This window comes from Pseudomonas sp. D5(2026) (genome assembly GCF_057766845.1).
Window position 1 is genome coordinate 1,198,109 of sequence record NZ_CM173421.1, and the last position, 115,343, is coordinate 1,313,451.

General features: G+C 58.9%; 93 protein-coding genes, 5 tRNA genes and 3 rRNA genes (2 of these 101 running past the window's edge). 53 read left to right on the forward strand and 48 right to left on the reverse strand.

Annotated features, from left to right (window positions below; translation table 11 throughout):
* Window positions 1–677, reverse strand: partial view of a putative bifunctional diguanylate cyclase/phosphodiesterase gene (locus tag AC3B5Q_RS05535; protein ID WP_021785847.1) — the 5' portion only. 1,588 nt of this gene lie to the left of the window's left edge; only the first 677 of its 2,265 coding nucleotides appear in the window; its start codon is at window positions 675–677; its stop codon lies beyond the left edge, outside the window.
* Window positions 678–946: 269 nt separating this feature from the next.
* A complete protein-coding gene (gene rapA, locus AC3B5Q_RS05540) occupies window positions 947–3,793 on the reverse strand; it encodes an RNA polymerase-associated protein RapA (RefSeq protein ID WP_021785848.1) in 2,847 nt (948 codons plus the stop codon).
* 150 nt (window positions 3,794–3,943) lie between these two features.
* Here rapA and AC3B5Q_RS05545 point away from each other — a divergent pair, with 150 nt between their 5' ends.
* From AC3B5Q_RS05545 to AC3B5Q_RS05580, 8 genes are all read left to right on the forward strand, one after another.
* Complete coding sequence (locus tag AC3B5Q_RS05545) at window positions 3,944–4,636, forward strand: M949_RS01915 family surface polysaccharide biosynthesis protein (RefSeq protein WP_084850152.1); 693 nt, start codon at window positions 3,944–3,946, stop codon at window positions 4,634–4,636.
* A 63-nt stretch (window positions 4,637–4,699) separates the two neighbouring features.
* Window positions 4,700–5,029 carry a hypothetical protein gene (locus AC3B5Q_RS05550; RefSeq protein ID WP_021785850.1) on the forward strand — a complete coding sequence of 110 codons (330 nt, stop codon included), beginning with the start codon at window positions 4,700–4,702 and terminating at the stop codon, window positions 5,027–5,029.
* A gap of 67 nt (window positions 5,030–5,096) precedes the next feature.
* Entirely contained in the window at window positions 5,097–5,258 is a 162-nt protein-coding gene (locus tag AC3B5Q_RS05555) for a hypothetical protein (RefSeq protein WP_021785851.1), read from the forward strand.
* 135 nt (window positions 5,259–5,393) lie between these two features.
* The gene (ccoM, locus tag AC3B5Q_RS05560) at window positions 5,394–5,510 is read left to right on the forward strand and encodes a cytochrome c oxidase subunit CcoM (RefSeq protein WP_003254862.1); all 117 of its coding nucleotides are present in this window, start codon (window positions 5,394–5,396) and stop codon (window positions 5,508–5,510) included.
* A gap of 216 nt (window positions 5,511–5,726) precedes the next feature.
* Window positions 5,727–7,715, forward strand: a complete 1,989-nt coding sequence (locus tag AC3B5Q_RS05565) for an FUSC family protein (RefSeq protein ID WP_021785852.1) — start codon at window positions 5,727–5,729, stop codon at window positions 7,713–7,715.
* Window positions 7,702–7,908 (forward strand): DUF1656 domain-containing protein, encoded by a 207-nt coding sequence (locus AC3B5Q_RS05570; protein WP_012051433.1) that lies wholly within the window; start codon window positions 7,702–7,704, stop codon window positions 7,906–7,908. The genes AC3B5Q_RS05565 and AC3B5Q_RS05570 overlap by 14 nt, the downstream gene beginning before the upstream one ends.
* Before the next feature lie 12 nt (window positions 7,909–7,920).
* Window positions 7,921–8,790 (forward strand): efflux RND transporter periplasmic adaptor subunit, encoded by an 870-nt coding sequence (locus AC3B5Q_RS05575; protein WP_021785853.1) that lies wholly within the window; start codon window positions 7,921–7,923, stop codon window positions 8,788–8,790.
* A gap of 222 nt (window positions 8,791–9,012) precedes the next feature.
* Complete coding sequence (locus AC3B5Q_RS05580) at window positions 9,013–9,357, forward strand: DUF2025 family protein (protein WP_021785854.1); 345 nt, start codon at window positions 9,013–9,015, stop codon at window positions 9,355–9,357.
* Window positions 9,358–9,373: 16 nt separating this feature from the next.
* Here AC3B5Q_RS05580 and AC3B5Q_RS05585 read toward each other — a convergent pair whose 3' ends face one another.
* The 3 genes from AC3B5Q_RS05585 to AC3B5Q_RS05595 form a co-directional block, all read right to left on the reverse strand.
* A complete protein-coding gene (locus AC3B5Q_RS05585) occupies window positions 9,374–11,956 on the reverse strand; it encodes a bifunctional diguanylate cyclase/phosphodiesterase (protein ID WP_021785855.1) in 2,583 nt (860 codons plus the stop codon).
* A 51-nt stretch (window positions 11,957–12,007) separates the two neighbouring features.
* Window positions 12,008–13,081 (reverse strand): diguanylate cyclase, encoded by a 1,074-nt coding sequence (locus AC3B5Q_RS05590; protein ID WP_488393119.1) that lies wholly within the window; start codon window positions 13,079–13,081, stop codon window positions 12,008–12,010.
* A 281-nt stretch (window positions 13,082–13,362) separates the two neighbouring features.
* Window positions 13,363–14,259 carry a formate/nitrite transporter family protein gene (locus AC3B5Q_RS05595; protein WP_488392880.1) on the reverse strand — a complete coding sequence of 299 codons (897 nt, stop codon included), beginning with the start codon at window positions 14,257–14,259 and terminating at the stop codon, window positions 13,363–13,365.
* Between the two features lie 456 nt (window positions 14,260–14,715).
* Here AC3B5Q_RS05595 and AC3B5Q_RS05600 point away from each other — a divergent pair.
* The 14 genes from AC3B5Q_RS05600 (at window position 14,716) to AC3B5Q_RS05665 (ending at window position 31,713) form a co-directional block, all read left to right on the forward strand.
* A 16S ribosomal RNA gene (locus AC3B5Q_RS05600) occupies window positions 14,716–16,252 on the forward strand.
* 85 nt (window positions 16,253–16,337) lie between these two features.
* Window positions 16,338–16,414 (forward strand) — tRNA-Ile (locus AC3B5Q_RS05605).
* A gap of 25 nt (window positions 16,415–16,439) precedes the next feature.
* Window positions 16,440–16,515 (forward strand) — tRNA-Ala (locus AC3B5Q_RS05610).
* A gap of 243 nt (window positions 16,516–16,758) precedes the next feature.
* Window positions 16,759–19,651 (forward strand): 23S ribosomal RNA (locus tag AC3B5Q_RS05615).
* A gap of 131 nt (window positions 19,652–19,782) precedes the next feature.
* Window positions 19,783–19,898, forward strand: a 5S ribosomal RNA gene (rrf, locus tag AC3B5Q_RS05620).
* Together the 16S, 23S and 5S rRNA genes with 2 tRNA genes alongside form the textbook arrangement of a ribosomal RNA operon.
* 391 nt (window positions 19,899–20,289) lie before the next feature.
* Window positions 20,290–21,933: an acetolactate synthase large subunit gene (locus AC3B5Q_RS05625; RefSeq protein WP_488392881.1), complete on the forward strand. Its 1,644-nt coding sequence runs from the start codon at window positions 20,290–20,292 to the stop codon at window positions 21,931–21,933.
* Between the two features lie 142 nt (window positions 21,934–22,075).
* Window positions 22,076–24,010, forward strand: coding sequence for a flavin monoamine oxidase family protein (locus AC3B5Q_RS05630; RefSeq protein ID WP_021784466.1), 1,935 nt, complete (start codon window positions 22,076–22,078; stop codon window positions 24,008–24,010).
* A 145-nt stretch (window positions 24,011–24,155) separates the two neighbouring features.
* Complete coding sequence (locus tag AC3B5Q_RS05635) at window positions 24,156–25,052, forward strand: nitrilase family protein (protein WP_021784467.1); 897 nt, start codon at window positions 24,156–24,158, stop codon at window positions 25,050–25,052.
* Window positions 25,053–25,062: 10 nt separating this feature from the next.
* Complete coding sequence (locus AC3B5Q_RS05640) at window positions 25,063–26,217, forward strand: hypothetical protein (protein ID WP_021784468.1); 1,155 nt, start codon at window positions 25,063–25,065, stop codon at window positions 26,215–26,217.
* Window positions 26,214–27,203 (forward strand): asparaginase, encoded by a 990-nt coding sequence (locus AC3B5Q_RS05645; protein WP_488392883.1) that lies wholly within the window; start codon window positions 26,214–26,216, stop codon window positions 27,201–27,203. The genes AC3B5Q_RS05640 and AC3B5Q_RS05645 overlap by 4 nt, the downstream gene beginning before the upstream one ends.
* A 91-nt stretch (window positions 27,204–27,294) precedes the next feature.
* On the forward strand, window positions 27,295–27,846 hold the full coding sequence (locus tag AC3B5Q_RS05650; protein ID WP_103470080.1) for a UPF0149 family protein: 552 nt from the start codon (window positions 27,295–27,297) through the stop codon (window positions 27,844–27,846).
* Between the two features lie 168 nt (window positions 27,847–28,014).
* Window positions 28,015–28,644: a glutathione S-transferase family protein gene (locus AC3B5Q_RS05655; protein ID WP_103462089.1), complete on the forward strand. Its 630-nt coding sequence runs from the start codon at window positions 28,015–28,017 to the stop codon at window positions 28,642–28,644.
* A 27-nt stretch (window positions 28,645–28,671) separates the two neighbouring features.
* Window positions 28,672–30,708 (forward strand): pyridoxamine 5'-phosphate oxidase family protein, encoded by a 2,037-nt coding sequence (locus tag AC3B5Q_RS05660; protein ID WP_021784472.1) that lies wholly within the window; start codon window positions 28,672–28,674, stop codon window positions 30,706–30,708.
* A gap of 108 nt (window positions 30,709–30,816) precedes the next feature.
* Entirely contained in the window at window positions 30,817–31,713 is an 897-nt protein-coding gene (locus AC3B5Q_RS05665) for a LysR family transcriptional regulator (protein WP_021784473.1), read from the forward strand.
* Between the two features lie 73 nt (window positions 31,714–31,786).
* Here AC3B5Q_RS05665 and AC3B5Q_RS05670 read toward each other — a convergent pair whose 3' ends face one another.
* From AC3B5Q_RS05670 to AC3B5Q_RS05705, 8 genes are all read right to left on the reverse strand, one after another.
* The gene (locus AC3B5Q_RS05670) at window positions 31,787–32,656 is read right to left on the reverse strand and encodes an aldose 1-epimerase (protein WP_488392884.1); all 870 of its coding nucleotides are present in this window, start codon (window positions 32,654–32,656) and stop codon (window positions 31,787–31,789) included.
* 25 nt (window positions 32,657–32,681) lie between these two features.
* Window positions 32,682–33,605, reverse strand: coding sequence for an EamA family transporter (locus tag AC3B5Q_RS05675; RefSeq protein WP_488392885.1), 924 nt, complete (start codon window positions 33,603–33,605; stop codon window positions 32,682–32,684).
* 66 nt (window positions 33,606–33,671) lie between these two features.
* Window positions 33,672–34,952: a TRAP transporter large permease gene (locus AC3B5Q_RS05680; protein WP_021784476.1), complete on the reverse strand. Its 1,281-nt coding sequence runs from the start codon at window positions 34,950–34,952 to the stop codon at window positions 33,672–33,674.
* Window positions 34,953–35,480, reverse strand: coding sequence for a TRAP transporter small permease (locus tag AC3B5Q_RS05685; protein WP_021784477.1), 528 nt, complete (start codon window positions 35,478–35,480; stop codon window positions 34,953–34,955).
* 65 nt (window positions 35,481–35,545) lie between these two features.
* The gene (locus tag AC3B5Q_RS05690) at window positions 35,546–36,517 is read right to left on the reverse strand and encodes a TRAP transporter substrate-binding protein (protein ID WP_103444807.1); all 972 of its coding nucleotides are present in this window, start codon (window positions 36,515–36,517) and stop codon (window positions 35,546–35,548) included.
* A gap of 65 nt (window positions 36,518–36,582) precedes the next feature.
* Window positions 36,583–37,464, reverse strand: coding sequence for a glucurono-1,5-lactonase (locus AC3B5Q_RS05695; protein WP_021784479.1), 882 nt, complete (start codon window positions 37,462–37,464; stop codon window positions 36,583–36,585).
* A gap of 21 nt (window positions 37,465–37,485) precedes the next feature.
* Complete coding sequence (locus AC3B5Q_RS05700; RefSeq protein WP_021784480.1) at window positions 37,486–38,292, reverse strand: NAD-dependent epimerase/dehydratase family protein; 807 nt, start codon at window positions 38,290–38,292, stop codon at window positions 37,486–37,488.
* A gap of 701 nt (window positions 38,293–38,993) precedes the next feature.
* The gene (locus AC3B5Q_RS05705; RefSeq protein WP_021784481.1) at window positions 38,994–40,232 is read right to left on the reverse strand and encodes an OprD family porin; all 1,239 of its coding nucleotides are present in this window, start codon (window positions 40,230–40,232) and stop codon (window positions 38,994–38,996) included.
* 758 nt (window positions 40,233–40,990) lie between these two features.
* Between AC3B5Q_RS05705 and AC3B5Q_RS05710 the strand changes: the two genes are divergently transcribed.
* Together AC3B5Q_RS05710 and AC3B5Q_RS05715 are read left to right on the forward strand one after the other, a co-directional pair.
* Window positions 40,991–41,230 (forward strand): type II toxin-antitoxin system RelB/DinJ family antitoxin, encoded by a 240-nt coding sequence (locus tag AC3B5Q_RS05710; protein WP_103463479.1) that lies wholly within the window; start codon window positions 40,991–40,993, stop codon window positions 41,228–41,230.
* Window positions 41,220–41,507, forward strand: a complete 288-nt coding sequence (locus AC3B5Q_RS05715) for a type II toxin-antitoxin system RelE family toxin (RefSeq protein ID WP_103463480.1) — start codon at window positions 41,220–41,222, stop codon at window positions 41,505–41,507. Before AC3B5Q_RS05710 ends, AC3B5Q_RS05715 begins: the two co-directional genes overlap by 11 nt.
* A 299-nt stretch (window positions 41,508–41,806) precedes the next feature.
* On the opposite strand, the gene AC3B5Q_RS05720 is transcribed toward AC3B5Q_RS05715, so the two are convergent.
* The 7 genes from AC3B5Q_RS05720 to AC3B5Q_RS05750 form a co-directional block, all read right to left on the reverse strand.
* On the reverse strand, window positions 41,807–42,343 hold the full coding sequence (locus AC3B5Q_RS05720) for a BRO-N domain-containing protein (RefSeq protein WP_323601618.1): 537 nt from the start codon (window positions 42,341–42,343) through the stop codon (window positions 41,807–41,809).
* Window positions 42,344–43,594: 1,251 nt separating this feature from the next.
* Window positions 43,595–44,482, reverse strand: a complete 888-nt coding sequence (locus AC3B5Q_RS05725; protein WP_076402658.1) for a BstA C-terminal domain-containing protein — start codon at window positions 44,480–44,482, stop codon at window positions 43,595–43,597.
* 1 nt (window position 44,483) lies between these two features.
* Complete coding sequence (locus AC3B5Q_RS05730; protein ID WP_323601620.1) at window positions 44,484–45,251, reverse strand: BRO-N domain-containing protein; 768 nt, start codon at window positions 45,249–45,251, stop codon at window positions 44,484–44,486.
* A 268-nt stretch (window positions 45,252–45,519) separates the two neighbouring features.
* A complete protein-coding gene (locus AC3B5Q_RS05735) occupies window positions 45,520–47,463 on the reverse strand; it encodes a TniQ family protein (RefSeq protein ID WP_488392888.1) in 1,944 nt (647 codons plus the stop codon).
* Window positions 47,463–48,404, reverse strand: coding sequence for a TniB family NTP-binding protein (locus AC3B5Q_RS05740; protein WP_488392890.1), 942 nt, complete (start codon window positions 48,402–48,404; stop codon window positions 47,463–47,465). Before AC3B5Q_RS05740 ends, AC3B5Q_RS05735 begins: the two co-directional genes overlap by 1 nt.
* Window positions 48,401–50,332 (reverse strand): TnsB C-terminal domain-containing protein, encoded by a 1,932-nt coding sequence (locus AC3B5Q_RS05745; protein WP_488392891.1) that lies wholly within the window; start codon window positions 50,330–50,332, stop codon window positions 48,401–48,403. The genes AC3B5Q_RS05740 and AC3B5Q_RS05745 overlap by 4 nt, the downstream gene beginning before the upstream one ends.
* Before the next feature lie 4 nt (window positions 50,333–50,336).
* Window positions 50,337–50,987, reverse strand: a complete 651-nt coding sequence (locus AC3B5Q_RS05750; RefSeq protein WP_258701390.1) for a TnsA endonuclease N-terminal domain-containing protein — start codon at window positions 50,985–50,987, stop codon at window positions 50,337–50,339.
* 1,157 nt (window positions 50,988–52,144) lie between these two features.
* Here AC3B5Q_RS05750 and AC3B5Q_RS05755 point away from each other — a divergent pair.
* Both AC3B5Q_RS05755 and AC3B5Q_RS05760 read left to right on the forward strand, forming a co-directional pair.
* Window positions 52,145–52,480 (forward strand): hypothetical protein, encoded by a 336-nt coding sequence (locus AC3B5Q_RS05755; RefSeq protein ID WP_488392892.1) that lies wholly within the window; start codon window positions 52,145–52,147, stop codon window positions 52,478–52,480.
* 223 nt (window positions 52,481–52,703) lie between these two features.
* A complete protein-coding gene (locus tag AC3B5Q_RS05760; protein ID WP_373419671.1) occupies window positions 52,704–52,865 on the forward strand; it encodes an antitoxin Xre/MbcA/ParS toxin-binding domain-containing protein in 162 nt (53 codons plus the stop codon).
* Window positions 52,866–52,983: 118 nt separating this feature from the next.
* Here AC3B5Q_RS05760 and AC3B5Q_RS05765 read toward each other — a convergent pair whose 3' ends face one another.
* Entirely contained in the window at window positions 52,984–53,337 is a 354-nt protein-coding gene (locus tag AC3B5Q_RS05765) for a hypothetical protein (RefSeq protein ID WP_099592785.1), read from the reverse strand.
* Window positions 53,338–53,458: 121 nt separating this feature from the next.
* On the opposite strand from AC3B5Q_RS05765, the gene AC3B5Q_RS05770 reads away from it, so the two are divergent.
* The 3 genes from AC3B5Q_RS05770 to AC3B5Q_RS05780 are packed head-to-tail and all read left to right on the forward strand — an operon-like array spanning window position 53,459 to window position 56,807.
* Window positions 53,459–55,012 (forward strand): recombinase family protein, encoded by a 1,554-nt coding sequence (locus AC3B5Q_RS05770; protein ID WP_258701599.1) that lies wholly within the window; start codon window positions 53,459–53,461, stop codon window positions 55,010–55,012.
* Window positions 55,012–55,905 (forward strand): ParB/RepB/Spo0J family partition protein, encoded by an 894-nt coding sequence (locus AC3B5Q_RS05775; protein ID WP_488392893.1) that lies wholly within the window; start codon window positions 55,012–55,014, stop codon window positions 55,903–55,905. The genes AC3B5Q_RS05770 and AC3B5Q_RS05775 overlap by 1 nt, the downstream gene beginning before the upstream one ends.
* The gene (locus tag AC3B5Q_RS05780; RefSeq protein ID WP_258701393.1) at window positions 55,902–56,807 is read left to right on the forward strand and encodes a ParB/RepB/Spo0J family partition protein; all 906 of its coding nucleotides are present in this window, start codon (window positions 55,902–55,904) and stop codon (window positions 56,805–56,807) included. The genes AC3B5Q_RS05775 and AC3B5Q_RS05780 overlap by 4 nt, the downstream gene beginning before the upstream one ends.
* 210 nt (window positions 56,808–57,017) lie before the next feature.
* On the opposite strand, the gene AC3B5Q_RS05785 is transcribed toward AC3B5Q_RS05780, so the two are convergent.
* Complete coding sequence (locus tag AC3B5Q_RS05785; protein ID WP_488392894.1) at window positions 57,018–58,904, reverse strand: DUF262 domain-containing protein; 1,887 nt, start codon at window positions 58,902–58,904, stop codon at window positions 57,018–57,020.
* Window positions 58,905–59,163: 259 nt separating this feature from the next.
* Between AC3B5Q_RS05785 and AC3B5Q_RS05790 the strand changes: the two genes are divergently transcribed.
* The 3 genes from AC3B5Q_RS05790 (at window position 59,164) to AC3B5Q_RS05800 (ending at window position 63,493) form a co-directional block, all read left to right on the forward strand.
* A complete protein-coding gene (locus tag AC3B5Q_RS05790) occupies window positions 59,164–59,400 on the forward strand; it encodes a hypothetical protein (protein ID WP_488392895.1) in 237 nt (78 codons plus the stop codon).
* Window positions 59,401–59,568: 168 nt separating this feature from the next.
* Window positions 59,569–60,381 (forward strand): Hachiman antiphage defense system protein HamA, encoded by an 813-nt coding sequence (locus AC3B5Q_RS05795; RefSeq protein WP_004576825.1) that lies wholly within the window; start codon window positions 59,569–59,571, stop codon window positions 60,379–60,381.
* The gene (locus tag AC3B5Q_RS05800; RefSeq protein ID WP_488392896.1) at window positions 60,347–63,493 is read left to right on the forward strand and encodes a DEAD/DEAH box helicase; all 3,147 of its coding nucleotides are present in this window, start codon (window positions 60,347–60,349) and stop codon (window positions 63,491–63,493) included. Before AC3B5Q_RS05795 ends, AC3B5Q_RS05800 begins: the two co-directional genes overlap by 35 nt.
* 147 nt (window positions 63,494–63,640) lie before the next feature.
* Here AC3B5Q_RS05800 and AC3B5Q_RS05805 read toward each other — a convergent pair whose 3' ends face one another.
* The 8 genes from AC3B5Q_RS05805 to AC3B5Q_RS05840 form a co-directional block, all read right to left on the reverse strand.
* Window positions 63,641–64,351: a YgjP family zinc-dependent metalloprotease gene (locus AC3B5Q_RS05805; RefSeq protein WP_488392897.1), complete on the reverse strand. Its 711-nt coding sequence runs from the start codon at window positions 64,349–64,351 to the stop codon at window positions 63,641–63,643.
* 13 nt (window positions 64,352–64,364) lie between these two features.
* Window positions 64,365–67,649, reverse strand: coding sequence for a type I restriction endonuclease subunit R (locus tag AC3B5Q_RS05810; protein WP_488392898.1), 3,285 nt, complete (start codon window positions 67,647–67,649; stop codon window positions 64,365–64,367).
* Between the two features lie 45 nt (window positions 67,650–67,694).
* Window positions 67,695–68,048, reverse strand: coding sequence for an OST-HTH/LOTUS domain-containing protein (locus tag AC3B5Q_RS05815; RefSeq protein ID WP_004576829.1), 354 nt, complete (start codon window positions 68,046–68,048; stop codon window positions 67,695–67,697).
* Between the two features lie 10 nt (window positions 68,049–68,058).
* On the reverse strand, window positions 68,059–69,321 hold the full coding sequence (locus AC3B5Q_RS05820; RefSeq protein WP_488392899.1) for a restriction endonuclease subunit S: 1,263 nt from the start codon (window positions 69,319–69,321) through the stop codon (window positions 68,059–68,061).
* The gene (locus AC3B5Q_RS05825; RefSeq protein ID WP_232435458.1) at window positions 69,318–70,991 is read right to left on the reverse strand and encodes a type I restriction-modification system subunit M; all 1,674 of its coding nucleotides are present in this window, start codon (window positions 70,989–70,991) and stop codon (window positions 69,318–69,320) included. The genes AC3B5Q_RS05820 and AC3B5Q_RS05825 overlap by 4 nt, the downstream gene beginning before the upstream one ends.
* A 207-nt stretch (window positions 70,992–71,198) precedes the next feature.
* On the reverse strand, window positions 71,199–72,449 hold the full coding sequence (locus AC3B5Q_RS05830) for a ribonucleotide-diphosphate reductase subunit beta (RefSeq protein WP_003254823.1): 1,251 nt from the start codon (window positions 72,447–72,449) through the stop codon (window positions 71,199–71,201).
* Between the two features lie 441 nt (window positions 72,450–72,890).
* Window positions 72,891–73,022: a hypothetical protein gene (locus AC3B5Q_RS05835; protein WP_003254821.1), complete on the reverse strand. Its 132-nt coding sequence runs from the start codon at window positions 73,020–73,022 to the stop codon at window positions 72,891–72,893.
* A 138-nt stretch (window positions 73,023–73,160) separates the two neighbouring features.
* Window positions 73,161–76,040 (reverse strand): ribonucleoside-diphosphate reductase subunit alpha, encoded by a 2,880-nt coding sequence (locus AC3B5Q_RS05840; protein WP_021783305.1) that lies wholly within the window; start codon window positions 76,038–76,040, stop codon window positions 73,161–73,163.
* Window positions 76,041–76,980: 940 nt separating this feature from the next.
* Between AC3B5Q_RS05840 and AC3B5Q_RS05845 the strand changes: the two genes are divergently transcribed.
* Complete coding sequence (locus AC3B5Q_RS05845) at window positions 76,981–77,679, forward strand: response regulator (RefSeq protein WP_103444803.1); 699 nt, start codon at window positions 76,981–76,983, stop codon at window positions 77,677–77,679.
* Window positions 77,676–79,283, forward strand: a complete 1,608-nt coding sequence (locus AC3B5Q_RS05850) for an ATP-binding protein (protein WP_021783307.1) — start codon at window positions 77,676–77,678, stop codon at window positions 79,281–79,283. Before AC3B5Q_RS05845 ends, AC3B5Q_RS05850 begins: the two co-directional genes overlap by 4 nt.
* 3 nt (window positions 79,284–79,286) lie before the next feature.
* Here the strand turns inward: AC3B5Q_RS05850 and AC3B5Q_RS05855 are convergent, their stop codons facing one another.
* Window positions 79,287–79,988, reverse strand: coding sequence for a 4'-phosphopantetheinyl transferase family protein (locus AC3B5Q_RS05855; protein ID WP_021783308.1), 702 nt, complete (start codon window positions 79,986–79,988; stop codon window positions 79,287–79,289).
* A 246-nt stretch (window positions 79,989–80,234) separates the two neighbouring features.
* Window positions 80,235–81,026 (reverse strand): dienelactone hydrolase family protein, encoded by a 792-nt coding sequence (locus AC3B5Q_RS05860; protein WP_021783309.1) that lies wholly within the window; start codon window positions 81,024–81,026, stop codon window positions 80,235–80,237.
* A 129-nt stretch (window positions 81,027–81,155) separates the two neighbouring features.
* On the opposite strand from AC3B5Q_RS05860, the gene AC3B5Q_RS05865 reads away from it, so the two are divergent.
* The 4 genes from AC3B5Q_RS05865 (at window position 81,156) to AC3B5Q_RS05880 (ending at window position 85,649) form a co-directional block, all read left to right on the forward strand.
* Entirely contained in the window at window positions 81,156–81,761 is a 606-nt protein-coding gene (locus tag AC3B5Q_RS05865; RefSeq protein WP_010952338.1) for an outer membrane beta-barrel protein, read from the forward strand.
* Between the two features lie 195 nt (window positions 81,762–81,956).
* Window positions 81,957–82,634 (forward strand): response regulator, encoded by a 678-nt coding sequence (locus AC3B5Q_RS05870; RefSeq protein WP_021783310.1) that lies wholly within the window; start codon window positions 81,957–81,959, stop codon window positions 82,632–82,634.
* Window positions 82,631–83,977: an ATP-binding protein gene (locus tag AC3B5Q_RS05875; protein ID WP_021783311.1), complete on the forward strand. Its 1,347-nt coding sequence runs from the start codon at window positions 82,631–82,633 to the stop codon at window positions 83,975–83,977. Before AC3B5Q_RS05870 ends, AC3B5Q_RS05875 begins: the two co-directional genes overlap by 4 nt.
* Before the next feature lie 349 nt (window positions 83,978–84,326).
* On the forward strand, window positions 84,327–85,649 hold the full coding sequence (locus AC3B5Q_RS05880) for a dicarboxylate/amino acid:cation symporter (protein ID WP_021783312.1): 1,323 nt from the start codon (window positions 84,327–84,329) through the stop codon (window positions 85,647–85,649).
* A gap of 151 nt (window positions 85,650–85,800) precedes the next feature.
* Here the strand turns inward: AC3B5Q_RS05880 and tsaA are convergent, their stop codons facing one another.
* The 4 genes from tsaA to AC3B5Q_RS05900 form a co-directional block, all read right to left on the reverse strand.
* Complete coding sequence (gene tsaA, locus AC3B5Q_RS05885; RefSeq protein ID WP_028698166.1) at window positions 85,801–86,493, reverse strand: tRNA (N6-threonylcarbamoyladenosine(37)-N6)-methyltransferase TrmO; 693 nt, start codon at window positions 86,491–86,493, stop codon at window positions 85,801–85,803.
* A gap of 6 nt (window positions 86,494–86,499) precedes the next feature.
* A complete protein-coding gene (locus tag AC3B5Q_RS05890) occupies window positions 86,500–86,961 on the reverse strand; it encodes a YehS family protein (RefSeq protein WP_021783314.1) in 462 nt (153 codons plus the stop codon).
* Between the two features lie 49 nt (window positions 86,962–87,010).
* Window positions 87,011–87,721, reverse strand: coding sequence for an rRNA pseudouridine synthase (locus AC3B5Q_RS05895; protein ID WP_021783315.1), 711 nt, complete (start codon window positions 87,719–87,721; stop codon window positions 87,011–87,013).
* A 119-nt stretch (window positions 87,722–87,840) separates the two neighbouring features.
* Window positions 87,841–88,296: a GNAT family N-acetyltransferase gene (locus tag AC3B5Q_RS05900; RefSeq protein ID WP_021783316.1), complete on the reverse strand. Its 456-nt coding sequence runs from the start codon at window positions 88,294–88,296 to the stop codon at window positions 87,841–87,843.
* A gap of 294 nt (window positions 88,297–88,590) precedes the next feature.
* On the opposite strand from AC3B5Q_RS05900, the gene AC3B5Q_RS05905 reads away from it, so the two are divergent.
* The 4 genes from AC3B5Q_RS05905 (at window position 88,591) to AC3B5Q_RS05920 (ending at window position 92,706) form a co-directional block, all read left to right on the forward strand.
* Complete coding sequence (locus tag AC3B5Q_RS05905) at window positions 88,591–89,142, forward strand: hypothetical protein (RefSeq protein WP_323601623.1); 552 nt, start codon at window positions 88,591–88,593, stop codon at window positions 89,140–89,142.
* Window positions 89,143–89,332: 190 nt separating this feature from the next.
* Entirely contained in the window at window positions 89,333–90,178 is an 846-nt protein-coding gene (locus AC3B5Q_RS05910; RefSeq protein ID WP_021783318.1) for a DUF6502 family protein, read from the forward strand.
* On the forward strand, window positions 90,175–91,902 hold the full coding sequence (locus AC3B5Q_RS05915) for a DUF5666 domain-containing protein (RefSeq protein WP_488392900.1): 1,728 nt from the start codon (window positions 90,175–90,177) through the stop codon (window positions 91,900–91,902). Before AC3B5Q_RS05910 ends, AC3B5Q_RS05915 begins: the two co-directional genes overlap by 4 nt.
* 54 nt (window positions 91,903–91,956) lie before the next feature.
* Window positions 91,957–92,706 carry a hypothetical protein gene (locus tag AC3B5Q_RS05920; RefSeq protein WP_031322341.1) on the forward strand — a complete coding sequence of 250 codons (750 nt, stop codon included), beginning with the start codon at window positions 91,957–91,959 and terminating at the stop codon, window positions 92,704–92,706.
* Between the two features lie 72 nt (window positions 92,707–92,778).
* Here AC3B5Q_RS05920 and rimO read toward each other — a convergent pair whose 3' ends face one another.
* The 3 genes from rimO to AC3B5Q_RS05935 all read right to left on the reverse strand — a co-directional run bounded on the left by rimO (window position 92,779) and on the right by AC3B5Q_RS05935 (window position 95,035).
* Complete coding sequence (rimO, locus tag AC3B5Q_RS05925) at window positions 92,779–94,110, reverse strand: 30S ribosomal protein S12 methylthiotransferase RimO (protein WP_101196307.1); 1,332 nt, start codon at window positions 94,108–94,110, stop codon at window positions 92,779–92,781.
* A 323-nt stretch (window positions 94,111–94,433) separates the two neighbouring features.
* Window positions 94,434–94,721 (reverse strand): type II toxin-antitoxin system RelB family anti-toxin transcriptional regulator, encoded by a 288-nt coding sequence (gene relB, locus AC3B5Q_RS05930; protein ID WP_103462107.1) that lies wholly within the window; start codon window positions 94,719–94,721, stop codon window positions 94,434–94,436.
* Window positions 94,721–95,035 (reverse strand): type II toxin-antitoxin system RelE/ParE family toxin, encoded by a 315-nt coding sequence (locus tag AC3B5Q_RS05935; protein ID WP_103462108.1) that lies wholly within the window; start codon window positions 95,033–95,035, stop codon window positions 94,721–94,723. The genes relB and AC3B5Q_RS05935 overlap by 1 nt, the downstream gene beginning before the upstream one ends.
* Window positions 95,036–95,486: 451 nt before the next feature.
* Here AC3B5Q_RS05935 and AC3B5Q_RS05940 point away from each other — a divergent pair, with 451 nt between their 5' ends.
* A complete protein-coding gene (locus tag AC3B5Q_RS05940) occupies window positions 95,487–97,397 on the forward strand; it encodes a potassium transporter Kup (protein WP_021783322.1) in 1,911 nt (636 codons plus the stop codon).
* Window positions 97,398–97,445: 48 nt separating this feature from the next.
* Here AC3B5Q_RS05940 and AC3B5Q_RS05945 read toward each other — a convergent pair whose 3' ends face one another.
* The 5 genes from AC3B5Q_RS05945 to AC3B5Q_RS05965 all read right to left on the reverse strand — a co-directional run bounded on the left by AC3B5Q_RS05945 (window position 97,446) and on the right by AC3B5Q_RS05965 (window position 102,138).
* Window positions 97,446–98,738, reverse strand: a complete 1,293-nt coding sequence (locus AC3B5Q_RS05945; RefSeq protein WP_084850355.1) for a virulence factor family protein — start codon at window positions 98,736–98,738, stop codon at window positions 97,446–97,448.
* On the reverse strand, window positions 98,738–101,380 hold the full coding sequence (gene mprF / locus AC3B5Q_RS05950) for a bifunctional lysylphosphatidylglycerol flippase/synthetase MprF (RefSeq protein WP_103444798.1): 2,643 nt from the start codon (window positions 101,378–101,380) through the stop codon (window positions 98,738–98,740). The genes AC3B5Q_RS05945 and mprF overlap by 1 nt, the downstream gene beginning before the upstream one ends.
* A 260-nt stretch (window positions 101,381–101,640) precedes the next feature.
* Window positions 101,641–101,717: transfer RNA gene (locus tag AC3B5Q_RS05955), tRNA-Met, on the reverse strand.
* Window positions 101,718–101,851: 134 nt separating this feature from the next.
* Window positions 101,852–101,928: transfer RNA gene (locus tag AC3B5Q_RS05960), tRNA-Met, on the reverse strand.
* 133 nt (window positions 101,929–102,061) lie between these two features.
* Window positions 102,062–102,138 (reverse strand) — tRNA-Met (locus tag AC3B5Q_RS05965).
* A 221-nt stretch (window positions 102,139–102,359) separates the two neighbouring features.
* Here AC3B5Q_RS05965 and dinB point away from each other — a divergent pair.
* Window positions 102,360–103,421 carry a DNA polymerase IV gene (dinB, locus tag AC3B5Q_RS05970; RefSeq protein WP_162149595.1) on the forward strand — a complete coding sequence of 354 codons (1,062 nt, stop codon included), beginning with the start codon at window positions 102,360–102,362 and terminating at the stop codon, window positions 103,419–103,421.
* Window positions 103,422–103,448: 27 nt separating this feature from the next.
* Here dinB and AC3B5Q_RS05975 read toward each other — a convergent pair whose 3' ends face one another.
* From AC3B5Q_RS05975 to AC3B5Q_RS05985, 3 genes are all read right to left on the reverse strand, one after another.
* Window positions 103,449–104,402 carry a YceB family lipoprotein gene (locus tag AC3B5Q_RS05975; protein ID WP_021783326.1) on the reverse strand — a complete coding sequence of 318 codons (954 nt, stop codon included), beginning with the start codon at window positions 104,400–104,402 and terminating at the stop codon, window positions 103,449–103,451.
* Between the two features lie 20 nt (window positions 104,403–104,422).
* The gene (locus tag AC3B5Q_RS05980; protein ID WP_021783327.1) at window positions 104,423–106,138 is read right to left on the reverse strand and encodes a proline--tRNA ligase; all 1,716 of its coding nucleotides are present in this window, start codon (window positions 106,136–106,138) and stop codon (window positions 104,423–104,425) included.
* Window positions 106,139–106,298: 160 nt separating this feature from the next.
* Window positions 106,299–107,579, reverse strand: coding sequence for an OprD family porin (locus tag AC3B5Q_RS05985; protein ID WP_021783328.1), 1,281 nt, complete (start codon window positions 107,577–107,579; stop codon window positions 106,299–106,301).
* 690 nt (window positions 107,580–108,269) lie between these two features.
* Here AC3B5Q_RS05985 and AC3B5Q_RS05990 point away from each other — a divergent pair.
* A complete protein-coding gene (locus tag AC3B5Q_RS05990) occupies window positions 108,270–108,689 on the forward strand; it encodes an HIT family protein (RefSeq protein ID WP_021783329.1) in 420 nt (139 codons plus the stop codon).
* Between the two features lies 1 nt (window position 108,690).
* Complete coding sequence (locus AC3B5Q_RS05995) at window positions 108,691–108,897, forward strand: SlyX family protein (RefSeq protein ID WP_012051473.1); 207 nt, start codon at window positions 108,691–108,693, stop codon at window positions 108,895–108,897.
* A 110-nt stretch (window positions 108,898–109,007) separates the two neighbouring features.
* Here AC3B5Q_RS05995 and AC3B5Q_RS06000 read toward each other — a convergent pair whose 3' ends face one another.
* The gene (locus AC3B5Q_RS06000; RefSeq protein ID WP_021783330.1) at window positions 109,008–109,601 is read right to left on the reverse strand and encodes a cold-shock protein; all 594 of its coding nucleotides are present in this window, start codon (window positions 109,599–109,601) and stop codon (window positions 109,008–109,010) included.
* A gap of 281 nt (window positions 109,602–109,882) precedes the next feature.
* Between AC3B5Q_RS06000 and AC3B5Q_RS06005 the strand changes: the two genes are divergently transcribed.
* From AC3B5Q_RS06005 to ruvA, 7 genes are all read left to right on the forward strand, one after another.
* The gene (locus AC3B5Q_RS06005) at window positions 109,883–110,356 is read left to right on the forward strand and encodes a Dps family protein (protein ID WP_010952363.1); all 474 of its coding nucleotides are present in this window, start codon (window positions 109,883–109,885) and stop codon (window positions 110,354–110,356) included.
* Window positions 110,357–110,567: 211 nt separating this feature from the next.
* Complete coding sequence (locus AC3B5Q_RS06010; protein WP_021783331.1) at window positions 110,568–110,897, forward strand: ribbon-helix-helix domain-containing protein; 330 nt, start codon at window positions 110,568–110,570, stop codon at window positions 110,895–110,897.
* Window positions 110,898–110,989: 92 nt separating this feature from the next.
* Window positions 110,990–111,211 (forward strand): FmdB family zinc ribbon protein, encoded by a 222-nt coding sequence (locus tag AC3B5Q_RS06015; RefSeq protein WP_003254776.1) that lies wholly within the window; start codon window positions 110,990–110,992, stop codon window positions 111,209–111,211.
* A 93-nt stretch (window positions 111,212–111,304) separates the two neighbouring features.
* Window positions 111,305–113,080: an aspartate--tRNA ligase gene (gene aspS, locus AC3B5Q_RS06020; protein WP_028698159.1), complete on the forward strand. Its 1,776-nt coding sequence runs from the start codon at window positions 111,305–111,307 to the stop codon at window positions 113,078–113,080.
* Between the two features lie 114 nt (window positions 113,081–113,194).
* Window positions 113,195–113,941 (forward strand): YebC/PmpR family DNA-binding transcriptional regulator, encoded by a 747-nt coding sequence (locus AC3B5Q_RS06025; RefSeq protein WP_021783333.1) that lies wholly within the window; start codon window positions 113,195–113,197, stop codon window positions 113,939–113,941.
* 185 nt (window positions 113,942–114,126) lie between these two features.
* The gene (ruvC, locus tag AC3B5Q_RS06030) at window positions 114,127–114,651 is read left to right on the forward strand and encodes a crossover junction endodeoxyribonuclease RuvC (RefSeq protein ID WP_003254769.1); all 525 of its coding nucleotides are present in this window, start codon (window positions 114,127–114,129) and stop codon (window positions 114,649–114,651) included.
* Between the two features lie 109 nt (window positions 114,652–114,760).
* Window positions 114,761–115,343, forward strand: the 5' portion of a protein-coding gene (gene ruvA / locus AC3B5Q_RS06035; RefSeq protein WP_012273768.1) for a Holliday junction branch migration protein RuvA. Its footprint extends 35 nt past the window's final position; the window shows 583 of its 618 coding nt (coding positions 1–583); it begins with the start codon at window positions 114,761–114,763; the stop codon falls past the right edge of the window.

A 115,343-nucleotide genomic window follows, 5' to 3' on the forward strand; every position in this document is an offset into this window, starting at 1 on the left:
AGTGCGGTATCGGCAGGGATAACCAGGGTCATGGCCGACATCGCGGTGAAATGAGTGGCGACGATGCCGCCGGCCATCACCAGGCTGGCGCCGTATTTCATGGTCTGGTAAAGGGTGCCGCTGCCATTGCGCAAGTAGCTGGCCAGGTACAGCGCGGTCAGGGCGGTAAGCAGGGCAATGGCGGCAGAGGCAAGTAGCAAGCCGGTCTGGTAGTACTGGCGGGCCCCCGTTTCCATCGCAGCCATGCCGACAAAATGCATGAGGATGATGCCCAGCCCGATCAGCGCTGCGCTTGGCACAAAGTGGGGCGCACGCATCTTGCTTCGTTCCAGGCTGTGCATGGCCAGCCAGGCCACGCCCAGTGCGATGAGTAGCGAAAGAATGGTCAGGGATGGGTCGTAGTGCACTTCTACCGGAGCTCGAAAGGCCAGCATGCTGATGAAGTGCATGGCCCATATGCCGCCTGCCAGGCAGCAGGCTCCAAGCATGTTCCATTGCCGGTGGGCGGTGGGGTCGTCGCTGTGGGACTGGCGTTCGGCCATGCCGAGGGTGGCGAAACAGGCCGCGCAAGCAACGAAATAGGCGAGCAGAACCAGGAGCGGTTCATGACGGCAGTCTATGACGATACGCCCGGTTGCGGGAAGATCGGCGAACAGTTGTAGCCCCAGCCATTCCATGGAATGCCTCTTGGTCGAGTCTTCACTCGTCTGCGCTACAACCCGTGCAGACTGCCCAGAGGCAGTATAGGAAGGACTATTTAAGCCTTCCTGACTAATGGCACAATGATTTCTACGATTTGGTTATAACTTCAATCGCAGTGAGGAATAAATTTGGGGCCTTGATGCCTTCCTGTGGGAGCGGGCGAGCCCGCGAAGCATCCACTGCGATGGATGCCACCGGCTTCGCCGGTGTTCGCGGGCGTGCCCGCTCCCACAAGGGGCCTGCGTTAGCCAGCCACCAGCACGCGAATGGCTTCCAGGCGCAGGGCGGCTTTATCCAGCATCGCCAGGCCATCTTCGCGCTGCTTGCGCAGGGCGTCGATTTCGCTGTCACGTACGCTCGGGTTGACCGCTTGCAACGCTACCAGGCGCGCCAACTCCTCGTCAGCCTCGGCTGCCAGGCGGCGCTGGGCTTCGGCCACGCGCTCAATGTGGGTTGGCAGAATCTTCTCTTCGCCGCCACTGATACGCTTGGCCAGCACATCGCGCTGGGCCTGGACGAACTTGTTGGCGCTGGCGCGCGGTACGCTCTCGAGCTGGTCGTTCAGGGTTTCGAAGGCCACGCGTGACGCCAGGTCGTTGCCGTTGGCATCGAGCAGGCAGCGCAGTGCCGCCGGCGGCAGGTAGCGGCCCAGTTGCAGGCTGCGGGGTGCCACCACCTCGCTGACGAACAGCAGTTCGAGCAGTACAGTGCCTGGTTTGAGCGCTTTGTTCTTGATCAACGCCACGGCGGTGTTGCCCATCGAGCCTGACAGCACCAGATCCATGCCGCCCTGCACCATCGGGTGCTCCCAGGTAAGGAACTGCATGTCCTCGCGCGACAGCGCCTGGCCACGGTCGTAGGTGATGGTCACACCTTCCTCGTCGCCCAGCGGGAAGCTGGCATCCAGCATCTTCTCGCTCGGCTTGAGGATCAGTGCGTTCTCCGAATGGTCTTCGCTGTCGATGCCGAAGGCGTCGAACAGGGTTTCCATGTAGATCGGCAGGGCAAACTGGTCGTCCTGTTCGAGAATGGCCTCGACCAGCGCCTGACCTTCGCCGGCACCGCCGGAGTTGAGCTCCAGCAGACGGTCACGGCCAGTGTGCAGTTCGGCTTCCAGTCGCTCGCGCTCGCCGCGGGCGTCGGCCACCAGGGTATCCCAGGCCTTGTGATCGCCGCCTTCGAGCAGCGGCAGCAGGCGTGGGCCAAACTGGTGCTGCAGGGCATTGCCGGTGGGGCAGGTATTGAGGAAGGCGTTGAGGCCTTCGTGGTACCACTGGAACAGGCGCTCTTGCGGGCTGTCCTGCAGGTACGGGATGTGCAACTGGATAGTGTGCTTTTGGCCGATCCGGTCAAGGCGGCCGATGCGCTGCTCGAGCAGATCGGGGTGCGCTGGCAGGTCGAACATCACCAAGTGATGGGCGAACTGGAAGTTGCGGCCTTCGCTGCCGATTTCCGAGCAGATCAGTACCTGGGCGCCGAACTCTTCATCGGCAAAGTAGGCAGCGGCGCGGTCGCGCTCAAGGATGCTCATGCCTTCATGGAACACCGAGGCCGGGATGCCGGAGCGCACGCGCAGGGCATCCTCCAGGTCCATGGCGGTTTCGGCGTGGGCGCAGATCACCAACACTTTGGTGCGTTTGAGCATCTTCAGGGTGTCGATCAACCAGTCGACACGCGGGTCGAAACGCCACCAGCGCTCGTCATCCGCCACTTCACCCTGGGCCTGGAAGGCGACTTCCGGGTACAGCTCGGCGTGCTCGCCGGCTGGCAGGTCGCGGTACTGCTCGGGCGTGGCCAGCGGGTAGGGGTGCAACTGGCGCTCGGGGAAACCCTGAATCGCCGCACGGGTATTACGGAACAGTACGCGGCCGGTGCCGTGGCGATCCAGCAACTCGCGAATCAACCGCGCGCTGGCCTGGGTGTCGCCGTCGCTGACCGCAGCCAGCAGGGCTTCGCCTTCGGCACCCAGGAAGCCCTGGATGGTGGCGTGGGCCTTGGGCGACAGGCGGCCCTCGTCGAGCAGTTCCTGCACCGCCTCGGCTACCGGGCGGTAGTGCTCGCTCTCGGCGCGGAAAGCGGCCAGGTCGTGAAAGCGGTTGGGATCGAGCAGGCGCAGGCGGGCGAAGTGGCTGTCCTGGCCAAGCTGCTCGGGGGTGGCGGTGAGCAGCAGTACGCCCGGGATCACTTGGGCCAGTTGCTCGACCAGGCCGTATTCGGCGCTGACCTGGTCTTCGTGCCAGACCAGGTGGTGGGCTTCGTCGACTACCAGCAGGTCCCAGCCAGCGGCAAACAGCGCGTCCTGGGCCTTTTCGTCGTCGACCAGCCACTCCAGAGCAACCAACGCCAGTTGGGCGTCCTCGAACGGGTTGCTGGCGTCGCTTTCGATGAAGCGCTCGGCGTCGAACAGCGCCACTTGCAGATTGAAGCGCCGGCGCATTTCCACCAGCCACTGGTGCTGGAGGTTTTCCGGCACCAGGATCAGTACGCGGCTGGCGCGACCCGACAGCAACTGGCGGTGAATGACCAGGCCGGCTTCGATGGTTTTGCCCAGGCCCACTTCGTCGGCCAGCAGAACGCGCGGGGCGCTGCGGTCGGCGACTTCGCGGGCGATGTGCAGTTGGTGGGCGATGGGCTGTGCGCGGCAGCCGCCCAAACCCCACAGTGCCGACTGCATCTGCTTGCTGGTGTGCTGCAGGGTGTTGTAGCGCAGGCTGAACCACGACAGTGGGTCTATTTGCCCGGCGAACAGGCGGTCGCTGGCCAAGCGGAACTGAATGAAATTCGACAACTGGGTTTCGGGCAAGGTGCGGGGCTGGTTCTGCCCGTCCAGGCCGTGGTAGACCATCAGCCCGTCGATGTCCTCGACCTCGCGCACTGTCAGCTTCCAGCCCTCGAAGTGGGTGATCTGGTCACCTGGCGAGAAGCGCACGCGGGTCAGCGGCGCGTTGCGCAGGGAATACTGGCGGGTGTCGCCAGTGGCCGGGTAGAGCACGGTCAACAGGCGGCCATCCTGCGCCAGGATGGTACCCAGGCCGAGCTCTGCTTCGCTGTCGCTGATCCAGCGTTGCCCCGGTTGATACTGCTGCGCCATACTGCCTGAACTCCCGCGGTGAAAAAGCCGATTATGTTAACGGATCGGCCGATCAGACCAAAGTGCCGATAGCACCGAAAAGTATTGAAAGGCACAGTCTAGTCGTTTCATCGCTCTGCACAGGGTCGCCGACGAGGGCTCCGGATCAACATGTCTGCCAAGCACCGCTGGATCAGCGCTTCGATAGCCGTAGGCAGCCTGGTGCTGCTGAGCGCCTGTGAGCAGAAAAACTTTGAGACATTGCCCCCCATCCCGATGGAGCAGCTTGAGGTGCTGGGCGTGCAGACGCCGATAAAGAGTGTGCACTTTCGTGACGTTGATGGAGAAGGGCTGCTGGTTCTGAGCCGCAGCGATGGCCAGGCCAGCGACCTTGAAAGCGAACAGGAAGTGGACAGGGTGGTGCTCAAGGCCACCTTGTACGGGCGCACGGCCGAGAACGACACCTTCAAGGCGCGCTGGCAGATCGAGCAGGAAACCACCTGCCCGGGGCTGGACCTGGACGTGGACTTCTATAATGACGTCAGTGATGTCAGCGACCTGAACAAGAATGGCGTGGCCGAGGTAACGGTGGCCAGCCATGCGTTCTGCGGCGGCGGTATCGACCCGCATGATATCGCCCTCGAGATGCGTGAAGGGCAGGCCATTTACACCATTACCGGCCAGTCGCTGATCACCCCGGCGGGGGAGGAACCGGTCGGTGGTGAGCGCGAGGACAGCGCTTCGCTGAAAGCCGCGCCGCAGGTATTGCGCGATCATATGGATGCAGTTTGGCAGCAGGTGTACAAGCGACCCTGGAGCGAGGCCAGCCCGCCAGACGACGACCCTGGTGACGAAGCCGAGTAAATGTTGCCCATGACATCAAGGTAAAGCTGCGCCTGCCGATACAGGGGGCATAGGAGAACGTCCATGCTGCCGCCGATCATTCCGCTCAGTGCCGCCCCGGTCACCTCGCAACAGGACCCGGTCAAACCAACCCCTGACATCAAACCGGTGGTGCCGGCGCAGCCTGCATCCGGCGAAAGTGCCATTGACCTCAAGCGCCAGCGCGACCCGCAAGAGCAGGTATTGTTGCTGCGCGATGAACAGCGCCGCCAGCAGCAACGCCGGCAAAAGGGCGAGCACGAGCGCTACGATGCCGTCCCGGGTGACGAGGTCAATGCCGACAACACGGTGCCGGTAGCGCCATTGATGGGCGAGCATGTACGCCAAGGGCTGCTGGTGGACATCGAAGTCTGATAAGGGGGCTGGTCAGCGCCTGCGCCTGGCTTCATCATGCAATTCTCTGTTGATCGTCGAGCCCCCCATGAGCCAAGACAACCTCATCGATTTCGAGGCCGAACGCGCCAAGCGCGTCCACGACCTCAAGGAAAAGCGGCTGAACGAAATGCGCAATGCTTTCGAGCAGGCCCTGCCATTGAGTACCACCAAGAAAAAGAAGCCCAAGGGCAAGCCGAAGAAGCGTTGAAACTTGACGCAGGTCAACCCTGCGCCCCCCTCGTGTGCCCGGCCCCGGGCGCCATTGACTCTGATCAATTTTTCGCGCCTCCACATTGGTTAACTTGCACCCATCGGACAACGGCAAACGAATGGGGAGGCCAGCATGTTCTTCGACAATGTGGTTATCGCCGGTGTGGTAACGGTCGGGTTGATGGTTGCCTTCTTTGCCGGTCTGGGCATTTTCATCTGGAAGGACTCGAACAAGCGCAAGCCGCGCTGACCTTCCGGGTACACGAGCACGCAAGGCATTTAGGGCGACTTCGGTCGCCCATTTTTTTGCCTGCATTTTTTATATTGCCCGAGTCGGCCCCTTTTGCAGCGGCGGCGAATCTGCAATCGAATAAACATGGTTAGCTAGCTAATTAATCGTTTCCGCTTTATTCTTCCCACCATTGTCTATCTTTTCAGTAAGACCATTCCCCGCAAGGTCCGCCTCGTGCCCATCACCTTTCAGGCCCTGTTCGCTCCCAGCAGCCTCGCCCTCAAGTTTGCCATCAAGACCCTGCTCGGTGGCGGCCTGGCGTTGTGGCTGGCAATGCGCTGGGGGCTGGAGCAACCCTCCTGGGCATTGATGACTGCTTTCATCGTCGCCCAGCCGCTATCGGGCATGGTGGTGCAGAAAGGCTTGGCGCGGTTGGCCGGCACGTTGGTCGGCACAGTCATGTCGGTGCTGTTCATCGGCCTGTTCGCCCAGACCCCCTGGCTGTTTTTGCTTACCTTGGCGCTGTGGCTGGCCCTGTGTACCGCCGCGTCCACCCAGTTGCGCAGCGCCTGGGCCTATGCTTTCGTGCTGGCCGGCTACACCGCAGCGATCATCGCACTGCCGGCAATCGACCATCCACTGCAGGTATTCGACCAGGCCGTGGCTCGCTGTACCGAGATCTGCCTGGGTATTTTCTGCGCAACAGCCAGCAGCGCCTTGCTCTGGCCCATGCGGGTCGAGCAGCAACTGGGCGGGCAGGCGCGGCAGGCCTGGCAGAACGGCCTGCAGGCCGCCAGAGCCATGCTGGGCGGAGAGGACGAGGCGCGCAAAGGCCTGCTGGAAAGCCTGGGACGCATCGTCGCCATCGACAGCCAACGTGAACATGCCTGGTTCGAGGGCAATCGCGGGCGCCAACGTGCCCGTGCCATTCGTGGCCTTAGCCAGAAACTGATGGTGCTGCTGCGGATTTCCCGTTCGGTGCGCCGCCAGTGGCGGCAACTGGATGAGCGTGAGGTCGAGCACCTGACGCCCTGGTTGCAGGAAGTGCGTGCGCTGCTGGATCAACCCGACCAGCCCAGCCTGTTGTTGTTGCGTCAGCGTATCTGGAATGCCGCACACGATGAGCAGATCAGTTCGGCGGAACACTTCTGCCTGGCGCGCATGGCCCTGCTGCTGGACTATGCCATGGCCGCCACCCAAGCACTTGAGGATGTGGAGGTGGGCAGGGCGCCCAAGGACGTGTCCCAGGGGCTGGCCGCGCACCGTGACTGGTCGCTGGCCTTGCTGTTCGGCTCGCGCAGCGCGCTGGCCTTTTTGGTAATGAGTGGCTTCTGGCTGGCCACGGCCTGGCCTTCTGCCCCGGGTGGATTGATATTGACCTGCGTGGTCTGCAGCCTGTTCGCCAGTCGCGAGAACGGCGCACAGATCGGCCTGAGCTTCCTGCGCGGGATATTCCTGGCGGTACCGGCGGCGTTTCTGGTCGGGCAGATCATACTGCCGCAATGGAGCAGTTTCGCCATGCTCTGCCTGGGCATGGGCGTGCCGCTGTTTCTAGGTGCACTGGGTATGGCCCATCCGCGTACCGGGGCTACGGCCACTTCCTATTGTCTGCACTTCATTGTGCTGGTGTCGCCGCTCAACGCCATGCAGTTCGGCGTGGCGACCATGCTGAACAGTGCACTGGCCATGCTGGTGGGGGTGTCGGCAGCGGTCATGGCCTTCCGCTTACTGGTGTTCCGCCACCCGGCCTGGCTGGGCCGGCGCTTGCGTGCTGCAACGCAGAACGACCTGGTGCGCTTGACTCGGCGCGATCTGCGCGGGGCTGACAGCTGGTTTGGCGGGCGCATGGCTGACCGGCTGATGCAACTGGCGCGGCATGCCAGTGAATTACCGGAAGGTGAACGCAAACGCTGGGATGACGGCCTACACGGGCTGGATATCGGCGACGAACTGGTGCACCTGCGCATGTGCCTGGCGGTCGCCCAGGCCCCTTTGGGGCCGGCCGAGCGCGAGTACCTTCAACAAGTGGAGGCAGTGTTGGCCAAAGGGCCGGCTGCCGGGCGTGGGCAGCGGCTGGATGCTGCCAGTGAGCAGTTCATTGCAGCGTTGCGTCGGCTGCCAGCCAGCGACCCGCTGCGGCTGGCCGAGGGGGCGGTGCTGCAATTGCAGAAGAGCTGGGGCAAATGGTGCCGCTGGCAGGAGGACACCCATGGGTTTGCGTGAGTGGGAAGTGGGCGGTGTGCTGCTCAGCCCGTTTCTGCTTTATGTCTTGTTGGCGCTGCTGCTTACCGGCCTGCTGCGCCTGGTGGTGCATGCCACGCCGTTGGGGCGCTGGATCTGGCATGAGGCGCTGTTCGACGCGGCGCTGTTCGTTTGTGTGTTGTTCCTGGTGGTACGCCTGCTGGGAACTTTATAAAGGAGTGTTTCGATGCGTGCGGCCGTACGTACTCTGGTGACCCTGTGTGTGGTGGCCCTGGCCGTGTTGGCCGGCTACCAGCTGTGGCAGTACTACATGCTCACCCCATGGACGCGCGATGCCCGTGTGCGCGCCGATGTGGTGGTGATAGCGCCTGATGTGTCTGGCTGGGTACGCGAGCTGAAGGTCCATGACAACCAGCAGGTCAAGGCTGGCGACCTGTTGATGAGTATTGACCGCGAGCGCTTCCAGGCCGCGTTCGATCAGGCTAGCGCGGTGACCGAGACCCGCGCCCAGCAACTGCGCTTGCGCGAGCGTGAAGCAGCCCGGCGTACTGCCCTGGGGCCAGAGGCGATCAGTGCCGAGTTGCGTGAAAACGCCCAGATCAATGCTGCCATCGCCCGTGGCGAGTTGCATGAAGCCGAGGCGCAGTTGCAGGTGGCCAAGATCAACCTGGCGCGCAGTGAAGTGCGGGCCCCGCGCAGCGGGCATATCACCAATCTGCGTCTGGCCGAAGGCAACTATGTGAACACCGGGGAATCGGTGATGGCGCTGGTGGATGATTCGACGTTCTACATCCAGGCCTATTTCGAGGAAACCAAGCTGCCGCGTATTCGCGTAGGGGACACCGTGAAAGTGTGGCTGATGGGTGCGGGTGAACCGATGCAGGGGCACGTGGAAAGCATCAGCCGCGGCATCACCGACCGCAACAGCAATCCGGACAGCCAGTTGCTGCCGGAGGTAGAGCCGACTTTCAACTGGGTGCGGCTGGCCCAGCGCATACCGGTGAGGATTCGCCTGGACCAGGTACCGGAAGGGCTGACCTTGAGTGCGGGGATGACGGCGAGTGTGCAGGTGCACGAGGACCGCGACCCGCAGTGATGGTGCTGCCTCAATAGACAGAAATGAAATTTTTGAAGCGGTACAGCCTGGTCGTGTGGAGAAGGCAGTACCGCTTGAGTTCGCCGACGACGTTGGGCAAACACGAAAAACTTGGCGAACGGCCCGCCAGTTGCGTTAGGCTGCCGCTGTGAGTTGCCCGACAGAGGCAACCCTTCTCCCGCCAGGCGTGCGTATCTTCCGATTTCATTGCGAGGTTACGTCATGGCCATCACTTCCCAGGATATCTGCAACGCCGCCGATCAGCTAAAGGGCTTTGTCGGTTTTCACGGCAAGCGCGGTGTTCATATCGTGCGTTTCTCCGAGGACGCGTTCGGCATGGACGTGGCCGACGCCAGTATCACCCCCTGCAGCGAGTTTGTCTGGCGGCCTGAAGGAGGACAGCGCATGGCGCTGTGCCGCGAACGGCTTTCGCTGTTGCTGGATCAGCATGTGGATGAACGCTTGAACATTGGTGAACCGCTGCGCGCCTACCTGCGCCGGTGTGATCTGCCCGAGATCGTGGCGCAGCGCAGCCTGCAGCAGCACACCCGGTCTGTGTCGCAGTAGCACAAGGCTGCTTCTGCTAGGGCTGTGCTGTGCTTTGGGATGTTTGGTGCAACAACGCCGCCAACCCTGCGCTGTCCAGTGGCCTGCTCAGGTAATAGCCTTGCACTTCATGGCAGCGGTCCTTTTCCAGCGCCTTGAGTTGATGTTCGCTTTCCACGCCTTCGGCTGTCACTGTCAGCCCCATCGCCTCGCCCAGGTTGATGATGGCCTGGACCACTGCGCGGTCGCTGCCGCCGTTGTTGTTCAGGCCGCTGATGAAGCGCTTGTCGATCTTGATACTGTCGAACGGGTAGGTACGCAGGTAGCCCAGCGAAGAATAGCCAGTGCCGAAATCATCCATGTTCAGGCGCACGCCGAGCTCCTTGAGCGACAGCATGGTGCCTAGCGCCCCTTCGATGTCATTGAGCATTACGTTCTCGGTAATTTCCAGTTCCAGCCGTTGGGCGGGGAAGGCCGTGTCGAGCAAGGTTTCGCGTACGTCGGCTACCACATCGCTGCGCAAGAACTGCGCAGGCGACAGGTTGACCGAAACCAGCACATCGGCCGGCCAGTCATGGGCAGTGCGGCAAGCTTCGCGCAGCACCCAGCGGCCCAGCGCAACAATGATGTCGCTCTGCTCGGCCAACGGGATGAAGGTGTCCGGCCCCAGCAACCCTTCCTGTGGGTGCTGCCAGCGCACCAAGGCCTCGACTGCGACGATACGCAGGTCCTCGAGGCGATAGCGCGGCTGGTAATGCAACTCGAACTCCTGATTGCGCAGGGCCCGGCGCAGGTCGTTCTCCAACTGGCGACGGTACTGGATCTGCTGGTTCATTTCGGCAACGAAGTAACGCCATGTGCTCTTTCCATCGGCCTTGGCCTGGTAAAGGGCGATGTCGGCGCAGCGGATCAGCTCGCCTGCATCGAAGCCCTGATTACGCGTCTGGGCAATGCCAATGCTGGCACCAATGTGCAGAGGCTGGCTGTCGAAGACGATGGGTTGCTGCAGCAGGCTGATCAGGCGCGCACAGAAGCGGTCGATCTCGCTGCTGTTGTCCATGCCGTTGAGTACCAGGATAAACTCGTCGCCGCCCAGACGCGCGACCAGGTCGCCATCGCGGGTGGTGTCACGCAGGCGCGTTGCCACTTCTTGCAGCACGGCATCTCCGGCGGCATGACCGAGCGAGTCGTTGATCGGCTTGAAGTTGTCCAGGTCCAGCAGCAACAAGGTCAGCGGCGGCGAATCACTGCCGCGCAGCAAGGCCTGCTCCAGGTGCCTGGCGAGTTTGTTGCGGTTGGCCAGCCCGGTCAGTGGGTCGTGCAGCGAAAGGTGCTGGATGCGCGCGTGGGCATCGACTTCGTCGGTGATATCGCTGGCGGTACCCCGAAAACCGATGGCCTTGCCATTGCGCCAGATAGCACGGGCGGATATCCGGCAGTAGCGGTTCTGGCCATTCTGGTCGCGGTAAGTGCAGCGCAGGTTGGCCAATTGTTGCGGGTCTGCGGTAACCAGGGTGTCCAGCCAAGGTGACAGCGGCGTGGTATCGCAGGCCAGCAATTGGTTGAGCGGGTGACCCAGCCAGCCGTCTACCGGGTAGCCGGTGACGTTGGCGAAGCGCTGCGACAGGTAAGTCAGGCGTTGTTGCCGGTCGGTCTCCCAGATCCAGTCGGACGCCGACTCGGCCACCGCGCGGAAACGCTGTTCGCTGGCCTCCAGGGCCTGGTTACTCTGTTGCAGGTGCACGAGCGTGAGGCCGATCGCTCGGGAACTGCGCAAGGCATGGCGAAACAGGTACAGCATCACCAGCCCAAGTATCAGCAGTGCGCCCAATAGTGTCGGCAATACTGCCCACAACAGTTGACGCCCCGGCAGCGGGCTGTTCCAGGTCAGATGGTAACCGGTGTCGCCCAGCTCTATACGCAGGTGGCTGTGATCCTGCATATCCTCCTTTTCCACGTGCATGCCGGTCAGGCCAGCGCCGTTGCCCAACTGCGCCAGTTTGCTTTCGGTGAGCTGATCAATGAACAGCATCACCGGCGCTTGGCTCACCTCGCTGTCGGTTACCTCCCGGTCCGGGCGCACAGCAGCTGCACTGAGTGCCGCCGGCCAGCCATTGAACAATACGAAACGGGTGACCTGCTCGCGTGAAGTTGCCGCCGCGCGGGCCTGTTCGATGATCGGCTGTAGGGGGGTATCTATATAGGTGTTGGCACCTGCCTGGCTGGGCTGGCCTTTGAACAAGGCATAGGTGGTACGGCTGTTTTCCACTACGAACACCCCTTCGTAGCCGCTGGCGCTGTACAACGACTCGCCTACGTTCTTTTCCTCGTAGGCCCATTGCCAGTCGGCTTGGCCCGCCAGGTGCTCGAAGGCTGCATCCCATACGGCATAGCTGGACAGAAACTGGCGCGAGGCGAGCAGCCGTTGTTCCAGCGCCTGGTTCGCATGGAAGGCGCTACGCTGGCGTTCCTGCTGGTCGAGCGTGGTAGCGATATTGAACAGAGCGCCGAGAATGACCAGGCAGGCCAGGCCGAACACTGCGCTGAAACCGGTAATAAGGTGGCGCACCTGAAAGCGTGGTGTGGGGCTAGCGGGTGGAAGCTTGGCGGTCCTGGCCATGCGCGAGCGGCTCCTTCAGGCAACCTCCCGCCAGGCAGTCAGGAAGGAGGTTCAATCAGGATAGGCCAGCCTGAGCGCGGCAGCTTGACCGGGGGCAAAATTGACCTGATCGCGGCCAGCGTGCTTGGCGATATACAGCGCCTTGTCCGCCTGTTCGAGCCAATGCTCGGGGGACTCGAGGTTGGCTTCGAAGGGCGACAGGCCGATACTCAGGCTGATGCGCAGGTGCGGTAGCTGCGGGTTGCGGTAGCTGGAAACCCGTTCGCGCAGGCGCTCCATGGCTTGGCAGGCCTGAGCTTGGCTGGTTTCGGGCAGGATCACACAGAACTCGTCGCCGCCGTATCGTCCGGCCTGGTCGCCCTCGCGCAGGCTTCGCCGCAGCTCAGCGCTGAGCTGGCGCAGTACGCAGTCACCGACCACATGACCGAAGGTGTCGTTGATGGTCTTGAAGTGATCGATGTCGATCAGGGCAATCACCGCGTGCCCCTGTTGCTGCTTGCAAACCTGGAACTTCAGCAGCAGCAGGTCCTTCCAGGCGCCGTGGTTGAACAGCCCGGTCAGGCTGTCGGTGAGGCTCAGGGCGCTCAGTCGGCGCTTGTGGTCGCCCAGCTTTATCGCAAGCTGGTAGCACACCCAGCCCAAGGTCAGCGGGTACAGCGTCAGCATTGGCAGGCACGCATAGACCTGCAGGGGCGTGGCGGTCAATTGCAAGCCAGGGCCAAGCAGCAGGAGAGCGGCGAGCATGCCAGCCAGTTGCGCCAGCCCTCCACGAAAGACCATGCGCTTTCCGCCGGCGGCGACGTTGTTCATCGTCATCATCGACAGTACGGTCACGCTGGGCAGCGGATTGAAGTGCATGGCGGCGGCCCAGAACCCGCCCATCAGCGAGTCCAGCAGGAGGTTACGCTGCTCTGCCTGGTAGGGCGCTGTCGAGCGGGCAGCCCACAGGTAGGCCATGTGCGGCCACAACAAACCGTTGAACAGTACCAGCAGCCACATCCAGGCGGGTGGCGACAGCGGCGCAATGGCCGCCATGACAGTGAACAGGCCGATTCCCAGGCCGACGACACGCGGCAGGTAGATGCGCTTGACGAATGAAAGCCCTTTGCCGTTGCGGTTGTCCATAATGCTCATATTCTTCCGCTGATGTACCGTTCATCGCATAATTCCCATGAATATTGTCGAACAGTGCTTCATCGGCGAGAAATGACCTTGCAAGCCAATTCACGGTTGATTCGATCACCGAGGGGGCATCAAGGCTTTCCTGTTGCTTGGGGGCGCCTGATGGTTCCTCCTGATGTTGGTCAGCCAGGCTGGACTCACCGGATCGCGTGCAGAGCGGGGGCAGCCCGGCCTGTTAGTCCCGCTGCCAGGGGCAGGAGCGAACCGTAGCGGTGCGCTGAGTATCACTTGCGCTCGTCCGAACTGCGCGGGGGTAGGGCCTCGTCATCGTTTAGAAGCCGCGAGGGTGGTTCGCCACTGTCACTACGCACCTGTGCATGGCTGATCAGGGCGAAGATGAAACTGCCGCCTATGATGTTGCCCGCCAGCGTCGGCAGTGCAAATTCCAGCCAGAAGCGGCTCCAGGTTTCTTCGCCCGCCCACACCAGGTAGGACACTTCGACTGATCCCACCACTATATGAGTGAAATCGCCGAGGGCCATCAGGTAGGTGATCATCAGAACGATCCAGATCTTGGCGTGCTCCATGGAGGGGATCATCCATACCATGGTGGCAATCATCCAGCCTGAGACGATGCCCTTGGCGAACATCTGGCTGATGTCGTTCTTCATTACCTTGCGGCCGACCTCCAGGAAAGCCACATCGGTCTTGCTGTCGAAGATCGGCAGTTCCAGCATCACCCAGGCGACCAGCAGGGTACCTGCCAGGTTGCCAAGTAGCACCACGCCCCAGAGACGTAACAGTCGCCCGAAGTTGGCCAGCGTAGGGGAGGTCATGACGGGCAGCACGGCGGTAAGCGTATTTTCGGTGAACAGTTGCTGCCGGGCCAGGATCACGGCAAGAAAGCCCGCGCTATAGCCGACGCTGGCGATCACGTGGGCACCAGCGCCTTCTGGCAGGCGGGCGTAAAACAGCCCCATGGCCATGAACGACAGCCCCATGGACAGGCCGGCGGCAAGTGCCGACCACCACAACGCGCCAAGTGTACGTTCCAGTTCCTGGTCGCCCTGGTAGCGAATGATCTCGTGCAGCAGTGCCGCCCGCGGTGGTTGGCTGTGGCTGACCTCCTGCTCTTCATCTGCCGAGAGGCCGGGGGTTTTCTCGCTTTGCCCATTGCTCATGGCCGCTACGCTCCGTGGTGTGTTTCTTTACAGATCCACTGCGCTTTCATTAGTTGCCAGGTAGGGGCAAAACGTTGACGGAAAAGTTTTTCAGAACAAGGTGTTGACTCTGATTTCAAAGGGCGTATTATTCGCCTCCTCGCAGCGATGAACGCTTCGGGACAAGCGGTAAGTTGTTGAAGTTGTTGGCTTTCGAAAGAAAGCGCTAGTAAAAACTTCAAAATAAACGCTTGACAGGCTCTGAGGAAAGCGTAGAATGCGCGCCTCGGTTGAGACGAAAAGCTCTTAACCAAACGCTCTTTAACAAATCGAATCAAGCAATTCGTGTGGGTGCTTGTGAGTACGGATTGATAGTCAAAAAGATTATCAGCATCACAAGTGACCATGCGAGAAATCACATAGTCATTTGAGATTGCTGAGCCAAGTTTAGGGTTTCTTAAAAACCCAAGCAGTATTGAACTGAAGAGTTTGATCATGGCTCAGATTGAACGCTGGCGGCAGGCCTAACACATGCAAGTCGAGCGGATGACGGGAGCTTGCTCCTTGATTCAGCGGCGGACGGGTGAGTAATGCCTAGGAATCTGCCTGGTAGTGGGGGACAACGTTTCGAAAGGAACGCTAATACCGCATACGTCCTACGGGAGAAAGCAGGGGACCTTCGGGCCTTGCGCTATCAGATGAGCCTAGGTCGGATTAGCTAGTTGGTGGGGTAATGGCTCACCAAGGCGACGATCCGTAACTGGTCTGAGAGGATGATCAGTCACACTGGAACTGAGACACGGTCCAGACTCCTACGGGAGGCAGCAGTGGGGAATATTGGACAATGGGCGAAAGCCTGATCCAGCCATGCCGCGTGTGTGAAGAAGGTCTTCGGATTGTAAAGCACTTTAAGTTGGGAGGAAGGGCAGTAAGTTAATACCTTGCTGTTTTGACGTTACCGACAGAATAAGCACCGGCTAACTCTGTGCCAGCAGCCGCGGTAATACAGAGGGTGCAAGCGTTAATCGGAATTACTGGGCGTAAAGCGCGCGTAGGTGGTTTGTTAAGTTGGATGTGAAAGCCCCGGGCTCAACCTGGGAACTGCATCCAAAACTGGCAAGCTAGAGTACGGTAGAGGGTGGTGGAATTTCCTGTGTAGCGGTGAAATGCGTAGATATAGGAAGGAACACCAGTGGCGAAGGCGACCACCTGGACTGATACTGACACTGAGGTGCGAAAGCGTGGGGAGCAAACAGGATTAGATACCCTGGTAGTCCACGCCGTAAACGATGTCAACTAGCCGTTGGAATCCTTGAGATTTTAGTGGCGCAGCTAACGCATTAAGTTGACCGCCTGGGGAGTACGGCCGCAAGGTTAAAACTCAAATGAATTGACGGGGGCCCGCACAAGCGGTGGAGCATGTGGTTTAATTCGAAGCAACGCGAAGAACCTTACCAGGCCTTGACATGCAGAGAACTTTCCAGAGATGGATTGGTGCCTTCGGGAACTCTGACACAGGTGCTGCATGGCTGTCGTCAGCTCGTGTCGTGAGATGTTGGGTTAAGTCCCGTAACGAGCGCAACCCTTGTCCTTAGTTACCAGCACGTTATGGTGGGCACTCTAAGGAGACTGCCGGTGACAAACCGGAGGAAGGTGGGGATGACGTCAAGTCATCATGGCCCTTACGGCCTGGGCTACACACGTGCTACAATGGTCGGTACAGAGGGTTGCCAAGCCGCGAGGTGGAGCTAATCTCACAAAACCGATCGTAGTCCGGATCGCAGTCTGCAACTCGACTGCGTGAAGTCGGAATCGCTAGTAATCGCGAATCAGAATGTCGCGGTGAATACGTTCCCGGGCCTTGTACACACCGCCCGTCACACCATGGGAGTGGGTTGCACCAGAAGTAGCTAGTCTAACCTTCGGGAGGACGGTTACCACGGTGTGATTCATGACTGGGGTGAAGTCGTAACAAGGTAGCCGTAGGGGAACCTGCGGCTGGATCACCTCCTTAATCGACGACATCAGCCTGCTGATGAGCTCCCACACGAATTGCTTGATTCATTGTAAAAGACGATGCTGTAAAGCGACCCTGTTATAGGTCTGTAGCTCAGTTGGTTAGAGCGCACCCCTGATAAGGGTGAGGTCGGCAGTTCAAATCTGCCCAGACCTACCATTACATGGTATTCGCCGTTGAATACGGGGCCATAGCTCAGCTGGGAGAGCGCCTGCCTTGCACGCAGGAGGTCAGCGGTTCGATCCCGCTTGGCTCCACCACTTTCGCCGTATGCAGTAGCTTGTCAGAACTTAGAAATGAACATTCACCTCGAATGTTGATTTCTGACTTTTGTCAGATCGTTCTTTAAAAATTCGGATATGTGATAGATATAGACTGAACACCAGTTTCACTGCTGGTGGATCAGGCTAAGGTAAAATTTGTGAGTTCTGCTCGAAAGAGCAACGTACGAATTTTCGGCGAATGTCGTCTTCACAGTATAACCAGATTGCTTGGGGTTATATGGTCAAGTGAAGAAGCGCATACGGTGGATGCCTTGGCAGTCAGAGGCGATGAAAGACGTGGTAGCCTGCGATAAGCTTTGGGGAGTCGGCAAACAGACTGTGATCCAGAGATCTCTGAATGGGGGAACCCACTCAGCATAAGCTGAGTATCTTGTACTGAATACATAGGTGCAAGAGGCGAACCAGGGGAACTGAAACATCTAAGTACCCTGAGGAAAAGAAATCAACCGAGATTCCCTTAGTAGTGGCGAGCGAACGGGGACCAGCCCTTAAGTTGATTTGAGATTAGTGGAACGCTTTGGAAAGTGCGGCCATAGTGGGTGATAGCCCCGTACACGAAAATCTCTTATCAATGAAATCGAGTAGGACGGAGCACGAGAAACTTTGTCTGAATATGGGGGGACCATCCTCCAAGGCTAAATACTACTGACTGACCGATAGTGAACCAGTACCGTGAGGGAAAGGCGAAAAGAACCCCGGAGAGGGGAGTGAAATAGAACCTGAAACCGTATGCGTACAAGCAGTGGGAGCCTACTTTGTTAGGTGACTGCGTACCTTTTGTATAATGGGTCAGCGACTTATATTCAGTGGCGAGCTTAACCGAATAGGGGAGGCGTAGCGAAAGCGAGTCTTAATAGGGCGTTTAGTCGCTGGGTATAGACCCGAAACCGGGCGATCTATCCATGGGCAGGTTGAAGGTTAGGTAACACTGACTGGAGGACCGAACCGACTACCGTTGAAAAGTTAGCGGATGACCTGTGGATCGGAGTGAAAGGCTAATCAAGCTCGGAGATAGCTGGTTCTCCTCGAAAGCTATTTAGGTAGCGCCTCATGTATCACTGTAGGGGGTAGAGCACTGTTTCGGCTAGGGGGTCATCCCGACTTACCAAACCGATGCAAACTCCGAATACCTACAAGTGCCGAGCATGGGAGACACACGGCGGGTGCTAACGTCCGTCGTGAAAAGGGAAACAACCCAGACCGTCAGCTAAGGTCCCAAAGTCATGGTTAAGTGGGAAACGATGTGGGAAGGCTTAGACAGCTAGGAGGTTGGCTTAGAAGCAGCCACCCTTTAAAGAAAGCGTAATAGCTCACTAGTCGAGTCGGCCTGCGCGGAAGATGTAACGGGGCTCAAACCATGCACCGAAGCTACGGGTATCATCTTATGATGATGCGGTAGAGGAGCGTTCTGTAAGCCTGTGAAGGTGAGTTGAGAAGCTTGCTGGAGGTATCAGAAGTGCGAATGCTGACATGAGTAACGACAATGCGAGTGAAAAACTCGCACGCCGAAAGACCAAGGTTTCCTGCGCAACGTTAATCGACGCAGGGTTAGTCGGTCCCTAAGGCGAGGCTGAAAAGCGTAGTCGATGGAAAACAGGTTAATATTCCTGTACTTCCAGTTATTGCGATGGAGGGACGGAGAAGGTTAGGCCAGCCTGGCGTTGGTTGTCCAGGTTTAAAGTGGTAGGCTGAAATCTTAGGCAAATCCGGGATTTCAAGGCCGAGAGCTGATGACGAGTTGCCTTTAGGCGACGAAGTGGTTGATACCATGCTTCCAAGAAAAGCTCCTAAGCTTCAGATAACTGGGAACCGTACCCCAAACCGACACAGGTGGTTAGGTAGAGAATACCAAGGCGCTTGAGAGAACTCGGGTGAAGGAACTAGGCAAAATGGCACCGTAACTTCGGGAGAAGGTGCGCCGGCGAGGGTGAAGGACTTGCTCCGTAAGCTCATGCCGGTCGAAGATACCAGGCCGCTGCGACTGTTTATTAAAAACACAGCACTCTGCAAACACGAAAGTGGACGTATAGGGTGTGACGCCTGCCCGGTGCCGGAAGGTTAATTGATGGGGTTAGCGCAAGCGAAGCTCTTGATCGAAGCCCCGGTAAACGGCGGCCGTAACTATAACGGTCCTAAGGTAGCGAAATTCCTTGTCGGGTAAGTTCCGACCTGCACGAATGGCGTAACGATGGCGGCGCTGTCTCCACCCGAGACTCAGTGAAATTGAAATCGCTGTGAAGATGCAGTGTATCCGCGGCTAGACGGAAAGACCCCGTGAACCTTTACTATAGCTTTGCACTGGACTTTGAATTTGCTTGTGTAGGATAGGTGGGAGGCTTTGAAGTGGGGACGCCAGTTCTCATGGAGCCATCCTTGAAATACCACCCTGGCAACTTTGAGGTTCTAACTCAGGTCCGTTATCCGGATCGAGGACAGTGTATGGTGGGTAGTTTGACTGGGGCGGTCTCCTCCCAAAGAGTAACGGAGGAGTACGAAGGTGCGCTCAGACCGGTCGGAAATCGGTCGTAGAGTATAAAGGCAAAAGCGCGCTTGACTGCGAGACAAACACGTCGAGCAGGTACGAAAGTAGGTCTTAGTGATCCGGTGGTTCTGTATGGAAGGGCCATCGCTCAACGGATAAAAGGTACTCCGGGGATAACAGGCTGATACCGCCCAAGAGTTCATATCGACGGCGGTGTTTGGCACCTCGATGTCGGCTCATCACATCCTGGGGCTGAAGCCGGTCCCAAGGGTATGGCTGTTCGCCATTTAAAGTGGTACGCGAGCTGGGTTTAGAACGTCGTGAGACAGTTCGGTCCCTATCTGCCGTGGACGTTTGAGATTTGAGAGGGGCTGCTCCTAGTACGAGAGGACCGGAGTGGACGAACCTCTGGTGTTCCGGTTGTCACGCCAGTGGCATTGCCGGGTAGCTATGTTCGGAAGAGATAACCGCTGAAAGCATCTAAGCGGGAAACTTGCCTCAAGATGAGATCTCACTGGGATCTTGAATCCCCTAAAGGGCCGTCGAAGACTACGACGTTGATAGGTTGGGTGTGTAAGCGCTGTGAGGCGTTGAGCTAACCAATACTAATTGCCCGTGAGGCTTGACCATATAACACCCAAGCAATTTGCTGACGCAGATTGCGGTGGTGAAGACGAAAGACCCGAAAATTCGTAAGGCCACAAATATCGCATATCCGAATTCGCTGGGCTGTCCATCTGGACATTCTGGCTACAGAATTTCTTGACGACCATAGAGCATTGGAACCACCTGATCCCATCCCGAACTCAGTAGTGAAACGATGCATCGCCGATGGTAGTGTGGGGTTTCCCCATGTGAGAGTAGGTCATCGTCAAGATTCATTTCGCAAAACCCCTATCTGCACATGCAGGTAGGGGTTTTGTCTTTGTGGGCAAAAAAGCCAGGGCTTGTTTGAATCACTGTGGGCATGCCGTGAAGCAGGCAACTCGGTGGAGGGCACCGGCTTCGCCGGTGATCGCGGGTAAACCCGCTCCTACAGAGAATGGTGCAACGCCAGGCAGGGGCGTATACCCTCCAGGCCACGTCGCCTCCCACAGACCATCTCAGGCTGCGACAATATTCCCGTTACCTTAACGTGACTTTTCCGCGCCCCCCCTACGTCAAGACTCTGGTTCGGGGCACTTCTGCTCTTGGACCTGGCGATGCCAGCGTACCGTGCTGCGCATTCCTGGACTTCCACCGTCCCATCACTTGAGGTAGCAAGCAAGATGGCCAAGGCCGCCGATGTCGTTGTGCAATGCCTGGAAAATGAAGGTGTCGAGTATGTATTCGGCATCCCCGGTGAGGAAAACCTCGACCTGCTCGAATCCCTGCGCAAGTCGAAGATCAAGCTGGTACTGACCCGTCACGAGCAGTCTGCAGGTTTCATGGCTGCCACCTACGGTCGCTTGACCGGCAAGACCGGCGTCAGCCTGTCGACCCTCGGCCCTGGTGCCACCAACCTCGTGACCGCCAGCGCCTACGCCTACCTGGGCGGCATGCCGATGATGATGATCACCGGGCAGAAGCCGATCAAGAAGTCCAAGCAGGGTCGCTTCCAGATCATTGACGTGTGCGGCATGATGGACCCCATCACCAAGTACACCCACCAGTTCGCCTCGGCCGACAACATCCCCGCCCGCATGCGCGAAGCCTTCCGCCTGGCCGAAGAAGAAAAGCCGGGTGCGGTGCACCTGGAGCTGCCGGAAGACATCGCCGCCGAGCAGACCGACGCGCTGCCGATCCCGCGCAGCCTGCACCGCCGCCCGCTGGCCGAGCACGTGGCCATCGAAGCTGCCGTCGAAAAACTGCAGAAGGCCCGCAGCCCGATCCTGGTGATCGGTGCCGGCGCAAACCGCAAGATGACCGCTAAGGTCCTCAAGCAACTGATCGACAAGACTGGCATCCCGTTCATCACCACCCAGATGGGTAAAGGCGTGGTCGACGAGCGCCACCCGCGCTTCTTGGGTAACGCTGCCCTGTCGTCCGGTGACTTCGTCCACCGCGCCATCGAAGCGGGCGACCTGATCATCAACATCGGCCACGACGTGATCGAAAAGCCGCCGTTCTTCATGGTCCGTGGCGGCACCGAAGTCATCCACATCAGCTTCCGCTCTGCCGAAGTCGATGCCGTGTACTTCCCGCAGGTGGAAGTGATCGGCGACATCGCCAACGCCGTGTGGCAGATCGGCGAAGCCTTGACCGAGACTTCGCACTGGGACTTCACCCGCCTGATGGCCATCCGTGAAGCCAACGAAGCACAGATCGCCGAAGGCGCCGACGACGACCGCTTCCCGGTCTACCCGCAGCGCATGGTTGCTGACATCCGTCGTGTATTGCCATCCGAAGGCATCGTCGCCCTGGACAACGGCATCTACAAGATCTGGTTCGCCCGCAACTACAAGGCGCACAAGCCGAACACCGTGCTGCTGGACAACGCCCTGGCGACCATGGGCGCCGGCCTGCCATCGGCAATGGCTGCGCACCTGGTGCACCCGGACCGCCCGGTAATCTCGGTGTGCGGCGACGGCGGCTTCATGATGAACAGCCAGGAACTGGAAACTGCAGTACGTCTGGGCATGCACATCACCGTGGTGATCCTGCGTGACGACGGCTACGGCATGATCCGCTGGAAGCAGGCCAACATGGGCTTCACCGATTTCGGCCTGGACTACGGCAACCCGGACTTCGTCAAGTATGCCGAAGCCTACGGCGCCAACGGCCACCGCGTGGAAAGCGCCGAAGGCCTGCTGCCGCTGCTGGAGCACTGCATCAAGACCCCGGGTGTGCACGTGATCGACTGCCCGGTCGATTACAGCGAGAACGACCGCATCCTCAACAGCGAGCTGCGTGAGCGCGCGCTGGCGGTGTAAGCCCTGACGACCTTATCGCTGTAAGCCGGCACCCACAGGTATCTCAGATCCTGTAGGTGTCGGCGGGTGGTAGATGGCAACCACTTCACGCCTGTTGCAATTGATCATTCTCAGGTTCTCTACTCATGGAGAACCCGAGAACATGACTATTGGTTCGACACACAACCCTCCTGCCGATCTGGCCATCGACCCATCACTGCCTATGCAGCCATGGGCCGCACGTTTCCCTAATCCCCCGGATCTCTGCTTCGACTACCGCCGGCTTCTCGAACAAGAGGGCGGCGTCGCACGTGCCACACAACCCGATCACCGCATTTGCATCGTCGGTGCCGGAGTTACCGGGCTGACTGCTGCCCGCGAGTTATTGCGCTGTGGTTTCAACCGTATCACCTTGATTGAGCAGTCCCGGCGTGTAGGCGGGCGACACCTGACGGTCGTGAACAGCTCAGCAAGCCACAAGCAACCTGCAACCCCTTTTGAAATGGGGGCGATGCGCATGCCGTTCTTCAATAGGACTGGAGAGTCGCCTAAAGAGGGTCGCTCGCTCATGGCCTATTACGCAAAGCTGTTCGAGCTGCGGATTTCTGACTTCCCTAACCCAGGTACACCTTGGGTGAATGCTACGGGAATTTATCTTCGCGAAGGTCAATTAGAAGGGGAAGGTGACCCGGGTCTTTTGATCTGGCGTAATCCGTCAGGCGAAACCCCACCCCCTACGGCAGTCTTGCAACAGGTCTACGAGAAATGGCGCAATTATGCTCAGCAATTTGCTGAGCATGTTGCCGCGGTTTATGGCACGTCAAGCTGGGAGTCGATATGGCGGGAAATCGTCGAACGCTATCATCGACTGTCGTTCAGGGATCTGGTGCATTTGCCCGCCCTTGCTGCCTGGGACCCTGAAAACCCCGGTGACTTTGGCGGTTTGGGCATGAGCAGTGACGAGTCAGCCATTTTCTATGCAATCGGTATTGGCGATGGCAGCTGGGGAGCCTTTTATGATGTTTGCTGCCTGTACCCGCTACGTACGGCAATCTTTGGCTTCAGCAGTCACTTGCAGTTGGTGCATGGCCGTGTGGATTCAAGAGGGGTGCCTTACACTGCGCCGCATCTTGAAGCAAACAATATCCCTGATAGCAGGGGATTGCCGTTTCAAGGGCCAGCTTATCTCGGACTTGCGGCCCTCGACGAAAGCCTTTTGCACCTAGAGGTCGGCATGGGTGGGATCTCGCTATATGAACATCTTCTGAAAACAAGTGATGGGCTACTGACTGATACGTCCGTGTGTGCGGTGCAGAAGCTGGAAAGTGGCCGTATTCGGGTCGGATACCGTTGGCGATGCAGTGATCCGTTACACGAGAGCACCGAATATGAAGACTTCGACAGCGTAATCATGACCACTCCGTCATGGCTGATCGAAACCAACATCAGCCTCAGCGGCTTCACCCGCCAGATGTTACCGCAGCCGATTATCGATGCCTGGAAGCATGCCCATTGGGAGACCAGTTGCAAGGTCTATGCACCGTTGAAGAAAAGTTTCCTCGACCGCAAGCCGATGCCGCAAATTCTGATTACCGATAGCTTTGTGCACGATGTCTATGCCTATCGGTACAACGATAGCTATCCAGATGACTGCATTCTCCTCAGTTATACCTGGGAGGATGACGCTACCAAATTGGCAGCCTTCTCTGATGCGGAGTTGGCGAGTAAATGTCTGAAGGAGCTCGATCGGATCCTTCTACGCTGCACCAATGTGGGGGAGGCTATTTCACCTTACGTCGATACTCGAAATATTTGCATACAGCGTTGGATCACAGATCGAAATGCGCTCGGGTGCGCGAAGTTGTATAGGGCAGGTACCTACTTTGATGCTGTAAACCTGATGAAATACAACCGAGACCTGAGTGCGCGCTCAGGGCTGTATCTGGCTGGCGAGTCCTTCTCAGTTGACGCTGGATGGACCGAGCCGTGTTTGCGCACGGCAATCGATACGGTCATCAACCTCTGCAACAACACGTCAGCCGAGTTCAATGGTGGCTTTACCCTCGAGTACTACCCCCACTATCAGGTTGGGAAATAACGGCGTACGGGCCATTTTGTAGGGGGAGTCCTACTGCCATTATGTGACTTTCCTTTGGTCCCATAGGACTCTCCTGACTGTCGCTCCCTGACCCAACATCGCTTTACTGGCGTCCTTCCAAAACAACCACAAGAAGGAAGCCGCCATGTCTGAATCCTGTTCCCCCGTCAGCCCCGTACGTATCGCTGTCATCCAGTACGACCCTCAGGTCGGTCTTGAGCACTGTGAGAGCAACGTGAGCAGAGGCCTGGCATTGGCCCGGCGCGCAGCACGCGAAGGCGCCAACCTGATCGTACTGCCTGAACTGGCCAACACGGGCTACACCTTCAATTCCCGTGCCGAAGCCTATTCCCATGCGCAGGTGCTGCAGGACGGCCCTTGCCTGAAAACCTGGGCCGACTTCGCCAAGCAATACCAGGTATACCTGGCTGCGGGGTTTGCCGAACGCGACGGGCTTAAGCTCTACGACAGTGCAGTGCTGTTTGGCCCCGAAGGCCTGCTTGGGCACTACCGCAAGGCGCATCTGTGGAACCAGGAAAAGCTTTGGTTCACCCCCGGAGATTTGGGGTTTCCGGTATTCGAGACGCCTATCGGCCGTATCGGCCTGCTAATCTGCTGGGACATCTGGTTCCCGGAAGTACCCCGGGTGATGGCCGCGCAAGGCGCCGACATCATCTGCAGCCTCAACAACTGGGTATGGACCCCGCCGCCGTTGTTCGATGATGCAGGGCGTTGTATGGCTTCGTACCTGACCATGACGGCAGCCCATGTCAACAACGTTTATATCGCCGCCGCGAACCGTGTCGGCAGCGAGCGGGGCGGGCGCTTCCTGGGCTGCTCGCTGATCGCCGGTACCAATGGCTGGCCGATCGGCGAGGTGGGCAGTGCAGAAGCCGAGGAGATTATCTATGCCGATGTCGATTTGAGCAGTGCACGCTCGGCACCGATCTGGAACAGCCTCAACGACCTGCCAAGAGACCGGCGCACCGACCTCTACGATGCCACCCTTGGCTATCGCTTGCATGCACCTATGCCACGCTGAGGAATTGCGAATGAACACGCTCTTCTTCTCACGACAGCAGCATTGGCTTGTGTTGATGTTCGGCTGCCTGCTGGTGTTTTTCGCTGCAAGCCTTGCCCATGGCCAATGGCTGGATTATGCACAGAGGGTGGCGACGCTCGATGAGCCGCTCAGCCGCTTGCGCTGGATTGTTGGTGATATCAGTGAAGTGGCTTTCTACAAGCACGAACTGCCCGCGCTTGGCTTGCTGCTGGGCGCGTGCCTGGCGCACTGGGCGCAGCTGCGAGGATACCGCTGGCAGGGCTTTGCCATTTGCTATGGCAGCGGATTATGGCCATGGGTGTTTACCAGCTCGCTTTTGGGCTTGCTGCTAAGTCATGTGTTGTGGGGATGGACCTTGGCCAGTGGTACTTGGCAACCTACCTTCGTTGCCTTCGTGTCATTGCCGGCAGCCATGGTCTTGCTTTTTGGTGCGGGCTGGCGGGTGACGATCACGGGGGCGCTACTGGGGGCTCTACTGGTAACACCGGCCAGCCTGCTGATGGTCAATTACCTGTGTTATCCCCTGCAGTTGCCCGTGGTAGTGGGCAATGTGAGTGGCATGGCTGTGGCAAGCGTCGTGGCCTTCATCCTGTGCAAGCGCTTTCCTTCATGGGTACGCCAATGCCGTGAACCCACCGTCGTGGAGCCGGTTGTCAATCAGCCTGACTACGGTGTGGTCTGGACTTTGCGGCGCGTTCTGGCCGACTTCAGCGAAGCCCCATTCTTTGGTAATGAACTGGCCAGCCTCGGGCTACTGCTGGGTGTGTTGCTGGCTTACCTGTTGAGCCCGGCTGCACTGTCCTACGGTTCTATGCTGGTGATGCAAATAGTGGCCGGGCAGGCCCTGGCATCCCTGGTCGGGGTTGTATGCTGGCGTGGACAGTGGAAAGCCCGTGGGTGGTACCCTACCTACATTCCGATTGTGTCGATCGTCCCCGCTGCGGTGTTGACACATGGCGGCAGCTGGCAAGTGGTGGTGATCAGTGCAGTACTGGGTGCACTGGTGGCTCCGCCGCTGGCAGTGGCGATCACTCAGCGGTTGCCGGCCTATGTGCATGGCTACATCGGCAATGTGATGTCGATGGCCGTCTGCACGCTGGGAATCGTGCCTGTAACCGGATTGCTTGTGGGGGGAGCAGCATGAGTGAACATTCGAGCCTGCCCAGGCTGTCGATCGCCACTCTGGGCGGCACGGTCAGTATGCGGGCCGGTGCTGTCGGGGGTGGTGTGACGCCAAGCCTGGATTGTGAGCGGCAACTGCTTCAGGTTCCACAGTTGCGCGAGATGGCGCAGTTGAACGTTGCTTCATTGTGTCTGCTCCCCAGTGCATCGCTGGGCTTCGCGACGTTGCTGGAGGTGTTGGCATGGGCCCGGGGCGAAGTGGAGCGCGGGGCTCAGGCCTTGGTATTGAGCCAAGGGACCGACAGCCTTGAGGAAACGGCCTATTTCCTGGACCTGCTCTGGTCATTCGATGTGCCATTGGTGATGACCGGTGCCATGCGCTCGGCGAGTCAGCCGGGCAATGATGGGCCGGCCAACTTGTTGGCTGCGGCTCAGGTTGCATTGGCACAACACAGCCGTGGGCGAGGTGTGCTTGTGGTCATGAACGATCAGGTCCACAGCGCGGCAAGGGTTCGCAAGACGGCCAGCGTGGCGATGGCGGCATTCGAGTCGCCCGGATTTGGCCCGTTGGGTGACGTTGTGGAGGGTGATGTGTTGTATCGCCATCCGCCCGGGCGACGGGAGGTGTTGCCGTTACCGTATCGCACCGACCAGCGCGTTGCCCTGCTGGAAGCCTGCCTGGACGCAGATACGGCGCTGCTGCAGGCTGTGGCCACATTGGTTTATGAGGGGGTGGTCATCGCCGGTTTCGGTGCTGGTCATGTTTCCGCCAGTTGGTCCGAAGTGCTGGAACACCTGGCGCCCACCGTGCCGGTCATGGTTGCTACGCGCACAGGGAGAGGGCCTACAGCCCGGGCAACCTACGGGTTTGCTGGTGCAGAGATCGACCTGCAGAAAAAAGGCGTGTACATGGCTGGGCAACTCTGCCCGCGCAAATGCCGCATCTTGCTGTGGCTGCTGATCGGCACCGGCCGACAGCATGAGCTGCAGGACTGGTTGCACTCCTGAGCCTTCTGCCCGCGCGATCATTCGCGCGGGCAGCCCTTCCGGCGTTGCTGTGCTAGGGTGCACACACTTTTGCATCCCAGGATTCTTACCCATGCTCCCCGTACTCAGCGAAAAAGAACTCGACCGCCTCGAAGACCTGCTGATCACCTATGGCAATGACTACTCGGTGCTGAACCTGGCCGAGCTCAATGGCTTTTTCGTCGCGTTGGCCAGTTCGCCGGTCACTGTCCTCCCGGAACAATGGTTGCCCGCAGTGGCGGGTGGCAAGGTACCGAAGTTCAAGAAGCCCGCCCATGAGGAGGCCTACACGGCATTGATGCTGCGTTATGCCAGCCAGGTGGCAGAAGAACTGAGCAATGAGGTCGACCAGTTCGAACCGCTGTTCGAGGAACGCGAAGGCGAGCAGGGCACTGTGATCGTGATGGAGGAGTGGTGTTTCGGCTACATGCGCGGTACCCAGGTGGCCGGTTGGGGCGAGTTGCCACCGGAGCAGGCCCCGCTGCTCAAGGCCATTTCGCTACATGGGCTGGAAGATAACTTCGAGCTGCTGGACCAGATGAGCGATGAGGATATCCAGGCCTGTGTGCCGCAGGTGGTCGAGGCTGCGCGTGGGCTGTACCGACATTTCAAAAAACTGCACTGATCGGATCGTAGGCTAGCGCTCACCTGCAGGCGCCAGCGCAGTGTTTGGAAACCATTATTCCGCCCAGCGAAATTATGGTTTCCCCTGCGCACTGATTCTGCTGCCAGCCGATCCAGTGCAGCATGTGCTCCATCAGCCCCATCCCGGCGCTGACCAGGAGCCAAGCCCATGTCGAACCCGATCAAGCTCTACAACTTCCCCAAGTCTGGCCATGCCCATCGCATCGAGTTGATGCTCTCGCTACTGAACCTGCCCACAGAGTTGGTGTTCGTCGACTTGGCCAAAGGCGCCCACAAGCAGCCGGACTTCCTTGCCCTCAACCCGTTCGGCCAGGTTCCAGTCATCGATGACAACGGCACGGTGATTGCCGACTCCAACGCCATCCTCGTCTACCTGGCCAAAAAGTATGACAACGGTGCCTGGCTGCCCGAAGAACCTGCCGCCGCTGCCCGTGTGCAACGCTGGCTATCGGTCGCCGCCGGCCCGCTGGCATTTGGCCCGGCAGCCGCCCGCCTGGTCACGGTGTTCGGGGCTTCGTTCAATACCGACGAGGTGATTTCCCGTGCCCACACCTTGCTCAAGGTGATCGATGCCGAGTTGGCCAACACGCCATTCCTGGCGGGTAGCACACCCACGATCGCGGACATTGCCAACTACTCCTACATCGCTCACGCCCCCGAAGGCAACGTGTCGCTGGAGCCGTATGCCAATGTGCGCAACTGGCTGGCGCGGATCGAGGCACTGCCGCGTTTCGTCCCCATGCCGCGCACCGTGATCGGGCTGCAAACCCACGCCTGAAACCCCGCCATCGCGAGGAGCGCCGCCATGCAACAGTCTCCTGATCACCGCCCCTCACCCTGGCATGCGGGTGAAAAGACCCTGCAGGAAAAGGTCGGTGTAGCAGAACGCATGGAGGCGTTCGGGCAAAAGGTCATTCGTGACCACATGCCCGACCAGCACCGAGCGTTCTATCACCAGTTACCGTTCATGGTCGCCGCCAGTGTGGATGCCCAGGGCCGGCCTTGGGCCACGCTGCTGGAAGGGCCAGAAGGGTTCGTAAGCTCGCCCGACCCTCGTATGCTCACGATCCACACCACGTTGCCAGCGGAGGACCCCGCCACCCCCGGGTTGGCAGCCGGGCAGGCCGTCGGTCTGCTGGGGATCGAACTGCACACCCGTCGGCGCAATCGCATCAACGGGCAGATCCGCCACGCTGCACAGGGGCAACTGCAAGTGGCCGTAGAGCAGGCGTTTGGCAACTGCCCGCAGTACATCCAGTTGCGTGACTACACCCGCGTCACCGAACCCGCCCTCGGGCGCTTCGATGCGACAACACTGGATACCTCAACCGTCAGCATGATCGAGGCCGCCGATACCTTCTTCGTCGCCAGCTATGTCGAGCATGCTGACGGCCAGCGCTCGGTGGATGTCTCCCACCGTGGTGGCCGGCCAGGGTTCATCAAGGTCGAAGGCAATCGGCTCACCATTCCCGACTATGCTGGCAATCTGCATTTCAACACCTTGGGTAACCTGGTGGTCAACCCGCGGGCCGGCTTGCTGTTCATCGACTTTAAAAATGGCAATGTGTTGCAACTGTACGGGCATGCCGAGGTGCTGCTGGACAGCCCGGCCATCCAGGCCTTTGAAGGCGCGGAGCGGTTATGGACACTGCAGGTCGAGCAGATGGTGTGGCGCCCGGCTGCTGTTGCCCTGCGCTGGGCTTTCAAGGAATACGCGCCGACCAGTCTGATGACCGGTACCTGGGCCGAGGCCGATGCGCGCCTGGAGCAGCGGCAACAACAGCGCCAATGGCTGGCCTGGCGGGTGCTGCGGGTGGAGCAGGAAAGCCGCGACATCCGCTCGTTCTATCTCGAATCACCGGCAGGCTGCCGTGTGGCCTTTGCCCCTGGCCAGCATCTGCCTGTGCAAGTGCCGCGTGATGGCGAAGCGGCGCTGATTCGTACCTACAGCCTTTCAAGTGCCCCGGCCGATGGGTTCTTGCGCATCAGCGTCAAAGCCCAGGGCCCGGCTTCGCGGTATCTGCATGAGCACGTTGTGGCCGGCGATGTGTTGAATGTACGTCCGCCGATGGGCAGCTTCACGCTTGACCAGCAAAGTACGCGGCCGTTGGTGCTGATCGGTGCGGGCGTGGGCATCACGCCGCTGCTGGCCATGCTGCGCCAGCAGTTGAGCACGGGGCAGGCCCGGCGCATTCATCTGTTCCATGGCGCACGCAGCCTGGCTGACTTGCCGTTCCAGCAGGAACTGACGACCTTGCGGCAACAGGCTGGCGATCTGCTGCATGTACACCGCGCCCTGAGCCAGCCTGAAGGGCACGCGCAGCTTGGCCGTGATTATGAGTTCGCCGGTCGGTTGGGTATCGAACAGGTCAAGGCAACGCTGGCGTTGGACGACTACGATTTCTACCTGTGTGGGCCGGGCAGCTTCACCCAGCAACTTTACGAAGGGCTGCGTGGGGTGCATGTGCCGGATGCGCGGATTCACGCCGAAGCATTTGGCCCGTCGACGCTGCGGCGGCACACCGATGCAGACCAGCCAATCTTGCAACAGCCGCCTGCCGCCGACGAACCGGTGCCGGTGTATTTTGCCGCGTCGGCCAAGGAGGCACGCTGGGTTCCCGGTAGCGGCACCTTGCTGGAACTGGCCGAGGCGCGTGGGCTGACCCCGGAGTTCAGTTGCCGGGGTGGTTCGTGTGGTACCTGCAAGACCCGACTGGTGAGCGGCCAGGTGCATTATCCAAATCCGCCGGCAGAGCTGCCGGAGGCGGGTTCGGTGCTGATCTGTTGTGCTGTGCCCGCGAAAGTTGAGGAGGGGATGCAGGCGCTGGTGCTGGATGTTTGATTCAAGCCAGTCGCAGGAACGGGCTTGCCCGCGAAGAGGCCGGCACAGCTAACACCAGGCATCCAGATGAAAGATAATCCGCACGCCCCATAGCCCTCAGGAGCCCGCATGGACCAGATCCACCTGATGAAGGTGTTCGTCGCCGTCGGCGAGCTGGAAAGCTTCGCCGCGGCTGCCCGCCGTCTGGACATTTCCCCGGCCGCTGTCACCCGCGCCGTCAGCGCCCTGGAAGAGCAGCTAGGGGTCAAGCTGTTGCTGCGCACAACTCGCAGCGTGCGCCTGACCGAGGCCGGCGGCCGTTATCTGGAAGATACCCGGCACATCCTCGCCAGCATCCACGAGGCCAATGAAGCCGCTGCCGGCATCAACGCGACCCCCAGGGGCGATCTGGCGGTGACCGCGCCGATCCTGTTCGGCAGGAAGTTCGTCATGCCGTGCATCGTCCGTTACCTGCAGCAGTACCCGGAAGTCGATGTTTCCGCGTACTTCCTCGACCGCGTGGTGAACATGGTCGAGGAGGGCATGGACGTGGCCGTGCGCATCGGGCCGTTGCCCGACTCCGGGTTGAAGGCGCTGCGGGTGGGCAGGGTGCGGCGCATGTTGTGTGCCTCCCCCGACTACCTGGCGCGTCATGGTGTGCCAAAGCACCCGTCGGACCTGGCCGGGCACGCGGTAATCGGCACCACCAACCTGTCGCCGCGGGCCGGTTGGCGCTTCGGCGTGACCGACGAGCCGACCTTGGTGCGCATGAAGCCACGGCTGACGGTAACCAGCAATGACGGGGCAATCGCCGCTGCCAGCGGCGGGCTGGGCATTGCCCGGCTGCTGTCGTATCAGGTCGTAGACGAACTGGCCAGCGGGCAGCTGCAGGTGCTGCTGGCCGAGTACGAAGAGGCGCCCTGGCCCATTCATGTGCTGCACCGCGAAAGCAAGTACGGTTCGGCCAAGGTCAGGGCCTTTATCGACATGCTGGCGCAAGGTTTGCGCGATCAGCAGCTGGATTGAGAACCTGCATCGCGTCGAGAAATGATGCGAAACAATGTTTGATACCGTGGCGGCCGTTTTTCACGCAACCCGCTCACAACGCCTGATACTGCATCCTGAACGCCAGGTTCATTGCCTCCCCCCGGTGCAACAATCGCAACCCTGGCCGCCCTGGCAGGTGGTGCGCATTGATGGGGTGGCTAACCGGCTCAAAGCAGAAAAAACCTTGCCCTTGCGGGCAAAACAGCAAGAAGTGTCCAGCCTCGTTGGCACTGCACGCCAGTCGATAACCCGCGCTGGGCTGTTCGATCACGCACTCCCCTGGCCAGCCACTGAAGGCGTGATCAACCACTGCCTCGGGCAAACGCCTCATGGCATTGAAACGCCATTGCTCAGGCACCTCGGCCTCGTACGAAGGCAACCGCCCATCCTCGGCCAACCACACCTTGCGCGCAGTTGCGTACAACTTGGTATCGGGATACCGCGGAAAGTAGGGATGCAGCCCCAGGCCATACCAGGTAGCTGGCTCATCCTGGTGCATCACATGCAGGCCCAGGTTCAGGCAACCCTCATGCAGGTGCACATCCAGCGTGGCCTGGTAGGCAAACGGCACGGCACTGTCCAGCGTCAACCGAGCTTGCTGTTCACTGTGGTGTTCTACCTGCCAGGCCTGTTGCCAGGCACTGCCATGAATCGGGTAAGGGTCATGCCCGGTATTTGGTAACAGTGCCTGCCACCCCTCGGGCCGGGCAAAGCCACCCTCGGCAATACGGTTGGACCACGGCGCCAGCGGGTAGCAGGCCAGGCGTCGTGGCGTACCACTGGCCAGCGCGGCCGCGTCGGTATGGCGCAGCAGTGCCTGCCCGGTCGCCTTTACCTGCCAGTTGATCAGACTGGCGCCCACTTCCGGGGCCAGGCTCAGGTGTGTCAGGCGGTCTTGCAGGTGCAGTTCGGTCACAGCCATGCAGGGCTCCTTTGTGGAAGATCAATCAATTGGCCCGGCGGTAGGTGAGCAGCACGATGCCGCACACCACCACCGCGCCGCCGACCAGCTGCACAGTGCTCAGGTGCTGGTCGAGCAAGGCCCAGCCCAGCAACAACGTGGCGATGGGTTCAACGTTCATTACCGGTGCGTTCTGCGCCATGTTCAGGCGAGGGACACAGACGAACAGCAAGCTGAAGGCCAGGCCATACAGCACTACCAGAGTGGCCAGGGCCGCCCAGCCACTGCTGCTGCCTGGCAGTGACAAACCGGATGGGATCACCCCGCTTGTGCCTGCAACCAGCATGCTGGAGAACACGATCAGCAGGGTCAGCAGGCTGCGTACAGGGCCGCGCACGGCAGCCAGTTTTTGGTCGGTGATCCACAAGGCACAGGCAAAGGCACAAGCCGCGCCGAAAGCCAGGCTTACCCCTAGTGCCCAGTGCGGGTTGGCCGCAGCGCTGTCGGCCAGGTGTGCCGGCACATCCAGCGCCAGTACCAGGCCGCACAGAATCAGGCCCATGAACAACACCGTGCGGCCGGTGGGGCGTGCACCGCCCAGTGCCCATGTGAGCAGCGCCAGCAGCATCGGGAACGTGTTGCCCACCAGCAGCGCCAGGGCTACCGGAATGCGTGCGACTGCCGAATAAAGGCACAGGCTTTGGGTGGCGATCAGCAGGCCGAGCAGCAGTTGCCAATGCCGGGTACCGGCGGGCAGGCTCAGGGCCTGGCGTTGCCACAGCAGCAGGCAGGCAAGCACCAGCAAGGTAATACCTGAACGGCAGAGAATGGCCAGCAGCACGCCGGTGCCGTTGTCGAATGCGATGCGAGCGGCAATGTGGTTGCCGGCGAATGAACAGGCCAGCAGGGCCAGCAAGGCGATTGCCAGTTTGCGTGGGAATAGAGGTACAGCCGAGGAGGGGGCAGCCATGTGCAGGATCCGTTGCAGGTAGGGCCAAGGGGGCTGCTTTGCAGCCCATCGCAGCCCCGGTTTTATTTACAGCACCACACTGGGCAGCCACAGCGAGATGGCCGGAATGTAGGTCACCGCCATCAGCACCATGAACAGCGCCAGGTAGAACGGCAGCATTGCCTTGATCGTCGACTCGATGCTCACCTTGCCGATGGCTGAGCCGACGAACAGCACGGCGCCCACCGGCGGTGTGATCAGCCCGATGCCCAGGTTCACCAGCATGATCATGCCAAAGTGCACCGGGTCCACGCCGATACCGGTGATCACCGGCAACAGGATCGGCGTAAGAATCAGGATCAGCGGCGCCATGTCCATCACCGTGCCCAGCAGCAACAGCATGAAGTTGATGCACATCAGGACCACATAGCGGTTGTCCGAGAGGGTCAGAAACGCCGTGGTGATCTTTGACGGGATCTGCATCAGCGTCATCACGTAACCAAAACTGGCAGCAAAGCCGATGAGGATCATCACGATCGAGATGGTCCGTACCGTGCGGTGCATCAGCTTGGGCAGGTCGCGCCACTTGTAGTCGCGGTAGATGAACATGGTCACGAAGAACGACCACACCACCGCCACTGCTGCCGATTCGGTCGCGGTGAACATGCCCGACAGAATGCCGCCCAGAATGATCACCATGGCCATCAGGCCCCACAGCGCTTCGCCGGCTATCTTCAACGCCTGGCGCATCGGGATCACTTCACCCTTGGGGTAGTTGCGCTTCTTGGCAAAGATCAGGCACAGGCCCATCATCACGGCGCTCAGCAGCAACCCGGGCATCACACCTGCCATGAACAGCGAGCCAATGGAAACCGTACCGCCCGCCGCCAGCGAGTACAGCACCGAGTTGTGGCTGGGCGGAGTCAGCAGCGCCTGTACCGAGCCGCTGACGGTCACGGCGGTGGAGAACTCGCGCGGGTAGCCTTTGCGCTCCATCTCCGGGATCAGCACCGAACCCACCGACGCGGTGTCCGCCACCGACGAGCCGGAGATTGCGCCGAAGAAGGTCGAGGCCATGATGTTGACCAGCGACAGCCCGCCACGCACGAAGCCCACCAGTACCCCGGCAAACGCCACCAGTCGCCGTGACATTCCGCCTTCGGCCATGATCGCACCGGCCAGCACGAAGAACGGAATCGCCAGCAGCGAGAATTTGTTAACCCCACTGGCCACCTGGATCATCATCGCCTGCAGCGGGATGTCGATCCACCAGGCGCCAATCAACGCCGACAGGCCCAGGGCGTAGGCCACTGGCATGCCCAGCAGAATAAGGGCAATGAAGCTGCCCAACAGAATGAACGCATCCATTTATGCTGCTCCTTCGTTTTCTTCCAGGTGGTCGAAGCGCACTACCTTGCGGTGGCTCTGATCGCCCAGCAGGAGCCTTTCCAGCACAAAGACCAGGGTCAGCACGCCACCGATCGGGATCGGCGCATAGGTCATGCCCACCCGCACCCCCGGCAGTGACGCCAGAAACTGGTTCCAGGTGGTGATGCACAGCTTGGTGCCGTAGTAGGTCATGAACACGCACACCAGAATCATCAACACTTGCACCAGTAGCGCGGCCAGGCTGCGCTGCAGCGGTGGCAGGCGGTCGGTGATCATCGTCACCGCCATGTGTGCCCCGGCCCGGTAGCTTGCGGCGGCGCCGACGAAGGTGAACACCACCATCAGCAGGATGGCTACTGGCTCCGGCCAGCTGGCGCCGGTGCCGAGCACGTAGCGGGCGAAGATGCCCCACGGAATGATCAGTGACATGGTCAGGATCGACAGGCCGGCAACCCAGGTGCAGGTGCAGTACAGCGTGTCGTTCACACGCAGGAACAGGTTTTTCATGGGCATCACCAAAGCGGCAATGCGGCGGGCGCCGCGCTGCCGAGGTCGTTCGGGAAGGGGCGCGGTTACTGGACAGCGTTGATACGTTTCATCAGGTCGGCGTACTGCGCGCCGTATTTTTCGCGTACCGAAGCGGTGGCGTCGTAGAACGGCTTCTTGTCGACGGTAATGAACTCGACACCGGCGGCCTTGAGCTTCTCTTCGCTGGCGGCGGTCTTGGCATCCCACAGCGCGCGCTCTTCCATCTGTGCTTCACGCGCCACCTTCTTCACCAGCGCCTGCTGCTCGGGGCTGAGCTTGTTCCAGGTGGTCTTGGACATCACAACCGGCTCCGGGAGGATCAGGTGGCCAGTGAGGGTGTAGTACTTGGCGCTCTGGAAGTGGTTGTGCTCAAGTAGCGTGGGCGGGTTGTTCTCGGCACCATCGATCACGCCAGTCTGCAGGGCACTGAAGATTTCCCCGGTGTCCATGGCGATGCCGTTGCCGCCCATGGCGTTCATCATGTCGATGAACAGCGGGTTGCCCTGTACGCGAATCTTCATGCCCTTGAGGTCTTCCAGGCTGCGTACCGGCTTTTTCGTGTAGATGCTGCGCGAGCCCCCATCCATCCAGGCCAGGGCTACCAGGTTGAAATCGGAATTGGTGATCTTGTCGAGAATTTCCTGGCCGATCTCGCCGTCGATGATCTTGCGCATGTGATCATGGTCGCGGAACACGAACGGCATGTTGAACACGTTCACATCCGGCACCACCGGGCCGACTATCCCTAAGCTGACACGGGTCATTTGCACGGCACCGATCTGTGCCTGTTCGATCACTTCCTTTTCAGAACCCAGAACGCCGCCGGCGAACATCTTGAAGGTGATTTCGCCATTGCTGGCGTCTTCCAGCTTTTTACCCATGTTCTGTTCCGCCACCACGGTCGGGTACCCGGCCGGGTGAATTTCGGCGAACTTGATGTCCAGCGCCGAAGCAGGCATGGCCACGCTGAAGGCGAACGGGAGTACGGCAAGGAGCAGCTTGAGTTTGAACGTCATGATGAAACTCCGTGGTTTTTATTATCTGGTTTCGTGGGTACAAGTGTGGGTATGGCTAGGGGGCGTCAGCCCCGGTAGGCAGGTTCCTCCAGGCCCTTGGTGCCAGGGTCGAGGGCAAATACCCCGCCAGCCAGGGGCTGGTCGCTGAGGTCGATGCCCATGGGGCGGATCGAGGTAACGTACAGAATGTCCAGGCTGGCGCCGCCAAAGGCACACATTGCCGGCTTTTTCACCGGCACGCGGAGCGATCGGTCGAGGCGACCTTCGGGGGTGAAACGGTGGATCTGCCCGGCGTCGTTGCCGCAGATCCAGTAGCAGCCGTCCTGGTCGATGGCGGCACCATCCGGGCGGCCGGGGTAGTCGCGCATGTCGATGAACAGCCGTTTGTTGTGCGGTGTGCCGCTGTCGATGTCGTAGTCGAAAGCCCACACCTTCTGCACGTTCGGGTGCGAGTCGGACAGGTACATGCGCATGCCGTCGGGGCTGAAGGCCAGGCCGTTGGGCACGATCATGCCGTCCTGCTGCAGGTGCAGCTGGCCTTCGCCGTCCAGCCGGTACAGCGCGCCCACGTGGGCACCTTGCTGCATGTCCAGCAGCATGGTCCCGGCCCAGAAGCGGCCCTGACGGTCGCAGCGGCCATCGTTGAAGCGCATGCCGGCCTGAGCGTGCTGCACGTTGCTGAGCAGCCGGCTGTCCAGGCTGCCGTCCGCCATGGCCTGGAGCTGAAAGATGCCGCTTTCCATGCCCGCAACCCAACCCTGACCGCTGCGGGCTATACAGGCCAGCATCTCGTCGCCCTGCCAGCACTGGTGTTTGCCATCGGCCGCTTGCCAGCGATGCAACTGGCGAGCGGGAATGTCTACCCAGTACAAGGCCTGTTCACCGGGGTGCCACACAGGGCTTTCGCCGGTACCGTTGCGGGCGTCGACGATTAGTTCGCAGTTCATGCCGTGCCTCTTGGCTTGGGGTCAGTTGAACGGGCCGGCCACGGCGAAAGCGCCGCCTTGGTAGACCATGCTCGGGTCATCGGCGGCAGGGGCCGGTTGGGCCTCCACGGCAGCGCGGAAGGTTTCGGAGCTGTCCTTGGGTACATAGCCCAGGTGCGCGGCATGGCGGTTGTCCCACCACACGGTGCGATTGTCGGACGCGCCATAGACAATGGTGTGACCAACGCCGGGGGTGGACAGCCCGCGTTCGATCAACTGCACCAGGTCGTCGTAGCTCAGCCAAGTGCAGAGCATGCGCGGGTTCTGTGGCTGCGGGAACGACGAGCCGATGCGAATGCTGACGGTCTCGATGCCGTAGCGGTCAAAATAGAAGCTGGCCACATCTTCGCCGTAGCACTTGGACAGCCCGTAATAGCTGTCGGGACGGCGCGGCGCGTGAGCGTCGATGCGCTCATCCTGGCGATAGAAACCGATGGTGTGGTTGGAGCTGGCGAAGATGATGCGCTTGACCCCATGCTTGCGCGCCGCCTCGTACACGTGGAACACGCCGCAGATATTCGGGCCGAGAATCTCTTCGAAGGCGTGCTCGGTAGAAACCCCGCCGAAGTGGAGGATGGCGTCTACGCCCTCGACCAGGGCATGCACCGCAGCCTTGTCGGCCAGGTCGCAGGTAATGACTTCTTCATGCGGGCCCGCGGCCGGGGCCATGGGGCTGATATCAGACAGGCGCAGGACCTCGGCGTAGCCTTGCAGGCGTTCGCGAAGGACCTTGCCCAGGCCGCCTGCGGCTCCGGTGAGCAGCAGGCGATTGAAGGGAGTAGTGGTCATGGCCAGCTCTTGTTGTTAATTGTTGTAGGTTGTCGTATGACTTGGCTGATTATTGGCGGTGGTTCTGTGTGTTGTCAATGAGGCTTGGGCGGCTTTTGCCGGCCTTTTCGCGTGTAAAAATACGAAAGGCCTGCGCGGTCGCCCTTAGGAGCGGGTTTACCCGCGAAGAGGCCGGCCCTGCTGGCCAATCTCCACCCGTCGTTCACCGTTGCCGCCACCACCGTATTCGCGGGTAAACCCGCTCCTACACCTGATCAATGTTGGACACAGGTCGGTGGTTGGGCACAGGCCGTTGTAGGAGCGGGTTTACCCGCGAAAGGGCTGGCCCTGCTGGCCAATCTCTACCCGTCGTTCACCGTTGCCGCCACCACCGTATTCGCGGGTAAACCCGCTCCTACACCTGATCAATGTTGGACACAGGTCGGTGGTTGGGCACAGGCCGTTGTAGGAGCGGGTTTACCCGCGAAAGGGCCGGCCCTGCTGGCCAATCTCCATCCGTCGTTCACCATTGCCGCCACCACCGTATTCGCGGGTAAACCCGCTCCTACACCTGATCAATGGTGGACACAGGTCGGTGGTTGGGCGCAGGCCGTTGTAGGAGCGGGTTTACCCGCGAAAGGGCCGGCCCTGCTGGCCAATCTCCACCTGTCGTTCACCGTTTCCATCGCCACCGTATTCGCGGGTAAACCCGCAGGTCTTGATCAGAGCAGCGACAATGGATAGTTGAAGATCAACCGGTTCTCATCGAACTCGTTATTGCTGTAATCCCGGCGAATCGACGAGTTACGCCATTTCACGCTCAAATCCTTGAACGCCCCGCTCTGGATCACATACGCAAGCTCCGTTTCACGCACCCACTCCTTGCCATCGGTCACGCCCCCGCTGTGCACATCGCGCCCGCTGATGTAGCGGTTCATCAGGGTCAACCCCGGTACCCCGACGGTGACGAAGTTGAAGTCATGGCGCACCTGCCACGAACGCTCGTTGGCATTGTCGAAGCTGGAGTTGTAACTATCGTTGGCCAAGGTCCCGCCACTGGTGCCGTTCACCCGCATCCAGGTATCACCATCGACTTTCTGCAGCCCCACCCAGAAGGTGCTGCCGCCGTACTTGGCCGAGAACATCCCCGAGTAGGTCTTGTTGTCCAGCTGCCCGGCGCGCTCGGAGCCGTCCTCGTCGCCATGGAAGTAGCCCAGGTTCGCACCCAGGGTCCAGTCACCCACCGGCTGGCTGTGGCTCAGTTGCAGGTATTGCTGCTGGTACACGTCCTTCAGCACCGCATTCCAAAGCCCCACCAGCGTGCGGTCCTGGTTGAACTTGTACTCGCCGCCGACGAAGTTGAAGCGGTCCGACACGCCGCCGCCGTAGCTCATGTCTTCCATGCTCGCGTCGTTACGCGGGCTGTTGCCGCGGAACTGGCCGCCGTACAGGGTCAGCCCGGCGATTTCGTTGGAGGTCACCTGCCCGCCACGAAATGTTTGCGGCAACGAACGCCCGTCGTCCGAACGCAGAATCGGCAGCACCGGCATCCATTCACCGATCTTCAGTTCGGTCTTGGAAATACGCGCCTTGCCCGCCACTGCCAGGCGCCCGTAATCGTCGGCTGGCCGGCCATCGTCATGGCGAGGCAGCAACGCCGTACCATAAGTGCCGCCACCACCGTCGAGCTTGACCGACCACATCCCCAGCACATCAACGCCAAAGCCGATGGGCCCTTCGGTGAACCCCGAGCGGGCATCGAGAATGAAGCTTTGCGTCCACTCCTCGGCCTTGCTTTGCGGGTTGCTGGGGTTGGTGAAGTTGCGGTTGATGTAGAAGTTGCGCAACCCGAGGGTGGCCTTGCTGTCTTCGACAAATCCCGCAGCCAGGCTGGTGCCCGGCAGGCCGGCGATAACCCCGGCGCCAAGCAGGGCGAAGGGCAGGGTGTGGCAGATTTTCATTATTGTTGTGCTCCCTAAGGGTGTGGCAGTCCGTCCACCGGGCACGCGCAAGCGGCCTGCGGTAGGGGCGGGTAGATAACGGGCCGGTCAGGGCCAGGGGTGAATGCGCGGTAACCGGGCGCTACGTACTGGCTGGGGTACGCGAGCTGGCCGGGGGAAGAGGGGTGTGCAACAGGCGTGGGTGCAGCGGGATGGGTGTCGACATGGGTTCGTCCACGGATTGTTGTTTTTGTTATGTGTTGTCGTACAACTATGGGCGATTATTAGCAGGGGGGAAGTGGGCTGTCAACGGCTGATCGCAGAGCAAATAGGGTCCTGGACGCCAAAACTGAGCTGCAGAGGCTCTACCCTGAACGCGTTGCAGACATACTACAACTGTCTTGCTCCATGCCACGCCCGTACACGATCTACTGGTAGGAGCGGGCTTGCCCGCGAACACGGGTAAAGCCCATGCCATCCACCCCATCGGCTGCCTCGCACCGCAAACCGGGGACAGGGTTACAAATCAAATCGGATCAGTGGTGGTCCCATCCCCGAGCCTGCGCTATCTTCAGATCTGGCCTCGCCCTTGACCACTTAGACTGGCATGTCCAGTCCCGGCATCCTTGCTGGTGCCGTACCCCTCCTGTCGGCAGGGGCGAGGCCTCTTCATTTGAAGGGAATGGCGCTGTGGTCACTTCCGGCAGACAAACTGCCATTGCAGAATAGCCAAGATCAGTGCATTGTAATGACAATCGTCTTTACATGAGGGCTATGTCATGGCTTCTATCAATATCCGCGTCGACGATGATCTCAAAGCCCGCGCCTACAAAGAGCTCGATCGCCTCGGTGTCACCCCCTCCGAACTCATGCGCCAGGCCCTGCAATATGTAGCTGAGCGGGGCAAGCTACCCTTTCGGCCGGTCCTGATGACCGAGGAAGATGAAGACCTCATTGCCACTGCACAAGAGCGGCTTGCTTCTCCGCAGCGCGTGAGGGTCCAGCTGGATGACCTATAGCCTCGACTTCGATGCCCGCGCATTGAAAGAGTGGAAGAAGCTGGGCGATACCGTGCGTCAGCAGTTCAAGAAGAAACTGGCAGAGGTCCTGCTGAACCCTCGAATCGAGGCAAACCGCCTTCACTCGCTGCCGGATTGCTACAAGATAAAGCTTCGCAGCAGTGGGTACAGGCTGGTTTATCAGGTCATTGACCAAGAGATCGTGGTTTTTGTCGTCGCTGTCGATCGTCGTGAAAGAGACCAAGCTTACAAAAAGGCTGCTGAGCGACTTGAGTAGGCTTCAAGGATTTGGCGGTCCCAGGTCGCAATCTCAAGGTAAATCACCGCCTCAAAGCTAGAGCTCTACTTCTGTGGGAGCGGGCATGCCCGCGAAGAATCCAACTCGGTGTATGGCACCGGCTTCGCCGGTGTTCGCGGCGGTTCAACGCCTCGATGAACCCGCACAGGTCCCCCATCAGCCCAGAGGGCTCATTGCCAAGTCAGGCAGACCAGCTTGCCGGGTAATCCCGGCAAACTGCGATCTCTGTAGGAGCGGGTTCACCCGCGAAGAGGCCAGCACAGGCAATACAATGCCCGCTAAACCCCATGCATCCGCAGCGCCCGCTGCGCGCACTCACGCCAGCTCAATTTGCGTTTCTCAGCCGGCCCCTGCAGCTCCACTTCCCCGGCCAGCACCACCGGCATATCCCGCATCTTCACCCAAGGCTCACTCTGCCAATACAACAACGTAGCGCTGCGTCCACCAGGCCAGCACATCTGCCCCAGCCTCGGCGCATCGTCCACCCCATCTGCCTGAATATCACGCAGTACCGCTACCACTTCATGTGTCAGCCACCGGCGCAAATGGCGGTTCTCCGGTACATGGTGATGCGCCAGCAAGGTATAGGCCCCGGACTCACTGACCATGGTGGTCTCCTGGTACTTGCCATAGCGCAGCAGTTGCACCGTGCGGTACTGATCCGGGTCAAGCTTGCGCATGCAGTGTTCGTCGAAGAAGTGACCGCTCAGCCGGCCGAGTTCGTGGGCGCAGAACCAGGCTTGGGATTCGAGCCATAGAGTGTGGAGAGGGCGGTTGTGGCGTGTGAAGAGGGTGGGGGTGTGAAGGTCAGTCATGACTGGCCCTCGTGGTCTTGGGGTAACTCGACAGGCGGGACGCATGTGCGAACGGCCTACGAATGCATGCTTTGATAGGCATATCCATAACCTCAGTCTGTTGTCAGCTTTCTCAGGGCTGGGTGTCGGGAGCTAAGAAACCTCACACAGCAGGCCGGACATATTTCCCTCACGGGTCTTGTATTAGCCCACTCCCGACGTAACAGAGTGTTTCATGCGCGCAGTATTAGACCACAGGCACAAAATAGCCGCATCTGTCGGGAGCGGGCGGACCGCTGTGTGAAGGCGTTTCTTAGGCGCCGTTTGTAACCTAACCTTATACCGGAGTCAGAAGCAAAATCTTTCTTGTAGGAATTCTCTGAACTTCAAGCTATTGAAGAAGTACCCAAATGTCAGCCAGAATGTAGTGGTGCCTATATCGGACCACGGAAAATTGTCTGTGGTTGATTGGCATTTAGCAAGTGGACTAGGGCTGAGATTGGGCTGCACTAGGGCTAAGTTAAGATGGCTTGCCTTGGTGCATCCGTTACATCGAAGGCCTTTCAGCAGAGGTTACAAGGGGGGCGGACCAGTGTGGCATTAGCGGATGCTTGGGGTGATGCTGAACGCGGGACCGATTCGGTTAGTCACCGAGGAGAATTCCTCGCGATGGTGAGCCGTCCCAGTTAAATGTAAAGGGACTGAAGGGTAACCGCCGCTTTCAAAGAAAGCCCGGCGTCGTCTAGGTTCGATCTCATAGTGTCTTGGGGTGCGTGATCTCTAAGGCGCGTCTTACACATCCTTGAGCCTCTACTGATTGGAGGCAGCCAAGCACGTTGGGTTAGGATATCCATCTAGTATGGCAATGCTTGTATACTCTGCTACATGATTTCGTGAAGCGCTGTGCGCCACTATCCCTTTAACCTGGATGCCTATATGAATACAGTGGAATTCACCCGAGGAGCAAACGGCAAACCTGCTGCTTCTGCCGCCCTTGAAGATTGTATCGCAAACACTATCGGGCTGGACGGTAGTTGCTTTTTTGGTTATCCAATTATTGCTACTTCAGAAGGTAAAATACTTCGTGGATGTCACATTCTTGAATCCAGACAAAGGTATTAGCCTCTTCGATATTGTTGAAGGGCAGAATAATTTTCTAGAAGGAGGCGAGCTGATAACGTTCTCTTGGCTGTGTATGGCTGAAGCTTCAGATGGCTAGTTCAAGAGTATAAGGGCTGCCCGGCGAAGCTTGCCTCCAGCGGGCAGATATGGTTATTCTTTTTTTAGCGATAGTAGGAGTGCGCCGGCTGTAGCTTGTGGAATTAGACCTTGGGCTATTTTTTTCTGAAGGTACGAGGGGAAGTTTTTAGGTAAATACGTGCCCTCTAACCATATCCTGAAATCCCCTAAAGCGCTGAGTGGATAGATATTGGCCTCCGTGTTCGCAGCGGCCTGAGGGAAATAATCTGGATATTCATGTGGGTGCTTTAACCGCTCCCCATGTTTGTCGCTAAGATTGTTCTTCTTCCAGTAGTTCGACCACATTTGCCCGACACTGATATCTGGTACTGTATGAGAGTCAATTATAAGTCCTGACTCAATCGCCGAGACTACGATGTCGGCGATTTCTCGAAATACGCTAAAATATCCTGCAGGAAGCTTGTTCAACAGAATTCTGTCGTGATAGTGCTTCCAAGAGTTTAGTTTCAATGATTCTGGCGAGAAGCCAATGCTCTCATAGATGAAGTCTCTGAGAGTTTTCCTAGCTAGAAGACGATAGTTATTCTGCGCTGTTTGTGTGTCTGTACTGTCGGAGTCGAAAGCATAATATTCCAGTACTGCCATGCAGACAGCATCAGGATAGGCGCTTATCTTTTGTCCATTTTGTTCTGTTTTAATTACTATTCGTTCAGATGTGAAATTGTGATCTGTTAGTATTTGCTTGATTCGCCTGCCGCGGGGTTTAAGTCTCTCTTCGCTCCAGTTATTGGCGAGATCGCTAATTGTTTTGGGGTTTACACCACAAAGCCTCGCCAGGCCGCGCTCGGTAAGGTAGGGAGTAGTGTCGTTTAAGACTCCCATCTGTATGCCGTTTACCTCAGCAAAAGAGGCTGATGGAAGCTCGAAGGGGAGTTCTGACTGCTGAACAAGTTGGTTCATATTAAATCCCTATAATTTTTATTGCTTCTGCTATAAGGGTGTCAGGATAAAGATGATCTTTGGGTGTCGTGGCATGACCTTTTTTTTTGAAAGGTATGTTTTGTTCTAGGCAGAGCTTTGCGCACATCGCAGCCAAGTGAGGACGATCTAGCTCTAATTGATTGAGGTTGCAGTAGGTGTCTATATCGACTAGGTTGCTGTCGACAGGTTCGAGGGCTATCGAATCTATCTTTTGATCTATTTCTAGAAGCTTTCTCTCAGTTCGCTCAAATCGAATTTTTGTTTCTGCTGCCAGCTTCTCGCGCTCTTCAATTTCTTGGACGAGTAAGTTGGTGTGCTGCGCTAAAGCTTGTGCTAAAGACTTTATGTCCGAGTTGCTTTGAGACAATGGAGGTGGATAAGTTCCATGTTTTCTAACTGATGGCAGAACTTCATGAAAAATCCAGCGTTGAAATTTTTTGCTAGCTGGTGTGTTATCTCGAGAAATGATTCTATAGAGTCCCGGCTCTGTAATGAAAGCTTCAGATCTTGAGTTTTGATCTATTTCAGACGGAAAGTGTTGGTACTCGTCTTTATCAAGAACTTCCAGCTGGGCCTTTACAAGTGCGCCGAGACCGGATTTCTGAGCATTACTCAATGAGGAGTTATTCTTGGCAAGCGTTAAGACGACGTCTTCTAAAGATATGTATAAATAACCATTAATATATAATGTTCGTATCTTGGAAAGTCCATGGTCTGCTTGGTAATCTAGGAGGATTGGTGTGTGCATTGTTGTCGTCCATAAAAAACCCCGCAATTGCGGGGTTATGCTCTAACGCATCCGTACATTAGTTATATCATGGCCATGAGCGCTCATTCTCATTGGACTGAGAAATGTCACTGAGGAAAATCAAGGGCTGGCGAGGAGTTTATCGCTTGGAGCGAAATTCAATTTCCACTATTGTGTGAAATTTAGCGATTTTTTATCACTTATTTGTGAAATGACTATTATCAAGGGAAAGTATGCCCCGGCATCGTCGGATGGCTCGGCGTCTGACCTACGATTTTAGCCTATTTACTTCGTTGCGATGTAGTAGGCGGACAGTCGGGACATATCCTGGCTCCCCTGGCGATATTGGATTTATTTTTCCCATTCTCACAAGGTTGGTCGAATATCCGATGGGGCCGTCGAGCATCTCATCTGCCTCGCAGAGGCTAACGAACGATAGGCGGTGTTCTTTCAGTTGCGTTAGTCGGTTTTGGGGTATAAAGACCTTGGCACCCAAGCGCAGGTGCTCTACGAAACCGCTTTGGACAAAACGCCGAGAGAAGGTTTGCGGTGACATTGATAGTTCTCTTGCACAGCTTTTTAGCGTAAGCATTCTCTCCAGCAGGGCTTTGGTGCTGAGGACCGAACTCATCGTGAATCTCCGTTTTGCTCCCTGCACACGCGTGAGATGGCCAAGGTCGTGTAGGTGCTTAAGATCATGCAGGGACACTTGCAGCATACGCGCGGCGACAGCACTGACGCATGAATCGTCTGGCTCAGGGGCGCCGCACCTAGCAGAGGCTCTTTTTCTGCCAGACTTGGATTTATAACGAACCAAGCCTTGGAGCGTTAGGAGTAGTTCCTGACCAAGATCCGTGCGCCGATAGATGGTTACTAGGCCACCGTCGATCAAAGGGCCTGATACTGGCTGCACTCCGAGGTGAAGCAGCTTGGCAGAGAGCGTGGTGCGAGGAAGTGCCAGCTCATCGGCAAGCTGACCGATGAATATGAAATCGGTCGAAAATTGAGCAACAGATGCCGCATTGATCAAAATTTTACCACGTGGACCTTTCTTTAGATGGGGCTGTATAAACCCATTGGAGAGCGCATTGCGCGCCGCCTCAGGATATACTCCGAGCCGGACTGCGGCCTCCTCGATAGTGATGAGGTCGTTGTGGTCGTCACTATGAAGAGCCTCTGGAACACTGGATACGGTATTTGGTGCATGCTGCTGTGGTTCCAACAATTTGCACAGGTTGATCGCAGAATAGATCCAACGTACTCCTTGTTGCTTCTTTCGCTGAACCAGATTGCGTGACAGCAGTGACTTGAGATTTTTGGTAGATACATTCAAAGCCTTCAGCATTTCATCTTGATAAAGCTGTAGCTCTGAACAACGGCATGAACCAATGTGCTCGTTCTTGGGGACTTCGGAAATGAGCAAGCGAGAGATTTGATTTCTGATCCATACGTCAGTAGCGGTCATCCAAGGCGCCATGAGTGCTCGAACCGGCAAACAGGGGTACTTTTTGCTTGCGAGAGCGAGCACCTCATTGAATGTTTGCTCATCGCAGTTGGCGACGCGTGCCGCCATTTCGAGAATCATCAAGCGCTGGGGGTGTGCTTCATAGCGAAGTGCCCGCAGTGCAAACATAAAACGGTCCAGTGCATCCTGGTCCCCTCTTCTGAAGAAGTCCAGAACCAGATGGGAGGCATGAGACTGAGAGGCTGCGGTAGGACTAATGCAGAGATCGAAGCCGCAGCGGCAGTGGTTACCCACCAACTGGGTCCATTGAATCGGCTTCTGGCAGTTAGGGCAGGCGAACTCGTATCGACATTCATGGTAGGGGCAGGTGTCCAGCCAGATGAGGTCTTGAATCGCGCGATGACCAACGTTCCGAAGGCATTCTGGGCAGAAACAGTAGGCTTCGGCACGGATCGATGCCGCTGGGACTAGCAGTCCCATCACTTCCACCGGACTTTCGCTTGTGGGGCCTCTCTGGGTATAAAAGCTTCGTCGGAATTGCCCCCCATTGAGAGCGGTGTTTTTGCTGAGTTCAGTGACTAGTTTCGAGTGTCGCATTTGCCATGCAAAGGGTTGTCGAGACTCCTTGGAGCCCATGGCTCTGGCCATTGCAGTGACTGAGCCGAACCCATTGGCCAACGCGGTACGGATCAGGACATTGCGTGGACTTTCTTCGTCAGATCCATGAGCGAGGAAAAAAAGCTTCATTAACTCATCCTCCCGGCGATGATTCGGTCGAGCGACGCCGGGGGCAAACGGAAGGGATTATTGGGGCATTTGGCGGTTGGGATGAACGACAGGTCCACCGCTTTTGCAAGATCTTCATGGGTAAAGCATCCATCGTCCCGTAGGAGAGCGGCTTTAAGGGCATCGCTGAGCAGTTGCCTAATCCCATTCATGTTTCCGCCGCTGGCCAAGTACATTGCCTTTAGGTGTTGATCCGCGCAGATGTTCATACAGCTTGTGAACTCGCCAACCTCTTTCAGGGTGTTTCCCAGTGCGCGGAGGGTTTTGCTGAATACCGATTTTGGATCTAGCGTCGAGTAGGTAAATTCGGTCATTTGGTGACGATAAGGATAGCGTCGAGAAAGTTGTGGGTGGGCATTGATGATCTCTTCGCAACGTGGTATGCCAACAATAGCTATAGGGACGAGGGTTTCGTTCAAGAGAGTGCGAACCCAGTCGCAGACCTGCTCCCTTGATTTTTCAGCACCTTTTCTGAGCAGATTATCGAATTCGTCAAGGACTATCAGTTGTGTTTGGCAAGTTTCTAGCAAAACAACAAGACGGTTAAAAAGTGTCGAGTTATTACCTGAGGTATTGGTAGAACCCAGCTTTTCAAGCATGCTGACAGTCAGCGTTTTTATGGTTGCTCCAGCATTGAGCGAACAGTAGAATGCCGGCACAATCTCTCTGGTTCCATGCTCATCGGTAACGACGCTTCTTGCACCGAAACGGCTCATCGCAACCTTGCAAACAGTAGACTTCCCTGTACCAGGCTCTCCAACGATGAGCGCAGAGGCTGGCTCACCGCGCACCTGAGTGGTTTCTACGCTACGATAAATGCAATCAAGCGCTTGGGTGTACTCAGGGTGGCTGACAATGTACTCTGCGAACTGCGATAGTTTGTCGGTAATAGTTTTGGTCATGGTTTCTTCCTGGGTAGTTGAATGGTTTGATAGTCGTCTTCCTCGGAGTCATCGACTTCGTTACCTCGGATATCTTGTTTGATAAGGGTATTGTCAGTTTCCCGGGGTTCTAGCTCGTGATAATGGTCTGGAGAGAATTCGTGGGTAATATCAAGAGAGCGCTGTTGGATTAGCGAGTCTTGCAATTGCTGGCGTTTGCGTCGTTCGCTCCGTGTTTTTCCGTTGCTGATTTCTGTGTGAATTCTGAGCAGGGCTTTTCTTGCGTCAGTTTCGTCATACGCTTTTTTCTCAGCCTTGAGTTTTTCTTGCACAAGTTCGTGCTCGTACATCGATAGGCCATATTGATAATCAGTGACTGCGTCAGCTGTGTAGAAAACGTGGCTTCCCGGTGCATGTACATAGGCAGTGCCGAGGTCAGAGCGGTCATACAAAACCTCTACAGATTGACCCGCGCCAACCACCTCTGCGAGGTGTGAGAGGCTGGGTCCGGTCCAGGCCAAATTTTTATGTCTGACTCGTCCTTTGTTAATTGTGCAGCGGAAGCTTGCCATGCATAGAAAAGAAACGTTTTCCGGCGAGAAGACCTTTGGTGGGTTAATCGGATCGATGCTTTGCTTCCACATCTCTAGCGTTGGAAGGCTGCGCTGACCGTGCCTTCGCTTGTGATAATAATTGTGTACCCAGTCTTCAAAAATATTCCGCAGTTTTGCCAACGTGAACGTTGCTTCGGTTGTGGAGTTGTAGTCACCTTTTTCTGTTGGGTTTGATTTTGTTGTTCCCTCTAGGCAATGAATTAGCTGTTTGTTGAGCGTCTTGAAAAATGACTCAATAAACGGCTTTTGATCAGGTTGTCCTCGTGAGCAAAACCTTATTTGGAAGCCAAGTCGTTGGGCAGTTGCTAGAAGGGAGGCGTTATAGAATTCGGAACCGTTGTCAACGACCAACTCCTCAGGTAGTCCGGCTGGAGAGCCATCCTCTCGTTCAGTCAGTGCATGGCGCAATGCGCTAGCGGTCTTCTCGTAGCAGGGCGGTGTCATCGACAACGACCAACCAATTAGTGCTCCCGAGTAGGTATCTATGAGCATAGTCAGATAGGGTCTACCAATATTCAGGCCAAAGTCGTCGACTAGCTCAACATCTAGTTCTTGCGTATCGGCCTCAACTCTTGCGAGTAGGCGGCGTGAACAGTGAATGCTAGTGCCAAACTTATGTTTATTGGCAGCTGCTTTTTTCCCCAGGCGTGCGCAATCGGCCACATATGTGGGAATAGCATTCACTGCGCGGTAAAACGTCGCTGTGGAAGGAATGTCTAGATCCGTCGTTCGGTCTTCATTCAAAACCTCGATATGGCCTCTCATGAGTTGGTAGACGCAGGAGGCTGGTAGCCGGGTTGGCGTCAAATAGTAATTTTTTATGTAGTCTTGCATAATGTCGAGGGCCTCTGGTTCGAGCCTCTTAGCGCGCTGGCATTTACTCTGCGGTGACTTTAGTAGCGCAAAAATATTCTGACCGCTCTCTACGTAGCGTTTCATCAGATTGTATATTTTTGTGTATTTTGGCGGCTTTGGGTCGCCGCGTTCTGATGCTAGATTCTGCAACTCAGCGAGAGTGCTCTCACGTGGCAGTGAACCATGAAATTTTTCGTGTAGTTTGCGAATGTAGTAAGCGATATTGTCCAGTTTGAGTTGTTCAGAAGCATCGAGATGGATCATTCTTAGTGCTTCGGTTTCATTCAAAATGGCACTGCGAGCAGGGACCAGTTGTCCCTGTTGCAGGCGCTTATCAACTTCACTGTCAAGGAGATTTATCACTCCCTTGTGGTTGACGCCTCGTAGCTGAAAGTAGCCATTGTAAAAGCTAACTACTTCCATCAGTTCACCATTGAACAGGTAGCGAGCGCCCAGGCGCACTTCATGACGCTTTTCCATGCCCTTATCTCCAGTCAACTCGGCTGTCTTGGGTGAGGGGCTTGCTCCAGTCGAGATGCAGGTCCTGATTGAAAATCGCCGCAGCTATCGCGCCAGGGGAAGGTGGCGAAGGCAGGTCCAGTAGCTCGCGAATGCGCAACGGCGGAGTCAGGGCACCAAGTCTGTCACGCAGGTAGTCGAGTTCCAGCGGCGAAACGGCTCGTGACTGGTTATAAGTCTGGATCAGGTTGTTCAAGAGTGGCTGGCGGCGTATTTGTCGCTCTGTCAGCAGTTCGAAGTCAGCGCCTCGGGATTCGACGAGCTGCTTGGCTGCTTGGTAGAGGGCAAGGGCCTTCGGTTTTTGAAAGACGTTGTCGGGTTTTACCTCAACAAAGCGGATGGGCCTATCTGCGTACTGAACGACGAAATCTGGCACGTAGGTGTGAGCCTTGCCCCCTACCAGCACGTGCAGCCGCTCGGGTTGTTCTCGGTAGGCTATGACATTCCGATCCTGTTCCCAGTGAAAACAGGCGTCTGCTTCCAGCCGTGTTTCACAGATAACCAGCAAACCATTCTTTCGAGAGGGAAAGACCGTGGTTTGTTTCCCATATTTGCTGCGCCCAATCAATCTTTCGGGCGAAGGGAGGCCGCCGACATAACTGCGGATTTTTTTCATGATGTATACCCTATTGGTAGCGTTACTTAGGCTGGTACTAAGGCATCAGCTTGTCAAACGGCTGTCAGATAGATGGTCATAACATCATGGTTCGGCCCTGGTCGGTTCGTTTACTAGATTGACTGGTTGATGAGAAAAGCGGGTTAATCAAGGGTTTGAAAAGTTATATCTATATTTTCCTATTATTATTTTATAGATAGCACGGAGCATTGCCTGACGAGTGGCTAGGCAGCATGTCTAGTGAAACTCGGTAAGCTTGCAGGTCAAGTAATTTTTTCCTGCCGAAACGACAGGGGTCAGCAGAAAGCTGAAAGCTCGCTGATCAGCGATTGAGGAAGGGTAATAAGTATTGCAAGGGGAGGGGGAGTGCTTTCATTCTTGGTTCGCGCATTGATTAGATGCCGCCAGAGTATAACAAGGCTTGCTATGAAAGTCAATAGCTGAGTTCGTGTTAGAGTAGATCGCCTTTTCGCCAAGGAAGGGGCTAAGGATCGCCCCATGCTGCGTAGGGCGGCCTATTTAGACGGCGACGCTGGCTGTGTCGAGCGGCTCAAGCCAGCTCAAGACTGTTTCAGCCAAGGCTAACCATGCGGAGGTTGCCGGAGGGGGCGTGGACTTGGCTAATCGGTGAGTGGTCTTTGAACTTGAACTAATAGTCCTATGGGCCTCAAAAGTTGACAAGGACTTTCGGTATACTAAATTTCCAATGCTGACCAAGGGCAAATTCTTCCCAAGGTAAATCAATATGTTGATGCCGCGTCAAAATATTGTCCTCCTTTTGTTCTGCTCCGATATTCGTAAGCTGACGATTCGAGATCCTGAAATTTTGCTTGTTCAGCCCCATAATCTCCCCGATTTTCCAGACCGTGGGGTGGAGCTGATTTCGTTCAAGTATAGACGTGAGGTGGTGCAACTGAGTTTGCAGTTGACGCTGCTTTTAGGGACCTGTGTGCGAATTTACCCCATCGGCGAATGCACCAAGGGTAAGCTGAAGAGAAAGTTGTCCTCCGCCCAGGGATTATATCGGGTGCTGACATTGTGGCACCTGGATCAGAACTCTACGTGTCATTAATGACTAGATCGTAAATCTAGATTTTTCGTAAACCTACAAAGTTTACAAGAAGACCAGGTTTACTATCGGGAAACAGGTGAAGCAAATGCAAGGGAAGGATTGGACGCAGCAGATCAAGGCTCTGGACCTCGACCTCGGCCCCGATTTTGCTGGTTGGCAACGTTTCGCCAATGCTTTACAGCTTGCTGCGCTAGATTACGACTTCAAACTCACCCTTGTACGGCCCATGGATGGTTATCTCAGGATTGAGGAGCCATTCGCGCCACTGCATATACAGACCTTAGCCATGGCAGTGGAATACGTGACCGACGCGATTTGCCAACGCTGTGGGAAGTCTGGGCCGCAGCGTCTGGTAAGCGCGAGGCGCGTTTGGAAACTCTGTGCCCGATGCCAGGCAGCCTTGGCGGTGAGAAATGAGTAATCCGTCTTGTGCCGGTTGTGGATGTGATCTCCTGACCGAAGACCTCAGCAGCACTTGGGCGATACCTGCCCGCCCTGCGCAGGGGGAGGGGTTGTTAAGGCTGTGCGAGCGCTGTACTGCTGGCGTCGCAATGGCCCTTTGGCCTCAGTTGGCTGCGTTGGTAATGCCTACCACCAAGTGCCCAGAAGACGTGCTGGCCATAGTTGGAGTCATTCATCAGGTTATGGCGTTCTTCAGGTACGATCCATCGTGTGCTTCGCATTGGTTCTCGTCTCCTGTCATCGGTCTTGCTGGGCAATGTCCCAAAGACCTCGTTCAAAGTGAAGCAGGCCGCCAAGCGATCTTGAGGTTGCTTGGGCAGTTGGCGCATGGTGTGCCGCCATGAGCCAACTTGAACCGTTGCCCTTGGGGGGGCGATAAGACGGCCCGCCTGCTAAGGGCCTCTCACCGTAATCCTATTGTGTCCCAGTTGCGTGGTCGGAGTGGGCCTCCGCAAAGGGCTGTCAGTGAGCGCTGGCAGGACCCAGGCAAGCCTCGATCATTTCCGCGACGTCAAGCAAGCGCTCGCGCAAAGCGGGAAGCCAGACGACTGCTACGGACGAGTTCCGCTGCGCCAATTCAAGCACCGCCTGAAGGGCATGGTCGGAATGCCGCATTAATTCAATCAAATGAAGGCCGCTAGGACCATGGCTGCCCGCCAGCCAATGCTTAGCCGTGCGTTCACTGGCATCGGTCCAATGGCGCAGCGTCTTAATGGCGCGGTGTGACGTGCCCAATTCGGTGCGTAAGGCAGCAGCTAGGGCACCGGCGTAGGTTTGCGCACAGATTGGAAATGAATTACCCATTTTCGTGATCATCTTTCCGTATCTCCTCTTTATATTCGTGAGTAGCGCATCTGAAGTAGGCCGGTAGGTGTGGTGCGGTCTACGGCTTGGCATGGGTGTAGACCCCAAGTCGCTGAGGGGCATCGATCAACAAATGAGACGAGCACATCTATCCACGACCAAGGGCAGCAATAGAGCTGCTGCCTATGTCCGCATGTCGACGGAGCACCAGCAGTACTCCACTGAAAACCAGCTGGATGCCATTCGCGTTTATGCGGCAGCACATGAGCTGGAGATCGTCCGGGTGTACACCGATGCGGGGAAAAGTGGCTTGAGCCTGGATGGTCGGGAGGCTCTTCAGCAGCTACTTCGAGACGTCGATGCGGGTCAGTCCGAGTTCTCTGTAGTTCTGGTCTATGACGTAAGTCGATGGGGGCGCTTTCAGGACCCTGATGTCAGCGCCAGCTACGAAGTTCGATGTCGGCAGGCGGGGGTCAGGGTCGAATATTGCGCCGAACAGTTCGTTAACGATGGCTCACCGGTATCCAGCATCATCAAGAGTGTTAAGCGCATGATGGCTGGTGAGTACAGCCGTGAGCTGTCCGTCAAGGTGTTTGCGGGGCAGTCGCGCTTGATCCAGCTAGGCTACCGACAAGGTGGCCCGGCTGGATATGGATTGCGTCGCCAACTTATCGATCAGACAGGGCAGCCTAAAGCAATCTTAGATCGGGGAGAGTACAAAAGCCTTCAGACGGATCGGGTGATCCTCACGCCAGGTCCTGAGTCCGAACAACAGGTCGTTCAAGATATTTACCAGACCTTTGTCAGGGAAGGTCGAACCGAAGCTGAAATTGCAACGCAACTGAATCGGCGTGGACTTCTTACAGACTTTCAGCGACCGTGGACACGGGGCGTAGTGCATCAGATCCTGATCAACGAAAAGTACATCGGTAACAACGTCTGGAATCGCACTTCTGGCAAGCTGAAACAGCCCCGTACACCCAATCCAGTTGATCAGCTGGTGCGGGCCGACAGTGCCTTCTCCTCAGTGGTTGACCATGCGTTGTTTCTCGCGGCGCAAGCCATCATTCGAGCGCGGTCACGGCACTGGACTGATGAGCAAATGCTGGCCACGCTGAAGCAACTATTTGCGGAGCGAGGTTGCCTGTCTGGGTTGATCATTGATGAGCAGGAGGATTGCCCCTCCAGCAGTTGTTATCGCCAGCGCTTTGGTAGTTTGCTACGTAGCTACAGCCTGATTGGCTATTCCCCCGCACGGGACTACAGCTTTCTGGAGGCTAATCGCCGGCTGCGAGAGCTGTATCCGCACATCTTGGCCGACACGCAGGAGCGAATTCGTCTTGTCGGAGGGCGCATTGCGGTCGACCCCCAGACTCAGCTGGTTTGGGTTAATGATGAGTTCTCGATCTCGGTGGTGCTGTGCCGCTGTCAATGTTCAGAGTCAGTGCGCAGGCGTTGGCAGCTACGCTTCGATTTCGGTTTGTTACCTGACCTTACTGTCGCTGTTCGCATGCTCCCCGGTGAGCAGCAGGTGCTTGATTACTACCTCTTTCCCATGATCGATTTGGCGGCACCTCACCTGCGTCTGGGAGATACTAATCCGCGCGAATTGGAACTCTACCGGTTCGACAGCTTGGATATCCTGGCGGCCCTGAGTCGACGTATACCCCTGGGGAGCGCTGCGTAATGGCCACATCGGGAGAACATCTTGCACTTCATGTGGCGCAGGCGGCGCCTATTGCGCAGATCCCACTCGCGGATGTTCGCGTGCTCAACCCGCGTAGTCGCAATCAACAGGTGTTTGCACGCATGGTAGAAAACATTGCGAGTCTGGGGTTGAAAAGACCGATCACGGTGACCCGCAACGGTTCGAGTTTCGATCTGATCTGTGGACAGGGGCGCTTTGAAGCCTTCAAGGTCCTGGGGGAGTCGGCCATTCCGGCGGTCGTGGTGACGGCGGCTGAGGCGGACCGCTATCTCATCAGCCTGGTAGAGAATCTGGCGCGACGTAAGCACTCGAACCGCGACTTGCTGATGGCGATCAACGTACTGCACGAGCGTGGTTACTCCATCAGGCAGATTGCCCAGAAAACCTGCTTGGACCGTGCCTATGTTGGCGGCATTCTGATCCTGTTGCGGCAAGGAGAGGAGCGCCTGATCGCTGCCGTCGAAAAGGGCTGGCTACCGATTAAAGTCGCGATCCATGTGGCACGGTCTGACGATGGCCAGGTCCAGGCCGCCATGGTCGAAGCCTATGAAAGTGGATTGTTGAAAGGAGATGAACTCATCAAGGTGCGCCGTCTGATCGACCGAAGACGCGTTCTTGGCAAAGGCTATGGTAGGCAGCATGGAGGCGAGCGCATGACCACTCCTCGCCAGCTGCTGACTGCCTATCAGACTGAGGTGCGCCGTCAGCGCCTGATGGTGAAGAAGGCGGACATCGGTGAGCAACGATTACTCTTCGTCGTTACCGCATTGCGTCGGTTATTGGCCGATGAATTTTTCCGGTCAATGTTACGCAGTGAAGGTATTGATGATATGCCGCAGGTATTGGCCGAGCGTATTCAGGGGGACGCATGACTGTCGTCAAGCGTGCCTTTGAGCCCGATTTGATTACCGTCCGCTTACCGCTGATCTTGCCCTCTCGCCAAGTCACCCACGATATGCTGACGTCCGTCAAATACGCGGCGATTTTGGCCTCCATCCGTGAGTTGGGCGTGGTCGAGCCGCTCGCGGTGCATCCCGAGCCGGTTCACGGAACGGGAGGGGAGCCCTGTTATCTACTATTGGATGGTCATTTGCGGCTAGCTGCGCTCGCACAGTTGGGGGCGGAAGATGCGTTGTGCCTGTTGGCGACAGATGACGAAGGTTTTACCTACAACCGGCAGGTCAACCGACTTACCCCGATTCAAGAGCACAAGATGATTCTGGAGGCGATTCGCAAAGGAACGACCGCCGAGCGGATTGCCGAAGTCTTGAGCGTCAACGTTGGACGCATCCGCGAGCGCCAGCATTTGCTGCGGGGGATTGCGCCGGAAGTCGCTGAGATGCTGAAAACACGAATGGTCAGTCAGGCGGTCTTTCGCGTGCTGCGTAAGATGAAGCCGATGCGCCAGATAGAATTAGTCGAGATGATGATTTCGGCCAACTGCTTTACTGGTCGCTACGCCGAAATGGTATTGGCCGCAACGCGTCCCGAACAGCTGGTTGAGGCAAAGAAAGTCAGTGAGGGCGTGACTGCTGAAGACATTGCACGCATGGAGCGGGAAATGGAAAAGCTCTACCACGACTACCGGTTGGTTGAAGACACCCTTGGCGAAACCATGTTGGTACTCGTGGTTGCCAAGGGCTATGTGTCTCGCATGTTGCGCAATCAGACTATCGCAGCTTACTTGGAGCGATTCGAGCCTGACCTGGTGCGGGAGCTGGCGGGGGTTGTGGAGGCGGTCACCGCCGATGCTCGTAGTCTGGAGCGCGAATAGACCTCACTGCTGTGCTGAGCGGCGGCGCGCGCCAGGCACTCACTGAGCGGCGCCAGCGAACGGCATCTCGGGTGAGGCTCCGGTTCATCGCACGGTCGGCCTGTATCGCGGGGCGATCCCCGGAGGGATCGCCCCCGCGTAAGCAGAGCCGCTACTACCAGATCGGCATTCGGCAGCAAATTAGTGTTGCTGCTTCTGAGTGGTAGGTGATCATTCGTGTTTGGGCCAGATCGTCAGTGCTATGTTGGCGAGGGTATGGGCTCGGGCTGAAATCGCGGCTTCATCCCACGCAGAGGTAGCAATCAGTGGGACATTGAGACGCAGGCTGGTGTTAGCAATCAGCTTGTCGCGTTTCGCCGCGAAATCGCAGTGTTGCGCCGCCCTATTGACGCTGAGGTTCAGCAGCGTCAAGTTGCCTAGCGTTGGGATGCTCTCATGCCGCTCACGAATCAGGAGCTGCCAGGGCGTCAATGTGCCGCCAGAGCGCACAATCACTTCGATATCCGACTCGTCGCTGTCGGCTGCCACGCTGCCATCTTTCAGCGGCCAGTGGGCGTGCCAACTGCGCGGCAAAATATGGTCGATATCAAGCGCTGATAGGTTTGGCAGTTCGGGCTCTTCGCTTTTAACGGATAGTCGTAAACCGCCCTCCAGCTCCGTTAGCAGCGAACGGGTTTTCGCGGTATCCAGCCGGCCTGGGTACAACGGTGCGCTGACGCAGGCGTTACGGAATTCGGCATCGTCGGGCCAACGGGAAGCATCTCCGTTGAGTGTACTCAGATAGTCGCCGAGGACCCCGCTGGAGATCCCTGATTTCGTCAGGTGACGTAGCGCACTGAGGAAGATGTTGTTGTAGTTTTTGGGCGTCAGTCCACAGACAGCGCGGCGTACCACGTAGGACACCAGGCAGTTGAACATGCAGGCTTTGTCCGCCTCAGGCACTTGCGCAGTCGAAATCAGCAGGGCCAGCGGGTGGAGCGTCGTGACATCATACGCCGCAATACGACGCCCAAGACGAGCAATGAGGGAGGAGCCGGAGGTGCTGATCAGTTCGCGGTAATGTTCCGCGTATTGGGTAAGGGTCACCAACTGACGGTCTGCGGTTTTGGCTGGAGCCTCGGCTGCGTAGCGCCGGTATTCGTTGTACAAGCGTGACAGATCAATCTCACTGCCCATCTCTGCTTGCAGTGTGGCGTGGATCAACCACTCCAAGCGGGGCTTGTTCAGGCGGCCACGACGCTGCTTGGTAGACCAGTAGTCTTCTTCGAACGGTAGCCACTGCTTGTCGTAAAGCGCTTGGGCATCGACTTTATCTTGGTCGGCACGCATGAAAATGTAGTTGCGGATCAAGTCCGTGGCATGCAGCTCTGCGCCCCGTCCATTGAGCGTTTCAAAAATCACCTGGGCATCGTCCTCGGCTTCCAGCGAAATGCTGACCAGCTTGAGGTCTTGCAACACCGCCATGATGAGGCTTTCTGCATAGGCAGCGGCCAATTCGTTTCCTGAGCGAATCCAGCGTATGAACTCATGGGTAAAGAACCAGATCGCGGCCAGTGCAGGTGGGTGATCATGGTGTTTGCGCAGGCTGCCGTGCTGCGTGAAATGGGCCGGGTATTCGCTCCGGAAATCGTCCAGACGCTGGATGCCGAGGCTTTTGATGAAATGGGGGCGGTCGCGGAAGGTCGGCCACAGCTTATAGCGCTCCATTTTGGGGTCGCGCATGGTTTCTTCGTTGTTGTTTTGCATGCAGCCGATCACGCTGGGCTCAAAGGTCTGAATGCCGGTTGCACGTAACGCGAGCAGGAGCGACGCCAGCACGTACTGAAGCGTGGTCAACCGTTGCTGGCCATCAATGATGTGCAGGGTGTCGACGCCCATCAGCCCGTCTTTGGCTTGGGGTTCGAGGACCACCGCCCCCAGGAAGTGCGGTGTGATGCTCAGGCCGGATACCCGTGCCTGAGCTTTTTCCTGGATGTCCTGCCACAAGGCATTCCATTGATTGCGCAGCGTCCACACATAGGCGCGCTGGTAGAACGGTACACAGTACTGGCGGCGGTCTTGGAAAAGCTGGCGCACGGTGAGTGTTTCGGATTTCATGGCGTCCCCTTGATGGTCTGCGCATTCTGGCCTGTGCGCACCACGGCGTCACTAGGGCGGGGCGACCGTCGCGTGCTGCGTGTAATTTGACCTTATGGTCAATCAGCCCCCACATTTGGCTCGCACCTGGCGGCAGTCCCGCTTGGACCTGGCGATCATGCCCCCGGTCGGTGGTCGACCGGAAGGGGACCAACTGGTTGCGGCACGCGGCAACCACTAGCCTGAGTGTTTAGGGCAAGAGCTGCCGGGGCTGGATAAGATGAAAAAAGCGGTGGAGCAGGACACGCTGGTAGCGCTGATCGAGAGCGGGGCGGCGCGGGAGTTTCGCGCCAGCCGTGGACCGGGTGGCGAGGGCTGGAGTTTGAGTACGCGGCTGGGCCGGTTCTGGTTGCCGGTGCGCTCGCGCCGCGAGCCAGTCAGGACCTGGGCGAGCCTGACCGCGCTGGGGCGGTTTTGCGAGGCAGTTGGGGTCCGAAGTTTGAGCGTCGAGTTCTAGCGTCGGTTGGGTTCGGCAAACACCCCCGAGCAATACAGGCTGTACGCGGATACGCCAAGCATGTGCATGATTTACCGTCGTCCCGTTTCCACTCTGTCCCTATGGAATGTGATGTAATGGCGCCACTATGAGTTCATATCCATAAAAGTTTGGCTCCGGAGGGACGATGTGAAGCCAAGCCATATCGATTGGTTAAGTGACACTGGTGAACGGAAAACCACAACGTGCGGCCGCAATATCGAAATCTGGGCCTTGGATCCAGAAGATGACGCTGCGGTATTGTCGGCATGGGCCAAATACTTCCGTCAGCACTACATCACCGATGCGGACCTGCCGCTGATGGTCGATGGTACTGGGCTAAACAAAGCTGACTATCTGCGTACCATACTGCTGCCCGATGCCAAGACGACCCCAGGACCTAGCTTGCGCTCTGGGGACTTCGGCGAAATTCTCGTCGCTGATTACATTGAGTTCGTCCTAGGGTACTGGTGCCCACGTGAACTTCGCTATCAGGATCGTTGGAATCGAAACGACTCTACCAAGGGCTGCGACGTCATTGGCTTCAGAGTTGCTATAGACGGTCAGGCCAGCCCCATGGATGAGCTTTTTATATTCGAATCAAAGTCCGGTATGACGAAAACGGACGCGCATCGACTCCAAGATGCCATCGACGACAGTATCAAGGACAAGTTACGGGAAGGCATGAGCCTCAACGCGATCAAACGACGATTTATTGATCGCGGAGCACTGGCAGAAGCAGATCGGGTGAAGCGCTTTCAGAACCAAGCGGATCGCCCCTTTCGACGCATAAATGGGGCGGCAGCGATCCTAGATGACGACGTGTTCGCTCAAACCGATCTGACGGCTGCCGACGCTTCGGCACATCCTAACGCCGGCAATCTTCGACTGATTGTTATTCGAGGACCATCGCTTATGAAACTCGTACATGCGCTATACGAAAAGGCAGCAGATGAAGCCTGAAGCGAGCGCGCTCAACATCCTATCCACGACCCGCGCCAGGGCGAAACTGCACGAGTTTCGCGTTGCGCCTGAGGACTTCAACGCGCTCCCACGGGACCCTGCCATCCTCTTTGCGCTTGCGATCGGGATTCTTGGCGACGTGGCTGCCACCATTGCAGACGGCATTGGGGCTGAAGTGGGTGCTGAATTAGGCGAGCTACAGGTTCCTGTGGGGTGGAATGAGGGAGACGCGGACCCACAAGCTGCTCTCGGCTTCTCGTCGGTCTTTTTCGATGCCTTTCTTAATGCACAACTCGATACCGAACTGACATCCGAGTTCTCATTACTTTGTGCGGCGGCTTATTACGTTGCTGGCAATGTCGGTAGTGCCACCGTGATTGTTCGGCGAATGGAGCCTCCCGACACTGAGATCGCTGGCGGGCTGGGTTACCTCGCCTATTCGATCCTGAGAAACGACTTCGTTGCAATTGAGGTGCCCCACACCCATCGTGCAGTTACGTCGCGCCTTCTCGAAGCTCTCGGTCGCTACTTTCGATTTGAGGGTGATATAGGGGCAGTCGTCGAAGCTTGCAATGAGATGCGTGGCTACTTCTATAGTGCGGGCTCACCTCGTGAACTGCTCTATGCGGACATCGTCGTAGCAGTCTGCACGCTAAAGTTGCGTAACGCGGCACGGACGAAATTACCCCTCGCTTCCGGCCTTGAGTCAGAGCTATGGCGCCCGGCGCTCAGCAAGCCCCATTTCCCGATTGAGCTTTGGCCCGCACAGCAAAGGATTGCTGATGCCGGTGTATTGTCTGGGCGGTCAGTCGTCATCCAGATGCCGACCAGCGCGGGCAAGACGCGTGCTACGGAACTGATCATTCGGTCAGCCTTTCTGTCGAGGCGCGCCAACCTCGCAATCATAGTCGCGCCGTATCGGTCGCTGTGCCACGATATTCGGAGCGATCTCGTAGCCGCCTTTTCTGGTGAGAATATCCGGCTCGACGAGGTCTCGGATTCCTACCAGTTTGATCTAGCGCTCGAAGCTCTGATTGCTGACGATTCTCTTCTAATCGTGACGCCGGAGAAGCTGTTGTACATGCTACGACGCGCGCCCGATCTCGCGGAAAGGATCGGTCTTGTCATTTATGACGAAGGCCACCAGTTCGATAGCATCACCCGCGGACCTACTTACGAACTGCTGCTGACGTCTCTGCGTATGGCATTGCCGGTTGCGGCGCAGATTGTTCTTATCTCGGCGGTGATCGGGAATGCTGCTGACGTGGCCGCTTGGCTGATTGGGGATGCACAGGCAGTTATTGGGGGAGATGGTCTCCTGCCAACTACCAAGAGCATCGCGTTCGCGAGCTGGCAAGATCAACGTGGTCGCTTAGAGTATGTGAAACCGCAGGATCCCGCAGAACGTGAGTTCTTCGTGCCGCGAGTAATCGCCGACACCGTTTTACCCTTGCGCGGACGTGAAAGCGCCGTGCGGCGGTTCCCTGAAAAAAATGGCGGTGACGTCGGGCTCTTCCTCGGTTTGCACGTCGTTCGCAATGGCAGCGTCGCTATCTTCTGCGGCCGCAAGGATAGCGTGACAAAGATCTGCTCGCGGGCGGTTGAGATTCTTGAGCGTGGATTGGATGTTGAATGGCCGATCGCATCATCGGACGCAATGGAAGTCCACAAAATCCGTGCACTTTGTGAGCTTGAACTGGGGGCGGGAGCTTCGGCGACCCAAGCTGCGGCACTTGGGATCTTCGCGCATCACGCCGATACTCCGCATGGCATCCGCTTGGCGATCGAACATGCCATGAAAGAGGGGCTTGCGAGATTTGTCGTTTGCACCTCAACGCTGGCGCAAGGAGTGAATTTTCCACTCAAGTATCTAATCGTAACCTCAACTCGACAGGGCGGGGAGCCAATCCTTGTTCGTGACTTTCACAACCTGATGGGGAGGGCGGGCCGGGCAGGTATGCACACCGAAGGTAGTGTAATTTTCTCGACACCGACAATCTACGATCAGCGAAAGCAGTTTAGAGGGCGTTGGACTTGGGATCGCGCAGTTGAGCTGCTGGACGCAAAAAATTCCGAGCCGACGCGGAGTTCTATCCTGGCGTTGTTTGATCCGTACGAGCAGCGCACTCCAACCATTGTTCAGGAGATTCCTCTTGCTTGGCTGGATCTCGCTTTCGCTGACGCCACCAAATTCGACGAGATTGTTGCATTTGCACGAGCTGTGCAACCCGCTATCAACGAACGCGAATTCCGACGATTCATAGAGGGACGGGCACGTGCGGTGCAGCATATTGCTTCGTTTCTAATCGCGAACATGAGCTTTGCCGACGGCGAAGATGCGGTTATGCGTATAGGTGAACTCGTGGCCAACACTCTCGCTTATCATCTTGCAGATGAAGAGATACGGCCTCGCTTGATTGCGCTGTTCCGCTCCATTGGTCAATCCATCGCCGTGAATACCGATGACGGTATGCGAGCGCTTATTCGGCGGTCCCCATTACCACCAGCGGCAGTGGTCGAACTTCAAGCTTGGGTGGACGCAAATATCGAAGTGCTTCGGGACGCTGCTACCGAGGACCGCCTTTTCGATGAAGTCGCGCCAATTGCCTTAAGGTTCGCGACATCTCGCGCGATCCACACTATCAGCGTTCAGGATGTCATCCCTCGGACGTTGCGTGAATGGGTTTCGGGCCGATCTTATGCGACGATTTTCGAGACGCTTCATAAAGCTGGTGCGCGCGCGGGGCGAGATCGTGTCACAGTCGAGGACGCCGTTTCACTTTGCGAGAGCGGTTTTGGATACGACGTGGCAATGGTCGTAGCATCACTTGCCGATCTTACCGAGGGGCTTGATGAGGGGCTGCATTCTGCTGCCACACTTCTGCAAAAGCAGATCAAATACGGCTTGTCGGAAAAGTCAGCAATTGCCTTCCATGAGGCTGGCTTTGCCGATCGTTATGTGGCGTCAGGGCTTGGTTTGCGGTGGGGGCAGGCTATCGATCGTGCTGGGGTGCGTGCGGCTTGTCAGCAGGAGGATTTAATGCGGGCTGCTCTTGCTCACGTACCATCTTATTTCATAGCTGTCGCTGCTGAACATGGAGGATGGGTCTAGAGTGCCTTTCACTGCCGGGTACTTGATCCGCCATAGACTTGGAGACGGTGAGATTTCTATTCCACTGCATTTCTCTAGCCAAAGCTATTTCAGAGGCCAACACGCTTATTTTCCACTGAGCAAAAAAACTACAATGTCCGCTGAGCATCAGACGGCATCACCAAAGGCAGCTTGTTCCAGCACCTGATGCTGCCGCTGCCAACCCGGCATGTGACTAGCCACCAGCGCCCAGAAGGCCTTGGTATGGTTCTTTTCCACCGTATGGCACAGCTCATGGAGGATGACGTAGTCCTGCACACTGGCTGGCAGCTCCATCACCCGAGGATGAAACTCTAGGATGTGGTTTGCATCGCAACTCGCCCAACGGCTTTGGAAGTGACGAATACGGATACCGGCAGCCAGTAAGCCGGTTTCGCGCTGCCAGTGGCGCACACGTAGCGGTAGTTTCTCGTGAGCCCGCTCTCGATAGAACCGCTCCAGCAAGGGCATCAGCACTTCGGGATGAATACTCAAACCATCAGGGTTATCAACGATAAAACGCGATGCAGTGAAAGCTAACCGTGGCTTGAGCGCGTCTGGCACATGACGAACTTCAGTGTAATAGGTGCGCCCTGCATAGCGTAAGCGGCTACCCGTCACGATAGACTCACTAGCCAGAGGCTGATTCACCTGTGCCAATTTTTCCCGAATCCAACGTGCACGGCGCAGCAGCAAAGCCTCTTGCTCAGGTTCATCCACCTGCGGCCCTCGCAATAAAACGGGCCGCCCCCGTTCTACCGTCACGTAGTGGCGCTTGAGTTTGCTATCGAGCTGGAAGTACCACTCGATAGCCGTTTGGCCGTAATTCAATACTGGCATGGGGGACGCCGCGTCAATTTTTCAGCAGGATATCGAAGATTCGCTTGGCGTGATCACGCGCCACTGAACGCTCCCATCCCGCCAGAGGCATCAATACTCTACGCAGGTGGTCTCTAAAGTCAGGGTGCGTATCCGGCATTTTCTTCCAGTTTTCAGTAGCCAGCGCACGGTTTAGCATTTCGTCTTCGAACATCTTGGCCGTAGCCACTCTTGCCGTGTTCTCAGCCAGTAACGTACCAAGGTAGTGGTACACCGCTGAGTGCGCAGGCTTATTAAACCCGGTGTTGTCCTTGTCCTGAATCCGCTGGTTAAACAGCTCCAGTTGCTCCAGGAACTTGGCCTGGGTAATGCGACCGGCCTTTTCCTCTTCCAGAAGCTTTTCCAGCTCCTCGGCTATCTTTTCGAAGAATGCTGGATCCTTGTCCTTGCCGGTGACGATGGTCTGCTTCAGCTGATTTTTCATCACCAGGGCGCGACTACCAGGGCTCGCCAGCTTCTTTAACCGCTCCATATCGCGGGCATCCAGAATCGACACCTCGTGGCTCAGCAGGCTCTTGGCCGGACTGGCAGCGATGTACTCATCCAGCAGCTGTTGCAGAAGCGCGGACTCCAGTTTGGTGATGCGTTCCTTGTAGGTACTGCCCGGAAGCTTGTCTCGCAGCATCAGGCGAATCTCACCTAGCAGGGTGAAATAGGGCTTGAAAGGCACTCCACGGACATCCGGTAGGATGATGTCCACAGAGCGGTTGAACTGTTTCACCAGATCGAGGAATTCTTCGACCATGTCCAACCGAGTGGCGGGGTCAAGGAAACGCTCGGCGTCGTCTTTGTAGGTCTCGCGCTGCACCACCGGGTCATGCTTTTTCGGCAGCAGCTTGAGAATGCGGTCGAGCGTTGCTTGTAGTTTGGGCAGTTCGGTTTCAACCCCTTCCCAGACATGTGAAGGCTTCACGTCGCCGCCATAAATCTTCAGTGCATGGTCAAGGTGCTCAACCACTCCATGGTAATCCACGATGTAACCGGCATTCTTGCCTGGGAGAGTACGGTTCACCCGTGCGATAGCCTGCAACAGGGTGTGCTCCTTAAGTGGCTTGTCGAGGTACATGGTGCCGACAATCGGAGCATCCCACCCGGTCAGCAGCATGTCGGAAACGATGATCAGCCCGACGTTGTTCGCCTGCGGCTTGCCATCAAGCCCTTTACATTCCTCACCGTAGGGCAGGGGAAACAGCTTGCTGACAAAATTTCCGATCTGCTCGGACGGCATGGCCACGGGGGGCTTTCCGGCTTTCACCTCGACCTTGACCCGCTCCTCGATGCTGCGAATCTTGGCAGTCTCGATCCCGCACTCTGCCGCCTCTTCCATGGCAGAGGCCCCCGTACGGGAAGAGGTGATGCTGGCCAGGGAAATAATTACCTTGCTGTCAACGGTTGGCAGTCCTTTTTGCCCCCGCTCGACCATGATTGCATCGATCAGATCCTTGTAGCGCACCGCCATATCACGGCCATCGCACACCAGCATGGCCTTCAAGCCCTTGGCTTTTACGTTACTGAGGAAGTGCTCGACCATATGCTCCGCGACCTGCTCCATGCGGTCACCGGCCTGGCGCCAGCGGCGCAGCAGTTCACGCTTTAACTCGTGCTGGCGAACCTCACTCTGGTCAGCAAACTGCTCTTTGAACGCGGCATCCAACTCAGCATTAGCCGACAGCGCAACCCAAGCATCCTGGTATTTGATCGGGAGGGTGGCGCCATCTGCCACCGCTTCATGCAGGCGGTATTCGTCGATGTACGCACCACCACCAAACTCGCCCAGCGTGTGTTTGTCCTCTTGCAGCAGCGGCGTACCGGTGAAGGCGATGAACTTGGCGTTGGGCAAGCTGGCACGCATAAAGGCAGCGAGGAAGTCGTACTGGCTGCGGTGAGCTTCGTCGACCAGCACATAGAAATTAGGCTTAGTACTCAGCACTCGGAAGTGCACTTTCTCCCGGCTGATCTCTTCCCACTGGGCTTTCACCGGCTCACCGTTCTCATCCACCTCCAAGTGGCGGATATTGCGCTCATGCGCGATATAAAAGTCCTTTTCCTCGCGAATACGCCGGTGGCGGGTCGCTTGCAGCTCATCATCTTCTTCGTCAGGAGTCTCAGCAGTCTGCTCACCGGGCTGGTCGTTCTCCTGAAACTTCTGCACCGTGCTGGTAAATACGCTGCCGTAGTCGTTGGATAACATCTTCACCAAGCCATCAACCGACACAGACTGAATGGCGTTGATGCCCACCGCATGGAAGGTATCGAAGATCTGCTTATCTAGGTCTTTGCGGTCTGTCAGTACCAGCACGGTAGGGTTGTTCAACCCCGTACTATCGGCACGCAGCATTCGCGCGAGCAGGGCCATTGTCAGGGATTTGCCGCTACCCTGGGTATGCCAGACAACACCGCCCATGGGCTTTGGCGCGCGCAGGCGATCCACCGTTTTGCACACAGCCCGCCATTGTTGATAGCGCGGAAGCTTCTTCACAGTCTTGCCGTCGCGGGTTTCGAACAGCACAAAATGAGTGATCAGTTGCAGGAAGCGACTCGGCTCGAACAGGGCCCACAGCAGGCTCTCCTGCTCACTCGGCGCATCGCCTAATAGGGCAGTAACAGCAGCAGTCTCCTGTCCCTGCAACCGATAGCGGGCGTAATACGCTGGCTTGGTTAGCATCGCGCCATACAGCCCTTCACGCCGATTCAGCCCAACACAGACCTGGTTGAATACAAACTGGGTTGGGAAGGTGCTTTGGTAGCCATCCAATTGGCCCAGGGCTTCATCCAAGCGGTGATGGCTGGCTTTGCATTCGATGATGGCAAGGGGCAAGCCATTCACAAACAGCAGCAGGTCAGGGCGGAAAACATCCCCATCCGCATTGCGCCCCACGTACTGATCGATTACATGGAAGTCGTTGTTGCTGGCATCGCTGGAGTCGAAGAAACGCACGCTGCACAGCTTACCTTCGACATCTTTCACCTGGATATCCGAACGGTGAACCACCTGCTCCCAGAACGCCTTGTTGGCGGGCAACAGCTCATCGTTGACTCGTTTACGTAGCTCGATTAGCGCGGCACTGATGCCACCAGGTGCGCTCGCCAGCCATGGGTTGAGGCTCAGCAGCCGAGACTGCAACACATCATCCAGTACCGGTGCCAGGTGGCGATGCTCAACCTGCACCTGGCTACCGGGCAGATGGGTATAACCCAGCGTGATCAACCAATTGATGGCCGGCAGCTCGACTCCAACCTTCTCCGGTGACTGGCTCATTGCTTACTCCTGCTCCCTGGAGGTTTCCCTCGGACGACTGCGATATCAAACTACCGTAACGCCATTATCGGCTTGGCTTTGCTTACGAATTTCAAACTGCTGCGACTCATGGATGATATGACACCAACTCCCACAGCCATAGCGCTTAGGGTGCGTCTTGGCAATCCAGTAAATGGCCTCGAAAAGAGGTGTCCACCCCGCCTGCGCCAGCTTGGATTCCGCTTCACGTAAGCAGGCCGTTATGCCGCTACTGGGCCAGTGTACGGTGCCGTCAACCCAGATGGCCTTGAGCAGCCACTCGTACTGCTGTAACTGCAACATGCAGCGTCTGAGCTTTCGCTGTACGGTGCGCTGATGGTCAGGTACAGGATCCGAGTGAGAGGGGATGATTTCGTCCATGAAAATGAACTCAGGCTGTACCGCTTGGGCTATCGAGCTTGGCCCGCCATTCGCCGGTTAGCAGCTTTTGCATCAGGCCGCGTTTGAGGGTTTGGTAGTGGGCCTTTTTCGTACTCAGTGTTTCAATTCGAGCATTAGCGGCAGACACAATTTTGGCAATACGTATCTGCTCATCCATAGTTGGCAAAAGCACAGGGAAGGCCTTTAACTGGGATGAATTGATGCTAGCTAGATTCGTCGTGCGCTTAGCACACGACAGAAAGTATTGGCGGCCGTAATCACTTGCCGCAAGCGCTGCGAGGTAATAGGGATTCAGCTTCGACGAATCTGGGCGCACCGCAAAAACATGGTTCTGATGAAGACACGGGGATATCTGACTTTCCCAAACATCCCCACGTCCTAACTTGTCGAAATTTCCACCTTCGGTCATCAGTACATCGCCAGACTGAAGCGCATACCGGTCAACCTGGTCTGCTTCCACCTCAATGGTTTTCACCTCAGCAAGATCGATATGCCCATCCTGCACATTGGCTACACGCAGATATGGCAATTCGACAGGGTCCTTCAACCCTTTCTTGCCCTTTGCAAGGCCAGTTCGAACCTCCGCGACATCTTGTAGCAACACTGTGGGCCAATCGGAAGCAGCTAGGCCACTCAAGCCTCGACTGAAAAGGGTTTGCATCAGTCCCTGCTTGAGGGTCTGGGTAGCTTCAATTTGACGGGAAATCACGTCTATCTTGTCATCCACCGCCGTGAGGATGGCAGCGATTTTTTGCTGCTCAGAGAGTGGCGGAATTGGAAGTTGAAGACGCGACAGCTGATCGTAGTAGATACGCACTCGAACACTGCCATCACCAGTAGTACCAACATAGCTTCGCCACAAACCTGAGTGCCGGACGTGGTCTAGATAATTCGGTAACAAGCGTTCTGGATCAGTCTGAAAAACAACATAGTCAGGGCTGACCATCACACTGTGGTCAGCAGTGTTCCGAGCGATAGACCCTATATTCAAACGCATCGGGTTATATGCAAATGCATTGGCTGAAACGACTTTACAGCGGTCAGTGGAATCACCTTTCACCCGCTCCCTCATCGGCACAAGACCCTGAGATTTCAACACCCCGCAAAGTAGTTTGTCGTCTAACTGACCGTTATTTCGGGATCTACACTCTCTGGTGATTTCGGCTAGCGAAACGACCTTCCAGCTGGGAGGAGAGTCATCCTTAGAAGCGGTAGCCTGCTGCTGATGGCCAGGCCGGGCTCCAGACGTCATACCACAACCTCCAACAGGCCCAGCTCGGTCAGATAACTATTGAGGCGTTCATCAATATGCACCTCTTCTTCGGCCAGTGCCGCCAGTTGCTCCAAGGTGGCCGCTACGTCCACGACTTCTTCAATTTCGCCATTGTCTATATAGCGGGCGATATTGAGATTACCTTCATTGCTACGAATCTCGTCCAGCGTCACCATTCGGCAGTAGTTCTCGACTTCAGCCTGCCGTTCGAATGCATCCTTGTGGGTACTGACAATGCGCGTGATGTCTTCAACACGTAGGCTGTTCTGCGCCTTGCCTTCGAGATAGTCGCGACTGGCATCAACGATAATGATCCTACCCCTGAGGGCAGCGGGTTTCTGCTTGTTGAGGATCAGTATGCAAGCAGGGATACCGGTGTTGTAGAACAGGGCCGAGGGCAGTCCGATAATCGCTTCTATCAAATCACCCGGCTGGCTACCATTCGCTGTATCGGTGCCGAATAGCAGCCCCTCGCGAATCTTGCCTTCCTCGCCGCCACGGAACAGTACACCGTGAGGCAGGATAACCCCCATGCGGCCATCAGCCTTGAGACTGGCCAGCATATGCTGGGCAAAGGCTAGGTCGGCATAGCTCCTTGGCGGGATACCATAGACCAGTCGACCGTAAGGGTCACTGACCTGCTTGTAGTTGGGTGCTTTGGCCTTCTTGCCATTCTCCTGCTCATTCTCGTTGCTTAACTCCAGCGGAGTCCACCAGGACTTGGCCGAGAATGGGGGGTTGGCAATAACCCGGTCGAATGTCTTCAGATAGTCGCCGTCCAGGTGCTTAGGCTCTACCAAGGTGTCGCCACGCTCGATGGAGGCATGCATGTTGTGGAGGTAAAGATTGAGCTTGGCGATAGCCCAGGTGCCCAGGTTCCTTTCCTGTCCGTACAGCAGCACATTGGGTTTCCCCATCAGGGTGCCATTGGGCAAACCAGATACATGGTGCGCGCTTTCCACCAGCATGCCGCCACTGCCGCAGGTGGGGTCATACACGCTGTGGCCGGGTTGCGGATCGATTAGCTCAACCACCAATTGCACCACGGCTTTGGGCGTATAGAACTCACCGCCTTTTTTACCGGCGTCGTCGGCAAACTGCTTGATCAGATATTCGTAGGCATCGCCCAGCATGTCGGCCTTGTACAGGTCGTCATTGCCCAGCTTGTACTGGTTAAAGTGACGTAGCAGACGCTGCAACGTGGAATCCGCCAACACCCGCTTGTCACCGTACTGCGTAGCAGTCAGCACGTGTTGCAGCTCAGGGTTGTTGGCCTCGATGGTCGCGAATGCCTTATCCAGCGCCTCGCCGATGTTCTCGGTGCGCGAGATCAGATCGAACCAGCGGGCACTGATCGGAAACTTGCCCCATTTGTCCTCGATCTCGTCCTGGGCATCGCCGTAGCTCAGGCTTTCGTGCTTCATCAGCTTAGCGATGCGCTCGTCGAACACGTCGTTGTAACGTTTTAGGAAGAGCAGGCCGAAAATGTAGTTCTTGAAGTCGGAGGAGTCGATGGAACCACGCAGGATGTTCGCGGATTCCCAGAGCCAGGACTCCAGCGTTTCGAGTGACAGCTTGTCAGCCATGGGTAAATCAATTCCTATAAAAATTACGACGCCCAGCACCTGGCAATTGCTGCCATGACGCATGGGCACACCAGAAAAGTGGGCCCGATTATACAAGTCAACGCTATCTGGAGCCCGAAAATTCGTCTCGTTCCATTCGCTCCCTATCAAATGAGCAGGGCCGTCTAGAGAACCAAAAAGGGCTGCCAAATGGCAGCCCTTTTTGGTGCATCCGTTTCACGCTTAGTGAGAAGGTTTCACGGATTAGAGATTTTGAGCGATGAGCCATCATCAATCCCAGCTCAACGCCCCGCCAGTCTGATACTCAATCACACGCGTCTCAAAGAAGTTCTTCTCTTTCTTCAAGTCCATGATCTCGCTCATCCATGGGAACGGGTTGGTAGTCCCTGGATACTCTTCTTTCAAACCAATCTGGGTCAGGCGACGGTTGGCAATGAACTTGAGGTAGTCCTCCATCATCGCCGCGTTCATGCCCAGCACGCCGCGTGGCATGGTGTCACGGGCGTATTCGATCTCCAGCTGGGTCCCTTGCAGGATCATCTGGGTCGCTTCTTCCTTCATCGCCGCATCCCACAGGTGCGGGTTTTCGATCTTGATCTGGTTGATCACGTCGATACCGAAGTTCAGGTGCATCGACTCGTCACGCAGGATGTACTGGAACTGCTCGGCGACGCCGGTCATCTTGTTGCGGCGGCCCATGGACAGGATCTGGGTGAAGCCGCAGTAGAAGAAGATGCCTTCCAGTACGCAGTAGTAGGCGATCAGGTTGCGCAGCAGCTCTTTGTCGGTTTCGACGGTGCCGGTGTTGAATTCCGGGTCGGAGATGGCGCGGGTGTACTTCAGGCCCCAGGCGGCTTTCTTGGCGACCGACGGGATCTCGTGGTACATGTTGAAGATCTCGCCTTCATCCATGCCCAGCGACTCGATGCAGTACTGGTAGGCGTGGGTGTGGATCGCTTCTTCGAAGGCCTGGCGCAGGATGTACTGGCGGCACTCCGGGTTGGTGATCAGGCGGTACACGGCCAGGGCCAGGTTGTTGGCAACCAGCGAGTCGGCGGTGGAGAAGAAGCCGAGGTTGCGCATGACGATGCGGCGTTCGTCTTCGGTCAGGCCGTCCTGGCTCTTCCACAGGGCGATGTCGGCGGTCATGTTGACCTCTTGCGGCATCCAGTGGTTGGCGCAGCCGTCCAGGTACTTCTGCCAGGCCCAGTCGTACTTGAACGGTACCAGCTGGTTGAGGTCGGCGCGGCAGTTGATCATGCGCTTTTCATCTACTGCAACGCGGGCCGAGGAGCCTTCCAGCTCGGCCAGGCCTTCGGCAACGTCGAGGGCGTCGAGGGCAGCCTTTGCACGTTTGACGGCTTCGGAGTCAGAAGCGGTGGCCGCACGGGCCTCCAGGGCGGCGGCACCACCGGCGCTGTCGAGCTTGTCGAGGGTGGCGGCGGCAGCGGCCTGCGCAGGGGTGTTGCCTTTGGCGGCTACTTCGCCGTCTTCTTTGTCGAATTCGTCCCAGCTCAGCATGGTTTGGCTCCTGCTTGAGGGTCGCCCAGAGGCAACCGGTTGGATTTAAAGAATGTGATGCCTGACGCAAGGCCGTAACGGCGAATGGACAGCTCGAGAGGCTGACTCTCGTTTACATCTGAATGTGTTCTGGCTTGTACCTGGCCAGGCCTCTGGGAGGGGCCAGGACAATTGAATAGGTGCTCTTTTCAGAGGGCGCAAAGTATACCGGAATTCACCTTTGATCGGGGCGCGGGTGTTGCCGGCGAGGGTAACTTTTTCGACCGGTTTGGCGTGCGTCCGTTCACGAAACAGGTGGCTTCTTCTACGGGGGGAGAGTGTAGCGCTAACCTATATGTTGTGCCAGTTTAAATTTAAAGGCACACCATATGGTGTTTCTTGAAGACTGCGTTGGCGAAATCGGCCTCACCGCGGGCTTGCCGGCGATGAGGCCAACTACCACTAGCTACGGTGGGTATACAGCGTTTCGACAATGTGTGTCTTGGGGTGCTTGCGTGCCTGTTCCACCGAGGTGAAACGGCCGGTTTCTGCGTTGCGACCAATCTTGCGAGATGCCAGTTTTTTCCGCGCCATGGGCTTACATCCTTTTTGAGAGGTCCTGTTCTTTTACCGAGCTGCGTGAACAGTGGGCAAAGGGCAAGGTTTCTCTGAGGCGCGGATACAAAAATGCCGCGCGGGGCACCGTTGGGCACCCCGCGCGGCATTCAGGCCTTACTGGCAGGCTTCGCAGTCAGGCTCGTCGATCGCGCAGGCCTTCGGCACTGGCGCAGGGCCGGCTGCCTGGACCGGGGCGCTGTCGCCACCGCTGGAAACGGCGTTGAGCTTGCCGGTGTTGATGGTCGACTTCTCGGTGCTGGTCGCGGCCAGGGCACGGAGGTAGTAGGTGGTTTTCAGGCCACGGTACCAGGCCATGCGGTAGGTCACGTCCAGCTTCTTGCCCGAGGCGCCGGCGATGTACAGGTTCAGCGACTGAGCCTGGTCGATCCACTTCTGGCGACGGGAAGCCGCGTCGACAATCCACTTGGTCTCGACTTCGAACGCAGTGGCGTACAGGTCTTTCAGCTCTTGCGGGATACGCTCGATCTGCTGAACCGAACCGTCGTAGTACTTCAGGTCGTTGATCATGACCGAGTCCCACAGGTCGCGGGCCTTGAGGTCGCGAACCAGGTACGGGTTGATCACGGTGAATTCGCCCGACAGGTTCGACTTCACGTACAGGTTCTGGTAGGTAGGCTCGATCGACTGCGACACGCCGGTGATGTTGGCGATGGTCGCGGTTGGTGCGATGGCCATGATGTTCGAGTTACGAATACCTTTCTGTACGCGGGCACGTACCGGCGCCCAGTCCAGGGTTTCTTCCAGGTTGACGTCGATGTACTTCTGGCCACGGGCCTCGATCAGGATCTGTTGCGAATCCAGCGGCAGAATGCCCTTGGACCACAGCGAACCCTGGAAGGTCTCGTAGGCGCCGCGTTCATCGGCCAGGTCGCAGGAAGCCTGGATGGCGTAGTAGCTGACCGCTTCCATCGACTTGTCGGCAAATTCGACGGCAGCATCGGAGCCGTAAGGAATGTGCTGCAGGTACAGCGCATCCTGGAAGCCCATGATGCCCAGGCCGACCGGACGGTGCTTGAAGTTCGAGTTACGCGCTTGCGGCACCGAGTAGTAGTTGATGTCGATCACGTTGTCGAGCATGCGCACGGCGGTGTTCACGGTGCGTTGCAGCTTGGCGGTGTCCAGCTTGCCGTCGACGATGTGGTTCGGCAGGTTGATCGAGCCCAGGTTGCAGACCGCGATCTCGTCCTTGTTGGTGTTCAGGGTGATCTCGGTGCACAGGTTCGAGCTGTGGACCACGCCCACGTGCTGCTGCGGCGAACGCAGGTTGCACGGGTCTTTGAAGGTCAGCCATGGGTGGCCGGTCTCGAACAGCATCGACAGCATCTTGCGCCACAGGTCTTTGGCCTGGACGGTCTTGAACACCTTGATCTTGTTGTACTCGGTCAGGGCTTCGTAGTACTCGTAGCGCTCTTCGAAGGCCTTGCCGGTCAGGTCGTGCAGGTCTGGCACTTCCGAAGGCGAGAACAGGGTCCACTTGCCGTCATCGAAGACACGCTTCATGAACAGGTCAGGGATCCAGTTGGCGGTGTTCATGTCGTGGGTACGACGGCGGTCATCACCGGTGTTCTTGCGCAGCTCGATGAACTCTTCGATGTCCAGGTGCCAGGTTTCCAGGTACGCACACACGGCGCCTTTGCGCTTGCCGCCCTGGTTGACTGCTACGGCGGTGTCGTTGACCACTTTCAGGAACGGTACGACGCCCTGCGACTTGCCGTTGGTGCCCTTGATGTACGAGCCCAGTGCGCGCACAGGGGTCCAGTCGTTGCCCAGGCCACCGGCGAATTTCGACAGCATGGCGTTGTCGTGGATCGCGTGGTAGATGCCCGACAGGTCGTCCGGCACGGTGGTCAGGTAGCAGCTGGACAGCTGCGGGCGCAGGGTTCCGGCGTTGAACAGGGTCGGGGTCGAGGCCATGTAGTCGAACGACGACAACAGGTTGTAGAACTCGATCGCACGGGCTTCCTTGTCTTTTTCTTCCAGCGCCAGGCCCATGGCCACACGCATGAAGAACACCTGCGGCAGCTCGAAGCGCACGCCATCCTTGTGGATGAAGTAGCGGTCGTACAGGGTCTGCAGGCCCAGGTAGGTGAACTGCTGGTCGCGCTCGTGGTTGATCGCCTTGCCCAGTTTTTCCAGGTCGAAGTCGGCCATGGCCGGGTTCAGCAGCTCGAACTCGATGCCTTTGGCGACATAGGCCGGCAGGGCCTTGGCGTACAGGTCAGCCATCTCGTGGTGGGTGGCGCTGTCGGCTACATTCAGGAAGCCCAGGCCTTCGGCGCGCAGGGTGTCCATCAGCAGGCGGGCGGTAACGAACGAGTAGTTCGGCTCGCGCTCGACCAGGGTACGGGCGGTCATTACCAGGGCGGTGTTGACGTCCTTGATGGCTACGCCGTCGTACAGGTTCTTCAGGGTTTCGCGCTGGATCAGGTCGCCATCGACTTCGGCCAGGCCTTCGCAGGCTTCGCTGATGATGGTGTTCAGGCGGGCCATGTCGAGCGGCGCCAGGCTGCCGTCAGCCAGGGTGATGCGGATGCTTGGGTGCGGTTCGACCACGGCGTCGGTGTTGGCGCGGGTGGCACGCTCCTTGGCGCGCTGGTCACGGTAGATCACGTAGTCGCGGGCGACTTTCTGCTCACCGGCGCGCATCAGGGCCAGTTCGACCTGGTCCTGGATTTCTTCGATGTGGATGGTGCCACCCGATGGCATGCGACGCTTGAACGTAGCGGTAACCTGCTCGGTCAGGCGCGCGACGGTGTCGTGGATGCGCGACGAGGCGGCGGCGGTACCGCCTTCAACTGCGAGGAACGCCTTGGTGATGGCCACGGTGATCTTGTCGTCGGTGTAAGGGACGACAGTGCCGTTGCGCTTGATCACGCGCAGTTGGCCAGGGGCGGTGGCAGCCAGATCCGGGTTGGAATCGGCGGCCTGCGGCACCTGGGCCTGCGGGTTCTCGCGAGTTGTGTCGGTTTGCATGGGTGGGTGTCTCCACAATTTCTATATTGTTCAGGCGCCCTAGGGCGCCCACCGTTCCGTCCACTTGCTCGATGGCCCCGCGGGGATGCGCAATGCATGCGCATCCGCCCGCACGGGCGTACCGACTTCGGGACAGACTCAGGAATAAGGGGCAATGGCTTGCCGCTCCCTGGCCGAAGTCAAAGGTTCTGGGCGGAGCCCAAAATCTGTTGCTGATGGATGCCAGGCCTGGCCTGCAACACCCATGCCCGAACAAGACCCTGGAGGGGCTTGCCTCGGTCGCCTCCGCAGGAGCGGTTTGGCTGCTGAAATCACTTCAAGTTCCGCCCGGAAAATCGCTTGATCTTGCGGGTTGACTTTTGTGTGTGATTTTGCACGAACCCCTATATCTAGTGGTTCGCTGCGATCGGGATACAAGATAATGCGGTATTGGGGGCTTTGCAAGGCGATCGCCTGTGGATAACGTGTGCGTACTTTGTGAGTGAATGGTGGGTATTCGCTGTAGGCCTTGTGCCAAGTGGTTTGCAGTATTTTTCTGCAACGTGACGGCCTTGGGCAGTTTTTTTCGGGCGCGAACCCTGTCACAAAAAACGGTTCAGTTGAGGGGGCGGTAGGGCATGGTTGAAGATCTGGGTGCCTGTGAGATTGAGCGCCGCCCGCGCGGCGCATCGCGAGCTGCGCTCGCTCCTACGTTTGTTTCTGGCCAGTTACGCCTGTTACAGGCGCGCGCGACCGCTTTGTGTGTACGACACGATATCGCGCCGTACGCCAAGGCGTTCGCGCGCAAAGCCCACAGGAATGATTGGCCCGAAACAAACGTAGGAGCGAGCGCAGCTCGCGATGCGCCGCGCGGGCGGCGCTCGATCTCGCAGGCCCCACCCATCTACATTCATACTCTCAGCTGCCCTGACACGATCCCAAGAACAACAAGGCCAAAGCCATGGACCACCCCATACCCCGCATCCTCATCGTGGAAGACGACCAGCGCCTCGCCGAGCTCACTGCCGAATACCTGCAGGCCAATGGTTTCGAGGTCGCGGTGGAGGCCGATGGCGCACGTGCCGCGAGGCGCATCATCGACAGCCAGCCCGACCTGGTCATCCTCGACCTGATGCTCCCCGGCGAGGATGGCCTGAGCATCTGCCGCCGGGTGCGTACCCAATACCCCGGGCCGATCCTCATGCTCACCGCGCGCAGTGATGAACTCGACCAGGTTCAGGGCCTGGACCTGGGGGCCGACGACTACGTCTGCAAACCCGTGCGCCCACGCTTGCTGCTGGCACGTATCCAGGCTCTGCTGCGCCGTAGCGAAACCGTGGATAGCAAGCGCCAGGACCTGGCCTTTGGTGCGCTGCGTATCGACAACCGCCTGCGCGAGGCGCACCTGGGCGAGCAGTTGATCGAGCTGACCGGCGCCGAATTCGACCTACTCTGGCTGTTGGCCAGCAACGCTGGCCGGGTGCTGACCCGCGAACAGATCTTCACCGCACTGCGTGGCGTGGGCTACGACGGCCAGGACCGTTCCATCGACATCCGCATCTCGAAAATCCGCCCCAAGATCGGCGATGACCCGCTTCAGCCGCGGTTGATCAAGACCCTGCGCAGTAAAGGCTACCTGTTCGTCGGCGAGGCACCATGAACAATTCGATCTTTCTGCGCATCTACGGCGGCATGCTGGCCGTGCTGGTGCTGGTAGCCTTGCTTGGCGTGCTTAGCCTGCACCTGGTCAATGAAGTGCGCGCTGCCCAGCATCGCGAGAGCCTGGCCCAGGGCACCTTCAGCCTGATGGCCGACAACCTGGCAGTGCAGAATGAAACCCAACGCAAGCGTTCGCTGCTGATCTGGGAGCGCCTGCTTGGCGTGCCGTTGGCGCTGCAGCCGCTGAGCGCACGCAGCCTTGACGGCAGCCAGCGGGCGCGCCTGTACCGTGGCCTGGTGGTGGTCGAGAAGATTGGCCCGCATGCGGCGCAAGTGCTGCGCAAGGTGGGCCAGGAAGACCTGATGCTGGTCGCGCAGATCAAACAGATCAGCGAGCAGCTGGCGCGGGCCACCCTCTATTTACTGGCCGACGAGCTGGTGCGCTACCCGGTAACCGAACAGCAGCAGCGCCTGGCACAGATCAAGCAGGAAAAAGGCTTCGGCTTTGGTGTCGCCTTGCAACGTATCGAGCGGGTCGGCCTGGACGATGACCAGCGGCGCCGGGTGGAGGAGGGGGACACGGTGATGGCGCTGGGCAAGGATGGTGACTCGATCCGTGTCTTCGCCGGGCTGACGGGCTCGCCATGGGTACTGGAAATCGGCCCGCTGTACCAGCTCAACCCTTACCCGCCGCAGTTGCTGATCCTGATTGCCTTCCTGGGGCTGTGCCTGATCGGCCTGGTGGTCTACCTGCTGGTGCGTCAGCTGGAGCGTCGTGTGTCAGGCCTGGAGATTGCTGCCACGCGCATCGCCCAGGGCAGCCTGGACACCCGCGTGCCGGCCGGCGACGCCGACTCGGTGGGGCGCCTGGCTGCTGCCTTCAATGGCATGGCCGAGCACCTGCAGCGTTCGCTGACCATGCAGCGCGAGCTGGTGCGAGCGGTGTCCCACGAGCTGCGCACGCCGGTGGCGCGCCTGCGCTTTGGCCTGGAGATGATCGAAAGCGCCACGAATGAACAGGCGCGGGCAAAGCACCTGGCGGGCATGGACGGTGATATCCAGGACCTCGACAAGCTGGTAGACGAGATGCTGACCTACGCCCGCCTGGAGCAGGGCGCACCGGCCTTGAAGTTCCAGCGGGTCGATCTGGATGCTTTGTTCGATCGGGTGATCGAAGAGCTGGCACCTTTGCGTGCCGAGGTGCGGGTGGTGCGCGGTGACTGCCAGGGCGCGGATGCCGAAGGCGCCTGGGTCGAGGCCGAGCCGCGCTACTTGCACCGTGCCCTGCAGAACCTTGTCGGCAATGCCATGCGCCATGCCGAGAGCGAAGTGCGCTTGAGTTATCAGCTGGGCCAGCAACGTTGCCGCATCGATGTGGAGGATGACGGCCCGGGGATCCCCGAGGGCTTCTGGGACCGCATTTTCACACCCTTCACCCGCCTCGATGACAGCCGTACCCGTGCCTCGGGCGGGCATGGCCTGGGCCTGTCGATCGTACGGCGGATCATCTACTGGCACGCGGGCCGCGCCACAGTGGGCCGCAGCGAGGTGTTGGGCGGAGCCTGCTTCAGCCTGAACTGGCCAAGGCAGCAGGCACCGCTGTAAAGGTCAGACGCTGACCAGGCTCAGCAGGTGGCCGTCCTGCTGGCAGAACTGGCCTTGCAGCTCTGCGCCTTGCTGCCACTGCGGTGACAGGTCGGTGAGCAGGCGCAAGCGCGCCAGCCCTTCTGCGGACCAGTCGAGCACTTCTGCGTGTTCGAAGTAGAAGCGTTGGCGCGTCAGTGGGTACAGGGTCTTGAACAAGCTTTCCTTCAGCGAGAACGTCAGGGTGACCGTAAGCCCAAGCTGGCGGCGGTCCAAGCGCTCCAGTTCTGCCGGGGTGAGGATTTCGCCCATCAGCCGCTCGGCGCGTTCGTCATCCAGCAAGGCTTCCTGATCCAGGCCCAGACCTTGGCAGCTTTTTTCGCCGGCGACCACCGCGGCGGCCCAGCCCTTGCCGTGTGTGATCGAGCCATGAATACCGGCAGGCCAGATGGGCGAGCGGTCTTCGTGGGTGCCGGGCACGTAGTCGCGGCCGTCCAGGTGCTGCAGCGCGGCACGGGCACATACGCGACCGGCCAGGTACTCGGCCTGGCGCTTAGTCACCGAGCGCAGCAGGCTGGCACTGGGCAGTACGCCAGCGCGCTGGAAGTCGTCGGCGGCCAAGTGGGCAGGGTCGAAGGCGCAACTGACCAGCACCGCGCCGGGCAATGGGTGGGGCAGGGGCCAGTGGTGCTGGAGCGGGGCGCAGCAGGCGGGAAGTGTGTTCATGGCGGTTATTGTGCCAGCTGTGCAAGCGCTAAGGGAGGTGGCGTGGCAGGATGACTTAGCGCAGCCATGAAAACATGGCGCAGATCACAGCGTGATCCGTGTGGGAGCGGGTTTACCCGCGAAGAATCACCGCGGTGGATGGCACGGGCTTCGCCCGTGTTCGCGGGCAAGCCCGCTCCCACACAGATCGCGCCAGCTTTTAGACATTGAGCAAGACAGTTGCTGCCACAACGATTGCACAATCTTTTATTTGAACACCTTCTTGAAGAACGCCTGCATATCCGCCCAGGAACGCTCGTCCGCTGCCTTGTTATAGCCAATGTCCGGCCCCCCATGCTCACCATGGCTCAGCCGATCGGCATCGGGGTTGGTGAAGCCGTGCTTGGCCCCTTCAATGTTGACGAACTGGTAGTTGACCTTGGCCGCATCCATTTCCGCCTTGAACGCGTCCACCTGCTGTTGGGTGACCATGCTGTCCGCAGCGCCATGTTCAACCAGGATGTCCGCGCGCACTACGCCAGGCTTGGCCGGCGTTTTGGTGGACAACGCGCCATGGAAACTCACCACGCCGTCCAGTTTCTCTCCACGACGTGCGGCATCGAGCACCACCTTACCGCCAAAACAGTAGCCGACAGCGCCCAGTTGATGCTTGTTCACATTCGGCTGCTTTTTCAACAGGTCCAGGCCCGCGTCGAAGCGCGCTGCGGCTGCGGCCGGGTCCTTCATCGCTTCGGCCATGAATGCCTGGGCATCCTGCGGGTGCTCGGTGTGCTTGCCATCGCCATACATGTCGATGGCCAGCGCTTTGTAGCCCAGGGCGGCAAGATCTCTCGCGCGGCGCTTGGCATAGTCGTTCAGGCCCCACCATTCATGCACCACAACGATGCCTGGGCGTTTGCCGTCCAGCGCATCATCGTAGGCGTAGTAGCCGACGAGGCGGTTGCCATCGTCGTCCTGATAAGGAATCTCACGGGTCACTACCGCCGCTTGGGCGAGGGCGGCGCTGCACATCAGGGTCAGGGCCAGCAGGGCTCGCATGTTCACTACTCCTTGTTTTGCTGTCGGTTCGTTCAGCCGGGGTTCAGCCAGGGTTCAGTCGCGGTTCAGGGTGCCCTGATTACTCTAGCTTCCAGACCGAAACAGCGCACCCAACTGGAGTATCCAGCCATGAAAACCTTCAATACCCTGCTTGCCGCCATGGCCGTCTGTGCCGCTGGCATTACCACCGCCCAGGCCGCGGACGACAACTTCGCCAGCCTCACCTACGGCCAGACCAGCGACAAAGTCCGCAAGTCCGGCCTGCTGCAACGCAACACCGACCACCTCAATGCCGACGGTATTATCGGCAAGGACGATACCTGGGGTGTGCGTCTGGGCAAGATCAACGACCAGGGCCGCTACTACATGACTTATGACAACGTCTCGGGTGACCACAGTGGCCTGAAGTTGCGCCAGGAAAACCTGCTGGGCAGCTACGATTTGTTTCTGCCGGTGGGCGATACCACCAAGCTGTTCGGTGGGGGCAGCCTGGGTGTGACCAAGCTCACCCAGGACTCGCCCGGCGCCAGCCGGGATACTGACTACGGTTATGCCTACGGTCTGCAGGCCGGTGTGATCCAGGACATCACCGACAAGGCCTCGGTCGAACTGGGCTACCGTTACCTGCGCACCAATGCCGCGACCGAGGTGGGCGCACATGGCGGGCCGAAGGACGGCACCCTGCGTCTGACCAGCAGCGCCCAGACCTACCTGGCTGCTTCATACAAGTTCTGACGGACGAGCCGCGTTATCCTGTACTGGCCTCTTCGCGGGCACGCCCGCTCCCACAGGCGCTGCACAAACCTCAGAAACCGTGCAGTGCCTTTGGCTTCACAGGTGCTGCACAAGTTTCAGAAACGGTGCGATTGCTGTGGGAGCGGGCGTGCCCGCGAAAGGGTCGGTACAGGCAATACACATAAGGAGCTGCACATGAAACTGCTGGTGGTCGAGGACGAAGCCCTGCTTCGCCATCACCTCTACACCCGCCTGGGCGAAAGCGGCCATGTGGTCGAGGCGGTCGCTGACGCCGAAGAAGCGCTGTACCAGGCCGAGCAGTACCACTTCGACCTTGCCATTATCGACCTGGGCCTGCCCGGTATCAGCGGCCTGGAGCTGATCACGCGCCTGCGCAGCCAGGACAAGACCTTCCCCATTCTCATCCTCACGGCCCGTGGCAACTGGCAAGACAAGGTCGAGGGCCTGGCCGCCGGTGCCGACGACTACCTGGTCAAGCCGTTCCAGTTCGAGGAGCTTGAAGCAAGGCTCAATGCCCTGTTACGCCGCTCCAGTGGTTTCATCCAGTCGACCATCACCGCTGGCCCCTTGGTACTTGACCTCAACCGCAAGCAGGCCACCCTCGACGAACAAGCTTTGGCCCTGACTGCCTACGAATACCGCATCCTCGAATACCTCATGCGCCATCACCAGCAGGTGGTGGCCAAGGATCGCCTGATGGAACAGTTGTACCCAGGTGACGAAGAGCGCGACCCCAATGTCATCGAAGTGCTGGTTGGCCGCCTGCGCCGCAAGCTTGAAGGCGAGCACGGCTTCAAGCCCATCGACACGGTGCGCGGCCTGGGCTACCTGTTCACTGAGCGCTGCCGATGATCCGCTCGCTGCGGGTGCGCCTGATGCTGGCCGCCGCAGTGTTGGCGCTGCTGTTCATGCTGGCGCTGCTGCCGGCTTTGCAGAAGGCCTTCAGCCTGGCTTTGCAGGAATCGATCGAGCAGCGGCTGGCCTCTGATGTAACCACGCTGATTTCCGCTGCGCGTATCGAGCATGGCCGGTTGCAGATGCCGACACTGCTGCCGGACGAGCGCTACAACCTGCCCTACACAGGCCTGCTCGGCTATATCTTTGACCGCGACGGCAAACTGGTCTGGCAGTCGCGTGCCACCGCCGACCGGCACATCAACTACCAGCCGCGCTATGACGGGCGCGGCAACGAGTTCGACCGCATTCACCAGTCCGATGGCGAAGAGTTCTTCGTGTACGACGTCGAGATAAAGCTGCTGGGCGGGCAGAGCGCCGCCTACAGCATTGTCGCGCTGCAGCCCGTGAGCGAGTACAAGGCCACCCTCAATGGCCTGCGCGAAAAGCTCTACCTGGGGTTCGGCGCTGCATTGCTGGCGCTTATGGTGTTGTTGTGGGCAGGCTTGACCTGGGGGCTGCGCTCGTTGCGACGCCTCAGCCACGAACTGGATGAAGTGGAATCCGGTGCACGTGACGGCCTGAGCGGCGAGCACCCACGCGAGTTGCTGCGCCTGACCCGCTCGCTCAACCGTCTGTTGCGCAGTGAGCGTGAGCAGCGCACGCGCTACCGTGATTCGCTGGACGACCTGGCGCACAGCCTGAAGACGCCGCTGGCGGTGCTACAGGGCGTGGGTGAAAGCTTGCAGCAGCGCAGCGGCGAGCGCGAGCAGGCGCGGGTGCTGCAAAGCCAGATCGAACGCATGAGCCAGCAGATCGACTATCAGCTGCAACGCGCCAGCCTGCGCAAGAGTGGCCTGGTACGCCACAGCGTATTGCTGCGGCCGTTGCTCGACAGCCTGTGCAGCACCTTGGCAAAGGTTTACCGGGAAAAACGTGTGGACGTGGTGCTGGAGTTGCCGGCCGCGGCGCAGGTACCGATGGAGCAGGGCGCGTTGCTGGAAATGCTCGGTAACCTGCTGGAGAACGCCTACCGGCTGAGCCTGGGGCAAGTGCGGGTGAGCCTGGTGAAGGCGCCGGGGCATCTGACCTTGTGCATCGAGGACGACGGGCCGGGCGTGCCCGCCGACCAGCGTGAACGCATTCTGGAGCGTGGGGAGCGGCTGGACAGCCAGCACCCGGGGCAGGGCATCGGCTTGGCAGTGGTCAAGGATATCGTCGACAGCTATGACGCCGAGCTGAGCCTTGGCGATTCTCCGCTGGGAGGCGCCGCGTTCAGGATCACCTTCAACCTGGATTGACTCGTAGCCAGTGCCGCCCATTCGCAGGTAAATCCGCGAATGGGCGGCACTGGCAATTCATAATGGGCGGATTTCCGCCATTCCTCCCTGTACAAATTCCGCCACCGGGCGGAAATCCGCCAATCCGCCCTGGGAATATCGCCCTGTCGTTGGGCATTTATCCCTAGTAAATACGGGCCTTGCACCCTTCATGGGCATTTTGGCACCACCCTTGCTATTGATCCTCGCAGAGGCCTGCCCAGGCAGCTCGAACACAACGACAAATCCCTCCAAGTGCAGGAGGGTTAGCGATTCAGGTGCCCCCATCACCCTGGGAAGGGTGAACCGGCACACTTGAGGAAAATTAGCCATGACGACACGTCAGCCGCTGTACAAATCCCTGTATGTTCAGGTGTTGGTCGCCATCACCATCGGCATCCTGCTCGGCCACTACTACCCGGAAACGGGCGTTGCCCTCAAACCCTTGGGTGACGGCTTCGTCAAACTGATCAAGATGGTCATCGCCCCGATCATCTTCTGTACCGTGGTCAGCGGCATTGCCGGCATGCAGAGCATGAAGTCGGTCGGCAAAACCGGCGGCTACGCGTTGCTGTACTTTGAAATCGTCTCCACCATCGCGCTGATCATTGGCCTCGTCGTCGTCAACGTGGTCAAGCCAGGCGCTGGCATGCACATCGACGTCAGCACCCTGAATGCCAGCAGCGTGGCTGCCTACGCCGCCGCTGGCTCGCAGCAGACCACCGTCGGCTTCCTGCTTAACGTCATCCCCAATACGGTCGTCGGCGCGTTCGCCAACGGCGACATCCTGCAAGTGCTGATGTTCTCGGTGCTGTTCGGTTTCGCCCTGCACCGCCTGGGCAGCTACGGCAAGCCGGTACTGGACCTGATCGACCGCTTCGCCCATGTCATGTTCAACATCATCAACATGATCATGAAACTGGCACCGGTCGGCGCGTTTGGCGCCATGGCCTTCACCATCGGCCAGTACGGTGTCGGCTCGCTGGTGCAGCTGGGCTACCTGATGGCCTGCTTCTACATCACCTGCCTGCTGTTCGTGCTGGTGGTACTGGGCGGTATCTGCCGTGCCCACGGCTTCAGCGTGCTCAAGCTGATCCGCTACATCCGTGAAGAACTGCTGATCGTGCTGGGTACTTCGTCCTCGGAGTCGGCCCTGCCGCGCATGCTGGCCAAGATGGAGCGCCTGGGTGCCAAGAAATCGGTAGTCGGCCTGGTTATCCCTACCGGCTACTCGTTCAACCTGGACGGTACCTCGATCTACCTGACCATGGCTGCGGTGTTCATCGCTCAGGCCACTGACACCACCATGGACATCACTCACCAGATCACCCTGCTGCTGGTACTGCTGGTGGCTTCCAAGGGGGCTGCCGGCGTTACCGGTTCGGGCTTCATCGTGCTGGCCGCGACCCTGTCGGCTGTTGGCCACCTGCCGGTTGCCGGCCTGGCGCTGATCCTCGGCATCGACCGCTTCATGTCCGAAGCCCGCGCCCTGACCAACCTGGTGGGCAACGCCGTTGCCACTGTGGTGGTGGCCAAGTGGGTCAAGGAAATGGACGACGACAAGCTGGCTTCGGAATTGGCCTCCGGTGGTGCGCCGTTGATCGATACCCGCCCGACCGACGACCTGGGCGTGGCTGAAGGCCCGGCTCGTTGATAGCTAGTTGAAATGAGAAAGGCGACCCAAGGTCGCCTTTTTCGTGTCTGCGCGGTCCCTTGTGGGAGCAACTGTCTTGCTCAATTTCTAAAAGCTGGCGCGATCCTGTGGGAGCGGGCTTGCCCGCGAACACGGGCGAAGCCCGTGGCCCTCAGCCCAGTACCACTTCCAGCACCCGGATGACGTCCGGCTGCGGGTAATGCCACCTTACTTGCACATCCCAGAACTTCACCCCGTACACCCGCTCAGCCGGTGGTATCTGGTAGGCCGGCCGTGGGTCCTGCGCCAGGCATTGCTCGATCAGTTCCACCAGCGGCTCGCTCAGGCGCAGCGCATGCTCGCGGGCCTGGAGCAGGGCGTTGTCAGCCCAGTGCACGGCAATTGCCACCGGCGCAGCATTGGCCATCTGGTTGCTGGCGCCAGCGATGCTGTCGGCATAAGGCACATACGGCTTGATATCCAGCACCGGCGTGCCGTCGAGCAGGTCGATCCCGGACAGCAGCAGGCGTCCGGGCTCCACGCCCTCCAGGCGTACCACCGACTGGCCGATGCCGTTGGGCCGGTGGGTTGCGCGCGTGGCGAACACCCCCATGCTCTTGTTGCCGCCCAGACGCGGTGGCCGCACTTTCAGACGCGGCTTTTCTTCCAGGGCCTGGTGGAACAGAAACAGCAGCCAGACATGGCTGACCTGCTCCAGGCCTTCGACCGCGTCACCTTGATCGAACGGCGGCAACAGTTCGAGTACGCCACGGGCGGCAGGTGCCAGCTGTGGCTGGCGCGGAATGGCAAACTTTTCCTTGAAACAGGAACGGACGATGCCGACCGGGACAACCGTATGCTGCATGGCCACTCAGCCGCGCACGCGCAGGGTCAGGCCCTTGAGGAAGTTGCGCAGCAACTGGTCGCCACACGGGCGGTAGTTGTCGTGGCCAGCCTTGCGGAACAGCGCGCTGAGCTCAGGTTTGCTGACCGGGAAGTTGACCGACTTGAGAATCGCGTGCAGGTCGTCTTCCTTGAGCTCAAAGGCCACACGCAGCTTCTTGAGGATCAGGTTGTTGGTTACCGGCAGCTCAATCGGCTGCTGCGGGCGGCTATCGTCCTTGCCTCGGCGGTAGATCACCAGGCCGTCAAGGAAGTGCGCCATCACCCGTTCCGGGCAGCGCACGAAGCCTTCCTCTTCTTCTTTTTTCAGGTAGGTGGCCAGCACCAGAGGATGCACTTCGAGGCCAGAGAGCCCAATGATCTCGGCCATCTTGGCGTCGTTCACCTTGAGCATGTAGCGCAGGCTGCGCAGGACGTCGTTGTGGTTCATTGCAGCAGAATCCTGTTCAGGTGCCGCGCGTTCCGGCGCGGCGTATTGCTTAAAAACGTTCGGAGGTAGCCAGGTAGCGCCATTGGCCCAAGGGCAACTTGCCCATCGACACACCCCCCAGGCGAATGCGTCGCATGCTTAAAAGCTCCAGACGCAGGTAGGCGCATAGCTCGGAAATCTGCCCTGGTTGTGGGTTTTTCAACACCATGCGCAAGTGTGTCTCGTTCTGCCAGCTGGCCTTGGCCTTAGGTAATTCGCGGTCATTGCGCATGGCCCCGCGCGCCAGGCGTTCCAGCGCCTGGGGGGTGGTCTCGCCGCGCACTTCAATGATGAACTCCTGCTCCAGGCGACGCAGGTCGGCTTCGATCTTGCGGGATACCCGCCAGTCTTGGGTAAACACCTGCAGGCCGCTGGCGCCACGCTCCAGCGGTGCCACACAGGCCTGCCGGGCAAAATGCCCGTGCAGGGCGCGCACGCCTTCGCGGTGGGCTTCGCTGAGGCTGCCCATGTTCATGCTGGCGCGGGCGTCTTCACTGTCCATGCCGGCTGGCTGGTTCAGCAGCAGGGTCACCGGCTCCAGGGTTTCGGCACGGGCGCCCGGCAGCAGCTCGACGCGCTGCTGCTCAACCTTGAACTGCGGCTGCTCAACCACCACGCCATCGACCGTTACCCAGCCTCCTTCAATGTACTGCTCGGCCTCGCGGCGGGAGCAGCCGAGCTGCTCGATGAGGCGTTTGGACAGGCGGACGGGTTCGGACATGGGGCAATTCGCAAGGCAGGGAAAGGCCTCCATTGTACCTGCCTGCAAGCGGTAGATGATGGGAATCTGTGTCAGATGCGCCATTTTGGACACATAGCGCGGCACATTCAGGCGCCGCCTCAAGGCACTGTGCGCATTAGCCTCATGTGCAGCAGAGGGTAGGGCTGGCCCAGGCCGTCGGTTTCCGAACGGCCGATGACCTCGAAACCTTCATGCAGGTAGAAGCCCAGCGCTCTCGGGTTCTGTTCGTTGACGTCAAGGTACTCGGCATTCAGTTCGCTGATTGCATAGCGCAGCAGGCGCTTGCCTACCCCTTGGCCGCGGTAGCCAGGTGCGACGAACAGCATGTCTATCCGCCCGTTGGCGACACCGGCGAAACCACAGATGCGCTGGCGGTCCTTGCAGCAGATCAGCATCACTGCGTCGAGATACCGGCGCAGCACATGCTCGCGCAGTAGCAGGATATAGCCCTCTGGCAGAAAGTCGTGGGTGGCACGTACCGAATCCTCCCACACTTGTACCAGCTCGCTGTAGTCGCTCAAGCGCGGGGTTTGCAGCGTCAGTAGCGCAGGCATGCCGGCGTTCCTCTGGGGCGATAGGGAAAACATAGCAGGCCAACCACCGGTCGGCTTGTTCGCTTGGCGCTTGAGACCTGGGGAGTGACGGTCTATTAATTAAGTGTGGGAAAAAATCCCACGTAAATATAAGTTCAATCTGAAACTGGATTCCTGACTGATTTGGCGTTCTCGTGGCGAAGACCTGGAGACGGACTATGCAAATCCACCTGCTGTTCAAGAAGGCGTTACTCGCGGCAGCTGTAGCTGGCGTGTTATCGATGTCCATTGCCTTGATCCCTGACTCGATTTCTCATGGCACCAGTGCTTACGCTAAAGATGGCGGCGGCGGCGGCGGCGGCGGCGGTGGCGGTCATGGGGGAGGCGGTGGTGGCCATGGTGGCGGTGGAAGTGGCGGCGGCGGTGGTCACGGTGGCGGCGGAAGTGGCGGCGGCGGTGGTCACGGTGGCGGCGGAAGTGGTGGAGGCGGTGGTCACGGTGGCGGCGGAAGTGGTGGAGGCGGTGGTCACGGTGGTGGTGGAAGTGGTGGCGGCGGTGGTCACGGTGGCGGCGGAAGTGGAAGTGGTGGCCACGGCAGCGGCGGTGACGGTGGTGGCCATGCCGGCAACAGTGGCAGTGGCCACGACGGCAATTCAAACGCTGGGCGCAGCAGCAACCATGCTGAAGCAGGTGACGATCATGGTAATCATGTCGGCGGTGAGCCTGGGGATGATCACGGTAATCATGTTGGTGGTGAACCTGGTGATGATCACGGCAACCATGTGGGTGGCGAACCGGGTGATGACCACGGTGTTCATGCCGGTGGCGAGGCCGGGGATGACAACAGCAGAAGCTGATTGGTACTGATCCGAAGTGGTCCATACAAAACCCAGCGGACGGGTTTTGTATGAGCAGGTTCTGGGCTGCCTGCCTTTGTCACGTCATTTCCAATGAGCGCTGACAGCTTTTTCCTCGCCCAAGCCGGGACATGATTGCGGTTTGCGTGGGATTTATTCCCTCGCCTTATACTGGGTGCCTCTGTCAAGGAATGCCCTCAATGCAATCGCCTGTTTTACCCCCGTCGATGCTGAGTGCGCTGCGGCGTGTCATGCGCCCGCTGGTGCGCCTGATGCTGCGCAAAGGGGTCACCTACACGATGTTCACCGACCTGCTCAAGGAGGTGTTCGTCGATGTAGCCCATCGCGAGTTTCGCCTGAACGACACTGCGCCAACCGACAGCCGTATCAGCCTGCTTACAGGCGTACATCGTAAAGATGTCCGGCGGCTGCGTAATGAGGGCGACACTGCACGTGCGACCCTGCCGGATAACATCACGCTAGGTGCACAGCTGGTCAATGTGTGGACCAACACCCCACCATTCTGCTCGGCGCCCGGCCAGGCGAGGGCACTTGCACGGCTAGCCAGTGTGGGTGGCGATTGCTCATTCGATGCCCTGGTCGCCAGGGTCAGCACCGATATCCGCGGTCGGGTGGTGCTGGACGAATGGCTGCGCCTGGGCGTCGTGCGGCTCGATGAGCAGGATTGCGTGCACCTGGAAGCCCATGCATTCGTGCCACAGAAGGGTTTTGATGAAAAGGCTGCGTACTTCGGCCACAACCTGCATGACCATGCCTGTGCTGCGGTGCATAACCTCAGCGGCGAAGGCCAGCCGTTTTTTGAGCGTAGCGTGCACTACGATGCCTTGAGCCCGGCCAGCGTCGAGCATCTGCGTGACGTGGTAGCCAAGGATGGCATGCAGACACTACTTGCCTTCAGCCGACTTGCAGCTGAGTTGGAGAGTGTTGATGAGCCCGGTATCGAACAACGTCAGCGCATCACTGTCGGGCTTTATTTCTACACTGAAGCTACCGATTCCGATCCGTCGAAGACACCCGGGCCATGACACTTTTTGTGCGCTACCTCAGTGCTTTCACGTTTGCCCTGGTTTTCGGGTGGAACCTGATGGTCCCGGGCGAGGTGGCTGCAGCGCCGGTATGTGTCAGCCGTGACGAAGTGGGTATGGCCGGTGCTGCGAGTCTGCAGTTTCCCGGCGGCATGGGCGGCACCGGTGTGCGCAATGAAAATGGCGGCGTCGGTGGCACCGGTGCCCCAGTCCAGCAACGCCCTGGGGGTACAGGCGGCACAGGTGCAGTGGCGGATGGTGTGGACGGTACCGGTACGCCGATCCTGCGCCCGGGTGGTACTGGGGGTACAGGCATCGTCGGTACCATCACCGGCTTCGCCTCGATCTGCGTCAATGGCATGGAAGTGCACTATGGCAAGGACGTACCGGTGAGTGAAAACGGCGCACCTACCAGCAGTGGTCAGCTGGCGATCGGGCAGGTGGTGGCGGTGGAGGCATTCGCCACCCAGCGCGGCCTGCAAGCGGGGCGCATTTCGATCCTCAACGTCTTCGAAGGGCCGTTGACGGCGCTGCCCAATGCCTCGGCCCCCCTGCGGGTCATGGGGCAACCTGTGCGGTTGGCCGCTGGCGCGCGGGTGGCTGAAGGGCTGCGCCCTGGTGAGCCCGTGAGGGTCAGCGGCCTGCGCGATGCCCGGGGAGAAGTAGTGGCCACCCGCATCGAACGGGCACCGGGGTTGAGGGAGGCCAGCGCCATCGGCGCGGTTGATCGCACTGGCAGCCTTCAAGGGTTGAAGTTGGGTACCCGTGTGGCGCCTGCTCGTGAATTGCTGGTGCGCGGCCAGTGGACCGGGCGCCAGCTTGAAGTGGCGCAAACCCGTCCAGACCCGAGCCTGCCTTTTGCTGGCCGTGTCCAGCAGGCGGTGGTTGAAGGGCTGGTGCAGCGCACACAAGCTCGGCAGTTGGTGGTCGCAGGTATCAATGTGACGTTGGGGCAGGGCACCGTAATTGTCGGCAGGCAGCCAACGGCGTTGGCGCTCGATCAACGTGTGCGGGTGAGCGGGGTGCTCAATGGTACTCATGAGCTGCGGGCAACCCGCGTGGAACTCCAGGACGACCGTGTAGACAATCCCGGCAGAAGCCAGTCGGGGCACGGTAGTGAGCATGACAAAAGCAGCTCCGGCGGTTCCAGCAGCGGTCATGGCGCAAGCGATGCGACCAACGATCGCGATGAAAGTAGTGATGATCACAGTGGGCGCAGCGCCGTCGACGGCTCCGGTAGCCATGGCAGCGTTGACAAGTCGGGAGCGTCGGCACACCGCGACACCTTGGAGCAGTCGGCCCGCAGCAACAGCGGAAGCTCCGATCGGGTTGAAAAGGTTGAAGTCGAAAAAAACGGGAAGGTTGAAAAAGTAGAGAAGGTCGAAAAGCCCGACAAAGTCGAGAAAGTCGAGAAAGTCGAGAAAGTCGAGAAAGTCGAGAAAGTCGAGAAGGTCGAAAAAGTCGAGAAGGTCGAAAAAGTCGAAAAAGTCGAGAAAGTCGAGAAAGTCGAGAAAGTCGAGAAGGTCGAAAAAGTCGAGAAGGTCGAGAAGGTCGAAAAAGTCGAGAAGGTCGAGAAAGTCGAAAAAGTCGAAAAAGTCGAGAAGGTCGAGAAAGTCGAAAAAGTCGAAAAACCTGAACGGGTCGAAAAGGTCGAAAAGGTGGAGTTACCAGAGAGAGTTGAGAAGGTGGAAAAAGTCGAGCATCCAGAGCGATCCGGGCGTTAGCCAACTAGGCTGTGAAAATCCGACCATGCTTCCCGAAAGCGTACTGAGGTGCAAATGAGACCCTCGCTCGCTCTTTTCGCCTGTTTGCTCTCATGCACCTGTGTGTCGGTGCAGGCTGATACCTTCAGTGCCGCCATTGGCATGGACTATTCAAGTGGCGACTATGGCACCGGCACCACGTCGGAAATCTGGTATTTGCCAGTGGTCGGCAAGTATGAGAGCGGCCCCATGACTTACAAGGTTACCGTGCCCTGGTTGCGTATCACCAACCCCGAAGTCGGCCCCAATGGTGACCCCTTGCCCGGTGGTTGCCGAGACGTGGAGAGCGGGTTGGGTGACACGGTTGCCAGCGTCGCCTATGCATTGCTAGATGGTAGTGACGGCGGCCTGATGCTGGACCTGATCGGCAAGGTCAAATTCCCCACCGCCGACGAAGACCAGTGCCTGGGCACCGGACAGTACGACTACACCACCCAGGTCGACATCACCAAGGGCTTTGGCCCGGTCACCGGCTTCGCGACACTGGGTTGGAAGAAATTCGGCGACCCGCCCGATAGCGATTTCGACGACCCGGTATTTGCCAGCCTCGGTTTTGCCCTGCCGGTGGCGGTCGGTACTTCGGCCGGCGCCTCCTACGATTGGCGGCAGAAAGTGGTCTCGACCGGGGCGCAGATCAAGGAGCTTACCCTGTTCCTCACCCACAAGCTCAACCCGCAGTGGAAAGTCCAACTCTACGCAGTCAAAGGCTTCTCGGATGCCAGCCCGGATGCCGAGGGCGGCCTGATGCTGTTCCACACGTTCTGACAAAAAAGCCCCTGCACCGGTCATTCCCTAATGGAGAGCGCCGGGGCAGGGGCTTTGCAGGCTTCAGCCGTTTTAGATGGGTTCAGCCCACATGTCGTATTCGTCGGCATCCACTACACGGCAACGCACTTTGTCGCCTGGTTTGAAACCATGGTCGCCATCGATGAACACGCTGCCATCGATTTCCGGTGCATCGAAGAAGCTGCGGCCAACCGAGCCTTGTTCTTCAACTTCGTCGATCAGCACGTCGATTTCCTTGCCGATACGCAATTGCAGGCGGGCAGCACTGATGGCCTGCTGGTGGGCCATGAAGCGGTCCCAGCGCGACTGCTTGACGTCGTCCGGTACTTCTTCCAGGCCCAGGTCGTTGGCCGGGGCGCCTTCTACCGGCGAGTACTGGAAGCAGCCCACGCGGTCGAGCTGGGCTTCGGTCAGCCAGTCCAGCAGGTACTGGAAGTCTTCCTCGCTCTCGCCCGGGAAGCCGACGATGAAGGTGGAGCGGATCACCAGCTCAGGGCATTGCTCGCGCCAGTTCTTGATGCGTGCCAGGGTGCGGTCTTCGAAGGCAGGGCGCTTCATCGACTTGAGCACTTTCGGGCTGGCGTGCTGGAACGGGATGTCCAGGTACGGCAGGATCTTGCCGGCAGCCATCAGCGGGATCACGTCGTCAACGTTCGGGTAAGGGTACACATAGTGCAGGCGTACCCAGGCGCCCAGGCTGCTCAGCGCTTCGCACAGCTCGAGCATGCGGGTCTTGACCGGGCGGCCGTTCCAGAAGTCGGTCTTGTACTTGACGTCGACGCCGTAGGCGCTGGTGTCCTGGGAAATCACCAGGATCTCTTTGACCCCGGCCTTGACCAGGCGCTCGGCCTCACTCAGCACTTCACCCACCGGGCGGCTGACCAGCTTGCCGCGCATCGACGGGATGATGCAGAAGCTGCAGCTGTGGTTGCAGCCTTCGGAGATTTTCAGGTAGGCATAGTGGCGCGGGGTCAGCTTGACGCCCTGTGGCGGCACCAGGTCGATCAGCGGGTTGTGGTCCTGACGCGGTGGCACCACTTCGTGAACGGCGTTGACCACCTGCTCGTACTGCTGTGGGCCGGTGACCGACAGCACGCTTGGGTGCACGTCACGGATGTTGCCTTCCTCGACGCCCATGCAGCCGGTGACGATGACCTTGCCGTTTTCCTTGATTGCTTCGCCGATCACTTCCAGCGATTCGGCCTTGGCGCTGTCGATGAAGCCGCAGGTGTTGACCACCACCACGTCGGCGTCCTCGTAGGTGGGCACGACTTCATAGCCTTCCATGCGCAGCTGGGTCAGGATGCGTTCAGAGTCGACCAAGGCTTTTGGGCAACCCAGGCTTACGAAACCTACCTTGGGGGTGGCGGGCGTGGTGGACATGACTAACCTCGGTATTGAATGCAGGTCGCCCGGCCGGAATCGGGGGCGAACTTGACGGGCGCTTTTGGCGCCTCTGATCAAAAAGTGCGCAATTCTAGCGAGCGCAAGGGCGCTTGACCAGCAGAAATACGACGAACGCTGCGCTATGCTTCGCGCCGTTGCGCCGGGGTGCCTTCAAGGGCCTGGCGGCAAAGTGATTACCAGGGGCCGTAAGGGCCGTTTGCGGGAGTGGTCGATGGTTCAGGCAATTGGTCACGCTGAGGTAAGGTGAGTTTCCTGTCGAGCTGTGTGCTTAAAAAGCGCTACTGTGGGCTTTTGTATACTTAGCTCAATGCCGCAAGTACGTGCTCAGGATCGTTATGAATCGCTCGAAGCAAGGCACGAGCTGGTCCTTCAGGCTCGCGACGGCCCTGTTCCCAATTCCGTAAAGTCCCTACTGCGACATCAATACGTTTGGCAAACGCAGCCTGTGAGAGGCCGGTGGCTTGACGAATCTTTTTGACTTGAACTGCGTCTACGTGGAATTCACGCGAGGGCTGACGCTCACCGCGATCGATCTCATCCATCTGAGTCATGCTTTCCACAAGACGATCGAAGAGATTCTTATCCATTATTTCCACCCTTTGTTTAGTGCGCGAAGCTGCGCTTTCTGACTGCTCGTCAAGGTATCCACGATTCCCTTGCGATAGATCAGAATCATACGGATCTGGTGGGCTGCAGTGACATGGTAGTAGATCACTCGTACACCCCTACTCTTGCCCTTGCCCTTGGCTGCCCAGCGGATTTTTCTGAGGCCGCCGGTTTCCTCTAGGAGAGAACCTGCTTCGGGATGCTCGGCCAGATAGGCCTGCAAAGCCCGGTATTCTTCATCATCCAGATGCTCCTTGAGATCGGAGGTGAATACTGGGGTCTCGATGAAGATCATGCAGTCCCTTGTGTGCGTCAATGGCGTAGCTGGATGATAGGGGGTTCGTCTACGTTGTACAAGGTGGCGCCTGTGTCAGCGTGTGATTTTCTTGATTAGGGGATGAGCGGTATAGGAGAGGTAGGATCAACGTTCAAGTATAGATTGAGAGTCATCAGGGCAACCCAAGCCTTCCAAACCGAAACCTGCCTTGGGGGTGGCGGGCGTGGTGGACATGACTAACCTCGGTATTGAATACAGGTCGCCCGGCCGGAATCGGGGACGAACTTGACGGGCGCTTTTGGCGCCTCTGATCAAAAAGTGCGCAATTCTAGCGAGCGCAAGGGCGCTTGACCAGCAGAAATACGACGAACGCTGCGCTATGCTTCGCGCCGTTGCGCCGGGGTGCCTTCAAGGGCCTGGCGGCAAAGTGATTACCAAGGGCCGTAAAGGCCGTTTGCGGGAGTGGTCGATGGTTCAGGCAAGCAGTCACGCTGAGGGCGGGCACGAGGGGAAGCAGGGGGCGTCGCGGTCGGTGGGCCTGCTCGTGGCGGCGGTCGGTGTGGTTTATGGCGATATCGGCACAAGTCCGTTGTACACCCTCAAGGAGGTCTTTACCGGCGGCTATGGGGTGTCGGTCAACCATGATGGCGTGCTGGGGATCCTGTCGCTGATCCTGTGGTCGCTGCTGTGGGTGGTGTCGTTCAAGTACGTGATGTTCATCTTGCGTGCTGATAACCAGGGTGAGGGCGGCACCATGGCGCTGACTGCACTGGCGCGGCGGGCCACGGCGGCCTACCCGCGGCTGCGCACGCTTATGGTGATCTGTGGCTTGATCGGCGCTTCGCTGTTCTATGGTGACAGTATGATCACCCCGGCGGTATCGGTGCTGTCGGCGGTGGAGGGCGTAGGCCTGGCCTTCGACGGTATCGACCACTGGGTAGTGCCAATTTCGCTGGTGGTGCTGGTGGCACTGTTCCTGGTGCAGCAGCACGGCACCGAGAAGATCGGCAAGCTGTTTGGTCCTATCATGGTGACTTGGTTCGTGGCGCTGGGCGCGCTGGGTGTGCATGGCATCTCGCAGAGCCCGGAAGTGCTCAAGGCGTTCAACCCGGGCTGGGCAGTCAACTTCTTCGTGGTGCACCCAGGCATCGGCGTGGCCATTCTTGGTGCGGTGGTGCTGGCGCTGACCGGTGCTGAGGCGCTGTACGCCGACATGGGGCACTTTGGCCGCAAGCCGATTGCCCGGGCCTGGTTCATCCTGGTGCTACCGGCGCTGCTGCTCAACTATTTTGGCCAGGGTGCACTGCTGCTGCAAAACCCGGAGGCGGCGCGCAACCCGTTCTACCTGCTGGCGCCGGACTGGGCGCTGCTGCCCTTGGTCGGGCTGGCCACCATGGCCACGGTTATCGCCTCGCAGGCGGTGATTTCCGGGGCCTTCTCCCTGACCCGTCAGGCCATCCAGCTGGGCTACATCCCACGTATGCACATTCAGCACACCTCAAGCGACGAGCAGGGGCAGATCTACATTGGTGCGGTGAACTGGACGCTGATGGCGGGCGTGGTCCTGTTGGTCATCGGCTTCGGGTCGTCGGGCGCTCTGGCGGCTGCCTATGGGGTTGCGGTCACCGGTACCATGCTGATGACCACCATTCTGGTATCCGCGGTGATGCTGCTGCTGTGGAAGTGGCCGCCGCTGCTCGCAGTGCCGATTCTGGTCGGCTTCCTGTTAGTCGACGGGCTGTTCTTCGCCGCCAACGTGCCGAAAATCGCCCAGGGCGGTGCCTTCCCGGTGTTGGCCGGCGGTGTGCTGTTCCTGCTGATGAGCACCTGGAAGCGCGGCAAGCAGATTCTGGTCGAGCGCATCGATGAAGGTGCGCTGCCGTTGCCATTGTTCATCAGCAGCATCCGCATTCAGCCACCGCACCGGGTCGAGGGTACGGCAGTGTTTCTAACTGCGCGCTCCGATGCCGTGCCGCATGCGCTGTTGCACAACATGCTGCACAACCAGGTGCTGCACAGCCAGGTGGTGTTGCTGACTGTGGTCAGCGAAGACCGGCCCCGGGTGCCGGAACATGAGCGTTTCGAGGTGGAAGCCTATGGCGACGGATTCTTCCGTGTGTTGCTGCACTTTGGGTTCATGGATGAGCCGGACGTGCCTGCCGCGTTGAAGCTGTGCCATCTGGATGGCCTGGACTTCACGCCGATGCGCACCACCTACTTCCTTAGTCGCGAGACGGTGATCGCGTCACGGCTGGAGGGGATGTCGCGCTGGCGGGGCAACCTGTTCGCGTTCTTGCTGAAGAATGCCAACGGCAACCTGCGCTTCTTCAACCTGCCGTTGAACCGGGTGATCGAGCTGGGGACGCAGGTCGAGATCTGAATTGGGTTATACGGTACTGTCAGGGCCGCAGAGCGGCCCTGATGCCTGTCAATTCTGCTCAGCTACGCGGGACTTGCCTTGGCGTGTCTCGATCTCGCCAATCAACCGCTTGGCGAGTGCCGGGTAGTTCTCGTCGAAGTGGTGCCCGCCAGGCAGTTTGAGGTGCTCACCTACTGCCGTGTTTTCCGTGCAACCGCTTTCGTCGGTTTCCTCTACGCCATACACGCAGACGACCTTGGGTGCTGGCAGCTTGGCCATTTCCGGCCCGGTTGGCGCTTCCTGGCCTTCCTTGCCCAGCCAACCCTCGACCTCGATCTCGAAACTGCCACTGCGCGCAAAGGCCAACAGCATCACCGCGTCGATACGCTGTTGGTCCTCGACCGGCAGGCGGTTGTAGATCGCCGGCAGCACATCGGCGCCGAACGAATAGCCGGTCAATACGAAGCGCTTGGTACCCCACTTCTGCCGGTAGTGATGCATCAGCTCGGAAAGGTCGGCGGCGCTTTGTTCCGGGGTCTTGTGCTGCCAGTAGTAGCGTAGCGTGTCGATGCCTACCACCGGGTAACCCAGCTTGGCCATTTCCCCGGCCACGTCGCGGTCCAGGTCGCGCCAGCCGCCATCACCAGAAAGGAACAAGGTGACCGTGTCTGTCGTTTGCCCGGCCGGCACCTCGACCACCGGCATGGCCAGTGCGTTACCGTCATGGCCGACCAGGGCTTGGGTGAGTTGCGCCTTGAGCACTTGTGGCAAGTGGATGTCGTAGTCGCTGATGCTGGTTTCGGCGTTGGCCTGGTCGCGCACGAACGCGGCGCTGGCGTCATCCGGGTTGTCGTTCCAGGCGACGTTCCAGTGGCCATGGGCAGCCGATTTGGGCAGCGGTGCCTGGCAGCCAGGCTGTTCGAGGGTGAAGCCCACGGAAATGGCCCGCGCCTTGTCATTGTCCTGGCTGGCCAGCCAACGCCAGGCCTGAGCGGCACCGGGGCCGATACCTGCGACCAGGGTCGGTTTTCCTGGCAGTTGCGCCAGCGCCTGGTCCATGGCCTGTTGCTGCTTGCTGCAGTCATTAGGCGGCAGAATTACCTGCACCAGCTGGGCTTCACCGGCCTGGCTCAGGTCGAGCAGTTGCTTGCCCGTCAGTGCCTGGTCTTGTGGCACACCGATGGCCACCCGGACCTTGGGGTGCACACCAGGGGTAACAAGGGTGATGCTGGTGTCATTGATGCTCATTTGTTCCAGGCGTGCCTCGGGGGCCGGGCGCGTCCACAGCCAGAAGGCCAGCGCGCCACCCAAGGCGGCCAGCAGCAGGGGAACCAGCAGGTACAGCCAAAAGCGTCGGGTCATCAGCGTTTCACCAATCCAGTCAGGCCGCCTGCAATCAGGGCGGCGGTGTCGGCCAGTGCCACCAGCGGGTCGAGCCCGGCTGGCACGGCCATGTAGCGGGGTTCCCAGTCCGGCTGGAACTTGTCCTTGAAGCGTCGAAGCCCCTGGAAGTTGTAAAGCTGTTCACCACGGCGGAACACCAGTGAACCCAAGCGCTGGGTCAAGGGGGCGCCACGCCTTGGTTGCAGACCGGACAGCGGTACCATGCCCAGGCTGAAACGCCCGTAGTCATGGCTTTTGTAGTGCAGGATCAAGCCGATCATCATGAATTCCATGGTCAGCTTTGGCGCTTCGGGGTGCGCACGCATCAGGTCGAGGCTGGCCAGCTCGTTTCCATGGGTTTCCAGCAAGTTGGCGAAGGCTACCGGGCGGCCCTGGAAGCGAATCAGGGCTATGCGGAAGTGTTGCAGGTAGTCCGGGCTGAAGCGCCCCAGCGAAAAGCCTTTCTCGCGCACGCTCTTGCCGCCGAGCCAGGCATCGGAAATTTCCTTCAGCTCAGCCAGCGGAGCGTGGCCGGGCTCATGGATCTCAAGGCTCAGGCCATCGCGTCCGCCGCGGTTCCAGGTGTAGCGCAGGTCCTTCATCTCCTTGCCTTTGGCTTCAAGGTCGAAGCGGCGCAAGTCGACCCGGGCTTCTTCGCCCAGCTTCAATGCGGTCAGGCCGATGTCCATATAGAACGGCAGGTTCTCCGCACGCACCTGGTAGAACACTGGCCGTGCGTTATGCAGGTCGCACAGGTCGCGGAACTGCCAGATCATCTCGGCGCGTTCCTGGGCCGGGCCTATTGGGTCGTACAGCGCCACCAGGCTGCGGCCGCGCCGGGCGTACATGAGGAACGCATTATCACGCGGGTGGAACAGCAACGCCTTGTCGCCAGTCAGCGCCAAGCCACCGTCGGGCTGGTCGGAGGCCTGCAGGATACGGTTGGCGCGTTGCAGCTCTTCTTCATCGGGCAGGTGGATCACCGGCGGCGCCGTGCGCAGCAGCCACGTCAGTGCCACGGCAGCCAGTAGCAAGGCGCTGCCCATGGCGGCGCGCAGACCCCGTGGAGCGTCGGCATCCAGGGTGAACTGCCACCATAGCTGATGGCTGTAAGGCACATCCTGGTAGGCGAACAGCAGCAACCACACCGATGCGCCTACCGCACAGGCGCTGGCCACCAGGAACACCGGCGAGAAGGGTAGCTCCAGCAGGCGGCTGGGGCGATAGAACGAGCGGCGGAATAGAGCGAGCAGGGCAGCGGTGAAGGTCAGCAGGCAAGCCTCTTCCCAGTCAAAACCCTTCAACAGCGACAGCAGGGCGCCGACCAGCAACAGTACGGTGGTCAGTAGCCAGGCGGCGGACAGGCGCCGACGCAGGCCTTGGGCCAGTAGCAGGCATAGCACACCGATCAGGCTGGCGCCGAAATGAGAGGCATCGATCAGCCGGTGTGGCACCAGGAAGCCCATGTGCTCCAGACGCGTGTCTATCTCCGGCGTGGCGCCGGAAAACAGCAGCACCATGCCGGACAGGAACACCAGAATCGACAGGACCGGTGCGGCCAGACCCGAAGCGGCCTTGATGGCCTGTTGTGCAAACAGCAGGCGTCGGGCTTCATTGGCCAGCAGCAACACGCAGGCCAGCAGCAGTGGCAGTACCACATAGATCAGCCGGTACAGCAGCAAGGCAGCGGCCAGCGGTGCGGCACCGAGTTGGTCGGCAAAGGCCGCCAGCAGGATCGCTTCGAATACCCCGACGCCGCCCGGTACGTGGCTGAGCACGCCTGCAGCCAAGGCCAGCAGGTACACCAGCACAAAGGCGCCGAAAGGAGGGGCTTCTGGCAGCAACAGGTAGAGCACGGTGGCTGCCGCCGCCACATCCAGCGCGGTAATCAGCAGTTGCAGGACCGCCAGGCGCGCATTGGGCAGGCGAAGTGTGCGCCGGCCCAGTTGAACGAGCAGGTTATCGGCCAGTGGTTGCTCGGCCAGGCGTCGGCGGTACAAGCCAATGACCAGCAAGGCAGACAGCACCAGCACGGCGCTGGCGACAGCGGCCAGCAGGCCGGGCGCCAACCCGAGTGCTGTCGAGGCCGCCGGCAGGTTGCTCAATGTCGCCAGAGCGGCTAGTGGCGGCAGCGCGCAGCCCAGTGACAGGCTGGCAAACACGGTCATGCGTGCGACCTCGCCAGCACCAAGGCCCAGGCGTGCGTACAGGCGATAGCGAACCGAGCCGCCAGAGAGCATCGACAGGCCGATGGCGTTGCCGATGGCAAAGGCGCTGAAACCGCCCAATATCAGGCTGCGTGCTGGCAGTTTCACGCCCGCATAGCGGCTGGCCGACCACTCGTAGCCCAGCAGGATCACAAAGCCGATCACCGTTGCCAGCAAGGCGCCCAGCAATGACTGGGTCGGCACGCTGAGCATCGCATCGTGCAAGGCATAGATGTCCAGCTCGTTCAGCAGGTGGCGGCAGGCAATCAAGGCCATCGTGAACAGTAGCAGGGTCACCATCAGGCCTATGGGCTGGCGGTAGCGACTTAGGCGTTCGAGCAAGGGCAGGCGCTGCACAGCACCGGGTAGCGCCGTAGCGAGTGGCACCGGAGGTTCGGGATTGTGCGAAGTCATGAGATGCCCCGGGCATGCTGCGCGAGGTGAAGGAGAGGTGCGGCCAAGTGAAAGTCCCTTAGGAAAACGTATCCAATGTTACTCCGGCCGCAGGCGTTTGCAGCTGCCTGGCACGGTTAAAGATAGTTCATCCTGGATACGGCATCTCAAGCCTGCGAGTTGGCATGAGGGTAGGGAAAATCGAGGCGACAAGAATCAGGAAGGTATAAAGCAACAAACCCCGCGCTGCTTTACACAGGCGGGGTTTGTTCTGACGAATATGGTTGCGGGAGCCGGATTTGAACCGACGACCTTCGGGTTATGAGCCCGACGAGCTACCAGGCTGCTCCATCCCGCGTCAGTGGGGCGGATTCTACAGTGTGCAGTTTGTATGTCAAGCGCTAGGCTTTGATTTATCGATGTTTTTTCGAAAACGCTTATCAGCAGGCAAAGAAAAAGGCCACTGTGTTAACAGTGGCCTTTTCTTGAATCTGGTTGCGGGAGCCGGATTTGAACCGACGACCTTCGGGTTATGAGCCCGACGAGCTACCAGGCTGCTCCATCCCGCGTCAGTGGGGCGAATTCTACAGCGTACAGTTTATATGTCAAGCGCTAGGCATTGATTTTTCGAGCTTTTTCGAAAAGGCTTTTTTGCGGGCAAAGAAAAAGGCCACTGCGTTAACAGTGGCCTTTTCTCGAATCTGGTTGCGGGAGCCGGATTTGAACCGACGACCTTCGGGTTATGAGCCCGACGAGCTACCAGGCTGCTCCATCCCGCGCCTGTGAGATCGAATTCTACGGATTTGCGCCCCGATGTCAAGCAATTGTTTTGGAAAAACCTTTTTTGTTCAAACCCTTAGCGCTTGATAACAGTATGCAGCTCAGGCACGGCGGGGCTTTCAGGCCGATTATCGTGTGGCCAGGCAGGTGAGCTGTTTCAGAGCAGGGCGCATGCGATACTATCTGTATGAATTTACAGTGCTGACGGTCGTCCATGTCCTTGCGCAAGATCATTCACGTCGACTGCGATTGTTTCTACGCTGCGATCGAGATGCGTGACGACCCGCGCCTGGCCGGTCGGCCCATGGCGGTGGGGGGCTCGCCCGACCATCGCGGGGTCATCGCCACCTGCAACTATGAAGCACGCGCCTATGGCGTGCGCTCGGCCATGTCGTCGCGGCATGCGCTGAAGCTCTGCCCCGATCTGTTGATCGTCAAGCCGCGCTTCGAGGCCTACCGCGAGGCTTCGCGGGAAATCCACACGATCTTTCGCGACTACACGGAGCTTATCGAGCCTTTGTCGCTGGACGAAGCCTATCTGGATGTCAGCGACAGCCAGTGGTATTCGGGCAGCGCCACGCGCATTGCCGAGGATATACGCCGGCGTGTTGCCCGCACCCTGCATATCACCGTGTCGGCTGGCGTGGCGCCTAACAAGTTTCTGGCCAAGATCGCCAGTGACTGGCGCAAACCCAACGGGCTGTTTGTGATTACCCCAAATGAAGTGGAAACGTTCGTTGCAGCCTTGCCGGTGGCCAGGTTGCATGGGGTGGGTAAGGTGACGGCCGACAAACTGACGCGGCTGGGCATCGAAACCTGCCTGCATTTGCGTGAGTGGTCACGGCTGGCATTGGTGCGCGAGTTCGGCAGTTTTGGCGAGCGGTTGTGGGGGCTGGCGCGGGGGATCGATGAGCGTGCGGTGCACAACGACAGCCGACGCCAGTCGGTGAGTGTTGAAAACACCTACGATACCGACCTGCCAGACCTGACCAGTTGCCTGGCGCGGCTGCCCGAATTGCTGGACAGCCTGAACGAACGCATCGCCCGTATGGACAGCAGTTACCGGCCAGACAAACCGTTCGTCAAGGTCAAGTTCCATGACTTCAGCCAGACCACCATGGAGCAGGCGGGCGCGGGCCGGGACCTGGAGAGTTATCGGCAATTGCTGGGGCAGGCATTCGCCCGTGGTGGCAAGCCGGTACGCTTGCTAGGGGTAGGGGTGCGGTTGCGTGACTTGCGGGGGGCGCATGAACAGCTGGAGCTGTTCCCGCCTAATAAATGAAAGGGGCTGCAATGCAGCCCCATTCTGTTAATGCACGCCCGGATCGGCCACCAACCGGCCAGTGGCCTTGGTCAGCGACTGCAAGAACTCCTGCTGCAGCTCCGGATCGTTGCGGGTCAGCTCGATCAGGCTCTGTTCCATTTCACTGGCTTCCTCTTCAAGGCCCAGCTCGGACAAGCGCTTGACCCGGTGCACCCACTGGCCGACATCATCATCTTCGAGGTCATCGAAGATCAGCTCATGGGCTTCAAGCAGCTTATTGCGCAGGGTAGCGCTGACCAGCAGGCTGGCATCGCCTCTTACCGCATTGTCCTCATCATGTACCTGCAGGTGCAAGGTGCCGACGTGGTTGAGGTTCTGCTCGGAAAACGGGCTGTCGAGCAGGTTCAGACGCAGCACGCCATTGCGGTCGGTGGTCAGCTCGTGGGTCATCTTGCCGGCCTTGACCTCGACCAGGCGCTCGCTCCAGGGCAGGCTGGTGGATTCCTCGCGCTTGCCTTTCTGCACTTCGCTGATCCCGGCCAGGTTTTGCTGGGCGCGGCCGTTGGAGGGCACGTTCATGAACGGGTTGAGCCCATCCACGCCATAACTGAGCCAGTCATGCGTGATGCTTTGCGGCAGGTTGCCCAGGGCGAAGACGTTGACCACATTGGCGCCGACACCCGCCACCACGGCCACTGCACCCAGCGGGATCTCGTAGATCTCACGCCAGGGTTGGTACGGCGTGTAGCGGTCATAGCGACGGGTCACTTCGAACTCGGTGACTTCGAAGCGCTTTTGCTCATGCACGCGCACACGTCGCTGCGGAAGCTCCATCACCTTCGGCTCACCGACATCGATCTGCAGGGTGTGCTCGAGCAGTTTGCGCTCGACGCGCTCCTCATGGTCGCTGCGCTGGGACATCTGGTTGGCGCAGCCGCTGAGGAGCAGGGTGCCGCATAGTGCGGCACCCCCCAGGGTAAAGGTACTTCGCTTGAACATGATCACTCGTGCATTGATTATCAGCGGCGAACGCGGGCCTGCAGGAAGGTCAGCACTTCATTGAGCGGCAACGTCTGGGCGTCTTGCTCGGTGCGGTGCTTGTACTCCAGGTTGCCTTCGGCCAGGCCGCGATCGCTGACGACGATGCGGTGTGGGATGCCGATCAGCTCCATGTCGGCAAACTTGATGCCTGGGCTGGTTTTCTTGTCGCGGTCGTCCAGCAGCACTTCATAGCCGGCGGCGGTCAGTTCTGCATACAGCTTGTCGGTTGCGTCGCGGACCACGTCGGTTTCGTAGCGCAGCGGTACGAGGGCAATCTGGAACGGAGCCAGGGCGTCATTCCAGATGATGCCTTTGTCGTCATAGCTCTGCTCGATGGCAGCAGCAACCACGCGGGATACGCCAATGCCGTAGCAACCCATCGACAGTACGACCGGCTTGCCGTTCTCGCCCAGCACCTGGCACTTCAGCGCCTCGCTGTACTTGGTGCCCAGCTGGAAGATGTGGCCCACTTCGATGCCGCGCTTGATAACCAGGGTGCCCTGGCCGTCAGGGCTTGGGTCGCCTTCGACCACGTTACGCAGGTCGGCGACTTGTGGAACCGGCAGATCGCGCTCCCAGTTGACGCCGAAGTAGTGCTTGTCGTCGATGTTGGCGCCAATGCCGAAGTCGCTCATCAGGGCAACCGAGCGGTCGATGATGATTTCCAGTGGCAGGTTGAGCGGGCCGAGCGAGCCGGCACCGGCGCCAATGGCTTCGCGCAGTTCGGCTTCGGTGGCCATGACCAGCGGGTCGGCAACCTGTTCCAGCTTGGTGGCCTTGATTTCGTTCAGTTCGTGGTCGCCACGGACGATCAGGGCAATCAGCTTGCCCTCTTCGGCGCCGCGCACGATCAGGGTCTTGACGGTCTTTTCGATCGGCAGGCCGTGGTTCTCCACCAACTGGGCGATGGTCTTGGCGTTCGGGGTGTCGACCAGGCGCAGCTCCTCGGTAGGCGCTGGACGCACGGTTTCACGCGGTATGGCTTCGGCTTTCTCGATGTTGGCGGCATAGTCGGAGCTGTCGCTGAAGATCACGTCATCTTCGCCGGACTCGGCCAGTACGTGGAACTCGTGCGAGTAGCTGCCACCGATCGAGCCGGTGTCGGCCTGCACAGGGCGGAAGTCCAGGCCCAGGCGGGTGAACACATTGGTGTACGCCTGGTGCATGCGATCGTAGGTTTCCTGCAGGGAAGCCTGGTCGGCATGGAACGAGTAGGCGTCCTTCATGATGAACTCGCGGCCACGCATCAGGCCGAAGCGCGGGCGGATCTCGTCACGGAACTTGGTCTGGATCTGGTACATGTTGAGCGGCAGCTGTTTATAGCTGGACAGCTCGTTACGGGCCAGGTCGGTGATCACTTCTTCGTGGGTAGGGCCGACGCAGAAGTCGCGCTGGTGGCGGTCTTTCACGCGCAGCAGTTCAGGGCCGTATTGCTCCCAGCGACCGGATTCCTGCCACAGTTCGGCGGGCTGGATGCTCGGCATCAGCACTTCCAGGGCGCCGGCGGCGTTCATTTCCTCGCGCACCACGGCTTCGACCTTGCGCATTACCCGCAAGCCCATCGGCAGCCAGGTGTACAGGCCGGAGGCCAGTTTGCGGATCATGCCGGCACGCAGCATGAGCTGATGGCTGATGACCACTGCGTCGGCAGGGGTTTCTTTCTGGGTGGCGAGCAAATATTGACTGGTGCGCATGGTTAGCCGTGTCGATTGCCTAAGACGTTGAAATAGCCCCGCATTGTACGGGGGGGAAACGAAGGCGTACAGGATGCCCCAGGGCGTGACACTTGTCAGCCAAGAAAAAGCCCGGCGTGATTGCCGGGCTTTTTCAGGTGCGGGGCACTGCAAGCCAGGCTTACAGGATGCTCAGCGGGTACTCCACGATCAGACGCAGTTCGTCGATCGACGAGGAGCCGTAGTACACACCGTCGCTGGAGCGGTAGGTGGCCTGACGAACGCGGAAGCTCAGGTCCTTGGCTGGGCCGCTTTGCATCACGTACTTGACGTCGATGTCGCGTTCCCATTCCTTGCCGCTGTCGGTGGTGCGGGTGGTGGCACCGGTACCGCGAACATAACGGGTCATGAAGGTCAGGCCAGGTACACCGAACTCGGCGAAGTTCAGGTCGTAGCGTGCTTGCCAGGATTTTTCGTCTTCGGCGTTGAAGTCGGAACGGGCAACGGAGTTGGCCAGGAAGACGGTACCGCCACCGTCCACGCCGTACGCGTAATCACCGTCGCCGCTGACTTTCTGGTAGGCCAGGGTGAAGGTGTGGGCGCCAATGTTGTAGGCGCCCGACAGGCTGGCTGCGATGTTGTCCAGCTCATTGGTGCCGTCGGACTTGCTTACCCATGCGCCGGTCAGGTTGTTGCCAATCGACTTGGTGTCATAGATGTTGAAGTCGAACACCAGGCCTTGCTTGTCGCTGATCGGCAGCGCCCAGTTGATGTTGCCGTACCACTTGCGGAAGTGATCTTCGATACGCGAGTAGTAGACGCTGGTGCTGAGGCTGTCGGTAATGGCATAGGTGCCACCAAAGACGTTGGCTTCAGTCAGGTTCAGGCTGTCGTGATAGGTCTGAGCCTGGGCGTTGAGCGCGGTGAAGTGACCGGCATGCAGGGTCAGGCCATCGATTTCGTTGCTGGTGATCAGGCCACCTTCAGCCACTTCCGGCAGCAGGCGGCTGTCGTCGGTAGCCAGTACTGGCAGGGCGGTGAACTGGTCGCCGAACTTGAGCACGGTGTTGGAAATGCGCATTTTCACTGCGCCGCCGCCTTCGGAGTACTCGTCTTGCGAACGGCCGTCGGAACCTGTCGGGAACAGGCCGGTGCCGGCGCGGCCTTTACCGCTGTCCAGCTTGAGGCCCAGCATGCCGATGGCGTCGACACCGAAGCCTACGGTGCCTTGGGTGAAGCCCGATTCGAAGGTGCCGAGGAAGCCAAGGCCGGTTTCTTCAACGCGGCTCTTGCCGCTATCGTTGTTACGGAAGTCACGGCTGAAATACAGCATGCGGGTCTTGACGTTCAGCTTGCTGTCTTCGATGAAACCTTTGGACTCGTCCTGTGCCGAGGCCATTGCCAACTGCGAGGTCCCTGCCGCAACGGCCAGGGCGATCATGCTCCACTTCATCACGCGCATCGTGATTTGCTCCTTTGGTTTTTAGGAAGAGTACCGCTGCGTCCAAGTCTTTTAGTTATATGGGGCAGCTCTTTCTTGTTATGTCGGCGAAAATGTATAGCACGCAGACTGTTGTTGGCGATATGGCTATAAGCACTCTTTGCGGAACTTTTTCGCCGTGTCGCTTTTAAGTATTTCCATGTCGCAAATCACGCCCCGTTTCAGGGGCCGTATAACCTCAGCGCTGTTCCTGGCACCGTAACGAATCTGTAACTGCCGATTCCGGTTGAGGAAACTCCCTGGTAACCCATGTCGCTGTTGTTATTTGTCGCGTTCACCTGCCACTGCAGATGTCGTGCCGACTTGGCGGGAAGGGAATGCAACAAGCGTGCTCAAAATTCGCAACACTTCATGAAATTTTCACAAAACCTGCTACCGAGGGTCGGAAAGTACCGTAAATGCGGGGCGAAGGCGGCTTGGGTGTTTTTTGGGATCGAGAATCATTAAAATTTAAAAACCTGCCATTAGAGTCAAGGTGTTACCGCAACTTGTTAATCCGGGGGCATTTGTGGGGTGGCAGGTGTGGGGAAGGCGGTCAGGCGGCCTCATTTTGGTGCGAAAAGTAGCGCTGTGTTACCGGGAATGTGCAAGGTATCCTTGCTGGCCTGTTTCCGCCTGACGCGGGATGGTATTGCCTGAAGGAGATATGCCGTGTTCGTCCTCGATTCGCGATTGCAGCAGGATTCGCTGGTGCTGGGGGAGTTTCCGCTGTGCCAGTTGCTGCTGAGCAAGGATGCCAATTACCCATGGTTCATCCTGGTGCCCAAGCGCGCGGGTATCAGTGAGCTGTTCGAGCTGGATGCGGCAGAGCAACAGCAGTTGTGGCAGGAAACCACCCTGTTGGCAGAAGCGCTGAAGGCCAGCTACGCAGCTGACAAGATGAACGTGGCTACCTTGGGTAACGTGGTCAGCCAGTTGCACATGCATGTGATCGTGCGCCAGCGCGACGACGCCGCGTGGCCGGCTCCGGTATGGGGCAAGTGTGCGCCTGTGGGTTACACCGATGATCAACTGCAGGCTGTTCGTCAGCGTCTGCGCGGGCTGCAGCTTGCTGGTTACCAAGAGGCCTGACATGACATTGGAAATGCGTATGGTCGAGCTGGAAACCCGTCAGGCGTTTCAGGATGACGCTATCCAGGCGCTGAATGACGTGGTGGTGGAGCAAGCGCGGGTGATCGAGCGGCTGCAATTGCAGATGGCCGAGCTGATCAAGCGTCATGAAGAGATGGTTGGCCAGTATGGCAGTGAAGGGGAAGAGGCGCCGCCTCCCCATTATTGATTTCTGCCAGGCTGCCATCGCCGGCAAACCAGCCCCCACAGGTATGATGCTGCTCTCAGGTGCAGCGCTGACCTTGCGGAGCCTGGCTTGCCGTTGATGGCGTCAGTCGGTCAGCGGCGGGTTACCGCAACTACGTCTTCGGCCTGCAGGCCCTTGTCGCGGTGCATCACCGAAAACTCCACGCGCTGGCCTTCGACCAGGATGCGGTGGCCCTCACCGCGGATGGCTCGAAAGTGCACGAAGATGTCATCACCCGAGTCGCGGGAGATGAAACCAAAGCCTTTCGATGTGTTGAACCATTTGACGGTGCCAGTATCACGGTTGCCGGCATCTTGTGCCGCGTGCTGGCTGCTGCGTGCCTTGCGTGGGCCGCGTGCAAAGCCCACGGCCAGATGCAGGGCCACGGCCAGTGCCGCGCAGACCAGGGCTGCCAGGTTGCCCATTTCCGGGCGGGCCAGTAGCGTCAGGGTCTGCAGCACGACGGCGACCACCAACAGGGCGCAGGCCAGATGCTGCAGTTGTTGTCGCGCGCCGCGATGATACAGTGGCACCACCGGCGCCAGCACCAGGTTGAGCAGGCCGAGCAGGGCCAGGTAGACCGCGTCAGGTTGTTGCAGGAAGGGTGTCGCATCGGTTTTCAGGCTGGGTATGAGCGATAGCAGCAAAGCTGCCACGCCCGTCACCAGATGGACGATCTTGAACATGGGGTTGGCTCACTGTTGATAAGGCCGATCACAGGAAGAGCTGGCAGCACGGTGCGCATGAGATATGGAGCGCGAACACGTGGCAGGCCAGCCTATGCACCCGGCAATGACAGTCCGCACGGGTGGCACAGTGCCTATTTAACAGTAAAGCCGCAGCCTACTCAAACCGCAGGCCGCCCAGTGGGCGATGTGTTGCGCCATGTCACATGCGGCATGCGGCAAGTGTTGCTACAGTGGTCGGCGCCCGCTTGAGTCTCAAGCCTTATGGAAAGGGGAGCTTCATGGCAATTGATATCGGTATCAGTGAAGAAGATCGCAAGTCCATCGTCGATGGGCTGTCCCGCCTGTTGTCGGATACCTACGTGCTGTATCTGAAAACCCATAACTTCCACTGGAACGTCACCGGTCCGTCGTTCCGCACCCTGCACCTGATGTTCGAAGAGCAGTACAACGAATTGGCGCTGGCAGTCGATTCGATCGCCGAGCGAATCCGTGCCCTGGGCTTCCCGGCACCGGGTTCGTATGCATTCTATGCACGGCACTCGTCGATCAAGGAGGAGGAAGGTGTCCCTCCGGCAGACGAGATGATCCGCCAGTTGGTCCAGGGGCAGGAGGCCGTGGTGCGCACTGCGCGCAGCATTTTCCCTGTGGTGGACAAGGTCAGTGACGAGCCGACCGCAGACCTGCTGACGCAGCGCATGCAGGTGCACGAGAAAACCGCCTGGATGCTGCGGGTGCTGCTCGACGACAAGTAACCGTTGCTCAAGGCGGAAAACTTGCGCAACCCCTGTGGGAGTGGGCGCGCCCGCGAACGCCGGCGCAGCCGGTGCCATCCAGCGCATCGCCTGCTCCCACAGGGTCCGCCTGGCAACCTGGTATTTGCAAAGGAACATTTTGCCGCTGCTTTAAGCTCGCCCGTCAGCGCTTCATAGGCCACCTGGTACCTGTGACGAGGAAGTGTGGCGCATGATGCAAGCGAGCAAACGTATGGCAGGCCAAGGCAGCTGGCCAGGAAAACAGTGCATCGATCCGTTCAAGGCGGACTTTGACATGCTGCAGACGCAGCCGGTGTCACGTTCCGTGCGGCTCAACGGCTTTTCTACCTGTTTGCGCCTGGAGGCTGTCTACTGGGGTATCCTGGAACGCATTGCCGCCGCCAACCGTTGTTCGGTCAGTGCCGTGTTGTCCTATGTGGACCGTGAAGTGCACCTGCGCCAGGGTGGAGTGCGCAACTTCAGCGGGCTGATCCGGGTCATCTGCGTGGCGTGGCTGCAGGACCCGCCGAGTGCTCGCTGATCGCCTGGCGGGCTGCGCAGTGCTTGCTAACCATATATAATCCCGCTTTTTGCTGCCCCGGCAGCCAGCGTTATGGTTGACGAGAGACACCCATGCCCCTTTATGACTATCAATGTGCGTCCTGCGAGCACCGCATGGAAGTGCTGCAGAAGATCAGCGCCGCGCCGCTGACCGATTGTCCGGCCTGTCAGGCACCGGCACTGAAAAAGCTGCTGTCGGTGCCAGGCTTTCGCCTGAGCGGTAACGGTTGGTACGAAACCGACTTCAAGACCGGGGCGAAAAAGAATCTGGCAGGCGGCGACAAGGCCGACTGAGTTGAATGCTGTGACCGGGTCTTGCAGTATTAGCCCTCCGGGCGGCCAAGGCCTCCACCGAATACACGAATCACGAGAAGCGAAACCACCATCATGATGCGCAGCCATTATTGCGGCCAACTGAACGAGAGCCTGGACGGCCAGGAAGTCACCCTTTGCGGCTGGGTCCATCGTCGCCGCGACCACGGCGGGGTGATCTTCCTCGACATCCGTGACCGCGAAGGCATGGCCCAGGTCGTGTTCGATCCGGATCGCGCCGAAACCTTCGCCGCCGCAGACCGTGTGCGCAGCGAATACGTCGTACAGATCACCGGCAAGGTCCGCAAGCGCCCTGAAGGTGCAGTGAATGCCAACATGGCCTCCGGTGCCATCGAGATCCTCGGCTACCAGCTGACTGTGCTCAACGAGGCGGAAACCCCGCCGTTCCCGCTGAACGAGTACTCTGACGTCGGCGAGGAAACCCGCCTGCGCTACCGCTTCATCGACCTGCGTCGCCCGGAAATGGCTGAAAAGCTGCGCCTGCGTTCGCGCATCACCAGCAGCATCCGTCGCTTCATGGACGACAACGGCTTCCTCGATGTCGAAACACCGATCCTCACCCGTGCCACTCCGGAAGGCGCGCGCGACTACCTGGTGCCAAGCCGTACCCATGCCGGTAGCTTCTTCGCCCTGCCGCAGTCGCCCCAGCTGTTCAAGCAGCTGCTGATGGTCGCCGGCTTCGACCGCTACTACCAGATTGCCAAGTGCTTCCGTGACGAAGACCTGCGTGCCGATCGCCAGCCGGAATTCACCCAGATCGACATCGAGACCAGTTTCCTCGATGAAAGCGAGATCATGGGCCTGACCGAAAGCATGATCCGCAAGCTGTTCAAAGAAGTGCTCGACCTGGAATTCGGCGAATTCCCGCACATGACCTTCGAAGAGGCCATGCGCCGCTACGGCTCCGACAAGCCAGACCTGCGTATTCCGCTGGAACTGGTCGACGTTGCCGACCAGTTGAAGGATGTCGACTTCAAAGTGTTCGCCGGCCCGGCCAACGATCCGAAGTGCCGCGTTACCGCCCTGCGTCTGCCAGGCGGCGCCAGCATGCCGCGCAGCAAAATCGACGAGTACACCAAGTTCGTCGGTATCTACGGTGCCAAGGGGCTGGCCTACATTAAGGTCAACGAGCGCGCCAAGGGTGTCGAAGGCCTGCAGTCGCCGATCGTCAAGAACATCCCTGAGGCCAACCTCAACAACATCCTCGATCGCGTTGGCGCCGTAGACGGCGACATCGTGTTCTTCGGTGCCGACAAGTTCAAGGTGGTCAGCGAAGCCCTGGGCGCGCTGCGTATTCGCCTGGGTCACGACTTCGAGCTGCTGACCTGCGAGTGGGCGCCGATGTGGGTTGTCGACTTCCCGATGTTCGAAGAGAACGAAGACGGCAGCTTCACTGCATTGCACCACCCGTTCACGGCGCCGAAGTGCACCCCGGAAGAGCTCGAAGCCAACCCGGCCAGCGCCCTGTCCCGTGCCTACGACATGGTCCTGAACGGTACCGAGCTGGGTGGCGGTTCGATCCGTATCCACCGTAAAGAGATGCAGCAGGCAGTATTCCGCCTGCTGGGTATCGAAGCAGAAGAACAGGAAGAGAAGTTTGGCTTCCTGCTCGACGCTCTGAAGTTCGGGGCACCGCCTCACGGTGGCCTGGCGTTCGGTCTGGACCGTCTGGTCATGCTGATGACTGGCGCCCAGTCGATCCGTGAAGTGATCGCGTTCCCGAAAACCCAGAGCGCCGCGTGCGTCATGACCCAGGCCCCAGGCATGGTCGACGCCAAGGCCCTGCGCGAGCTGCACATCCGACTGCGCGAACAGACCAAGGTCGAGTAAGCAGTCCCCGGGCGCATCCATATGGATGCGCCTTTGCGTTTCGACGCAGGTATTTTCCCGTCCCGCCCCGTCATGGGGCGGGGCTGTTTGTGATTCAAAGGATTCGGAGTCGATATGGCTGGTCATTCCAAGTGGGCGAACATCAAGCACCGCAAAGAGCGCCAGGATGCCAAGAGAGGCAAGGTCTTCACCAAGTGGATCCGTGAACTGACGGTCGCTGCCAAGCAGGGTGGCCCTGACCCGGCATCCAACCCGCGCCTGCGCCTGGCGTTGGACAAGGCCCTGGGCGCCAACATGAGCCGCGACATCATCGATCGCGCCGTAGCCCGTGGTGCTGGCACCAACGAAAGCGACAACGTCGAAGAGCTCAGCTACGAGGGTTACGGCCCGGGTGGCGTGGCGATCATGGTCGAAGCCATGACCGACAACCGCAACCGTACCGCTGCCGCCGTGCGTCATGCCTTCACCAAGTGTGGCGGCAACCTGGGTACTGACGGCTCGGTGGCCTACCTGTTCGAGCGCAAAGGCCAGATCAGCTTTGCCCCCGGCGTGGAAGAGGACGCGTTGATGGAGGCGGCGATGGAGGCCGATGCCGACGACGTGGTGGCCAATGACGACGGTTCGTTCGACGTATTCACTTCGTTCAACAGCTTCTATGCCGTGCGTAATGCCCTGGAAGAGGCTGGCTTCGAGGCCGCTGATGCAGAAATCGTCATGCAACCGACCACCAGTGCCGAGCTCGACCAGGACGGTGCCGAAAAGGTGCTCAAGTTGATCGACATGCTCGAAGACCTGGACGACGTGCAGAACGTCTATTCCAATGCTCAGATTTCCGACGAGATCATGGAAAACCTAGGCTAAGGTGATTTGGCATTTTGTGCCAACGCTGAGCGTTTGATCGCGCCTGTGCCGGCCCTTTCGCGAGTAAACCCGCTCCTACAGGTATTACGCCCATTTCAAATGTGGTGCAGTACCTGTAGGAGCGGGTTTACCCGCGAAAGGGCCGGCGCAGTTTGTAGAGATGCATCATTTTTTCGACGGGCTTTATGACTCTGATTCTAGGTATCGACCCTGGCTCGCGCATCACCGGCTATGGCGTGGTACGCCAGACCGCCCGTGGTTGCGAGTACGTGGCGTCGGGCTGCATCCGCACCGGCAGCGGTGAGCTGCACGAGCGGCTGCAGATTGTTTTTCGTGGTGTCAGTGAAATCATTGCCCAGCACGGCCCGGTGACCATGGGCATCGAACGGGTGTTCATGGCCCGCAACGCCGATTCGGCGCTCAAGCTTGGCCAGGCACGTGGCGCGGCTATCGTCGCCGCCGCCGAGGCTGGCCTGGAGATCGCCGAGTACAGCGCCACCCAGGTCAAGCAGGCCGTGGCCGGCACGGGTGGTGCCAACAAGGAGCAGGTGATGATGATGGTCATGCATCTGCTGAAATTGACGCAAAAACCGCAGATTGACGCTTCCGATGCCCTGGCCATCGCGCTGTGCCACGCCCACACCCGCTCCAGCCTGGTGCCGCATGGCTTGAGCACAGCGCGGCGACGCGGCGGGCGCTTGCGTCTGTAAGCGCTTCATGCGCTGATACACATTTTGTTCGGGTGATACGTTCACCTGCTGCATTTGCTGATAGGGTTGAGCGGTCTTTGACCGGCTCCCCGAGAGGAAGGATCGGAACGTGATTGGACGTTTGCGCGGCACCCTGGCGGAAAAACAACCGCCTCACCTGATTATCGACGTCAACGGCGTGGGTTACGAACTGGAAGTTCCCATGACCACGCTGTACCGTCTGCCCAAAGTGGGGGAAGCCGTCACGGTGCATACCCATCTGGTCGTGCGCGAAGATGCCCACTTGCTCTACGGCTTTGCCGAAAAACGCGAGCGCGAGCTGTTTCGCGAGCTGATCCGCCTGAACGGTGTAGGGCCAAAGCTGGCCCTGGCGCTGATGTCCGGGCTGGAAGTGGATGAACTGGTGCGCTGCGTGCAGGCCCAGGACACCTCAGCCCTGGTGCGCGTGCCAGGCGTCGGCAAGAAAACCGCCGAGCGCTTGCTGGTCGAGCTCAAGGATCGATTCAAGGCCTGGGAAACCTCGCCGGCCATGTTCACCCTGGTCTCCGATGGGCCTTTACCGGTCGCCAGCGAGTCCAGTGCCGAGGCCGATGCAGTCAGTGCCCTGGTCTCGCTGGGCTACAAGCCACAGGAAGCCAGCAAGGCAATCGCCGCGATCAAGGACAAGGCCGGCCTGAGCAGTGAAGAGCTGA

Coding starts and splice junctions, on each gene's coding strand:
- AC3B5Q_RS05980 (WP_021783327.1), bottom strand. CDS start 106,138: ATGCGCACCAGTCAATATTTGCTCGCCACCCAGAAAGAAACCCCTGCC.
- AC3B5Q_RS05835 (WP_003254821.1), bottom strand. CDS start 73,022: ATGGCGCGGAAAAAACTGGCATCTCGCAAGATTGGTCGCAACGCAGAA.
- AC3B5Q_RS06015 (WP_003254776.1), top strand. CDS start 110,990: ATGCCCCTTTATGACTATCAATGTGCGTCCTGCGAGCACCGCATGGAA.
- AC3B5Q_RS05730 (WP_323601620.1), bottom strand. CDS start 45,251: ATGCACACACCAATCCTCCTAGATTACCAAGCAGACCATGGACTTTCC.
- AC3B5Q_RS05820 (WP_488392899.1), bottom strand. CDS start 69,321: ATGACGTCTGGAGCCCGGCCTGGCCATCAGCAGCAGGCTACCGCTTCT.
- AC3B5Q_RS05760 (WP_373419671.1), top strand. CDS start 52,704: ATGGCGTTCTTCAGGTACGATCCATCGTGTGCTTCGCATTGGTTCTCG.
- AC3B5Q_RS05735 (WP_488392888.1), bottom strand. CDS start 47,463: ATGAAGCTTTTTTTCCTCGCTCATGGATCTGACGAAGAAAGTCCACGC.
- AC3B5Q_RS05915 (WP_488392900.1), top strand. CDS start 90,175: ATGACACTTTTTGTGCGCTACCTCAGTGCTTTCACGTTTGCCCTGGTT.
- AC3B5Q_RS05940 (WP_021783322.1), top strand. CDS start 95,487: ATGGTTCAGGCAAGCAGTCACGCTGAGGGCGGGCACGAGGGGAAGCAG.
- AC3B5Q_RS05710 (WP_103463479.1), top strand. CDS start 40,991: ATGGCTTCTATCAATATCCGCGTCGACGATGATCTCAAAGCCCGCGCC.
- AC3B5Q_RS05855 (WP_021783308.1), bottom strand. CDS start 79,988: ATGAACACACTTCCCGCCTGCTGCGCCCCGCTCCAGCACCACTGGCCC.
- AC3B5Q_RS05690 (WP_103444807.1), bottom strand. CDS start 36,517: ATGACGTTCAAACTCAAGCTGCTCCTTGCCGTACTCCCGTTCGCCTTC.
- AC3B5Q_RS05830 (WP_003254823.1), bottom strand. CDS start 72,449: ATGCTGAGCTGGGACGAATTCGACAAAGAAGACGGCGAAGTAGCCGCC.
- AC3B5Q_RS05670 (WP_488392884.1), bottom strand. CDS start 32,656: ATGGCTGTGACCGAACTGCACCTGCAAGACCGCCTGACACACCTGAGC.
- AC3B5Q_RS05740 (WP_488392890.1), bottom strand. CDS start 48,404: ATGACCAAAACTATTACCGACAAACTATCGCAGTTCGCAGAGTACATT.
- AC3B5Q_RS05585 (WP_021785855.1), bottom strand. CDS start 11,956: ATGGCCAGGACCGCCAAGCTTCCACCCGCTAGCCCCACACCACGCTTT.
- AC3B5Q_RS05900 (WP_021783316.1), bottom strand. CDS start 88,296: ATGCCTGCGCTACTGACGCTGCAAACCCCGCGCTTGAGCGACTACAGC.
- AC3B5Q_RS05775 (WP_488392893.1), top strand. CDS start 55,012: ATGGCCACATCGGGAGAACATCTTGCACTTCATGTGGCGCAGGCGGCG.
- AC3B5Q_RS05785 (WP_488392894.1), bottom strand. CDS start 58,904: ATGAAATCCGAAACACTCACCGTGCGCCAGCTTTTCCAAGACCGCCGC.
- AC3B5Q_RS05720 (WP_323601618.1), bottom strand. CDS start 42,343: ATGACTGACCTTCACACCCCCACCCTCTTCACACGCCACAACCGCCCT.
- AC3B5Q_RS05905 (WP_323601623.1), top strand. CDS start 88,591: ATGGCACCAGTGCTTACGCTAAAGATGGCGGCGGCGGCGGCGGCGGCG.
- AC3B5Q_RS05580 (WP_021785854.1), top strand. CDS start 9,013: ATGGCCATCACTTCCCAGGATATCTGCAACGCCGCCGATCAGCTAAAG.
- AC3B5Q_RS05650 (WP_103470080.1), top strand. CDS start 27,295: ATGCTCCCCGTACTCAGCGAAAAAGAACTCGACCGCCTCGAAGACCTG.
- AC3B5Q_RS05645 (WP_488392883.1), top strand. CDS start 26,214: ATGAGTGAACATTCGAGCCTGCCCAGGCTGTCGATCGCCACTCTGGGC.
- ccoM (WP_003254862.1), top strand. CDS start 5,394: ATGTTCTTCGACAATGTGGTTATCGCCGGTGTGGTAACGGTCGGGTTG.
- AC3B5Q_RS05630 (WP_021784466.1), top strand. CDS start 22,076: ATGACTATTGGTTCGACACACAACCCTCCTGCCGATCTGGCCATCGAC.
- relB (WP_103462107.1), bottom strand. CDS start 94,721: ATGGATAAGAATCTCTTCGATCGTCTTGTGGAAAGCATGACTCAGATG.
- AC3B5Q_RS05810 (WP_488392898.1), bottom strand. CDS start 67,649: ATGAGCCAGTCACCGGAGAAGGTTGGAGTCGAGCTGCCGGCCATCAAT.
- AC3B5Q_RS05865 (WP_010952338.1), top strand. CDS start 81,156: ATGAAAACCTTCAATACCCTGCTTGCCGCCATGGCCGTCTGTGCCGCT.
- AC3B5Q_RS05875 (WP_021783311.1), top strand. CDS start 82,631: ATGATCCGCTCGCTGCGGGTGCGCCTGATGCTGGCCGCCGCAGTGTTG.
- AC3B5Q_RS05715 (WP_103463480.1), top strand. CDS start 41,220: ATGACCTATAGCCTCGACTTCGATGCCCGCGCATTGAAAGAGTGGAAG.
- AC3B5Q_RS05860 (WP_021783309.1), bottom strand. CDS start 81,026: ATGCGAGCCCTGCTGGCCCTGACCCTGATGTGCAGCGCCGCCCTCGCC.
- AC3B5Q_RS05590 (WP_488393119.1), bottom strand. CDS start 13,081: ATGGACAACCGCAACGGCAAAGGGCTTTCATTCGTCAAGCGCATCTAC.
- AC3B5Q_RS05770 (WP_258701599.1), top strand. CDS start 53,459: ATGAGACGAGCACATCTATCCACGACCAAGGGCAGCAATAGAGCTGCT.
- AC3B5Q_RS05675 (WP_488392885.1), bottom strand. CDS start 33,605: ATGGCTGCCCCCTCCTCGGCTGTACCTCTATTCCCACGCAAACTGGCA.
- AC3B5Q_RS05755 (WP_488392892.1), top strand. CDS start 52,145: ATGCAAGGGAAGGATTGGACGCAGCAGATCAAGGCTCTGGACCTCGAC.
- AC3B5Q_RS06025 (WP_021783333.1), top strand. CDS start 113,195: ATGGCTGGTCATTCCAAGTGGGCGAACATCAAGCACCGCAAAGAGCGC.
- AC3B5Q_RS05545 (WP_084850152.1), top strand. CDS start 3,944: ATGTCTGCCAAGCACCGCTGGATCAGCGCTTCGATAGCCGTAGGCAGC.
- AC3B5Q_RS05880 (WP_021783312.1), top strand. CDS start 84,327: ATGACGACACGTCAGCCGCTGTACAAATCCCTGTATGTTCAGGTGTTG.
- AC3B5Q_RS05790 (WP_488392895.1), top strand. CDS start 59,164: ATGAAAAAAGCGGTGGAGCAGGACACGCTGGTAGCGCTGATCGAGAGC.
- AC3B5Q_RS06005 (WP_010952363.1), top strand. CDS start 109,883: ATGGCAATTGATATCGGTATCAGTGAAGAAGATCGCAAGTCCATCGTC.
- AC3B5Q_RS05845 (WP_103444803.1), top strand. CDS start 76,981: ATGGACCACCCCATACCCCGCATCCTCATCGTGGAAGACGACCAGCGC.
- AC3B5Q_RS05700 (WP_021784480.1), bottom strand. CDS start 38,292: ATGACCACTACTCCCTTCAATCGCCTGCTGCTCACCGGAGCCGCAGGC.
- mprF (WP_103444798.1), bottom strand. CDS start 101,380: ATGACTTCGCACAATCCCGAACCTCCGGTGCCACTCGCTACGGCGCTA.
- AC3B5Q_RS05745 (WP_488392891.1), bottom strand. CDS start 50,332: ATGGAAAAGCGTCATGAAGTGCGCCTGGGCGCTCGCTACCTGTTCAAT.
- AC3B5Q_RS05975 (WP_021783326.1), bottom strand. CDS start 104,402: ATGTTCAAGCGAAGTACCTTTACCCTGGGGGGTGCCGCACTATGCGGC.
- rapA (WP_021785848.1), bottom strand. CDS start 3,793: ATGGCGCAGCAGTATCAACCGGGGCAACGCTGGATCAGCGACAGCGAA.
- AC3B5Q_RS05655 (WP_103462089.1), top strand. CDS start 28,015: ATGTCGAACCCGATCAAGCTCTACAACTTCCCCAAGTCTGGCCATGCC.
- AC3B5Q_RS05570 (WP_012051433.1), top strand. CDS start 7,702: ATGGGTTTGCGTGAGTGGGAAGTGGGCGGTGTGCTGCTCAGCCCGTTT.
- AC3B5Q_RS05815 (WP_004576829.1), bottom strand. CDS start 68,048: ATGGACGAAATCATCCCCTCTCACTCGGATCCTGTACCTGACCATCAG.
- AC3B5Q_RS05625 (WP_488392881.1), top strand. CDS start 20,290: ATGGCCAAGGCCGCCGATGTCGTTGTGCAATGCCTGGAAAATGAAGGT.
- aspS (WP_028698159.1), top strand. CDS start 111,305: ATGATGCGCAGCCATTATTGCGGCCAACTGAACGAGAGCCTGGACGGC.
- AC3B5Q_RS05935 (WP_103462108.1), bottom strand. CDS start 95,035: ATGATCTTCATCGAGACCCCAGTATTCACCTCCGATCTCAAGGAGCAT.
- AC3B5Q_RS05870 (WP_021783310.1), top strand. CDS start 81,957: ATGAAACTGCTGGTGGTCGAGGACGAAGCCCTGCTTCGCCATCACCTC.
- AC3B5Q_RS05640 (WP_021784468.1), top strand. CDS start 25,063: ATGAACACGCTCTTCTTCTCACGACAGCAGCATTGGCTTGTGTTGATG.
- AC3B5Q_RS05660 (WP_021784472.1), top strand. CDS start 28,672: ATGCAACAGTCTCCTGATCACCGCCCCTCACCCTGGCATGCGGGTGAA.
- AC3B5Q_RS05550 (WP_021785850.1), top strand. CDS start 4,700: ATGCTGCCGCCGATCATTCCGCTCAGTGCCGCCCCGGTCACCTCGCAA.
- AC3B5Q_RS05765 (WP_099592785.1), bottom strand. CDS start 53,337: ATGATCACGAAAATGGGTAATTCATTTCCAATCTGTGCGCAAACCTAC.
- AC3B5Q_RS05680 (WP_021784476.1), bottom strand. CDS start 34,952: ATGGATGCGTTCATTCTGTTGGGCAGCTTCATTGCCCTTATTCTGCTG.
- AC3B5Q_RS05575 (WP_021785853.1), top strand. CDS start 7,921: ATGCGTGCGGCCGTACGTACTCTGGTGACCCTGTGTGTGGTGGCCCTG.
- AC3B5Q_RS05825 (WP_232435458.1), bottom strand. CDS start 70,991: ATGCGTCATGGCAGCAATTGCCAGGTGCTGGGCGTCGTAATTTTTATA.
- AC3B5Q_RS05800 (WP_488392896.1), top strand. CDS start 60,347: ATGCGCTATACGAAAAGGCAGCAGATGAAGCCTGAAGCGAGCGCGCTC.
- AC3B5Q_RS05725 (WP_076402658.1), bottom strand. CDS start 44,482: ATGAACCAACTTGTTCAGCAGTCAGAACTCCCCTTCGAGCTTCCATCA.
- AC3B5Q_RS05705 (WP_021784481.1), bottom strand. CDS start 40,232: ATGAAAATCTGCCACACCCTGCCCTTCGCCCTGCTTGGCGCCGGGGTT.
- AC3B5Q_RS05840 (WP_021783305.1), bottom strand. CDS start 76,040: ATGCAAACCGACACAACTCGCGAGAACCCGCAGGCCCAGGTGCCGCAG.
- AC3B5Q_RS05985 (WP_021783328.1), bottom strand. CDS start 107,579: ATGCGCGTGATGAAGTGGAGCATGATCGCCCTGGCCGTTGCGGCAGGG.
- AC3B5Q_RS05920 (WP_031322341.1), top strand. CDS start 91,957: ATGAGACCCTCGCTCGCTCTTTTCGCCTGTTTGCTCTCATGCACCTGT.
- AC3B5Q_RS05805 (WP_488392897.1), bottom strand. CDS start 64,351: ATGCCAGTATTGAATTACGGCCAAACGGCTATCGAGTGGTACTTCCAG.
- tsaA (WP_028698166.1), bottom strand. CDS start 86,493: ATGCAGCATACGGTTGTCCCGGTCGGCATCGTCCGTTCCTGTTTCAAG.
- AC3B5Q_RS05695 (WP_021784479.1), bottom strand. CDS start 37,464: ATGAACTGCGAACTAATCGTCGACGCCCGCAACGGTACCGGCGAAAGC.
- AC3B5Q_RS05910 (WP_021783318.1), top strand. CDS start 89,333: ATGCAATCGCCTGTTTTACCCCCGTCGATGCTGAGTGCGCTGCGGCGT.
- rimO (WP_101196307.1), bottom strand. CDS start 94,110: ATGTCCACCACGCCCGCCACCCCCAAGGTAGGTTTCGTAAGCCTGGGT.
- AC3B5Q_RS05895 (WP_021783315.1), bottom strand. CDS start 87,721: ATGTCCGAACCCGTCCGCCTGTCCAAACGCCTCATCGAGCAGCTCGGC.
- AC3B5Q_RS05945 (WP_084850355.1), bottom strand. CDS start 98,738: ATGACCCGACGCTTTTGGCTGTACCTGCTGGTTCCCCTGCTGCTGGCC.
- AC3B5Q_RS05665 (WP_021784473.1), top strand. CDS start 30,817: ATGGACCAGATCCACCTGATGAAGGTGTTCGTCGCCGTCGGCGAGCTG.
- AC3B5Q_RS05890 (WP_021783314.1), bottom strand. CDS start 86,961: ATGAACCACAACGACGTCCTGCGCAGCCTGCGCTACATGCTCAAGGTG.
- AC3B5Q_RS05685 (WP_021784477.1), bottom strand. CDS start 35,480: ATGAAAAACCTGTTCCTGCGTGTGAACGACACGCTGTACTGCACCTGC.
- AC3B5Q_RS05555 (WP_021785851.1), top strand. CDS start 5,097: ATGAGCCAAGACAACCTCATCGATTTCGAGGCCGAACGCGCCAAGCGC.
- AC3B5Q_RS05635 (WP_021784467.1), top strand. CDS start 24,156: ATGTCTGAATCCTGTTCCCCCGTCAGCCCCGTACGTATCGCTGTCATC.
- AC3B5Q_RS06000 (WP_021783330.1), bottom strand. CDS start 109,601: ATGTTCAAGATCGTCCATCTGGTGACGGGCGTGGCAGCTTTGCTGCTA.
- AC3B5Q_RS05850 (WP_021783307.1), top strand. CDS start 77,676: ATGAACAATTCGATCTTTCTGCGCATCTACGGCGGCATGCTGGCCGTG.
- ruvC (WP_003254769.1), top strand. CDS start 114,127: ATGACTCTGATTCTAGGTATCGACCCTGGCTCGCGCATCACCGGCTAT.
- AC3B5Q_RS05595 (WP_488392880.1), bottom strand. CDS start 14,259: ATGAGCAATGGGCAAAGCGAGAAAACCCCCGGCCTCTCGGCAGATGAA.
- AC3B5Q_RS06010 (WP_021783331.1), top strand. CDS start 110,568: ATGATGCAAGCGAGCAAACGTATGGCAGGCCAAGGCAGCTGGCCAGGA.
- AC3B5Q_RS05780 (WP_258701393.1), top strand. CDS start 55,902: ATGACTGTCGTCAAGCGTGCCTTTGAGCCCGATTTGATTACCGTCCGC.
- AC3B5Q_RS05995 (WP_012051473.1), top strand. CDS start 108,691: ATGACATTGGAAATGCGTATGGTCGAGCTGGAAACCCGTCAGGCGTTT.
- AC3B5Q_RS05750 (WP_258701390.1), bottom strand. CDS start 50,987: ATGAAAAAAATCCGCAGTTATGTCGGCGGCCTCCCTTCGCCCGAAAGA.